100 protein-coding genes, 3 tRNA genes, 1 other RNA gene and 1 riboswitch (2 of these 105 cut by a window edge) are annotated in these 115,343 nt (G+C 70.9%); of the genes, 67 read left to right on the top strand and 37 right to left on the bottom strand.

Annotated elements, in window-relative coordinates; translation table 11 throughout:
* Positions 1-928: the 5' portion of a xylose isomerase gene (gene xylA, locus CLV46_RS03065; protein WP_100363422.1), read on the bottom strand. The gene continues 260 nt to the left of window position 1, outside the view; the window shows 928 of its 1,188 coding nt (coding positions 1-928); the start codon lies at positions 926-928; its stop codon lies beyond the left edge, outside the window.
* A gap of 146 nt (positions 929-1,074) precedes the next feature.
* Between xylA and CLV46_RS03070 the strand changes: the two genes are divergently transcribed.
* A complete protein-coding gene (locus CLV46_RS03070; RefSeq protein WP_100363423.1) occupies positions 1,075-2,091 on the top strand; it encodes a LacI family DNA-binding transcriptional regulator in 1,017 nt (338 codons plus the stop codon).
* A gap of 180 nt (positions 2,092-2,271) precedes the next feature.
* Positions 2,272-6,204, top strand: a complete 3,933-nt coding sequence (locus CLV46_RS03075) for an endo-1,4-beta-xylanase (protein WP_100363424.1) — start codon at positions 2,272-2,274, stop codon at positions 6,202-6,204.
* Here the strand turns inward: CLV46_RS03075 and CLV46_RS03080 are convergent.
* Positions 6,201-7,391: an ROK family protein gene (locus CLV46_RS03080; RefSeq protein WP_100363425.1), complete on the bottom strand. Its 1,191-nt coding sequence runs from the start codon at positions 7,389-7,391 to the stop codon at positions 6,201-6,203. The genes CLV46_RS03075 and CLV46_RS03080 overlap by 4 nt on opposite strands.
* Before the next feature lie 194 nt (positions 7,392-7,585).
* On the opposite strand from CLV46_RS03080, the gene CLV46_RS03085 reads away from it, so the two are divergent.
* The 10 genes from CLV46_RS03085 to CLV46_RS03130 all read left to right on the top strand — a co-directional run bounded on the left by CLV46_RS03085 (position 7,586) and on the right by CLV46_RS03130 (position 21,569).
* Positions 7,586-8,863: an ABC transporter substrate-binding protein gene (locus CLV46_RS03085; RefSeq protein WP_100363426.1), complete on the top strand. Its 1,278-nt coding sequence runs from the start codon at positions 7,586-7,588 to the stop codon at positions 8,861-8,863.
* A gap of 14 nt (positions 8,864-8,877) precedes the next feature.
* Positions 8,878-9,885, top strand: coding sequence for a carbohydrate ABC transporter permease (locus CLV46_RS03090; protein ID WP_100363427.1), 1,008 nt, complete (start codon positions 8,878-8,880; stop codon positions 9,883-9,885).
* Positions 9,882-10,754: a carbohydrate ABC transporter permease gene (locus CLV46_RS03095; RefSeq protein ID WP_100363428.1), complete on the top strand. Its 873-nt coding sequence runs from the start codon at positions 9,882-9,884 to the stop codon at positions 10,752-10,754. Before CLV46_RS03090 ends, CLV46_RS03095 begins: the two co-directional genes overlap by 4 nt.
* Complete coding sequence (locus tag CLV46_RS03100) at positions 10,751-13,108, top strand: beta-xylosidase/alpha-l-arabinosidase (protein WP_100363429.1); 2,358 nt, start codon at positions 10,751-10,753, stop codon at positions 13,106-13,108. The genes CLV46_RS03095 and CLV46_RS03100 overlap by 4 nt, the downstream gene beginning before the upstream one ends.
* Positions 13,109-13,164: 56 nt before the next feature.
* A complete protein-coding gene (locus tag CLV46_RS03105; protein WP_100363430.1) occupies positions 13,165-14,319 on the top strand; it encodes an ROK family transcriptional regulator in 1,155 nt (384 codons plus the stop codon).
* Positions 14,320-14,461: 142 nt separating this feature from the next.
* The gene (locus CLV46_RS03110) at positions 14,462-15,748 is read left to right on the top strand and encodes an ABC transporter substrate-binding protein (RefSeq protein ID WP_100363431.1); all 1,287 of its coding nucleotides are present in this window, start codon (positions 14,462-14,464) and stop codon (positions 15,746-15,748) included.
* 71 nt (positions 15,749-15,819) lie between these two features.
* Positions 15,820-16,797 (top strand): carbohydrate ABC transporter permease, encoded by a 978-nt coding sequence (locus tag CLV46_RS03115; protein WP_100363432.1) that lies wholly within the window; start codon positions 15,820-15,822, stop codon positions 16,795-16,797.
* On the top strand, positions 16,794-17,687 hold the full coding sequence (locus tag CLV46_RS03120; protein WP_100363433.1) for a carbohydrate ABC transporter permease: 894 nt from the start codon (positions 16,794-16,796) through the stop codon (positions 17,685-17,687). The genes CLV46_RS03115 and CLV46_RS03120 overlap by 4 nt, the downstream gene beginning before the upstream one ends.
* A gap of 33 nt (positions 17,688-17,720) precedes the next feature.
* A complete protein-coding gene (gene yicI, locus CLV46_RS03125; RefSeq protein ID WP_100363434.1) occupies positions 17,721-20,060 on the top strand; it encodes an alpha-xylosidase in 2,340 nt (779 codons plus the stop codon).
* 279 nt (positions 20,061-20,339) lie between these two features.
* Entirely contained in the window at positions 20,340-21,569 is a 1,230-nt protein-coding gene (locus tag CLV46_RS03130; protein ID WP_100363435.1) for a multidrug effflux MFS transporter, read from the top strand.
* A gap of 34 nt (positions 21,570-21,603) precedes the next feature.
* Here the strand turns inward: CLV46_RS03130 and CLV46_RS03135 are convergent, their stop codons facing one another.
* Positions 21,604-22,107, bottom strand: coding sequence for an SRPBCC family protein (locus CLV46_RS03135; protein ID WP_100363436.1), 504 nt, complete (start codon positions 22,105-22,107; stop codon positions 21,604-21,606).
* Positions 22,104-22,454 (bottom strand): ArsR/SmtB family transcription factor, encoded by a 351-nt coding sequence (locus CLV46_RS03140; RefSeq protein ID WP_100363437.1) that lies wholly within the window; start codon positions 22,452-22,454, stop codon positions 22,104-22,106. The genes CLV46_RS03135 and CLV46_RS03140 overlap by 4 nt, the downstream gene beginning before the upstream one ends.
* A 181-nt stretch (positions 22,455-22,635) precedes the next feature.
* On the opposite strand from CLV46_RS03140, the gene CLV46_RS03145 reads away from it, so the two are divergent.
* The 6 genes from CLV46_RS03145 to CLV46_RS03170 all read left to right on the top strand — a co-directional run bounded on the left by CLV46_RS03145 (position 22,636) and on the right by CLV46_RS03170 (position 28,053).
* Positions 22,636-23,622 carry an SDR family oxidoreductase gene (locus CLV46_RS03145; RefSeq protein WP_100363438.1) on the top strand — a complete coding sequence of 329 codons (987 nt, stop codon included), beginning with the start codon at positions 22,636-22,638 and terminating at the stop codon, positions 23,620-23,622.
* A gap of 20 nt (positions 23,623-23,642) precedes the next feature.
* On the top strand, positions 23,643-24,923 hold the full coding sequence (locus CLV46_RS03150; protein ID WP_100363439.1) for a saccharopine dehydrogenase family protein: 1,281 nt from the start codon (positions 23,643-23,645) through the stop codon (positions 24,921-24,923).
* Positions 24,924-25,035: 112 nt separating this feature from the next.
* Complete coding sequence (locus CLV46_RS03155; protein WP_100363440.1) at positions 25,036-25,281, top strand: BatC protein; 246 nt, start codon at positions 25,036-25,038, stop codon at positions 25,279-25,281.
* Entirely contained in the window at positions 25,278-26,516 is a 1,239-nt protein-coding gene (locus CLV46_RS03160; RefSeq protein ID WP_100363441.1) for a cupin domain-containing protein, read from the top strand. The genes CLV46_RS03155 and CLV46_RS03160 overlap by 4 nt, the downstream gene beginning before the upstream one ends.
* Complete coding sequence (locus CLV46_RS03165; protein ID WP_100363442.1) at positions 26,513-27,442, top strand: ferredoxin family protein; 930 nt, start codon at positions 26,513-26,515, stop codon at positions 27,440-27,442. Before CLV46_RS03160 ends, CLV46_RS03165 begins: the two co-directional genes overlap by 4 nt.
* Positions 27,439-28,053, top strand: a complete 615-nt coding sequence (locus tag CLV46_RS03170; RefSeq protein WP_100363443.1) for a GNAT family N-acetyltransferase — start codon at positions 27,439-27,441, stop codon at positions 28,051-28,053. Before CLV46_RS03165 ends, CLV46_RS03170 begins: the two co-directional genes overlap by 4 nt.
* A gap of 3 nt (positions 28,054-28,056) precedes the next feature.
* On the opposite strand, the gene CLV46_RS03175 is transcribed toward CLV46_RS03170, so the two are convergent.
* The gene (locus CLV46_RS03175) at positions 28,057-28,683 is read right to left on the bottom strand and encodes a hypothetical protein (protein WP_100363444.1); all 627 of its coding nucleotides are present in this window, start codon (positions 28,681-28,683) and stop codon (positions 28,057-28,059) included.
* Between the two features lie 45 nt (positions 28,684-28,728).
* Positions 28,729-28,816, bottom strand: a tRNA-Ser gene (locus tag CLV46_RS03180).
* Between the two features lie 118 nt (positions 28,817-28,934).
* On the opposite strand from CLV46_RS03180, the gene pta reads away from it, so the two are divergent.
* Together pta and CLV46_RS03190 are read left to right on the top strand one after the other, a co-directional pair.
* Positions 28,935-31,043 carry a phosphate acetyltransferase gene (pta, locus tag CLV46_RS03185; protein ID WP_100363445.1) on the top strand — a complete coding sequence of 703 codons (2,109 nt, stop codon included), beginning with the start codon at positions 28,935-28,937 and terminating at the stop codon, positions 31,041-31,043.
* Entirely contained in the window at positions 31,040-32,170 is a 1,131-nt protein-coding gene (locus CLV46_RS03190; protein WP_100363446.1) for an acetate/propionate family kinase, read from the top strand. The genes pta and CLV46_RS03190 overlap by 4 nt, the downstream gene beginning before the upstream one ends.
* A gap of 18 nt (positions 32,171-32,188) precedes the next feature.
* Here the strand turns inward: CLV46_RS03190 and CLV46_RS03195 are convergent, their stop codons facing one another.
* The gene (locus CLV46_RS03195; protein ID WP_100363447.1) at positions 32,189-32,830 is read right to left on the bottom strand and encodes an SDR family oxidoreductase; all 642 of its coding nucleotides are present in this window, start codon (positions 32,828-32,830) and stop codon (positions 32,189-32,191) included.
* Positions 32,831-32,869: 39 nt separating this feature from the next.
* Between CLV46_RS03195 and ffs the strand changes: the two genes are divergently transcribed.
* The 6 genes from ffs to CLV46_RS03225 all read left to right on the top strand — a co-directional run bounded on the left by ffs (position 32,870) and on the right by CLV46_RS03225 (position 43,429).
* An RNA gene (gene ffs, locus CLV46_RS03200) (signal recognition particle sRNA small type) lies at positions 32,870-32,966 on the top strand.
* A gap of 208 nt (positions 32,967-33,174) precedes the next feature.
* The gene (locus CLV46_RS03205) at positions 33,175-38,166 is read left to right on the top strand and encodes an IPT/TIG domain-containing protein (protein ID WP_100363448.1); all 4,992 of its coding nucleotides are present in this window, start codon (positions 33,175-33,177) and stop codon (positions 38,164-38,166) included.
* Positions 38,115-40,421, top strand: a complete 2,307-nt coding sequence (locus CLV46_RS03210) for a DNA polymerase III subunit gamma and tau (protein ID WP_100363449.1) — start codon at positions 38,115-38,117, stop codon at positions 40,419-40,421. The genes CLV46_RS03205 and CLV46_RS03210 overlap by 52 nt, the downstream gene beginning before the upstream one ends.
* Positions 40,422-41,021, top strand: a complete 600-nt coding sequence (recR, locus tag CLV46_RS03215; RefSeq protein ID WP_100363450.1) for a recombination mediator RecR — start codon at positions 40,422-40,424, stop codon at positions 41,019-41,021.
* 79 nt (positions 41,022-41,100) lie between these two features.
* The gene (locus CLV46_RS03220; RefSeq protein WP_100363451.1) at positions 41,101-42,366 is read left to right on the top strand and encodes an aspartate kinase; all 1,266 of its coding nucleotides are present in this window, start codon (positions 41,101-41,103) and stop codon (positions 42,364-42,366) included.
* 10 nt (positions 42,367-42,376) lie between these two features.
* On the top strand, positions 42,377-43,429 hold the full coding sequence (locus CLV46_RS03225) for an aspartate-semialdehyde dehydrogenase (RefSeq protein WP_100363452.1): 1,053 nt from the start codon (positions 42,377-42,379) through the stop codon (positions 43,427-43,429).
* A 1-nt stretch (position 43,430) separates the two neighbouring features.
* On the opposite strand, the gene CLV46_RS03230 is transcribed toward CLV46_RS03225, so the two are convergent.
* Positions 43,431-44,066, bottom strand: coding sequence for a MerR family transcriptional regulator (locus tag CLV46_RS03230; protein ID WP_100363453.1), 636 nt, complete (start codon positions 44,064-44,066; stop codon positions 43,431-43,433).
* A 44-nt stretch (positions 44,067-44,110) separates the two neighbouring features.
* Here CLV46_RS03230 and CLV46_RS03235 point away from each other — a divergent pair, with 44 nt between their 5' ends.
* Together CLV46_RS03235 and CLV46_RS03240 are read left to right on the top strand one after the other, a co-directional pair.
* On the top strand, positions 44,111-44,536 hold the full coding sequence (locus CLV46_RS03235) for a hypothetical protein (RefSeq protein ID WP_245866464.1): 426 nt from the start codon (positions 44,111-44,113) through the stop codon (positions 44,534-44,536).
* 77 nt (positions 44,537-44,613) lie between these two features.
* Positions 44,614-45,273 carry an SGNH/GDSL hydrolase family protein gene (locus CLV46_RS03240; protein ID WP_245866465.1) on the top strand — a complete coding sequence of 220 codons (660 nt, stop codon included), beginning with the start codon at positions 44,614-44,616 and terminating at the stop codon, positions 45,271-45,273.
* Between the two features lie 7 nt (positions 45,274-45,280).
* On the opposite strand, the gene CLV46_RS03245 is transcribed toward CLV46_RS03240, so the two are convergent.
* Positions 45,281-46,060 carry a sulfite exporter TauE/SafE family protein gene (locus tag CLV46_RS03245; RefSeq protein ID WP_170028517.1) on the bottom strand — a complete coding sequence of 260 codons (780 nt, stop codon included), beginning with the start codon at positions 46,058-46,060 and terminating at the stop codon, positions 45,281-45,283.
* Positions 46,061-46,142: 82 nt separating this feature from the next.
* Between CLV46_RS03245 and CLV46_RS03250 the strand changes: the two genes are divergently transcribed.
* The 7 genes from CLV46_RS03250 (at position 46,143) to CLV46_RS03280 (ending at position 54,488) form a co-directional block, all read left to right on the top strand.
* The gene (locus CLV46_RS03250) at positions 46,143-47,573 is read left to right on the top strand and encodes a malate:quinone oxidoreductase (protein ID WP_245866997.1); all 1,431 of its coding nucleotides are present in this window, start codon (positions 46,143-46,145) and stop codon (positions 47,571-47,573) included.
* A 239-nt stretch (positions 47,574-47,812) separates the two neighbouring features.
* Positions 47,813-49,456 (top strand): ABC-F family ATP-binding cassette domain-containing protein, encoded by a 1,644-nt coding sequence (locus CLV46_RS03255; RefSeq protein ID WP_100363457.1) that lies wholly within the window; start codon positions 47,813-47,815, stop codon positions 49,454-49,456.
* A 76-nt stretch (positions 49,457-49,532) separates the two neighbouring features.
* The gene (locus CLV46_RS03260; protein ID WP_100363458.1) at positions 49,533-50,630 is read left to right on the top strand and encodes an Rv2578c family radical SAM protein; all 1,098 of its coding nucleotides are present in this window, start codon (positions 49,533-49,535) and stop codon (positions 50,628-50,630) included.
* A 118-nt stretch (positions 50,631-50,748) separates the two neighbouring features.
* Positions 50,749-51,951: a sensor histidine kinase gene (locus CLV46_RS03265; protein ID WP_100363459.1), complete on the top strand. Its 1,203-nt coding sequence runs from the start codon at positions 50,749-50,751 to the stop codon at positions 51,949-51,951.
* On the top strand, positions 51,948-53,135 hold the full coding sequence (locus CLV46_RS03270) for a hypothetical protein (protein WP_157802202.1): 1,188 nt from the start codon (positions 51,948-51,950) through the stop codon (positions 53,133-53,135). Before CLV46_RS03265 ends, CLV46_RS03270 begins: the two co-directional genes overlap by 4 nt.
* Entirely contained in the window at positions 53,125-53,808 is a 684-nt protein-coding gene (locus CLV46_RS03275; RefSeq protein ID WP_100363461.1) for a response regulator transcription factor, read from the top strand. The genes CLV46_RS03270 and CLV46_RS03275 overlap by 11 nt, the downstream gene beginning before the upstream one ends.
* On the top strand, positions 53,808-54,488 hold the full coding sequence (locus CLV46_RS03280) for a thymidine kinase (protein WP_100363462.1): 681 nt from the start codon (positions 53,808-53,810) through the stop codon (positions 54,486-54,488). The genes CLV46_RS03275 and CLV46_RS03280 overlap by 1 nt, the downstream gene beginning before the upstream one ends.
* A gap of 57 nt (positions 54,489-54,545) precedes the next feature.
* Here the strand turns inward: CLV46_RS03280 and CLV46_RS03285 are convergent.
* The 3 genes from CLV46_RS03285 to CLV46_RS03295 form a co-directional block, all read right to left on the bottom strand.
* Positions 54,546-54,619 (bottom strand) — tRNA-Pro (locus CLV46_RS03285).
* Positions 54,620-54,702: 83 nt separating this feature from the next.
* Positions 54,703-55,659 (bottom strand): metallophosphoesterase, encoded by a 957-nt coding sequence (locus CLV46_RS03290; protein ID WP_100363463.1) that lies wholly within the window; start codon positions 55,657-55,659, stop codon positions 54,703-54,705.
* Positions 55,656-58,148 (bottom strand): transglycosylase domain-containing protein, encoded by a 2,493-nt coding sequence (locus CLV46_RS03295; protein ID WP_170028518.1) that lies wholly within the window; start codon positions 58,146-58,148, stop codon positions 55,656-55,658. The genes CLV46_RS03290 and CLV46_RS03295 overlap by 4 nt, the downstream gene beginning before the upstream one ends.
* A gap of 82 nt (positions 58,149-58,230) precedes the next feature.
* Here CLV46_RS03295 and sp36 point away from each other — a divergent pair, with 82 nt between their 5' ends.
* Together sp36 and CLV46_RS03300 are read left to right on the top strand one after the other, a co-directional pair.
* A complete protein-coding gene (gene sp36 / locus CLV46_RS16615) occupies positions 58,231-58,389 on the top strand; it encodes a Sp36 family protein (RefSeq protein WP_157802203.1) in 159 nt (52 codons plus the stop codon).
* A complete protein-coding gene (locus CLV46_RS03300; RefSeq protein WP_100363465.1) occupies positions 58,386-58,847 on the top strand; it encodes a RidA family protein in 462 nt (153 codons plus the stop codon). The genes sp36 and CLV46_RS03300 overlap by 4 nt, the downstream gene beginning before the upstream one ends.
* 138 nt (positions 58,848-58,985) lie before the next feature.
* On the opposite strand, the gene acs is transcribed toward CLV46_RS03300, so the two are convergent.
* On the bottom strand, positions 58,986-60,965 hold the full coding sequence (gene acs / locus CLV46_RS03305) for an acetate--CoA ligase (protein ID WP_425430401.1): 1,980 nt from the start codon (positions 60,963-60,965) through the stop codon (positions 58,986-58,988).
* Between the two features lie 373 nt (positions 60,966-61,338).
* Here acs and CLV46_RS03310 point away from each other — a divergent pair, with 373 nt between their 5' ends.
* The 13 genes from CLV46_RS03310 (at position 61,339) to CLV46_RS03370 (ending at position 74,274) form a co-directional block, all read left to right on the top strand.
* The gene (locus CLV46_RS03310) at positions 61,339-62,343 is read left to right on the top strand and encodes a TadA family conjugal transfer-associated ATPase (RefSeq protein ID WP_100363466.1); all 1,005 of its coding nucleotides are present in this window, start codon (positions 61,339-61,341) and stop codon (positions 62,341-62,343) included.
* The gene (locus CLV46_RS03315; protein ID WP_100365861.1) at positions 62,340-63,233 is read left to right on the top strand and encodes a type II secretion system F family protein; all 894 of its coding nucleotides are present in this window, start codon (positions 62,340-62,342) and stop codon (positions 63,231-63,233) included. The genes CLV46_RS03310 and CLV46_RS03315 overlap by 4 nt, the downstream gene beginning before the upstream one ends.
* A 214-nt stretch (positions 63,234-63,447) precedes the next feature.
* A complete protein-coding gene (locus CLV46_RS03320; protein WP_100363467.1) occupies positions 63,448-63,624 on the top strand; it encodes a DUF4244 domain-containing protein in 177 nt (58 codons plus the stop codon).
* A gap of 50 nt (positions 63,625-63,674) precedes the next feature.
* Complete coding sequence (locus tag CLV46_RS03325) at positions 63,675-64,001, top strand: hypothetical protein (RefSeq protein ID WP_211282139.1); 327 nt, start codon at positions 63,675-63,677, stop codon at positions 63,999-64,001.
* The gene (locus tag CLV46_RS03330; protein ID WP_100363468.1) at positions 63,998-64,384 is read left to right on the top strand and encodes an Rv3654c family TadE-like protein; all 387 of its coding nucleotides are present in this window, start codon (positions 63,998-64,000) and stop codon (positions 64,382-64,384) included. Before CLV46_RS03325 ends, CLV46_RS03330 begins: the two co-directional genes overlap by 4 nt.
* Before the next feature lie 85 nt (positions 64,385-64,469).
* Complete coding sequence (gene topA / locus CLV46_RS03335) at positions 64,470-67,130, top strand: type I DNA topoisomerase (protein WP_100363469.1); 2,661 nt, start codon at positions 64,470-64,472, stop codon at positions 67,128-67,130.
* Complete coding sequence (gene tmk, locus CLV46_RS03340) at positions 67,130-67,747, top strand: dTMP kinase (protein ID WP_100363470.1); 618 nt, start codon at positions 67,130-67,132, stop codon at positions 67,745-67,747. The genes topA and tmk overlap by 1 nt, the downstream gene beginning before the upstream one ends.
* 111 nt (positions 67,748-67,858) lie before the next feature.
* Entirely contained in the window at positions 67,859-69,010 is a 1,152-nt protein-coding gene (locus tag CLV46_RS03345; protein ID WP_100363471.1) for a DNA polymerase III subunit delta', read from the top strand.
* Positions 69,007-70,527 (top strand): alpha/beta hydrolase, encoded by a 1,521-nt coding sequence (locus CLV46_RS03350; RefSeq protein WP_100363472.1) that lies wholly within the window; start codon positions 69,007-69,009, stop codon positions 70,525-70,527. The genes CLV46_RS03345 and CLV46_RS03350 overlap by 4 nt, the downstream gene beginning before the upstream one ends.
* Positions 70,528-70,544: 17 nt before the next feature.
* Positions 70,545-72,077 (top strand): alpha/beta hydrolase, encoded by a 1,533-nt coding sequence (locus CLV46_RS03355; RefSeq protein WP_100363473.1) that lies wholly within the window; start codon positions 70,545-70,547, stop codon positions 72,075-72,077.
* Positions 72,078-72,118: 41 nt separating this feature from the next.
* The gene (locus CLV46_RS03360; protein ID WP_100363474.1) at positions 72,119-72,742 is read left to right on the top strand and encodes a TetR/AcrR family transcriptional regulator; all 624 of its coding nucleotides are present in this window, start codon (positions 72,119-72,121) and stop codon (positions 72,740-72,742) included.
* Positions 72,743-72,775: 33 nt separating this feature from the next.
* The gene (locus CLV46_RS03365) at positions 72,776-74,161 is read left to right on the top strand and encodes an MFS transporter (protein ID WP_100363475.1); all 1,386 of its coding nucleotides are present in this window, start codon (positions 72,776-72,778) and stop codon (positions 74,159-74,161) included.
* Positions 74,162-74,198: 37 nt separating this feature from the next.
* Positions 74,199-74,274, top strand: a tRNA-Thr gene (locus tag CLV46_RS03370).
* 45 nt (positions 74,275-74,319) lie between these two features.
* Here the strand turns inward: CLV46_RS03370 and CLV46_RS03375 are convergent.
* Positions 74,320-74,817, bottom strand: coding sequence for a hypothetical protein (locus CLV46_RS03375; RefSeq protein ID WP_100363476.1), 498 nt, complete (start codon positions 74,815-74,817; stop codon positions 74,320-74,322).
* Positions 74,818-74,930: 113 nt separating this feature from the next.
* Positions 74,931-75,401 carry a rhodanese-like domain-containing protein gene (locus tag CLV46_RS03380; RefSeq protein WP_100363477.1) on the bottom strand — a complete coding sequence of 157 codons (471 nt, stop codon included), beginning with the start codon at positions 75,399-75,401 and terminating at the stop codon, positions 74,931-74,933.
* 133 nt (positions 75,402-75,534) lie between these two features.
* On the opposite strand from CLV46_RS03380, the gene CLV46_RS03385 reads away from it, so the two are divergent.
* The 7 genes from CLV46_RS03385 (at position 75,535) to CLV46_RS03415 (ending at position 82,567) form a co-directional block, all read left to right on the top strand.
* Positions 75,535-75,963, top strand: coding sequence for an Lrp/AsnC family transcriptional regulator (locus CLV46_RS03385; RefSeq protein ID WP_245866467.1), 429 nt, complete (start codon positions 75,535-75,537; stop codon positions 75,961-75,963).
* Positions 75,964-76,118: 155 nt separating this feature from the next.
* Positions 76,119-77,000: a hypothetical protein gene (locus tag CLV46_RS03390; RefSeq protein WP_100363479.1), complete on the top strand. Its 882-nt coding sequence runs from the start codon at positions 76,119-76,121 to the stop codon at positions 76,998-77,000.
* A 26-nt stretch (positions 77,001-77,026) separates the two neighbouring features.
* Positions 77,027-78,031 (top strand): Gfo/Idh/MocA family protein, encoded by a 1,005-nt coding sequence (locus CLV46_RS03395; protein WP_100363480.1) that lies wholly within the window; start codon positions 77,027-77,029, stop codon positions 78,029-78,031.
* Complete coding sequence (gene dacB, locus CLV46_RS03400) at positions 78,028-79,557, top strand: D-alanyl-D-alanine carboxypeptidase/D-alanyl-D-alanine endopeptidase (RefSeq protein WP_100363481.1); 1,530 nt, start codon at positions 78,028-78,030, stop codon at positions 79,555-79,557. Before CLV46_RS03395 ends, dacB begins: the two co-directional genes overlap by 4 nt.
* A gap of 31 nt (positions 79,558-79,588) precedes the next feature.
* A complete protein-coding gene (locus tag CLV46_RS03405) occupies positions 79,589-80,188 on the top strand; it encodes an isochorismatase family protein (protein ID WP_100363482.1) in 600 nt (199 codons plus the stop codon).
* The gene (locus tag CLV46_RS03410) at positions 80,185-81,651 is read left to right on the top strand and encodes an NAD-dependent succinate-semialdehyde dehydrogenase (RefSeq protein ID WP_100363483.1); all 1,467 of its coding nucleotides are present in this window, start codon (positions 80,185-80,187) and stop codon (positions 81,649-81,651) included. The genes CLV46_RS03405 and CLV46_RS03410 overlap by 4 nt, the downstream gene beginning before the upstream one ends.
* Before the next feature lie 22 nt (positions 81,652-81,673).
* The gene (locus CLV46_RS03415; RefSeq protein ID WP_100363484.1) at positions 81,674-82,567 is read left to right on the top strand and encodes an LLM class flavin-dependent oxidoreductase; all 894 of its coding nucleotides are present in this window, start codon (positions 81,674-81,676) and stop codon (positions 82,565-82,567) included.
* A gap of 30 nt (positions 82,568-82,597) precedes the next feature.
* Here CLV46_RS03415 and CLV46_RS03420 read toward each other — a convergent pair whose 3' ends face one another.
* Both CLV46_RS03420 and CLV46_RS03425 read right to left on the bottom strand, forming a co-directional pair.
* The gene (locus CLV46_RS03420; RefSeq protein ID WP_100363485.1) at positions 82,598-84,442 is read right to left on the bottom strand and encodes an ABC transporter ATP-binding protein; all 1,845 of its coding nucleotides are present in this window, start codon (positions 84,440-84,442) and stop codon (positions 82,598-82,600) included.
* Between the two features lie 42 nt (positions 84,443-84,484).
* Positions 84,485-84,697 (bottom strand): hypothetical protein, encoded by a 213-nt coding sequence (locus CLV46_RS03425; protein ID WP_100363486.1) that lies wholly within the window; start codon positions 84,695-84,697, stop codon positions 84,485-84,487.
* Between the two features lie 87 nt (positions 84,698-84,784).
* On the opposite strand from CLV46_RS03425, the gene CLV46_RS03430 reads away from it, so the two are divergent.
* From CLV46_RS03430 to CLV46_RS03440, 3 genes are read left to right on the top strand one after another with little or no spacing between them, the layout of a single operon-like run.
* Positions 84,785-85,711 carry an ABC transporter ATP-binding protein gene (locus CLV46_RS03430; RefSeq protein WP_100363487.1) on the top strand — a complete coding sequence of 309 codons (927 nt, stop codon included), beginning with the start codon at positions 84,785-84,787 and terminating at the stop codon, positions 85,709-85,711.
* Positions 85,708-86,544: an ABC transporter permease gene (locus tag CLV46_RS03435; RefSeq protein ID WP_100363488.1), complete on the top strand. Its 837-nt coding sequence runs from the start codon at positions 85,708-85,710 to the stop codon at positions 86,542-86,544. The genes CLV46_RS03430 and CLV46_RS03435 overlap by 4 nt, the downstream gene beginning before the upstream one ends.
* Positions 86,541-87,365: an ABC transporter permease gene (locus CLV46_RS03440; RefSeq protein ID WP_245866468.1), complete on the top strand. Its 825-nt coding sequence runs from the start codon at positions 86,541-86,543 to the stop codon at positions 87,363-87,365. Before CLV46_RS03435 ends, CLV46_RS03440 begins: the two co-directional genes overlap by 4 nt.
* Positions 87,366-87,370: 5 nt before the next feature.
* Here CLV46_RS03440 and CLV46_RS03445 read toward each other — a convergent pair whose 3' ends face one another.
* The 4 genes from CLV46_RS03445 to CLV46_RS03460 all read right to left on the bottom strand — a co-directional run bounded on the left by CLV46_RS03445 (position 87,371) and on the right by CLV46_RS03460 (position 91,179).
* A complete protein-coding gene (locus CLV46_RS03445; protein ID WP_100363489.1) occupies positions 87,371-88,144 on the bottom strand; it encodes an amino acid ABC transporter ATP-binding protein in 774 nt (257 codons plus the stop codon).
* Positions 88,131-88,790, bottom strand: a complete 660-nt coding sequence (locus CLV46_RS03450; protein ID WP_100363490.1) for an amino acid ABC transporter permease — start codon at positions 88,788-88,790, stop codon at positions 88,131-88,133. The genes CLV46_RS03445 and CLV46_RS03450 overlap by 14 nt, the downstream gene beginning before the upstream one ends.
* A gap of 83 nt (positions 88,791-88,873) precedes the next feature.
* Positions 88,874-89,689: an amino acid ABC transporter substrate-binding protein gene (locus tag CLV46_RS03455; protein WP_100363491.1), complete on the bottom strand. Its 816-nt coding sequence runs from the start codon at positions 89,687-89,689 to the stop codon at positions 88,874-88,876.
* A gap of 119 nt (positions 89,690-89,808) precedes the next feature.
* Positions 89,809-91,179 (bottom strand): MFS transporter, encoded by a 1,371-nt coding sequence (locus tag CLV46_RS03460; protein ID WP_100363492.1) that lies wholly within the window; start codon positions 91,177-91,179, stop codon positions 89,809-89,811.
* A 229-nt stretch (positions 91,180-91,408) separates the two neighbouring features.
* On the opposite strand from CLV46_RS03460, the gene CLV46_RS03465 reads away from it, so the two are divergent.
* On the top strand, positions 91,409-92,638 hold the full coding sequence (locus tag CLV46_RS03465; RefSeq protein WP_157802204.1) for a low temperature requirement protein A: 1,230 nt from the start codon (positions 91,409-91,411) through the stop codon (positions 92,636-92,638).
* A 10-nt stretch (positions 92,639-92,648) separates the two neighbouring features.
* Here CLV46_RS03465 and ribH read toward each other — a convergent pair whose 3' ends face one another.
* The 5 genes from ribH to CLV46_RS03490 form a co-directional block, all read right to left on the bottom strand.
* On the bottom strand, positions 92,649-93,122 hold the full coding sequence (gene ribH / locus CLV46_RS03470; RefSeq protein ID WP_100363493.1) for a 6,7-dimethyl-8-ribityllumazine synthase: 474 nt from the start codon (positions 93,120-93,122) through the stop codon (positions 92,649-92,651).
* Positions 93,119-94,402: a 3,4-dihydroxy-2-butanone-4-phosphate synthase gene (gene ribB / locus CLV46_RS03475; RefSeq protein WP_100363494.1), complete on the bottom strand. Its 1,284-nt coding sequence runs from the start codon at positions 94,400-94,402 to the stop codon at positions 93,119-93,121. The genes ribH and ribB overlap by 4 nt, the downstream gene beginning before the upstream one ends.
* Positions 94,399-95,004, bottom strand: a complete 606-nt coding sequence (locus CLV46_RS03480; protein ID WP_100363495.1) for a riboflavin synthase — start codon at positions 95,002-95,004, stop codon at positions 94,399-94,401. Before CLV46_RS03480 ends, ribB begins: the two co-directional genes overlap by 4 nt.
* Complete coding sequence (gene ribD / locus CLV46_RS03485; protein WP_245866470.1) at positions 95,005-96,027, bottom strand: bifunctional diaminohydroxyphosphoribosylaminopyrimidine deaminase/5-amino-6-(5-phosphoribosylamino)uracil reductase RibD; 1,023 nt, start codon at positions 96,025-96,027, stop codon at positions 95,005-95,007.
* A gap of 93 nt (positions 96,028-96,120) precedes the next feature.
* Positions 96,121-96,248, bottom strand: a riboswitch (FMN riboswitch).
* Positions 96,249-96,302: 54 nt separating this feature from the next.
* Positions 96,303-97,283, bottom strand: a complete 981-nt coding sequence (locus tag CLV46_RS03490; protein WP_100363496.1) for a sugar-binding transcriptional regulator — start codon at positions 97,281-97,283, stop codon at positions 96,303-96,305.
* Positions 97,284-97,375: 92 nt separating this feature from the next.
* On the opposite strand from CLV46_RS03490, the gene CLV46_RS03495 reads away from it, so the two are divergent.
* From CLV46_RS03495 to glpK, 3 genes are all read left to right on the top strand, one after another.
* Positions 97,376-99,088, top strand: a complete 1,713-nt coding sequence (locus CLV46_RS03495; RefSeq protein ID WP_100363497.1) for a glycerol-3-phosphate dehydrogenase/oxidase — start codon at positions 97,376-97,378, stop codon at positions 99,086-99,088.
* Between the two features lie 247 nt (positions 99,089-99,335).
* Entirely contained in the window at positions 99,336-100,034 is a 699-nt protein-coding gene (locus CLV46_RS03500) for an MIP/aquaporin family protein (protein ID WP_245867005.1), read from the top strand.
* A gap of 36 nt (positions 100,035-100,070) precedes the next feature.
* Positions 100,071-101,588 carry a glycerol kinase GlpK gene (glpK, locus tag CLV46_RS03505; RefSeq protein ID WP_100363499.1) on the top strand — a complete coding sequence of 506 codons (1,518 nt, stop codon included), beginning with the start codon at positions 100,071-100,073 and terminating at the stop codon, positions 101,586-101,588.
* A 177-nt stretch (positions 101,589-101,765) separates the two neighbouring features.
* Here glpK and CLV46_RS03510 read toward each other — a convergent pair whose 3' ends face one another.
* The 6 genes from CLV46_RS03510 to CLV46_RS03530 are packed head-to-tail and all read right to left on the bottom strand — an operon-like array spanning position 101,766 to position 106,247.
* On the bottom strand, positions 101,766-102,545 hold the full coding sequence (locus CLV46_RS03510) for an HAD family hydrolase (RefSeq protein WP_100363500.1): 780 nt from the start codon (positions 102,543-102,545) through the stop codon (positions 101,766-101,768).
* 1 nt (position 102,546) lies between these two features.
* Positions 102,547-103,146 (bottom strand): GNAT family N-acetyltransferase, encoded by a 600-nt coding sequence (locus CLV46_RS03515; protein WP_157802205.1) that lies wholly within the window; start codon positions 103,144-103,146, stop codon positions 102,547-102,549.
* An 8-nt stretch (positions 103,147-103,154) separates the two neighbouring features.
* Positions 103,155-104,159, bottom strand: a complete 1,005-nt coding sequence (gene trpS, locus CLV46_RS03520) for a tryptophan--tRNA ligase (protein ID WP_100363502.1) — start codon at positions 104,157-104,159, stop codon at positions 103,155-103,157.
* 12 nt (positions 104,160-104,171) lie between these two features.
* A complete protein-coding gene (locus tag CLV46_RS16620) occupies positions 104,172-104,315 on the bottom strand; it encodes a hypothetical protein (RefSeq protein ID WP_157802206.1) in 144 nt (47 codons plus the stop codon).
* Positions 104,315-105,157 (bottom strand): exodeoxyribonuclease III, encoded by an 843-nt coding sequence (locus CLV46_RS03525; protein ID WP_100365866.1) that lies wholly within the window; start codon positions 105,155-105,157, stop codon positions 104,315-104,317. The genes CLV46_RS16620 and CLV46_RS03525 overlap by 1 nt, the downstream gene beginning before the upstream one ends.
* 10 nt (positions 105,158-105,167) lie before the next feature.
* Positions 105,168-106,247 carry a YihY/virulence factor BrkB family protein gene (locus CLV46_RS03530; RefSeq protein ID WP_100363503.1) on the bottom strand — a complete coding sequence of 360 codons (1,080 nt, stop codon included), beginning with the start codon at positions 106,245-106,247 and terminating at the stop codon, positions 105,168-105,170.
* Between the two features lie 61 nt (positions 106,248-106,308).
* On the opposite strand from CLV46_RS03530, the gene ptsP reads away from it, so the two are divergent.
* Together ptsP and CLV46_RS03540 are read left to right on the top strand one after the other, a co-directional pair.
* Positions 106,309-107,952 carry a phosphoenolpyruvate--protein phosphotransferase gene (gene ptsP / locus CLV46_RS03535; RefSeq protein WP_100363504.1) on the top strand — a complete coding sequence of 548 codons (1,644 nt, stop codon included), beginning with the start codon at positions 106,309-106,311 and terminating at the stop codon, positions 107,950-107,952.
* Positions 107,953-108,115: 163 nt separating this feature from the next.
* Positions 108,116-109,870, top strand: a complete 1,755-nt coding sequence (locus CLV46_RS03540) for a sigma-70 family RNA polymerase sigma factor (protein ID WP_100363505.1) — start codon at positions 108,116-108,118, stop codon at positions 109,868-109,870.
* Between the two features lie 153 nt (positions 109,871-110,023).
* Here the strand turns inward: CLV46_RS03540 and CLV46_RS03545 are convergent, their stop codons facing one another.
* From CLV46_RS03545 to CLV46_RS03565, 5 genes are all read right to left on the bottom strand, one after another.
* Positions 110,024-110,806 (bottom strand): succinate dehydrogenase iron-sulfur subunit, encoded by a 783-nt coding sequence (locus tag CLV46_RS03545; RefSeq protein ID WP_100363506.1) that lies wholly within the window; start codon positions 110,804-110,806, stop codon positions 110,024-110,026.
* On the bottom strand, positions 110,806-112,620 hold the full coding sequence (sdhA, locus tag CLV46_RS03550; RefSeq protein WP_100365867.1) for a succinate dehydrogenase flavoprotein subunit: 1,815 nt from the start codon (positions 112,618-112,620) through the stop codon (positions 110,806-110,808). The genes CLV46_RS03545 and sdhA overlap by 1 nt, the downstream gene beginning before the upstream one ends.
* Positions 112,621-112,622: 2 nt before the next feature.
* Entirely contained in the window at positions 112,623-113,081 is a 459-nt protein-coding gene (locus tag CLV46_RS03555) for a succinate dehydrogenase hydrophobic membrane anchor subunit (RefSeq protein WP_100363507.1), read from the bottom strand.
* Between the two features lies 1 nt (position 113,082).
* Positions 113,083-113,466 (bottom strand): succinate dehydrogenase, cytochrome b556 subunit, encoded by a 384-nt coding sequence (sdhC, locus tag CLV46_RS03560; RefSeq protein WP_425430419.1) that lies wholly within the window; start codon positions 113,464-113,466, stop codon positions 113,083-113,085.
* Positions 113,467-113,645: 179 nt separating this feature from the next.
* Complete coding sequence (locus tag CLV46_RS03565; protein ID WP_100363509.1) at positions 113,646-114,782, bottom strand: glycosyltransferase family 4 protein; 1,137 nt, start codon at positions 114,780-114,782, stop codon at positions 113,646-113,648.
* A gap of 92 nt (positions 114,783-114,874) precedes the next feature.
* Between CLV46_RS03565 and CLV46_RS03570 the strand changes: the two genes are divergently transcribed.
* A protein-coding gene (locus tag CLV46_RS03570) for a mannose-1-phosphate guanylyltransferase (protein ID WP_100363510.1) crosses the window boundary here: on the top strand, positions 114,875-115,343 show its 5' portion. 650 nt of this gene lie beyond the right edge of the window; the window shows 469 of its 1,119 coding nt (coding positions 1-469); its start codon is at positions 114,875-114,877; the stop codon falls past the right edge of the window.

Below are 115,343 nucleotides of genomic sequence, written 5' to 3' on the forward strand. Positions count from 1 at the left end.
CCGCGACGGAGTCCCAGACGCCGTTCTCGTCCTCGGTGCGCGAGGGCTTGTAGTCGAAGTGGCGCGGGCCGTCGTAGGAGGGGCCGCCGTTGAGGCCGCCGTTCTCGAGCAGGTCGACGAGCGCGAACGAGTTGTGCAGGTCGCCGTGACCGAACACGAGGTCCTGGTCGTACTTGATGCCGCGCTGACCGTTGAGGTCGATGTGGAACAGCTTGCCGTGGTACAGCGCCTGAGCGATGCCGGCGGCGAAGTTGAGCCCGGCCATCTGCTCGTGACCCACCTCGGGGTTCAGGCCGACGAGTTCGGGGCGCTCGAGCGAGTCGATGAACGCGAGGGCGTGGCCGAGGGTCGGCAGCAGGATGTCGCCGCGCGGCTCGTTCGGCTTCGGCTCGATCGCGAAACGGATGTCGTAGCCCTTGTCGGTCACGTAGTCGCCGAGCAGGTTGACGGCCTCGCGGTAGCGCTCGAGGGCGGCACGGATGTCCTTGGCCGCGTCGTACTCGGCGCCCTCACGGCCGCCCCACATCACGAACGTCTTCGCGCCGAGCTCGGCGGCGAGGTCGATGTTGCGCAGCACCTTGCGCAGCGCGAACCGGCGCACCTGGCGGTCGTTGGAGGTGAAGCCGCCGTCCTTGAAGACGGGGGCGCTGAAGAGGTTGGTGGTCACCATCGGCACGATGACGCCGGTGTCGGAGAGCACCTGCTTGAGCCGGTCGATCTGCTTCTGGCGCTCGGCGTCGGTCGATCCGAATGCGAAGAGGTCGTCGTCGTGGAAGGTCAGGCCGTAGGCGCCGAGCTCGGCGAGCTTCTCGACCGCGTGCACCACGTCGAGGGCGGGCCGCGTCGGTCCGCCGAACGGGTCGGTGCCGTTGTAGCCGATGGTCCAGAGTCCGAATGAGAACTTGTCGGCGGGGGTGGGGGTGGGCATGTCGCTCCTGTTCAGCGTCGAACCAGTCAATTGTTGCGGGTGCCAACTTATCGCATGGGCGGCCCGACGGGAAGAGGATTCCTCCCGATACTTTCGTGGCGTTGGCGCGAAACCTGGCTTAGACTCCTCGCGATCGAGGAGGCAGCATGGCGCGCACGGCGAGCGAACGGGTGACCCTGGCGCAAATCGCCGAGGAGGCGGGCGTGTCGCTCGCCACGATCTCGAAGGTGCTCAACGGGCGCCACGACGTGTCGGCGGCGACCCGCACGCGGGTCGAGGCGCTCCTCGCGGGCCACGGCTACCTGCGACGGCGCTCGGGACCGGCGCGCAGCGGACTCATCGAGCTCGTCTTCCACGCCCTCGACGCGGCATGGTCGATGGAGATCATCCGCGGCGTCGAGGACATCGCCACCCAGAACGGCATGAGCGTCGTGCTCACCGAGAGCGGCAGTCGTCACGCTCCGGGTCCGGAATGGATGGAGGGCGTGCTGCGCCGCCGTCCGGTCGGCGTCGTGCTCGTGTTCTCCGACCTGCCCACCGAATACCGCGCCATGCTGCGGTCGCGCGGCATCCCGTTCGTCATCATCGACCCGGCCGGCGACCCCTCGCCGGACGTGCCGTCGGTCGGGTCGGCCAACTGGTCCGGCGGCCTCATGGCGACGCGTCATCTCATCGACCTCGGCCACCGGCGCATCGCCGCGATCACCGGTCCGGAGGACATGATGTGCTCGCACGCGCGCATCGACGGCTTCCGTTCGGCGATGACCGCCGCCGGGCTTCCGATCGAGAGCGACTGGGTGCGCTACGGCGACTTCACGACGACCGGCGGCCAGCGGCACGGGCGTGACCTGCTCGAGCGTGACGACCGCCCGACGGCGATCTTCGCCGGCAGCGACCTCCAGGCCCTCGGTGTGCTCGAGGCCGTGCGCGGGCTCGGGCTGCGCGTGCCGGAGGACCTCTCGCTCGTCGGCTACGACGACATCCCGCTGACCCAGTGGGTGAGCCCGCGCCTCACGACCGTGCGGCAGCCGTTGCGGCGGATGGCGGAGGAGGCGACGCGGCTCGTGCTGCGGATGAGTCAGGGTCCGCTCGAATCGGTGCCGCGCATGGATCTCGCCACGAGCCTCGTCGTGCGAGAGAGCACGGCCGCGCCCGCGGCCTGATCCGGCCGCTCGCGTACGCCGGACCCGGGTCGGGGCCGCGCACCGAACGAAACTTTCGTGGAAAGTTTCGGTAACGATCCGGTCACGCAACGTTGTGAGCGGCAACAAATCCCTTGCCGTTTCGGCGCGGAGCCTCTTACGGTGGGCGCCATTCGCACCCCCCGCGCAAAGGAGCGCTCCATGACCACGGCAACTCGCTTCGAAACTTTCGGTTCGGTGCTCGGCATCGCCGCCCTCATCGGCTCACTGTGGGCCTTCGCCCCCGCGACCGGCGCGGACGCGGTCGAGCCACCGGGAGAGGAGGGCGCCGCGATCAGCGCCGTGGACTTCGAGGACGGCACGACCGGCGCGTGGACGCCGAGCGGCGGGGATGGGGACACGCTCTCCGTGATCCAGTTCGACGGAGGATCGGTGCTGCGGGTCGCCGATCGCGACCAGGACTACGTCGGCATCCAGAGCCCGACCGGCATCCTGCAGCCCGGCGCCGCCTACGACCTCTCGATGCGCGTGCGTCTGGCCGACGGTGTCGCCGGCACCGCGGGGGTGCGCTTCGTCGTCAAGCCGGGGTACGACTGGGTCGGTGACACCACGATGTCGGCGGATGCCTGGACCACCGTCTCGGGCCGGTACACCGTCCCGGTCGGCGCGGACGCCGCGACCGTGCAGGCGTACATCGGCACCGGGGGCGAGCCCGGGGTGTACGACTACCTCGTCGACGATGTGTCGATCCGCGCCGTGGTCCCGTCCGAACCGGACCCCGACGTCGTGCCGGGCGGCGCCGTCGACCCCGTGACCACCCCGGTCGTGCGGGCGCAGGGCAGTGGGGACGTCGCCGCGCTCACCTTCGACGACGGCCCCAACGGTGCGGAGACCGTCGCGTTGCTCGACTTCCTGCGCGACAGCGACATCCGTGCGGTGTTCTGCGTCATCGGCCAGAACATCCAGGCGCCGGGCGGCGCCGAGCTGCTGCGCCGCATGGTCGCCGAAGGCCACGTGCTCTGCAACCACTCGACGTCGTACGACGACATGGGTGCCCTCACCGAGGACCAGGCACGCGACCGGATGGCGCAGAACCTCACGATCATCCGCGACGCTCTCGGCGACCCGGACGCCGCGGTGCCCTTCTTCCGCGCGCCCAACGGCACCTGGGGCGCGACGCCGCAGGCGGCCGTCTCCCTCGGCATGCAGCCCCTCGGCGTCGTGAACACCATCGCGGACTGGGAGGTCGACGACGAAGCCCAGCTCACCACGAACCTGCGGGCGGCCATGAAGCCGGGCGAGATCGTGCTCGTGCACGACGGCGGCGGCGACCGCACCGCATCCGTGAACGCCGTGCGCACCGTCGTCACCGAACGCCTCGCGGAGGGGTGGAGCTTCACCCTGCCCGTGGGCACCCCGCACGCCGCCGGCGCCGTCGCGATCGACACCGACTTCGAGGACGGACTCGACGGATGGGGGCCACGCGACAGCGGCAGCGGCGCCCCGCAGGTGACGCTGACCGACGAGGCGCACGGCGGAGTGCAGGCGGCACTCGTGTCGGAGCGCACCTCGCAGGGCAGCGGGATCGCCCGCGACGTCACCGGTGTGCTGCAGCCCGGCACCACCTACCGTGCCTCGGCCTGGTTGCGCTTCGCGGCCGGTGAGCCCGTGGACGACGTCTGGCTCACGATCGCCCGCACCGTCGACGGCGCCACGGCCTACCAGACCCTCGGGCAGTTCACCGGCATGTCGAACACCGAGTGGGTGCGCGTGGAGCAGGTCTTCACGATGGGCGAGGCCGACAGTGCGGTGCTCTACTTCGAGACCGACTACAACGGCACCAACACCTCCGATCTGCTCATCGACGACATCCTCGTGGACCAGCCCGCGCCGTCCCAGGTGCAGGACCTGACACCCATCCGCGACACCCTCGACGTGCCGGTCGGCGTCGCGATCGACAGCCGTGAGATGACCGGGGGTGCGCGCGAACTGCTGACGCGGCACTTCGACCAGGTGACGAGCGAGAACTACATGAAGCCGGAGGCCTGGTACGACGCGGCGGGCGTGTTCACGCCGCACCCCGAGGCCGACGCGCTCATGAGCTTCGCGCAGGAGGAGGATCTCGGGGTCTACGGGCACACCCTCGTCTGGCACAGCCAGACCCCCGCCTGGTTCTTCCAGGACGGGGCGGGCCAGCCGCTCACGGACTCGCCGGCCGACCAGGCGGTGCTCGAGCAGCGGATGCGCGACCACATCTTCTCCGTCGCCGAGTACGTGAGCTCGACCTACGGCGAGTTCGGGTCGGACACCAATCCGCTGTACGCCTTCGACGTCGTGAACGAGGTCGTCTCCGACGCCTCGGACACCGACGACGGCCTGCGTCGCAGCGAGTGGTACCGCATCCTCGGCGAGCGGTTCATCGACCTCGCGTTCCAGTTCGCCGACGAGGCGTTCAACGACGAGTTCGCGGCCGACGGGGCCGACCGCCCGGTGACGCTCTTCATCAACGACTACAACACCGAGCAGAGCGGCAAGCAGCAGCGGCTCCGTGCCCTCGTCGAGCGGATGCTCGACCGCGGGGTGCCCGTCGACGGCGTGGGTCACCAGTTCCACGTGAGCCTGTCCACCCCGGTCGGCGCGCTCGACACGGCGCTCGCCGCGTTCGGCGACCTGGATCTCGTGCAGGCGGTCACCGAGCTCGACGTCACGACCGGCACGCCGGTGACCCAGGCCAACCTCATCGAGCAGGGGTACTACTACCGCGACGCGTTCCGCATCTTCCGCGATTACGTCGATTCGCTGTTCTCGGTGACGGTGTGGGGTCTCACCGACGGTCGCAGCTGGCGCGTCGGCTCGGGCGCTCCGCTCGTGTTCGACGACGCCCTGCAGGCGAAGCCCGCCTACTACGGCATCGTCGACGACGAACTGCCCGCCCGGCAGCGCGCCGCGGACGTGTTCGCGGGCGATCCCTCCATCGGATCGGGAGCGCAGGATGCGGTCGACTGGCGGTTCCTGCCGCTGCACCCCATCGAGGACGTCGGCGCATTCCAGCTGCGCTGGGCGCCGGATCACCTGACCGCCTACGTCGAGGTGACGGACGCGACCGCCTCGACCGGCGACGCCATCGAGTTCGACTATCAGGGACGCACCGCGACGATCGACCGCGCCGGCGGCGGGGGACTCGCCGGCACGGTGGCCGAGCGCGACGGCGGCTGGGTCGCGGTGGTGCGCCTGCCGCTCGACCCGGGCGTCGCGGTGGGCCAGCAGGTTCCCTTCGACGTACGCGTCGTCATCGACGGCGGCACGGCGGGGTGGAACACCCCCGGCGAGTCCGGCACCCTCACACTGGTCGAGCCGTTGTCCACCGTGGATGTGCCGCGAGCCGCGGCCGAACCCGTCATCGACGGCGGCGTCGACCCGATGTGGGCCGGCGCGGCGGTCGTCCGGACGGACACCGAGGTCGAGGGTGCAGGCGGGGCGTCCGCGGACGTGCACGTGCTGTGGGTCGACGACGTACTGTACGTGCTCGCCGAGGTCGCGGATGCGCAGGTCGATGTGAGCGGCTCCGATCCGTGGATCCAGGACTCGGTGGAGTTCTTCGTCGACGCCGGCAACGTCAAGAACGGGCCCTACCGCTACGACGACACGCAGATCCGCATCAGCGCCGCGAACGTCGTGTCGTTCGGCACCGGCGACGAGGCGTTCCAGCGGGCCCGCGTGCAGTCGGCGACGAGCACGGTCGACGGCGGGTACGTCGTCGAGGCGGCCATCTCGCTGCTCGACGCGGGGGGCGCCGGCACCTTCCACGGGTTCGACGCGCAGGTCAACGATGCGGCGTTGGGGGCTCGCACCTCGATCCGCACGTGGGCCGACCCGACCGGGCTCGGCTACCAGTCGACGGCACGCTGGGGTGTGGCCCGGCTGGTCGAGGCGATCGACGCGCCGGGCGGAGGCGCGGGCCCCGGAGCCGGGTCCGGCGGTGACGGATCCGGAACGGGCACCGGCGGCGCCGGTCGGGGTGACGGTCTCGCGTCGACCGGCGCGGACGCCGGGGCGCTCGCGCTCGCCGCAGCGGCCCTGCTGCTCGCCGGGCTCGGGGTGCGCGCGGCGCGGCGACGGGTGGTGCGCGACTAGAGCGAGGCGGCGGGGTCGCCGAGCACGCCCGCGAAGGCGAGCTCGGCGGCCCCGATCGACAGGATGTCGCCGCCCAGCTCGGCCCGCGCGATGCGCACGCCCTCACGGGCGGCGGCGAGGGGCTGGCGGGCGAGCTGGTCGTCGAGCTGCTCCGGGGCGACCGCGTAGAGAGCGGAGAGGAATCCGCCGAGCACGATCAGTCGCGGGTTGAGGGTGTTCACGGCGTTGCGCAGCGCGACGGCGAGGGCGTCGAGCTGGCGCTCGACCTCGGCGCGCACCGCGGGGTCGTCGGATGCGGCGAGGGCTCCCTCGAGGTCGCCGGCCTCGGCGTCGGTGAGGCCGGTGAGTTCGAGCAGGGGAGCGCGTCGCACCTCGGTCTCGAGGCAGCCCGAGGCGCCGCAGTGGCAGCGGATGCCCGCGCTGTTGACGAGCGTGTGGCCGAGTTCGCCGGCGTATCCGGCGGCGCCGAGGAGGGGCGCGCCGCCGGAGATGATGCCGCCGCCGATGCCGCTCGCGCCGCCGTTGAGGTACACGACATCGGGTTCGCCGCGTCCCGCGCCGAACGTGCTCTCGGCGAGCACGCCGAGCGTCGCGTCGTTCGCGGCGGCCACGGGCAGTCCGATGCGTTCGGAGAGCAGGGCGGTGAAGGGTTCGTCGACCCAGCCGAAGTGGGGTGCGAGGCGCACGAGCCCGTCGTCGGCGCGCACGAGGCCGGGCACGGCGACGCCGACTCCGATGTTGCGGTGCTGCGCGGCGAACGGGCGCCAGATCCGCTCGATCGCCGTCGCGGTGAGCGCGACGGCGTCCTGGGCGGAGGTGGTGGCGCTCGCCGGCACCCGCGTGCGGGCGAGCACCCGTGCGCCGAGGCCGACCACCGCAACGGAGATCGCGTCGATCTCCGGGTTGACCGCGATCCCCAGCACGGTGTCGGTCGTCGTGACGACCGGGCTCGGCCGGCCGACCCGGGTGCGGGACTCCGGTTCGGACTCCGCGACGAGACCGAGGGACGCGAGCTCGCCCACGAGGGCTGCGATCGTCGAACGGTTGAGGCCGGTGAGGGCGGTCAACTCCGACCGCGATCGGCCGCTCGTGCGGTTGCGATGCACGAGCCGCAGCACGCTTGCGAGATTCTCGCGACGCACGGACTCGTTGCCGAGACCGCGGACGGAGGGGCTGGGTGCGGTCACGGGGCCACTGTAGCGGCGCGGTCGAGGGCCGGTCGGTCCGGAGCGAAACGTTGCGCAGCGCCGGCACACCGTGACGTGCCCGTTATTTGTTGCTCTTGACTGCAAATGCACATTCTGCCTACCATCGCACCACCCAATCACTTTCGACTATGACGTCGAAACTTTCGGAAGGTTCGAAGATGAACAAACGAGGCATGCGTTCACTCGCGGTGCTCGGGACCGCCGCCGCGCTCGCGGCCGGCGTCCTCACCGGTTGTGCCGGCGGAAGCGGGGGTGGCAGCGACTCGCAGGATCTGACGTTCTGGCACAACTCCACCACCGGACCCGGCAAGGCGTTCTGGGAGGAGGCCGCGGCGGCATTCGAGGCCGAGAACGAGGACGTGAAGATCACGGTCCAGTCCATCCAGAACGAGGACATGGACGGAAAGCTCCAGACTGCGCTCAACTCGGGCGACGCGCCCGACATCTTCCTCGCCCGCGGCGGCGGGAAGCTCGCCGACGTGGTGCGTGCCGGACAGGCGAAGGACCTCACCGACCTCATCTCGGACGAGACGCGCGAGGCGGTCGGCGAGGCGACGCTCAAGGCGTTCTCGGTCGACGGCAAGGTCTACGGCATGCCCATCGCGGTGCTCCCTGGCGGCATCTACTACAACACCGCGCTGTTCGAGCAGGCCGGCATCACCGCGCCGCCGACGACGATCGACGAGCTCGGCGAGGCGGTCGACAAGCTCAAGGCCGCCGGCATCCAGCCGATCGCCCTCGGTGGCAAGGACGCCTGGCCCGCCGCCCACTGGTACTACTTCTTCGCCCTCCGCGAGTGCTCGCCGGAGGTCATGGAGGACCTCGCCTCCGAGGTGAGCTTCGAGGACGAGTGCTGGTCGCGTGCCGGAGACGACCTCGAGGAGTTCGTCGGCACGGAGCCCTTCAACGAGGGCTTCCTCACGACCACCGCGCAGCAGGGCGCCGGGTCCTCCGCCGGACTCATCGCGAACTCGCAGGCCGCGATGGAGCTCATGGGCGCCTGGAACCCCGGCGTGATCTCCTCGCTGACCCCCGACCAGAAGCCGCTGCCCACGCTCGCGTGGTTCCCGTTCCCGGCCGTCGAGTCGGGTGAGGGCGACCCCGCCGCCATGATGGGTGGCGTCGACGGCTACGCCTGCCACGTGGACGCCCCGTCGTCGTGCGAGGACTTCCTGAACTTCGTGATGCAGCAGGAGTACCAGGAGAAGTACGCGCAGGCGTTCGTCACCCTCCCGGCCAGCCAGGAGGCGCAGTCGGTCGTCACCGAGCCCGCCCTGCAGGACGTGCTCGCCGCCTACAACGAGGCGCCGTACGTGACGGTCTGGCTCGACACCCTCTTCGGGCAGAACGTCGGCAACGCGCTCAACGCGGCCGTCGTCGACCTGCTCGCGGGCAAGGGCGGCTCGACGGAGATCATCGAGGCCGTCAACTCCGCCGTGAAGAAGGGCTGAGGCGACTCCTTCTCATGAGCGCTCGAACCAGCTCCCCGATTCTGGAGCGATCGGATTCGGCCGCAGCGCGAGCCGGGGGCGGCGACACGTCGTCCCCGGCTCGGCGCAAGCGCCCCGTCGACTGGGGACGCACGGCCGAGATCGCTCTGCTCGTCGGCCCCGCCCTGCTCGTCTTCCTCGCCTTCGTGATCTTCCCGATCGTGATGGCGGCCTACTACGGCTTCTACCGCTGGCAGGGGTTCGGCGTGCCGACCGACTTCGTCGGTCTGCAGAACTACCTCACGATCCTGCAGGACCCGTCGTTCCATGACGCCTTGAGGCACAACGCGATCATCGTCGTCATGTCCCTCGTGCTGCAGGGACCGGCGGCCCTGCTCGTCGCCCTGCTGCTCAACCGACGGATGCGCGGTCAGTCGGTCATCCGGGTGCTCATCTTCGTGCCCTACGTCATCTCCGAAGTCGTGGTCGGCACCGGCTGGAGCCTGCTGCTGCAGAGCCGCGGTGCGGTCAACGGCATGCTCGAGAAGCTCGGGCTCGGCGCGCTGCAGCAGGACTGGCTCTCCGACCCGAACATCGCCATGTGGACCCTGCTCGGCATCATCACGTGGAAGTACGTCGGCTTCGCCGTCATCCTCTTCCTCGCGGGTATGCAGGGCATCCCGCAGGAACTGACCGAGGCGGCGCAGATCGACGGCGCGTCGTACTGGCAGATCCAGCGCCGCATCACCCTGCCGCTGCTCGGCCCGACGCTGCGCATCTGGGCGTTCCTGTCGATCATCGGATCGCTGCAGCTGTTCGACCTCGTCTACATCATCTGGGGCCAGTACGTCGCCGCGACCGCGGGCACCTCGACGATGGCGACCTACATGGTCGTCAACGGCCGCAACGCCGCGAGCTACGGCTACGGCAACGCCGTCGCGGTCGTGCTGTTCGTCATCTCCCTGATCGTGGCGCTCGCCTATCAGCGCTTCGTGCTGCGCCGCGACACCGCGGGCGCGCTGACCGAGAGGAACTCGCGATGACCGCGTCGACCGCCGCCGCTCCGACCGCGCGTCGCGCCGGGAAGGCCGCGAAGCTGCCGTGGGGCAGCCCCGGCGTCTACATCGCCGCCGTGATCATCGTCGTGCTCATGCTCGCGCCGATCGCGTTCATCATCATCGGCGGGTTCCGCACCAATGCGCAGATCACGGCCGATCCGTCCGGGTTCCCCACCCCGTGGGAGACCGTCAACTACCTGACCGTGCTGCAGGGGTCGACCTTCTGGGGCCAGGTGCTCAATTCGCTCATCGCGGCGGGGGTGACGACGCTCGGTGTCGTCGCGCTCGGGCTCATGGCGAGCTACGTGCTGGCGCGCTACCGCTTCCGCGGTCGTGGCGTGCTGTACGCGATCTTCGCCGCGGGCCTCATGTTCCCGATGACGGTCGCCATCACGCCGCTGTACATCATGGTGCGCAGCCTCGGCCTGATGAACTCGCTCGGCGGCGTCATCCTGCCCCAGATCGCGTTCGCCCTGCCGACGACGATCATCATCCTGGTGCCGTTCCTGCGGGCCATCCCCGACGAGATCGAGGAGGCCGCGGCGATCGACGGATGCTCGCGCCTCGGCTTCTTCTGGCGGATGGTCGTGCCGCTCGCGCTGCCCGGTGTCATCACGACGGGCATCCTCGCGTTCATCGCCAGCTGGAACGGGTACATCCTGCCGCTGTTCATCCTCAACGACGAAGCCAGCTACACGCTGCCGCTCGGGGTGCAGGCGTTCGCGTCGCAGTACTCGGTCGACACGGCCAAGGTGCTCGCGTTCACGTCGCTGTCGATGATCCCCGCGCTCATCTTCTTCAGCGTCTTCGAGCGCCGCATCGTCGGCGGTCTCACCGGGGCGGTCAAGGGATGACCGCCGTGGAGACGGGGGCGGACCTCGCCCCCTGGAAGGACCGCGCGCTGCCGGTCGCGGACCGGGTCGCCGCCCTGATGGCGGAGATGACCACGGCCGAGAAGGTCGCCCAGCTCTTCGGAGTGTGGGTGGGCGCCTCCGCCGACGGCGAGGACGTCGCGCCGCACCAGCACGACATGAGCGAGGAGATCGATCTCGACGCGCTCCTGCCGGCGGGGCTCGGGCAGCTCACGCGCCCGTTCGGCACCGCGCCGGTCGACCCCGCGCTCGGCGCGCTCGGGCTCGCCCGGGCGCAGGAGCGCATCGCCGCGGCGAACCGTTTCGGCATCCCCGCCCTCGCCCACGAGGAGTGCCTCGCCGGCTTCGCGACGTGGGGCGCGACCGCGTACCCCGTGCCGCTCAGCTGGGGTGCCGCCTTCGACCCCGCGCTCGCGCGCGAGCTGGGCGAGCGGATCGGCGCCGACATGCGCTCGGTCGGCATCCACCAGGGGCTCGCCCCCGTGCTCGATGTCGTGCGCGACGCCCGCTGGGGTCGCGTCGAGGAGACGATCGGCGAGGACCCGTATCTCGTCGGCGTCACGGCGACCGCGTACATCCAGGGCATCGAGTCGACCGGTGTCGTCGCGACGCTCAAGCACTTCGTGGGCTATTCCGCCTCCCGCGCGGGCCGCAACCTCGCGCCGGTGTCGGTGGGACCGCGCGAACTCGCGGATGTGCTGCTGCCGCCGTTCGAGATGGCGGTGCGCGAGAGCGGGGTGCGCAGCGTCATGAACGCGTACACCGACCTCGACGGCGTGCCGACGGCCGCGGACGGGAGCCTGCTCACGGGTCTGCTGCGCGAGAGGTGGGGCTTCGACGGCACCGTCGTCGCCGACTACTTCTCGATCGCGTTCCTGCGCGACCTGCACCACCGGGTGGAGAGCTGGACCGAGGCGGCGGAGGTCGCCCTGCGGGCCGGGATCGACGTCGAGCTGCCCACGGTCAAGACCTTCGGCGCCGAGCTCGTGCGGGCGGTCGAGGAGGGCCGGGTGGATGCGCACCTGATCGATCGGGCGCTCGAGCGGGTGCTGCGACAGAAGGCGCAGCTCGGTCTGCTCGACGAGGACTGGTCGCCGGTGCCGCCGGCGTTCGGGGAGGCGCTTCCGGACGGCGACGTGCGCGGAACGGTCGACCTCGACTCGGAGGGGAACCGGGATCTCGCACGCCGTCTCGCCGAGCGGGCCATCGTGCTGCTGCGCAACGACGGCGTGCTGCCGCTCGCGGCGCCGAAGCGGATCGCCCTGATCGGGCCGACCGCCGAGGACCCCCTCGCCGTGCTGGGCTGCTACTCGTTCCCCGCCCACGTCGGCGTGCGGCATCCGGAGGTGCCCCTCGGCATCGAGCTGCCGACCCTGCGGGAGAGTCTCGTCGCGGAGTTCCCCGACGCCGAGTTCGTGCGGGCGGAGGGCACGAGCATCGACGGCGGCGAACGCGACGGTTTCGCCGAGGCGGTCGACGCCGCCCGCGGAGCGGACGTGGTGGTGCTCGCCCTCGGCGACCGCGCTGGACTGTTCGGCCGCGGCACGAGCGGGGAGGGCTGCGACGCCGCAACCCTCGACCTCCCGGGCGCCCAGGGTGAGCTGCTCGAGGCGGTGCTCGCCGCTGGAACGCCGACGGTCGTGACGCTGCTCGCCGGCCGGCCCTACGCGCTGGGCTCCGCGACCACCGAGGCGGCGGCGATCGTGCAGAGCTTCTTCCCCGGCGAGGAGGGCACCCGCGCGATCGCGGGTGTGCTGAGCGGTCGCGTCAATCCGAGCGGGCGACTACCCGTCTCGGTGCCGGGCGACGCCGGCGCGCAGCCCTCGACCTACCTCGCGGCACCCCTCGCCCGACGCACGGAGGTGTCGAACATCGACCCCACCCCGGCGTACCCCTTCGGCCACGGCATCGGCTACTCCACGTTCGCGTGGGGCGACGAGGCGACCTCGTCGCCGGAGCTCGCCGTCGACGGCGAGGTGGAGGTGTCGATCCGGATCCGGAACACGAGCGATCGAGCCGGCGCCGAGGTCGTGCAGCTGTACCTGCACGACCCGGTCGCCACCGTCGTGCAGCCCGTGCGGCGACTCGTCTCGTTCGCCCGGGTCGAGCTCGACGCCGGCGAGGCGGCACGGGTCAGCTTCCGGGTGCCCGCCGATCTGCTGAGCTTCACCGGCCTGTCGGGGGAGCGGATCGTCGAGCCGGGGCGCATCGCGCTCGGCTTCGGGCGCTCGAGCGGCGACCTCGCCGCCGAGCTGCCGCTCACGGTCACCGGGGCGACGCGGGTCGTCGACCACACGCGTCGGTTGCACGCCGAGGTCGGAATCACGGCCGGATGACGGTGCCGCCCGACCGGGGCTCCGGCCCCGGTCGGAGGGTGCCCTAGGCTCGCGAGATGACCATCACGAGCCGGGACGACTCGTCGTGGCCCGAGCTGCATGAGGCTCAGCGCCGCGTGCTGCTCGAGGTGCTCATCCATGGCGCGCAGTCGCGCATCGAGCTCGCCGCGAAGGTCGGGCTGTCGCGCGCGAGTCTCACCCGGCTCGCTCGCGAGCTCGTGGATGCCGGGCTCGTGCTCGAGGGCGAGGTGCGCGCGAACGGCGCCCGCGGGCGCCCGCGCGAGATGCTGCACCTGCGACCGGAATCCGCGCACTTCGCGGGCGTGAAGCTCACCGGCGACGCCCTCTACGCCGTCGTCACCGATCTCTCGGCGACGGTCGTCGACCGCCGCGAGTTGCCGCTCGGATCCCGCGACGTGGGGGCCGTCGTCGACCTCATCGCCCGCGTCACAGGGGAGATGCTCGCGGCTCGCGCGCGACCCGCGGCGATCGGGGTGTGCCTCGCCGGTGACGTCGCCCGGCGCGGCGACGAGCTCGTCGTCGAGCGGTCGGCGTTCCTCGGCTGGGACGCCGTTCCGCTCACGCGACTCGTCGCGGAGGCGACCGGTCTGCCCTCGACGGTGCGCAACGACGTGCAGGCGCTCACCGGTGCCGAGCACTGGTTCGGGGCGGGTGTCGGGCATCGCTCGCTCGTCGTCTACGGTCTCGGCGCGGGCATCGGCTCCGGGCTCGTCGTGCGCGACGACGTCGTGGACGGCGCCCACGGCCGACCGGGTCGGGTCGGGCACGCCCGTATGCCGCGCGAGCACCCGCGCGGCAGGATCTGCGAACTCGGGCACGACGACTGCGTGCACTCCTTCGTGACGATCCCGGCCATCGAGCACAACGCCGGCGTGCCGGCGGGGGAGTACGGGCGCGCGATCGAGGCGGCGCGCGCGGGGGACGAGCGGGCGCTGGCGGCCTTCCGTTCGGCCGCGTTCGCCCTCGGCATCGTCATCGCCGAGGCGGTCGACGCGGTCGACCCCGAGAAGGTGCTCGTGATGGGCGAGGGCGTGGACATGATGAGCCTCGCGCCGGAGGAGCTGCGGCACGCGCTCGCGGACCACCTCGAACAGGTGGACCCGACCGGGGTGCGTATCGAGCGCCCGCCGTTCGACTTCAGCCATTACGCCCGCGGTGCCGCTGTCGCGGCGATGCGCGACCTGCTCTGACCCGAGCGGCATCGTCGCGAGCGTCCGCATCACGATTTTGTTGCGCGACTTGACAAATTACCGGCCGGGATCGGATGCTGTATCCGCAACCCGCGGGCACCCGGCTTCCCCCACCGCCCGACAACCATCAAAGGAGATATCCATGCGTTCGAAGTGGATCGCATCCGTCGCGGCGATGGCCGCGGTCGGGGTCGTGCTCACCGGCTGCTCGGCCGGTCCGGAGCGTGACGAGAACACCCTCAAGATGTGGCACTTCGAGGGCGAGAACAGCGCGATGGGCATCGCCTGGGAGCGCGCCATCGAGATCTTCGAAGAGGAGACCGGCGCCAAGGTCGAGTTCGAGGCCAAGGGCTTCGAGCAGATCCGTTCGACGGCGAGCCAGGTGCTCAACTCCGACGAGGCCCCCGACGTGCTCGAGTACGCGAAGGGCAACGCGACCGCGGGCCTGCTCGCGAGCCAGGGTCTGCTGACCGACATCTCGGATGCGGTCGAGGAGTACGGCTGGGACGAGAAGCTCGCGCCCGCCCTCCAGACCACCGCGCGCTACTCCGAAGAGGGCGTCATGGGCTCGGGCGAGTGGTACGGCGTGCCGAACTACGGCGAGTTCGTCACCGTCTACTACAACAAGGACGCGTTCGCCGCTCAGGGCATCGAGGTGCCGACCACGCTCGCCGACTTCGAGGCGGCGATGCAGAAGTTCGCCGACGCCGGCATCACCCCGCTCGCCGAGGCCGGCCTCGAGTACCCGCTCGGCCAGCTCTTCTACCAGCTCGCTCTGAGCCAGGCGGACCGCCAGTGGGTCAACGACTACCAGCTCTACGAGAACGAGGTCGACTGGCAGGGCGAGGCGCTCACCTACGCTGCCGACAAGATCAAGGAGTACGTCGACAAGGGCTTCATCTCGCCCGACGCCTCGGGTCTCAAGGCGGAAGACGCGGGCGTCTCCTTCATCAGCGGCGAGTCGCCGATCTTCGTCTCGGGCAGCTGGTGGTACGGCCGCTTCCTCGACGAGATCGACTCGTTCGAGATGGGCATCTTCGAGTTCCCGGAATCCGACCTGGTTCCCGGCAGCGCCGGCAACATGTGGGTCGTCCCAGCCTCGGCGCCGAACGCCGACCTCGCCTACGAGTTCATCGACATCACCATGCGCCCGGAGATCCAGGCCCTGCTCGGCAACAACGGCGGACTCCCCGTCGCGGCCGACGTCGCCGACATCACGGATGAGCGCAGCAAGCAGCTCGTCGAGGCCTTCAACGCGATCAACGAGCGCGACGGCCTCGCCTTCTACCCCGACTGGCCCACCCCGACGTTCTACGACGCCCTCGTCGCCGAACTGCAGGAGGTCGTGAATGGCACGAAGGAACCGGCCGACGCGCTCACCTCTCTCGGCGAGGAGTACGACTCCTACGCCGCGGACTTCCGCGAGTAGTCCGACACCGTCCGCACCACCCCGCGGGCCGGGCACGACCCGGCCCGCGGGACCGCACCCCAGGAGGAGCGATGGCATCCACGGTGCCCTTCGTGCGCGGCTCGCGCCGCACGCGCGTCCGCGTCGACGACGATGAGCTGATCCCCGGCCGCGGAGGCCGCGGCGTCTATTGGCTGTACTTGCTGCCCGGGTTCGCTCTGCTCACCCTGGTGGTCATCGTGCCGCTCGTGTGGAACGTGTACCTCAGCTTCACCGAGTGGCGCGGCATCCGCCCGCCCGAGTTCATCGGCCTCGAGAACTGGGCCGAGCTCTTCGCCGACGAGGCCTTCTGGGCGTCGTTCCGCAACAGCCTCGCGATGATCGTCGCGATGGTGATCCTGCCCACGGGCATCGGCCTCGTGCTCGCGTCGGTGCTCTTCGACGTGATCGGCAAGCGCTTCGGCGGCCGGGTCGCGAGCTTCCTGCGAGCCACCTACTACCTGCCCCAGATCCTCCCCGTCGCGATCGCCGGCATCGTCATCGGCTGGATCCTCCGCCCGCAGAACGGCGCGCTCAACACGATCCTCACCGACCTCGGCCTCGGCGACCTGACCCGCAACTGGCTCGGGAGCCCCGACACCGCGCTCGGCAGCATCATGGTCGTGCTCGTCTGGGTGCAGCTCGGCTACCCGGTCGTCATCTTCATGGCGGCGCTGCAGCGTGTCGACCCGGAGCTGTACGAGGCGGCCGAGCTCGACGGCGCCGGATGGTGGGACCGGTTCCGCTCGATCACCGTGCCGAGCATCCGTCCTGAGGTGTTCGTCGTGACGCTGACCTGCACGATCGCCGCGCTCAAGGTCTTCGGACCCATCTACGTGCTGACCCGCGGCGGGCCCGGCGACTCGACGCTCGTGCCGAGCTACTACGCCTACAGCGAGTTCTTCCAGTCGCAGCAGGTGGGCTACGGCGCCACCATCGCGACCGCCCTGACGGTGCTCATCGGCATCGTGTCGATCGTGTTCATCCGCGCGCAGAACGCCGCGGAGCGCAAGGAGAGGGAGGGACGATGAGCACCTCGAGCCCGTCGCTCACCGCCGTGCCGGCCACGCCGCGCAAGATCCGCAAGGCCCGCGGACGCCGCCCCACCTTCGGGCAGTGGGTCCTGCTCGCCGCCGCCTTCGTCGTGGCGCTCGTGATCGCGTTCCCGTTCCTGCTGATCCTCATCAACTCGTTCAAGTCGCCCGCCGACTACAACACGAGCGGGCCGCTCGCGCTGCCGAGCTCCCTCTACTTCGACGGCCTCGTCGCGTTCTGGGAGCGCGTGAACTTCCCCGAGAAGCTCTGGAACTCGTTCTGGACGAGCGGACTCGTGGCGATCTTCGCTGTGCTGGTGTCGGTGCTCAACGCCTTCGCGATCGGCATCGGCCGTGTGCGCGGACGCACCTGGATCATCGTGATCTTCCTGCTCGCGAACCTGCTGCCGCAGGAGGCGCTGCTCTACCCGCTGTACTACATGTTCAAGGAGATCGGGCTCTACAACAGCGGCTGGGCGGTCGTCATCATCTTCACGGTCGTGCAGAGCGCGTTCGGCACCTACCTGCTCTCGGCCGTCTACGGCACCTTCCCCAAGGAGGTGCTCGAGGCCGCCGCGCTCGACGGCGCCGGGCGCTGGACGATCCTCTGGCGCGTCATCGTGCCGATCAGTCGGCCGACGCTCAGCGTGCTGCTCATCTTCTTCTTCATCTGGACGTGGAACGAATTCCTCATCCCGTTGACGTTCCTCGTGAGCAACGCCACCCAGACGGTGCCGGTCGCGATCAGCGTGCTGCAGGGCGACCGCCTGATGGACGTCACGACGACGAGCGCGTCCGCGCTGCTCGGCGTCATCCCGACGCTCATCTTCTTCCTCATCTTCCAGCGCACGCTCACGCGCGGCATCACCGCCGGTGCCGTCAAGTAGCGTCGCGCCCAGGTTCCATCCGGAAAGGCATCCATGAAGTTCACCGACGGGTTCTGGCAGCTCCGCCCCGGGGTCACCGCGCTCTACGCGCAGGAGGTCCGGGCGATCGAGCAGCGGGGGGACAGCCTCGTCATCACCGCTCCGACGAAGAAGATCGAGTCGCGCGGCGACACGCTCAACCGCCCCGTGCTGACGGTCACGCTGAACTCGCCGCTGCCCGGCGTGATCGGTGTCAAGGTCGAGCACTTCCAGGGCGGGCATGACCGCCTCGGCTTCGACCTCGTCGGCGCCGCGGAGGGTTCCGGCGAGATCGAGATCACGGAGGCGGGGGCGACACTCACGAGCGGCTCCCTCACCGCTCGGGTCACCCCGGGCGCCCCGTGGAACCTCACCTTCGAGTCCGGCGGCCGCGTGCTCACGAGCAGCGGGCACAAGTCCGTCGGCTACATGCAGCTCGCCCCCGACGCGCAGGTCGACGGCGGCCCGATCGGCAACGCCCGCATGTCGACCCCCGGCGGGCCGGCGACGACCTACATGCACGAGCAGCTCTCACTCGGCGTGGGGGAGTACGTCTACGGACTCGGCGAACGGTTCGGCCCGCTCATCAAGAACGGGCAGACGGTCGACGTCTGGAACGCCGACGGCGGCACCTCGAGCGAGCAGGCGTACAAGAACGTGCCGTTCTACCTCACCAACCGCGGCTACGGCGTGCTCGTCGACCACCCCGGTCACGTGTCGTTCGAGGTCGGGTCGGAGACGGTCGAGCGCGTGCAGTTCTCGACGCCGGGCGAGTCGATCCAGTACTACGTGATCGACGGCGAGGGCACTCCCAAGGGCGTGCTCGAGCGGTACACCGCGCTCACCGGCCGTCCGGCGACCGTACCGGCGTGGTCGTACGGCCTGTGGCTCTCGACGAGCTTCACGACCGACTACGACGAGGCGACCGTCACCGGCTTCATCGAGGGGATGGCCGAGCGCGACATCCCGCTCAGCGTCTTCCACTTCGACTGCTTCTGGATGCGCGAGTTCAACTGGTGCGACTTCGAGTGGGACCCGGCGGTGTTCCCCGACCCCGAGGGCATGCTCGCGCGCCTGCACGAGCGCGACCTGCGCGTGTGCGTGTGGATCAACCCGTACATCGGTCAGCGCTCGCCGCTCTTCGCCGAGGCGAAGGACGCCGGCTACCTCGTCACGAACCCCGACGGTTCCGTCTGGCAGTGGGACCTGTGGCAGGCCGGCATGGGACTCGTCGACTTCACGAACCCGGATGCGACGGCCTGGTATCAGGGCAAGCTGCGGGCCCTCATCGACCAGGGTGTCGACGCCTTCAAGACGGACTTCGGCGAGCGCATCCCGCTCGGGGTCGACTACTTCGACGGTTCCGACCCGGAGCCGATGCACAACTGGTACACCCAGCTGTACAACAAGGCGGTCTTCGAGGTGCTCGAAGAGGCCCGCGGCAAGGGTGAGGCGGTGCTCTTCGCCCGCTCCGCGACGACCGGCGGCCAGCAGATGCCCGTGCACTGGGGTGGCGACAACACCTCGAGCTACGAGTCGATGGCCGAGTCGCTGCGCGGCGGCCTCTCGCTCGCCTTCAGCGGCTTCGGCTACTGGAGCCACGACATCGGCGGATTCGAGGGAAAGCCGGACTCCGGCGTGTTCAAGCGCTGGGCCGCGTTCGGGCTGCTCTCGAGCCACAGCCGGCTGCACGGCTCGAGCTCGTACCGCGTGCCGTGGATCTTCGACGAGGGCGACGAGGCGCCGGGCCAGTCGGCCGTCGAGGTGACGCGGGCGTTCACGAAGCTCAAGTTGCGGCTCATGCCGTACCTCTACGCCGCCGGCGCGGAGGCGGCCGCATCCGGAACCCCCGTGATGCGTCCGATGCAGCTCGAATTCCCGGGCGACCCCGCGGTCGATCACCTCGACCGCCAGTACCTGCTCGGACCGGACCTGCTCGTGGCTCCGGTGTTCAGCGCGACGGGTGAGGTCACCTTCTATCTGCCGCACGGCACCTGGACGAACTGGTTCACCGGCGAGCAGGTCGCCGGGGGCGCGTGGCGCACCGAGACGCACGGGTTCGACACCGTGCCGCTCTATGTGCGCGAGGGCGCCGTGCTGCCGATCGGCGCACGCGACGACCGTGCCGACTACGACTACCTCGACGGGCTCACCCTCGAGGTGTACCCGGGTGGAGGTGACCGCGAGGTCACCGTCACCGCGCCCGACGGCACGACCGCGGTCTACCGCGTCGAGCGCACGGAAGGGTCGGTGCGCGTCAGCTCCGACGCGACCGCGCCGTTCTCCGTGCGGCTGCGCGGCCGCGACGCGGTCGCGGCCGCCGACGGAGTCGCCCAGCTCTCGCTGGTCGAGTAGGCGCGGCGGAGCCCGCCGTTTCGAGACCGGTCGCGCGGCCGATCCCTTTCGACGGGCTCAGGGAACGTCACGTTCGCTGAGCCTGTCGAAGCCGGTCGTGCGGCCGATCCCTTTCGACGGGCTCCCGGAACGGAGTCCTGGGCATCCGCATCATTCGACAACCGAATGCCAGCCAGAGCCCAGGCGATGCGGGAACGGGGGAGGCCCGTCGTTAGGCTGGAAACTCCGCGCCCCGACGACGCTGCGCTCGCCCCACCTCCCTCGTTCCAAGGATCTTCTGTGACCACCGTCGTCCATCCGGGTGACTCGCTGACCGGCCGTCAGCGCCTCGTCTACGTGCTCGTGCTCGGCGCGCTCACCGCGCTCGGCCCGTTCACGATCGACCTCTACCTGCCGGCGTTCCCGGCACTCGAGGCCGACCTCGACGTGTCGGCGGCCGCCATCCAGCTCACCCTGACCGCGACCACCATCGGGTTCGCCGTCGGGCAGCTGCTCGTCGGGCCGTGGAGCGACAAGGTCGGGCGACGCACGCCGCTCATCATCGCGACCGCCGTGCACATCCTCGCGAGCTTCGGCGCGGCGCTCGCCCCCGACTTCGGCTGGCTCGCCGTGTTCCGCGTGCTGCAGGGGGTCGGCACCGCCGCGGGCGGCGTCGTCGCGATGGCGATGGTGCGCGACCTGTTCGGCGGATACCCGCTCGTGCGGATGCTCTCGCGACTCGCGCTCGTGAACGGACTCGCGCCCATCCTCGCGCCGGTCATCGGATCGCAGCTGCTGCAGGTGGTGGACTGGCGCGGCATCTTCGTCTTCCTCGCCGCCTACGGCGTGCTCGTGATCATCGCGGCGATGTTCCTCATCGTCGAGACCCTGCCGCCGTCGCGGCGGGTCGATCCCGGGCATTCGACGGCGCGGCAGCGGTACAAGGCGCTCTTCTCCGACCGCGTGTTCGTGGGCGTGGCGATCGTCGCCGGCATGAACTTCTCCGGGCTGTTCGCCTACCTCTCCTCGTCGTCGTTCCTCTTCCAGGACGTCTACGGACTCAACGCGCAGGAGTACGGCCTCCTGTTCGGCATCAACTCCGTCGGGGTCGTCGCCGGCGTGCAGATCTCGTCGCGGCTGGCGAAGTTCTTCGGCCCGCAGTGGATCATCGCGGCTGCGACCGTCGTGCAGTTGCTCGCCGCGATCGCGATCGTGCTGCTCGATCAGGCGGGCGCAGGACTGATCGGCATCATGGTGCCGCTGTGGTTCTTCATCCTCTCGTGCGGATTCTGCTTCCCGTGCGTGCAGGTGCTCGCGCTCGTCAACCACGGCAAGGAGGCCGGCACCGCCGCGTCCGTGCTGGGTGCCGTCAACTTCGGACTCGCCGGGCTCATCTCGCCCGTCGTCGGCCTGTTCGACATCGTCGACGCGGTGCCGATGGGCGGCGTGATGATCTGCACGACCCTCGTGTCGATCGCCGCGCTGTGGTTCATCGTGCGTCCCCGCACGGTGCCCGCACTGAGCCGCTGACGAGCCCGATCGACGAGGGACGCGGCGCCGGCGGTCACGCGAGCGCCGCGTAGTACTCCTTCAGCGCAGGGTAGTAGTCGTCGAAGGCGATCGCGTCGACGTCGTGGCCCTCGATCGCGGCGGTCAGGCGGTCCAGGTAGTACTCCCATCCGGGCCCGACGTTCGACATGTCGTCGTCGGCGAGCAGCTGGGCGAAGGTGAGCGTGGTCATCCCCTCCTCCGGCGAGTGCTCGAGCTCGAACCGGAGGTGCCAGTGCTGCTCCCCGACCGCCGTGTCCGCGGCGAAGCGCCGGGGAGGGTCGCACTCCCGGATGACGTACTCCTCCGGCTCGACGTCCTCGCCCTCGGCGGTCATGAAGAACGAGATCCGGCCGGTGCGCGGGTCGCCCTCCCAGCGGCCGATCCAGCGCTCCAGCCGGTCCGATTCGGTGAGGGCGGCCCAGACGGCTTCGGGAGCGGCGCGGTAGCGGCGCGTGAGGCGCACCTCTCGGCCGCGGGGTCCGTCGCCGACCGTGCCGGTGGGGCGGGGCGTGCTCATGCGATCTCCTCTTCATCGGGGCGTGCAGTGGCGTGGTCGCGCACCGTGCGGCGCACCTCGAGCTCGAGCGCATCCAGCGCGGATGCGGCGACTGGCGGGCGTCGCAGCGCCGCGCAGAACGCCTCGACCGTGTCGAGCGACTCGGGCCGCAGGCGGTAGCGCCGGTGGCGGCCCTCGGCCGTCACTGCGACGAGTCCCGACTCGAGCAACACCCGCAGGTGCCGGCTCACGGCGGGACGGCTGATCGGCTCGCCGGCGGCCAGTTCTCCCGCCGTGAGCGGCCCGACCGCGAGCGCCGTGAGCAGGCGCCTGCGCACCGGGTCGGCCAAGCCGTCGAACGCGTCCACGGCAAAAGCGTAACCGTTAGGTTACGCTTTGTCGAGAGCGTCCCGGCGAAGACGTCGGGAAGAGGTGCTCGCCCGGCAAACCTGAACGGCAGGTCGGGACGTGGCGACCACCGGTCCGGGGCTCGGGGTCGGAGGCTAGAGTCGATCCGCACGCCAGGGTGCAGGATCCGGGAGGAACTCCATGTCAGCTCTACGCGTGCTCTTCATCGGCGGCAACGGCATCATCAGCTCGGCGTCGAGCGCCCTCGCCGTCGAGCGCGGCTACGACCTCACGCTGCTCAACCGCGGTCAGAGCTCGACCCGCCCGCCCATCGAGGGTGCGCGGCACGTCACCGGCGACGCGACCGACCCGTCGTCGATCGCCGACGCGATCGGCGGCGAGGACTTCGACGTCGTGGTCAACTTCCGCTCCTTCACCCCGGAGCAGGCGCGCGCCGACGTGCAGCTGTTCTCCGGCCGCACCGCGCAATACGTCTACATCTCGTCGGCCTCCGCGTACCAGAAGCCCGTGGCGAGACTGCCGATCACGGAGTCGACGCCGCTGCGCAACCCCTACTGGCAGTACTCCCGCGACAAGATCGCGAGCGAGGACGTGCTCACCGCCGCCTACCGCGACTCCGGATTCCCCGCCACGATCGTGCGTCCGTCGCACACCTACGACCGCACCAGCATCCCGATCGTCGGCGACTGGACGGCGATCGACCGGATGCGGCGGGGCAAGCCCGTCGTCGTGCCCGGCGACGGCACCAGCCTCTGGACGCTCACCCACACCCGTGACTTCGCCGTCGCCTTCGTGGGACTGCTCGGCAACGAGCGGGCCGTCGGCGAGGCGTTCCACATCACCTCGGACGAGGCGCTCACCTGGAACCAGATCACGCACATCCTCGCCTCCGCGGCCGGGGTGCAGGCGGAGCTCGTGCACATCGCGAGCGACGCGATCGCCCGGGAGCTGCCCGACCTCGGTCCGGGGCTCGTCGGCGACAAGGCGAACTCGGTCATCTTCGACAACAGCAAGGTGAAGTCGCTCGTGCCCGAGTACACGGCCACGATCCCGTACTGGAAGGGCGCCCGCGAGGTGCTCGAGTGGTTCGACGCCGACGAGTCCCGCCGGGTCGTCGACCACGAACTGGATGCGGCGTTCGACCGGCTCGTCGAGCGGCACGCGTGACCCGGCGCTAACGTGAGGCCATGAGAATCCTGCTCGTGGGTGCCGGCGGAGTGGGTGACGCGATCGCGAAGATCGCGGCGCGCCGCTCCTTCTTCGAGACGATCGTCGTGAGCGACTACGACCCCGGGCGCGCCGAGCGCACGATCGCCTGGATCGAGGCCAAGCACGGCCCGCAGGGCGGCCGCTTCGTCGCGGCCCGGATCGACGCCTCCGACCCGGATGCGGTCGCCGCGGTCGCGCGGGAGCACGGCATCACGCACGTGATGAACGCGGTCGAGCCGAAGTTCGTGCCGACGGTGTTCGCCGGGGCGCTCGCAGCGGGTGCCCACTACCTCGACATGGCGATGAGTCTCAGCGAGCCGCATCCGACCGACCCGCATCGCGAGCCCGGCGTCAAGCTCGGCGACGACCAGTTCGCCCAGGCTCCCGACTGGGAGAAGGCCGGGCGGCTGGCTCTCGTCGGCATGGGCGTCGAGCCCGGCCTCAGCGACGTCTTCGCGCGGTACGCCGTCGACCACCTGTTCAGCGAGGTCGACGAGCTCGGCACGCGCGACGGCGCGAACCTGGTCGTGCGCGACGAGGCGGGCAACGAGCTCTTCGCCCCGAGCTTCAGCATCTGGACGACCATCGAGGAGTGCCTCAACCCGCCCGTCGTGTGGGAGAAGGAGCGCGGCTGGTACACGACCGAGCCGTTCTCCGAGCCCGAGGTCTTCCACTTCCCGGAGGGGATCGGCCCGGTCGAGTGCGTCAACGTCGAGCACGAGGAGGTGCTGCTCATGCCGCGGGTGCTCGACGCCAAGCGCGTCACCTTCAAGTACGGCCTGGGTGAGGAGTTCATCGGCATCCTCAAGACCCTGCACCGGCTCGGGCTCGACTCGACCACGCCGCTCACCGTCCGTTCGGGCGCCGGTCCCGTCGAGGTCGCTCCGCGCGACGTCGTCGCGGCGGCGCTGCCCGACCCCGCCACGATCGGCCCGCGGATGACCGGCAAGACGTGCGCCGGCGTCTGGGTGACCGGCACCGGCGTCGACGGAAACCGCCGCGAGGTGTACCTCTACCACGTGAGCGACAACGAATGGACGATGGCCGAATACGAGAGCCAGTGCGTCGTCTGGCAGACCGCGCTCAACCCCGTCATCGCGCTCGAACTGCTCGCGGCCGGCACCTGGTCCGGCGTCGGGGTGATGGGACCGGAGGCCTTCGACGCCGAGCCGTTCCTCGAGCTCATGGCACGGCCGGAGGTCGAGGGCGGCTACGGGCAGAAGTGGGGCCTCGAGGACCGGCTCGCGACGACCGCGTGAACGACCGTGCCGCACATCGGGGAATGGTGGGAATCCGCTGCTCGGCCGGAGCGTGCGGCGTAGCCTGAGCACGGGTCGGGATCCCGGCCCACGACACGTCCGGAGGGTTTACATGAGCATCGGTGACGGCGACATCACGACGAGCAACGACGGGGCCGACGAGGGCGTGGCCGACGGCGGCGCCAACGCCGAAGGTCACGACGGCGGGGCCGACGGCTCGGCCGGTGAAGGCGTGGCCGACGGCGGCGCCAACGCGGAAGGTCACGACGGCGGAGCCGACGGCTCCGCGGGCGACGGCGTGGCCGACGGCGGCGCGAACACGCAGGGCCACGACGGCGGAGCAGACGGTTCCGCTTGAGCGGATCGGTCGAGCGCGGGCCGGAATCCCGGCCCGCGCTTTCACGCCTGCTCACCGGACCCCTCGACCGGTTCGCTGAGGAGACCTGGGGGCGCCGCGCCCTGCTGTCGACCGCGGACGAGCTCGGCGGCACGTTCGAGGACCTCTTCTCGAGCGCCGACGTCGACGAGCTACTGAGCGAGCGCGCACTGCGCACCCCCTTCGTCCGGATGGCGCGCGAAGGCGCGGTGCTGCCCGCCGTGGACTACACGGGCTCCGGGGGCTTCGGAGCCGAGGTGTCGGACCAACTCGACCCCGCCAAAGTCCTCGCCCGCTTCGCCGACGGCGCCACGATCGTGCTGCAGGGGCTGCACCGCACCTGGCCCCCGCTCGTCGAGTTCACCCGTCGGCTCACCGAAGAGCTCGGGCACCCGTGTCAGGTGAACGCGTACATCACGCCCGCCTCGTCGCGCGGATTCGATCCGCACTACGACGTGCACGACGTCTTCGTGGTGCAGATCGCCGGCGAGAAGCACTGGACCATCCACGAACCGGTGCACCCGAACCCGCTGCGCAGCCAACCCTGGACCGACCACCGGGCGGCGGTCGCCGCGCGCGCGGCCGAACCGCCGGCACTCGACGAGACATTCCGGCCGGGCGACGTGCTCTACCTGCCGCGCGGCTGGATCCACTCCGCCACCGCGCTCGGCGGCACCTCGATCCACCTCACGATCGGGGTGGCCGCGTACACGCGCCTCGACGCGCTCGAACGGCTGTTGCGCGCCGCGTCGTCGTCCGAGCGCGTGCGCGCCGCCCTGCCGATGGGCGCCGATCTCCGCGATCCGGTCGCGCTGCGGACCATGCTGACCGAGCTGGTCTCCGACGTCACGGCCGCCGTCGACCTCGACGACGCCTCGGCGGCCCTCGCCGACCACTTCTCGCGCCGGCTCTCCGACGCCACACGGCCCGAGCCGGTGCGTCCCCTCGCCACCGTCGAGGCGCTGTCGTCGCTCGAGCCGACCACCCGGGTCGGGCTCCGGGCGGGACTCGCCGCCCGCGTCGAACGGGCCGGCCCCGCGGTGCGGATCTCGGCGCGGGGCACGACGCTGTCCATGCCGGTCGAGGCGGCGGAGGCGCTCGAGCACCTGGTCGGGGGAGGGGTCGCGGAGGCGGGCAGCCTCCCCGGGCTCGACGAGTCCTCGTCGCTCGTGGTGACCAGGCGCCTGTTGCGTGAAGCGATCCTGGTCGTGCGATGACCGCCCGCGCCCTCCCCGCGATCGGATGGGAGCCGTGCAGCGACCGGTCCGTCGAACGCGGCGATCCGCTCGCCGGCACCGGAGGTTTCGGCGCACGGTGGTTCCTCGTCGAACTCGACGGCGCGTGGGGCACGCAGGCGATCCTGCAGTCGAGACTCGATCCCCACCTGGCGCGCCGGTTCATCACCCGCGTGGAGGGCGCGCGGATGCGTCCGCTCGCGATCCGGCGCACCGGGCGTCGCGCCGACGAACGACGTCGGCAGACGGTGTACCGCTGGGCGATCGTCGACTCCCGTCCCGGCTCCGAGTCGGTCGTGTGGGGATCGGTGACCGATCCCGCGGAACTGCTCGACGTGCCGCTCGACGGGTCGACGGGGGAGCCGTCGACCGAGCCGGTGATCTGCGTCTGCACCCACGCCCGCCACGACCAGTGCTGTGCGGTGAAGGGGCGCCCGGTCGTCGCCGCTCTTGCGAAGGCCTTCCCGAAGCACACGTGGGAGTGCTCCCACCTCGGCGGCGACCGGTTCGCCGCCACCATGATCGTGCTGCCGCACGGCCTCTACTTCGGGCGGGTGGATGCGCACGATGCGGCGGGGATCGTGGAGCGTTATCGTGACGGCGTGATCGACGAGCGGTACTTCCGCGGACGCAGCTCCCTCACCAACGTCGTGCAGGCCGCGCAGTCCTTCGCCCGTGCCGCGACCGGCGACGCCCGCATCGACGCCCTCCCGCCCTTGCGCGAGACGCGCCACGAATCGGGCTGGACGGTCGAGCTCGACGCCGACGGCTCGGTCGCGACCGTCGAGCTCACGGCCGAGCTCTCCGAGCCGCTGCTGAGCATGTGCTCGGCCACCCGGGCGGTGCCGGTGCGGCAGTTCGCCCTCGCCGCGCCGGTCGAGCTGACCCCGTCGGCGGTGAACGGATGACCCGCGATCAGGAGGGTGCCCCCGCGAACGCTGACCGCATCCGCCCGTACCGGCCGGAGGATCGCGCGGCCGTCTACGACGTGTGCGTGCGCACCGCCGACATCGGGGCGGATGCGCGCGGCCGGTTCGCGAGCGACGATCTGCCCGGGGACATCTGGGCCGGCCCGTACGTCGACCTCGAGCCCGAGTCGGCGTTCGTGGTCGAGCAGGACGGCGCCGTCGTCGGCTACGTGATCGCGGCGGCCGACACCCGCGCCTTCGTCGAACGCTGGCGCACCGAATGGTTGCCGTACTTCGCGGAGAGGTACGAGCGCAACGACGACACGGCGGCCGGGTTCCGGCCGGAGCGCATGCTCATTCCGGAGCTCGACGAGTTCCCCGCGCACCTGCACATCGACCTGCTGCCCGAAGCGCAGGGCCGCGGTTGGGGTCGTGCCCTCATCCGCCGGCTGCTCGCGGAACTGCGGGAGCGCGGCGTGCCGGGCGTGCACCTCGGGGTGCACCCCGACAACAGCGGCGCGATCGCGTTCTACCGCAGACTCGGGTTCACGCCGCTGCCGTCGGAGCCGAACGGCACGCTGCTGGGCATCCGCACCGACGCGGAGATCTGAGCGTCAGCGCAGCGCGAGCGGAACGCCGACGGCGTTCATGAGGAACGCGACCACCGCGACCGAGACGAGCAGGGCGGCCGCGATGAGAACGACGCGCAACCACGGGCGACCGTCGAACCAGTAGGCGCTCCCGGGGAAACGCGCGAAGAACTCCTTCTCGCTGATCGCCTCGTCGTCGGTCTCGACGGGAGCGCCGGTCGCCGCGGCGAGTCGTCGCAGGTCGTCGGCGTGCCAGTAGTGTCCGCGCAGACGGAACAGGCAGCGGTCGCCCTCGTCGACGGCGGTCCACTGCGTGGTCGTGTCGCTCGCGCCGGGCGAGTACACCTGCGTCAGCACGACCCGGCGGATGTCCGCCAGGGGCACCCGCACGACGGGGCTGTAGATGCCGTTGCCGTGGAGCACCCCGCCGCTCACGGCCGCGTAGACGCGCAACTGCAGCAGATACGAGACCACGCACACGGCGGTGACGACCAGCTGCACGGCGAGCACCGAGGTCCATCCGCCGGCGCTCGCGCTGTACCAGTACAGGGCACCGAAGATCGGCACGCTCGCGGCGGCGAAGGTGATGAGCGACGTGCGCAGGAGCGATCGGCGGGGCCGGATGTGCACCACGGTCGTGGACTCGTCCATGCAGTCACCCCGGTCTGCTGCAGCGTGATGCCCGGCCCATCACAATGGCGGAGGATGGGGGATTCGAACCCCCGAGGGCTTTCACCCAACACGCTTTCCAAGCGTGCGCCATAGGCCACTAGGCGAATCCTCCTGGCGGGTCCCCGCCCGGTACGGCTTGACGATGACCTCCTGAGATCATAACGGGTCGCGCCGCGGGTGCCGTGCGCCCCTGCCAGCACCCGTTCATCCGCTCGTGTCTAGGCTGGGCTGTGGCCACCAGCATCTACATCACGTCGGCCGAAGGGCACTCCGGAAAATCCACCGTCGCCCTCGGTGTGCTCGAGACCCTGAGCCGTTCGATCGGCACCGTGGGCGTGTTCCGCCCCATCGCCCGATCGAGCGAGGAACGCGATTACGTGCTCGAGCTGCTGCTCGCGCACGACAGCGTCGACCTGGACTACGACGACTGCATCGGCACCACCTACGAGCAGGTGCACGCCGACCCGGAGGCCGCACTCGGCGAGATCGTCGCCCGGTTCTCCGCCGTCGCCCGCCGCTGCGAAGTGGTCGTCGTGATCGGCTCCGACTTCACGGATGTCGGCACGCCCACCGAGCTGTCGTTCAACGCGCGCGTCGCCGCGAACCTGGGTTCGCCCGTGCTGCTCGTGCTCGGCGGGCGCCGGGCGGAGGGCGTCGGACCGCGCACGCCGGATGAGCTGCGTCAGGTCGCCGAGGTGACGACCGCCGAGCTGCGCGCCGAGCACGCGGCGTTGCTCGGGGTGGTCGTCAACCGTGCCGATCCGGATGCCCTCGACGAGTCGGTCGCGGCCGTCACGACCGCGGTCGCCGCACACGACGCCGAGGCTCCGGTGTGGGCGATCCCCGAGGACCCGTATCTCGTCGCGCCGACGATGCGCGCCGTGCTCGAGACCACCGAGGCGACCCTCTGGCGCGGCGACCCCGAACTGCTCGAACGCGCCGCCCTCGGCGTGGTCGTCGCGGCGATGTCGCTCGAGAACGTGCTGCCGCGCCTGCTCGAGGGCGCCGTCGTCGTCGTGCCGGGGGATCGTTCCGACGTGCTCGTCGGCACGCTGCTCGCACACGCATCCGGCACCTTCCCGTCGCTGTCGGGCATCCTGCTCAACGGCGGGTTCCCGACCGCACCGGCGGTCGAGCGGCTCATCGAAGGGCTCGCCGGGTCGCTGCCGATCGCCCGCACGGCGTTCGGCACGTACGAGACCGCCCTGCGCGTGACGCAGACCCGCGGCCGGCTCGCCGCCGATTCGCCCCGCAAGTACGACACGGCACTCGCGCTGTTCGAACGCCACGTCGACGGGTCGCGCCTCGGCGAGCGACTTCAGCTCGCGCCGTCCGGCGTGGTGACCCCGCTCATGTTCGAGCACCGCCTGCTCGATCGGGCCCGCTCCGACCGCAAGCACATCGTGCTCCCCGAGGGCGGCGACGACCGCATCCTGCGCGCCGCACACGCGCTGCTCCAGCGCGAGGTCGCCGACCTGACCATCCTCGGCGACGAGCAGGCGGTGCGGGCGCGGGCATCCGAGCTCGGCCTCGACCTCTCCGCCGCCCGGATCGTGAGCCCCTTCGACCCGGAGCTGCGCCAGCGCTTCGCGGACGAGTACGCGCGGCTGCGCGCCCACAAGGGCGTCTCACCGCAGCTCGCCTTCGACACGGTCACCGACGTCTCGTACTTCGGCACGATGATGGTGCACCTCGGGCTCGCCGACGGCATGGTCTCCGGAGCGCAGCACACCACCGCCCACACCATCCGCCCCGCGTTCGAGATCATCAAGACCCGACCGGAGGTCTCGGTCGTGTCGAGCGTGTTCCTGATGGCGCTCGCCGACCGGGTGCTCGTCTACGGCGACTGCGCCGTCATCCCCGAGCCCACGGTGGAGCAGCTCGCCGACATCGCCATCTCGTCGGCGACGACGGCGAGCGGATTCGGCATCGACCCCCGCGTGGCCATGCTGAGCTACTCGACGGGTGAGTCCGGATCGGGAGCCGACGTCGAGAAGGTGCGCGAGGCGACCGGACTCGTGCGCGAGCGCCGACCCGACCTGCTCGTCGAGGGCCCGATCCAGTACGACGCCGCCGCCGACCCGACCGTCGCGAGCGCGAAGCTGCCGGGCAGCGAGGTCGCCGGGCGGGCGACGGTGTTCGTGTTCCCCGACCTGAACACGGGCAACAACACCTACAAGGCCGTGCAGCGCAGCGCGGGCGCCGTGGCCATCGGACCGGTGCTGCAGGGGCTCAACAAGCCGATCAACGACCTCTCGCGCGGAGCGCTCGTGCGCGACATCGTCAACACCGTCGCGATCACCGCCATCCAGGCGCAGACGATGGGAGCGGCGTCATGAGCCGGGTGTTCGTGCTCAACACGGGGTCGTCGTCGATCAAGTACCAGGTGATCGAGACCACGACGGGCGAGTCGCTCGCCCGCGGCTCCCTCGAACGCATCGGCGAAGCCGGATCCGCCGTCGCCGATCACGCCGACGGCGTCCGCGGCATCCTCGCCGACCTCGGCGACACCACGCAGATCGCCGCCGTCGGCCACCGGGTCGTGCACGGCGGCTCCCGGTTCACGACCGCCACCCCGATCGACGACTCCGTCGAGCGCGCCATCGACGAGCTCTCGCCGCTCGCGCCGCTGCACAACCCCGCGAACCTGCTCGGCATCCGGGCCGCGCGCGCCGCGCTGCCCGAGGTGCCGCACGTCGCCGTGTTCGACACCGCGTTCCACGCGACCCTCCCACCGGAGGCGTACACGTACGCGATCGATCGCGACCTCGCCCGCGAACACGACGTGCGCCGCTACGGATTCCACGGCACCTCGCACAAGTACGTCTCGGAGCGGGCCGCGGCGTTCCTCGGCCGGCCGTTGGGCTCGCTGCGCACGATCGTGCTCCACCTCGGCAACGGCGCGTCGATGACGGCCGTGCAGGGCGGCCGCAGCATCGACACGTCGATGGGGCTGACGCCGCTGCAGGGGCTCGTCATGGGCACCCGATCCGGCGACCTCGATCCCGCGGTGCTCCCGTACTTGAACCGTGTGGCCGGGCTGGGCATCGCCGAACTCGACGACCTGCTCAACCGGCGCAGCGGTCTGCTCGGCATGACCGGCACGGGCGACATGCGCGACGTGCAGCGCGCCGCGAGCGACGGCGACGAGGCGGCGCTGACGGCGCTCGCCGTCTGGCGCCACCGCATCCGCCATTACCTCGGCGCCTACATCGTGGCGCTCGGCGGACTCGACGCGATCGTCTTCACCGCCGGGGTCGGCGAGAACAACGCCCTCCTCCGCCGGCGCACGCTCGCCGGGCTCGAGTTCCTCGGCATCCGCATCGACGACGACCGCAACGAACTCGACTCGCGCGACGAACGGCGCATCTCGGCCGCCGGCTCCCCCGTCGAGGTGCTCGTCATCCCCACGAACGAGGAGCTCGAGATCGCGCGGCAGAGCGCCGCCGCGGTCGGCATGCGCTGACGGTCCGCCGCGCTGAGGTCAGGCGAGCGCCTCGGCGATCGGCGTTCCCCCCGAGACGAGCTCGAACCGGCGTCGCACGGCGCGGTCGTTGAGCAGCACCTCGGCGAGCACCGCCGCCACGTCTGCCCGGGGGATCTGCCCGCGCTCGACCTCGTCGCCGACGGTCACGGAACCCGTGCCGGGGTCGTCGGTGAGCCCGCCGGGACGCACGATCGTCCAGTCGAGGTCACGACCGGCGACATCCGCATCCGCCTCGCTCTTCGCGCGCAGGTACACCTGGAACACGTCGTCGGACTCGGGGTCGAACTCATCGGCCCCGATCGCACTGACGATGACGTAGCGCCGCACGCCCGCCTTCTCGGCGGCGTCGGCGAGCAGGATCGCCCCGTCGCGGTCGAGGGTCAGCTTGCGCTCCGCCCCGCTGTTCGGCCCGGCTCCCGCGGCGAAGACGACCGCATCCATGCCCTCGAGCTTCTCGGCGAGCGTGTCGACATCGGCCTCCTCGAGGTCGAGCAGGATGCCCTCGGCACCCGCTGATTCGACCGCGGCGAGATGGTCGGGGTTGCGCACGATGCCGAACGGTTGCGAGCCGGCGTCCGCGAGCAGTCGAGCGAGCAGCAGGGCGATCTTGCCGTGTCCTCCGGCGATGGCGATCCTCATACCGCCAGGCAACCATGCCGGGCTGCGGGTACACTGGATACCGGCTCCTCGCGTGGCGCCATCCAGGCCAACTCCCCCAGGGCGGAAACGCAGCAAGGGTAACCGGGCTCTGGCGGGTGCGCGAGGGGTCTTTTTCGTCCCCGCCCGGGTCTTCGGGCCCGGACGGGTTGTTCTGCCCTCGGTCATGGGGCTAGCCCCGGATGCCCCAGCGGCGTTAGAGTCCGAACACCGGTGCACCACGCGAACCGCAGGGCGACGGACGAACCATCCCGTCACCGAGGCAAACCACTTCGGACCGCCGATCGCAGCCTGCCGGGTTGGATCTATCTGTGGGGGATGGGGCGATGGGCCATTCGAGCCTGCCTGCGAGCGCGCGCCGGAACAGTCGATCGGCGATCGCCGCACTCAGCATCACGACGCTCGTCGCCGGGATGCTCACACTCGGGGCCGGCTCGGCCTCCGCTGCTCCGGGCGATCGGTCGAGCGCGGAAGGGCAATTCCTCTCCGGGTCACTGCTCGGCACGCTGAGCGCGCCCCAACTGGCCCTGCTCGGCAGCACGCAGGCCGAGAGCGACGGGTCTACGAACGAACTCGACCGCGATCCGCTCGACCCCTCCGTCTTGGAAGCCCTCGTCGTGGACCTCCCCGGCGGAGTGCAGCTTCCGATCAGCCTCGCCGACGTGGGGCTGCTGAGCTCCTACGCTCGGGCGGACGACGACGCGACCTCGACGGGAGCGTCCGGACTCGTGGCCGAGAGCGGCGGCATCGGCGTCGGCGCGGTTCCGGGTGGCGTGCCGGGCGAGCTGACGCTCGGCCTCGAGGATGTGCTCGGCGACGAGTTCGCGGCGGAGGTCGCCGACTTGCGCTTCGAGCTCGGAGCGCTCAGCGCGAGTGCGACGTCGGTCGAAGGCGGGCAGCCCGTCGGCGACTACGAGATCGTCGGCGGTGAGCTCGTGGTCGACAGCGTCACGCTCGGCGGCATCACCTCCGCGGTCACGACGACGGTCGCCGAGCTGCAGGGCTCGATCGCCGGTCCGCTCGCCGATGCCGGCACGGGGCTCTCGGACGGCGTCGCCGGCGTCGTGAGCGACACCCTCGGAGGCCTCGGTCTGCTGCGGGTGGACACCGCGGTGGGCACGGTCACCGTCGATCTCGCGGCCGCCATGGCGGGACTCCCGACGGTGCTCGGCGAGGGCACCCCCGTCACCGTCGACCTCGCCTCCGGGGTGCTGCGAGTGGACCTCGCCGCGCTCGGTGCCGGACTCAACGGCCGGGCGCCGAACAGTCCCGTGCTCGACGCCGCGACTCTCGACGCGGTCTCCTCCACCGTGCTCGGACTCGTGCAGACCTACGTGAACGACGTGCAGACCCGCCTCACCCGTGCGCTCGACAGTGCCGCGGTCGACGTCTCGGTGACGGCGAGCCTCGGGCTCGTGCCGCTGCCCCTGCTCTCCGTCACGGTGCGGGGGACGCTCGGACAACTGCTCACGGCACCCGCCATCGGGGACTCGCCGTTCGTCACGATCACCGCCCTCGGCGCGGCCGACGTCTCCGCTCTGACCGACGCGCTCGTGCTCGGCGCGGTGCAGCCGGTTCTCGGCACGCTGCAGACCGGACTGACGGGCCCCCTCACCACGGCGGTGTCCGGACTCCAGTCCCGCATCGTGACCCCGGTGACGGGAGCCCTGCAGCCCGCGCTCGTCGCCCTCGACGAGGTGCTCTCGGTCACCGTGAACGTGCAGGAGCCGACCCCGGCCGTCGCGGGACGACCGTTCTCGACGACCGCACTCCGGATGGCGCTGCTGCCCCGGGGGCCGATCCCCGAGCTGCTCACCCTCGACGTCGCCACGGGGCGCGTCGGCGCCAACTCGCTCGCGGTGCCGCCCACACTCGCGAGCATCGTGCCCGACGAGGGTCCCGTGACCGGGGGCACCGCGACGGTCATCCGGGGCACGGGGTTCACCGACGCGACCGGAGTCACCTTCGACGGCATCCCGGGCACCGGATTCGAGGTCGTCGACGACGGTGAGATCCGCGTCACGAGCCCCGCCCACGCCGCCGGAGCCGCCGAGGTCGTCGTGCAGCATCCGGCGGGTGCCTCCGAACCGCTCACGTTCGACTACGTCGCCCCCGACGCCCCGTCGATCATCGACCTCGCCCCCCTCTCCGGACCGGAGAGCGGCGGCACCGAGGTGACCATCACCGGCGTCCGGTTCACCGGGGCCACCGCCGTCACCTTCGGAGGCGCGCCCGGTACCGCACTCGACGTCGTCGACGACACGACCATCGTCGTCACGACCCCACCGGGGGTGGGCACCGTCCCGGTCGTCGTCGAGCACCCGGATGGGTCCTCGGCGCCCGGCTCCTTCACCTACGTGCCCGAGGGTGCCCCGGCGGTCGCGAGCCTGAGCCCGGATTCCGGTCCGGTCGCGGGAGGCACCCCGGTGACCATCATCGGCACCGGGTTCACCGGCGTCACCGAGGTCGCGTTCGGAGGTGTCCCGGGCACCGGGCTCCAAATCCTGTCCGACACACGGCTCACCGTCGTCACCCCCGCGCACGTCGAGGGCCGCTTCCCCGTGATCGTCACCGGTCCGGCAGGATCGTCCGGTCCCGCGGGCTTCACCTTCGTGGCTCCCGAGGCGCCCGTCGTGCTCGACCTCGCCCCCCGATCCGGCCCGACCTCGGGCGGCACGGAGGTGACCATCGTGGGCAGCGGCTTCACGGGAGCGACCCGCGTCGACTTCGGCGGCGTCCCCGGCAGCATTCCGCGGGTGCTGTCGGACACGGAACTCGTCGTGACGACACCCGCCCGCGCCGCGGGTCCCGTCCCGGTCGTCGTGCGGCACCCCGCCGGGGATTCGAACCCCGGATCTTTCACGTTCATCGCGCCCGACGCGCCCACCGTGCTCGCACTGGCCCCCGACTCCGGCCCCGAGGCCGGAGGAACCGCCGTCGTGCTCACGGGCGACGGGCTCACCGGGACGACCGGCGTGACGGTCGACGGCTTCCCGGCCGACTTCACCGTCGTGGACGACGACACCATCCACCTCGTGACGCCGCCCGGCGCGCCGGGACCGGCCGACGTGGTCGTCCAGCACCCGGACGGCGACGCCGCGCCGCTCGCGTTCACCTACCTCGCCCCCGGCGCGCCGGCCCTCACCGGCATCACGCCGACCTCCGGCCCCACCATCGGCGGCACCGCCGTGACCATCACCGGTACCGGCTTCACCGGCGCGACCGGGGTGACCTTCGGCGGCGTGCCCGCGAGCTCGGTCGTGGTCGTCGACGACTCGACCGTCACGGCCCTGACGCCCGCCCGGCCCGCCGGGCCCACCGTCGTCGTCGTGCAGGGGGCGGCCGCGGCATCCAACCCGCTCGGCTTCACCTACCTCGTGCCGCCGGCGCCCGTTCTCACGGCGCTCGAGCCGCAGAGCGGCCCGAGCGACGGAGGCACCCGGGTCGTGCTCACCGGCACGGGGTTCACCGGCTCCACCGGAGTGCTGTTCGGTCTCGAGCCCGGCATCGAACCCCTCGTCGAGTCGGACACGCGGATGAGCGTCACGACGCCGCCGCACGCGCCCGGAGCGGTCGAGGTCGTCGTCGAACACCCGGGCGGCCCGTCCGGCCCGGAGATGTTCACCTACCTGCCCCCGGCCCCGAGCCTGCTGGCGATCGACCCGGCTGCGGGACCGGTGAGCGGCGGCACCGTCGTCACCCTCACCGGCACGGGTCTTCTCGGCGCGACCGGCGTCACCTTCGACGGAGTCCCCGGCACCGCCTTCGAGTTGCTCGGCCCGACCGTGCTGCGCATCACGACCCCCGCCCACGCCGCCGGCGTCGTGGACGTCGTCGTGCAGCATCCCTCGGGTGCGTCGGACCCGCTCGACTTCACCTACGTCGCGCCCGGGGCGCCGGCCCTCGGCCGTGTGCTGCCGGACCACGGGCCCGTCGCCGGCGGCACGGAGGTGACCCTCATCGGTTCCGGATTCACCGGGGCGACCGGCGTGACCTTCGGTGGTGCGCCCGCCACCGCGGTGACGGTCGTCTCCGACACCGAGATCCGTGTGACGGCACCGCCCGGTGCCACGCCGGGCACCGTCCCGGTCGTCGTGCAGCATCCGGCGGGCGGGTCGAACCCGCTGCCCTACACCTACCTCGCCCGGACGGCTCCCGTCATCGCCTCCCTCAGTCCGTCCGAGGGGCCCGACGCCGGCGGCACCGAGGTGCTCATCACCGGCACGGGCCTCACCGGCACCACCGGTGTGACCTTCGGCGGCATCCCCGCGACCGGTCTCGTGGTCGACGGTGACACCGCGGCGCGCGTCACGACGCCGCCCGGCACCGGCTTCGTCGACGTGGTCGTGCAGCATCCCGGGGGAGCGTCGAACCCGCTCGAGTACACCTATCTGTCCGACGCGGCCCCGGCGGTGAGCTCCGCCGACCCGGGCTGGGATTACGTCAGCGGCGGTGCGCGGATGCGCATCCTCGGCGTGCGGTTCAGCGGAACGACCGCGGTGGTCTTCGACGGCGTCGCCGGCGACGACCTCACGGTCATCGACGACCGCACGATGGAGGTCACCGTCCCGGCGAACGCGGAAGGTCCCGCCGAGGTCGTCGCGCTGAGTCCGGAGGGACCGTCCAACGCCTGGCAGTTCCGTTACCTCCGGGTGGGCACACCGGTCATCGCATCCCTCTCGCCCGGCTCCGGTCCGCTCACCGGCGGAACGGTCGTGACGATCGACGGCACCGGATTCGCGAACGCGACCGGCGTCACCTTCGGGGGAGTGTCGGCGACGGACGTCGAAGTGCTGAGCGACGACCGCATCCGGGCGACCACGCCCCCGGCGACCGACCCCGGCACCGTCGACGTCGTCATCGTCGATCCCGACGGCGCCGACCTGCCCGGCGGTTTCACCTACCGTCCGGCCGGCGACTCCGGCCCGGGGACCCCCGGTGCACCCGGCCCTGGCTCGGAACCGGCCGGCGGCACGGGAGCCGGGGAGGGGGCCCGACCGACGGGCGACCGCCTCGCCGCGACCGGCGCCGAGACCGGCGACTCCGGCATCCTCGCGCTCATGCTGCTCGTCGCAGGGCTCGCTCTCGCTGTCGCCCGCCGTCGGGCGACCCGTGCCGTCGCCGGGCCGGCGACCGGGGCCGTCGTGGCGGCCGGAACCCCGCGGAGCGGTGGCGGCCGACCGGGCCGCCCCCACCCGGGCGGACCGCGAGTCCACCGATCGTCGACGCCGTCGGCGGCGTCCGAGGCGGCGTCTATCCTGGGGGAGTGGTCACCGCCCTCTACCGCCGCTACCGGCCGGAGACATTCGCCGAACTGATCGGCCAGTCGCAGGTGACCGATCCGCTGCGGACGGCGCTGCGCACCGACCGGGTCGGACACGCCTACCTCTTCAGCGGTCCGCGCGGATGCGGCAAGACGACGTCCGCGCGCATCCTCGCCCGCTGCCTCAACTGCGCCGAGGGCCCGACCGACACCCCGTGCGGCGTGTGCCCGAGCTGCGTCGAGCTCTCGCGCGAGGGCAGCGGCTCGCTCGACGTCGTCGAGATCGACGCGGCGAGCCACAACGGCGTCGACGACGCGCGCGACCTGCGTGAGCGCGCCGTCTTCGCCCCGGCGCGCGACCGGTTCAAGATCTTCATCCTCGACGAGGCGCACATGGTGACGCCGCAGGGCTTCAACGCGCTGCTGAAGATCGTCGAGGAGCCGCCGGAGCACGTGAAGTTCATCTTCGCGACCACGGAGCCCGAGAAGGTCATCGGCACCATCCGCAGCCGCACCCACCACTACCCGTTCCGTCTCGTGCCGCCCGCGCAGATGCTCGAATACGTGCAGCAGCTGTGCGACAGCGAAGGCGTCGGCGTCGAGCCGGGCGTGCTACCCCTGGTGGTGCGAGCCGGCGGCGGATCGGTGCGCGACACCCTGTCGCTGCTCGACCAGCTCATCGCCGGATCGGAGCCCTCGACCGGCTCCGGTGCCGTCGACGTGCGGTACGAGCGGGCCGTCGCCCTGCTCGGCTACACCCACGGTGCGCTGCTCGACGAGGTCGTCGATGCGCTCGGGCAACGCGACGCGGGCGGCGTGTTCGCCTCCGTCGACCGCGTGATCCAGACCGGTCAGGATCCGCGGCGCTTCGTCGAGGACCTGCTCGAGCGCCTGCGCGACCTCATCGTCGTCGCTGCGACGGGCGAAGGCGCCGGCGCGGTGCTGCGCGGCGTCACGCCCGAAGAGCTCGAGCGGATGATCGTGCAGGCGTCCGCGTTCGGGGTCGCCGAGCTGTCGCGCGCCGCCGACGTGGTGAACAGCGCGCTCACCGAGATGACGGGGGCGACCTCGCCGCGCCTGCATCTCGAGCTCATGATGGCGCGCGTGCTCCTGCCCGCGAGCGACGACACCCAACGCGGTGCGCTCGCACGGGTGGAGCGGCTCGAGCGCCGCATCGGCATCGACGACGCCGACGGGGGCGCGACCCCCGCACCGCGCCCCGAACCGGCTCGTGCCGCGACTCCGTCCGTCGCACCGGCGTCCCCTCCCGCCGCACCCGCACCCGCACCGGTGTCCGCTGCGCCCGTCGCCCCGCCGGCCGCCGCCGCGGCACCCGCTCGTGCCGCCAACGACGCTCCGGCTGCCCCCGCCGCTGCCTCCGACCCGGCGACGCCCGCCACTCCGGCACGACCGCGGCCCACCGGCCCCGTGACCATCCAGCAGGTGCGCGACGCCTGGCCCGAGATCCTCGACGCGGTCGAGCGCGCGAAGCGCACCGCGTGGATGGTCGTCTACACCTCCCAGGCGCGCGCGCTCGACGACGACGTGCTCACCGTCGTCTTCGCGAACGAGACGGATGTGGCGAGCTTCCGCCAGCAGCAGGGCGCCGGCGAGAGCGTGAGCGAGCTCCTCCGTCGTGCCATCCACGACGTGCTCGGCATCCGGGTGAAGTTCATCGCCCGCGTCGAGCCCGGCTCGGCGCGGTCGGCTCGCGCGGACGGCGCGACCACTTCGTCGGCCGGCCCTACGGAACCCGCGCCCGCCGCTGCCGCGCCGCCCGCCACCGCGTCGACCCCCGCCACCGCGCCGGCCCCGGCCGCCGTGCCGGAGGCCGTGACCCCTCCGCCTACCACCTCGGAGACGAGCGGTGGGTGGGCCGTCGTGCAGATCCCGACCTCCGACCCGACCCGTGTCGACGAGGAGCCGACTCCCGGTCGCCCCGCCGAGCGTCCCTCGCCGCCGTCGACCGGTCCCGCCACCGCGTCGCGTGCCGAGGCCCCCGCGCGACCCGCGCCGACGCGCACGCCCGCCGCTCCCGCCGACGACGACGGACCCCCGCCGCTCGGTGACGCGGACGCCCCGCCAGAGGAGCCCGAGCCAGACGACTACACCGGCCCCGCGCTCGCGCCTCCGCGCCCCCCGGCTCCCACGACGCCCGCTCCGCGCGCGGAACCGCGGCGCCAGGCGCCGCGCCCGACGATCGGGGGCCGTCAGCGCTACGGCGAGTCGGTGGTGCGCGAGATCCTGGGGGCTCGATTCATCGAGGAGCAGGTCGTGCAGCCGCGCGTCGTGCCGCGAGCGGAGGGCTGAGTGTACGAGGGCATCGTCCAGGACCTGATCGACGAGCTCGGCCGGCTGCCGGGCATCGGTCCGAAGTCCGCGCAGCGCATCGCGTTCCACATCGTGCAGACCGAGAGCTTCGACGTCACGCGGCTGTCCGAGATCCTGCGCGATGTGCGCGAGAAGGTGCGCTTCTGCTCCATCTGCGGCAACGTCGCCGAACAGGAGACCTGCAGCATCTGCCGTGACCCGCGCCGTTCGCCGGCCACCATCTGCGTGGTCGAGGAGGCGAAAGACGTCGTCGCGATCGAACGCACGCGCGAGTTCCGCGGCCTCTACCACGTGCTCGGCGGGGCCATCAGCCCGATCGACGGCATCGGCCCCGACGACCTGCGCATCCGGCAGCTCCTGCAGCGCCTCGCGGACGGCGTCGTGACCGAGGTCATCATCGCGACCGACCCGAACCTCGAGGGTGAGGCGACCGCGACCTATCTGACGAGGCTGCTCATGCAGCCGGGACTTCGGGTCACCCGCCTCGCCTCCGGCCTGCCCGTGGGCGGCGACCTCGAGTACGCCGACGAGGTCACCCTCGGCCGCGCCTTCGAGGGCCGCCGCGTCATCGAGCACTGAGCCCTCGACCGCGCGGCGTAACACGCTCGACCCCGCCGGTATGCTGGGCAGTCGGACCGGCGTCATCAGGAGTGCCCACGTGAGCTTGATCGTGCAGAAGTACGGGGGGTCGTCGGTCGCCGACGCCGAGAGCATCAAGCGCGTCGCGAAGCGCATCGTCGAGACCCGCAAGGCGGGCAACGACGTCGTCGTCGTGGTGAGTGCCATGGGCGACACCACCGACGACCTGCTCGACCTCGCCGGCAAGGTCACCCCGCTGCCGGAACCGCGCGAACTCGACATGCTGCTGAGCGCGGGCGAGCGCATCTCGATGGCGCTGCTCGCCATGACCATCAAGGGCATGGGGCATGACGCGCGCAGCTTCACCGGCAGCCAGGCCGGCATGATCACGGATGCCCGACACGGGGCCGCCCGCATCGTCGACGTCACCCCGGTGCGCCTGCGCGAAGCACTCTCCGAGGGTGCCATCGCGATCGTCGCCGGATTCCAGGGCTTCAACCGCGACACCCGTGACATCACGACGCTCGGCCGCGGCGGTTCCGACACGACGGCCGTCGCCCTCGCTGCCGCCCTCGACGCCGACGTCTGCGAGATCTACACCGACGTCGACGGCATCTTCACGGCCGACCCGCGCATCGTGAAGTCGGCGACCAAGATCGACCGCATCACGAGCGAGGAGATGCTCGAACTCGCGGCGGCCGGATCGAAGGTGCTGTACATCCGCGCAGTGGAATATGCCCGTCGACACGGCGTTACCCTTCACGTGCGGTCGTCGTTCTCGAACGCCGAGGGCACGATCGTCTACAACCCCGAGGACGGTGCGAAAGTGGAAGAGCCGATCATCTCCGGCGTGGCCTCCGATCTGAGCGAGGCCAAGATCACGGTCGTCGGCGTGCCCGACATCCCCGGTAAGGCCGCGCACATCTTCACGATCGTCGCCGGCACCGGCGCGAACATCGACATGATCGTGCAGAACGTCTCGGCCGCGAACACCGGGCTGACCGACATCTCGTTCACCCTGCCGAAGTCGGACGGCACGGCGACGATGCAGGCGCTGCAGGCGGCGAAGGGCGAGGTGGGCTTCGAGAGCCTCCAGTTCGACGACCAGATCGGCAAGCTCTCGCTCGTCGGCGCCGGCATGCGCACCAACGCGGGCGTGAGCGCCCGCTTCTTCTCGGCGCTGCGCGATTCGGGCATCAACATCGAGATGATCTCGACGAGCGAGATCCGCATCTCGGTCGTCACCCGTGCCGACAGCCTCAGCGAGGCCGTGCGCACGGTGCACAGCGCCTTCGATCTCGACAGCGACGTGGAAGCCGTCGTCTACGCCGGCACCGGCCGATAGGGGAAACGACATGAACCAGGGTGTGAGGATCGGCGTCGTGGGCGCCACCGGTCAGGTGGGTGCCGTCGTGCGTCGGCTGCTCGAGGAGCGGGACTTCCCGGTCGCCGAGATCCGTTACTTCGCCTCGGCGCGCAGCGCGGGCACGACACTGCCGTGGAAGGACCAGCAGATCGTCGTCGAAGACGCCTCGACCGCCGACCCGAGCGGTCTCGACGTCGCGATCTTCTCCGCCGGCGCGACGACGAGCCGCGCGCAGGCCCCCCGCTTCGCGGAGGCCGGCGTGCTCGTCATCGACAACTCGTCGGCCTGGCGCATGGACCCCGACGTCCCCCTCGTCGTGAGCGAGGTCAACGCGGACGCGATGGCGGATGCGCGCAAGGGCATCATCGCGAACCCGAACTGCACCACGATGGCGGCCATGCCGGTGCTGAAGGTGCTGCACGAGGAGGCCGGTCTCGAGCGGCTCGTCGTCAGCACCTACCAGGCGGTCTCCGGTGCGGGTCTCGCGGGCGGCGAGGAGCTGCTCGAGCAGGCACGCGCCGTCGTCGCCCAGGACGCCATCCAGCTCGTGCACGACGGCTCGGCCGTCGAGTTCCCCGAGCCCGGCAAGTTCCCCAAGCGCATCGCGTTCGACGTGATCCCCCAGGCGGGCAACTTCGTCGACGACGGCCTCGGCGAGACCGACGAGGAGAAGAAGCTCCGCAACGAGAGCCGCAAGATCCTCGGCCTGCCGGAGCTCCGCGTGAGCGGCATCTGCGTGCGCGTGCCCGTGTTCACCGGTCACTCGCTCGCCATCAACGCCGAGTTCGCCCGCCCGCTCTCGCCGGAACGCGCGAAGGAACTGCTCGCCGACGCCCCCGGCGTCGCGTTGAGCGAGGTGCCGACGCCTCTCGAGGCGGCCGGACAGGACCCGAGCTTCGTCGGCCGCATCCGTGCGGACGAGGGTGTACCGGATGGGCGCGGCCTCGCCCTCTTCGTGAGCAACGACAACCTGCGCAAGGGTGCCGCCCTCAACGCGGTGCAGATCGCCGAGCTCGTCGCGCAGCGCCTCGTCACCGCCTGAGTCAGCCCGCCGAGGGCTCGGCGCTGCCGGGTTCCGCACCCCTCAACCGCCGGTAGGCGGCATCGTGGTGCGCCAGACGGCGCATCGCGAGCAGTACGGGCTCGTACAGGGTCGTGCCGATCACGCTGTACTCGACCGCGGCCGCCGGGTCGTCCGGCACTCCGGAGATGTCGAATTCCGCGATGGCCCGCACGTGCTCGCCGTAGACGGCGAGGCGTTCGTCCGACATCGGCATGCCCGCCGCTTCCGCGGCCTCGAGAGCACGTTCCAGTTGCGCGACCCCGGCGTAGGAGGGATCGCACACCTGACCGAGCCGTTCGAGCACGGCTCGCGCCCGCGGGGCGTCGCCGGTGGCATCGGTGTAGGGCGGAAGTGCGGCGATCGCACGTCCGAGGTTGTCGAAGGGGTCGGCGACGGGCTCGTCGATGACGGCGATGACCTCGCGGGCCTTCTGCACGGACAGGCCCACCACGTCGGTCAGTGCCTTGATGAGGCGCAGCCGCTTGAGGTGGCGTTCGTCGTAGCGCGCCTGCGTCGCGCCGGTCGACTCCCCGGGCATGAGCAGACCCTCGCGCAGATAGTACTTGATGCTCGCGAGCGGCACACCGGATCGTTCGACGAGTTCGGAGACGCGCATCCTGCCCCTTGTTTCGGATAGTGCCACTATCTAAAGTGGGAACCGTGACTATCCAACCACAGACGGCCATCCTCATCGGCGTGCTCCTCCTCGCGCTCATCACGGTGGAGTCCGGTGGGTACTTCCTCACCCGGGTCGCCCGCGGAGCCGTGCCGGCGAACGCGCTGCAGCAGAAGTTCTTCCGTGCCGGGCACGCGCACGCCGCGGTGCTGCTCGTCCTCAGCATCGCGGTCCTGGGCGTCATCGACCAGGCGGCGCTCGCCGGTCCGCTCGACGCGCTCGCCCGCTACGGCGTGCCGGTCGCGGCGATCCTCATGCCGGCCGGATTCTTCCTGTCGGTACTCGGTCGTGACCCACAGCGGCCGACCCGCCTCATCCTGCTGCTCTGGGTCGGAGCGGCCGTGCTGACGGCGGGGTTGCTCGCCGCGGGGATCGGAATGATCGGTGCGGGGATCGCCGCACTCGGCTGACCCGTCTCGGGCGGCGCGGCGTAGCCTGTCGGCATGAACCGACCCGTCGTGCGGTCGAACGGCTCCGAATCCCCGTCGTGACCCGACTCGCCTCCGCCCTGCTGGCCGCCATCGTGTCGGTGGCAGTGATCGCCGCGTGCGCGCCCGTCGCCGACGTCGAGGCGCCTCCCGGCGACGGGCCGCTCGTCGCGTTCTACGGCGACTCGTACACGCTCGGCACCGGCGCGAGCGAGCCGTCGCGGCGCTGGTCGAGCATCGTGTGCGCCGAACGCGGATGGCGCGAGTTCAACCCGAGCGTCAACGGTCTCGGCTTCGTCAACAACCGCTTCGCCTACGGCGAGGGCGACGTGCCCGAGGCGATCATCGAGCAGGATCCGGACATCCTCATCGTCACGATGGGACTCAACGACAACTTCAGCTTCGACGCCCGGGCCCGGGACATCCGGCGGCAGATCGACCACGATCTCGAGCGCTTCGACGAGGGACTACCGGATGCACGGATCGTCGTCGTCGAGCCGTTCTGGTACACCGACGAACGCTCCGAGTCCGTCGACACGATCATCGGCTGGGTACGCGACGGCGCCGAGCGGATCGACGCCGACTTCGTGCCGGGTGCCTCGCGTTGGCTCGAGGGCCATCCGGAATGGATGGCCGCCGACGGCATCCATCCCGACGACGAGGGATACGCGCGGCTGGCCGAGCGGATGAGCGAGGCGCTCGACGAACTCGGGCTCTGACCCTGCGTCAGCGTCGCCGCAGCTCCCGCACGGCGAGCTGGGCGGCGGACGCCACGAGCAGCAGGGCGAAGAGGATGCTCGCGACCCGCGGGGGCAACAGGTGCGCGATCGCGACGCCGGGAAGCGACGCGAGCGTCGCCGCGACGCCGACGATCGAACCGGCGCGCCAGTCGACGAGTGCCGCCCGCACGTTGCGCACCGAGCCCGAGAGTGCGGTCGGCAGCATGACGAGCAGCGACGTGCCCTTGGCGAGCAGGTCGCTCATGCCGAAGACGGCGACGAACGCCGGCACGGCGATCGCTCCACCGCCGATGCCGAACAAGCCCGAGGCGACACCCATGACGAGCCCGAGCAGCACCAGGCCGCCGATCGTCAGCGCGTCGTATTCGACGTCGGCCCCGCGCTCCGGAACGAGCAGGGCGGTGCGCAACGCGACCAGGAGCAGCACGGCGACGAACGCCCAGGTGAGCACGCGCAACGGCAGGCGGCGCAGCAGGGCGGTGCCGAGCAGCGCCCCGGCGATCGCCCCGGGCGTCACGAGCGCGGCCGCGAGCACGTCGACCCCCTCGCCGAAGAGATAGCCGACACAACCGACGAGCGAGGTGGGCACGATGGCGAGCAGAGACGTCGCGGATGCGCGTCGCTGGTCCATGCCCGCGAACGCCAGCAACAGGGGGACCATGAGGATCCCGCCGCCCACGCCGAAGGTGCCGGCGAAGACTCCGGCGACCGCCCCGATGCCGAGCAGCACGATCGGGGTCGCCGAACCGCTCCGCCGCCGCCTCATCCGTTCGAGGGTACCGGCAGCCCACTCGTAGACTTGACGGGTGCCAGAACCCATCGACGTCGCCCTGATCGGGGGCGGGATCATGAGCGCCACGCTCGGGACCCTGCTCAAGCAGCTCGAGCCGGAGTGGGACATCCGCATCTACGAGCGACTGAGCGACCTCGCGATGGAGAGCTCCAACCCGTGGAACAACGCCGGCACCGGTCACGCCGCGCTCTGCGAGCTCAACTACACCCCCGAGAAGCCGGATGGCTCGATCGACATCACGAGCGCCGTGAAGGTCAACGAGCAGTTCCAGGTGTCTCGCCAGTTCTGGGCCCACCTCGTCGACCAGGGGCACCTTCCGGAGCCGAGCTCGTTCATCAACGCCACCCCGCACATGAGCTTCGTGTGGGGCGAGTCGAACGTCGAGTACCTGCGTAAGCGGTACGAGGCGCTCAAAGACCACCCGCTCTTCGCCGGCATGGAGTACAGCGAGGACGCCGCGCAGATCCGTCGGTGGGCGCCGCTGCTCATCCCGGGCCGTGCGAAGGCGCAGCCGATCGCCGCGACCTACATCGCCTCCGGCACCGACGTCGACTTCGGCGCGCTGACCAAGTACCTCGCGCGTTACCTCGTCGCGAACGGCGCGAAGGTCGAACTCGAGCACCGCGTCACCAACATCTCCCGCACGAAGCGCGGCACGTGGCGCATCGCGATGCGGCAGGAGATCGGCCTCACCCCGATCGAGGTCGAGGCGCGCTTCGTGTTCGTCGGCGCGGGCGGACACGCCCTCAAACTGCTGCAGAAGAGCGGCATCCCCGAGATCAAGGGCTTCGGCGGTTTCCCGGTCAGCGGGGAGTTCCTGCGCACCGACGACCCCGAGGTGGTCGCCAAGCACCGTGCGAAGGTCTACGGCAAGGCCGCCGTGGGTTCGCCGCCGATGTCGGTGCCGCACCTCGACACCCGCGTCGTCGACGGCAAGGCGAGCCTCATGTTCGGGCCGTACGCGGGCTTCAGCCCCAAGTTCCTCAAGCACGGGTCGTGGTGGGATCTGCCCGGGTCGGTGCGCCCGCACAACCTCGTGCCGATGGTGCGCGCCGGCCTGTCGAACCTCTCGCTCGTGCGCTACCTCGTCGGGCAGCTCGTCGCCCGCAGATCGACCAAGTTCGCCGCGCTGGAGGAGTTCTTCCCCGGCGCGGACCCGAAGGACTGGTACAAGATCACGGCCGGGCAGCGTGTGCAGGTGATCAAGAAGGATCCCGAGAAGGGCGGCGTGCTGCAGTTCGGCACCGAGGTGGTCGCGTCGGCCGACGGCACGATCGCGGGCCTGCTCGGCGCCTCTCCGGGCGCCTCCACGGCGGTGCCGATCATGCTCGGGCTCGTCGAGAAGTGCTTCCCCGACCGCATCGAGGCGTGGGCGCCGAAGATCGCCGCGATGGTGCCGAGTTTCGGCACCCAGCTCGCCGCGAAACCCGCGGTCGCCAAGCGGACCTTGGCCGCGACCGCGAAGAAGCTCAAGCTCACCGCCTGACCCGAGGGCACCCGCTGAGCCTGTCGAAGCGGGTCGTGGAACCGCGGGGCGACCGTTCGCTGAGCCTGTCGAAGCGGGTCGTGGAACCGGGTCTCCGCACGCGCTCCGTCGTCGACGGTTGACATCCGCTCACGGCCGGGTCTATCGTCGCTCCTCGTGAAGTTGTGACCACCCTTCCGTCCCGCGTCCGAGGCTCCGCCCGGCGGGAACATCTCGATTCTCGAGAAGGGTGGTTCCGCATGCCTGCGGTCACGACTGTTTCCAACCACATCCGCAGCGACGGCATCTCGCACGCCTACGGTGACCGACCCGTGCTCACCGACGTCTCCCTCGTCGTGGCTCCCGGCACGCGCCTCGGACTCATCGGCGAGAACGGCGCCGGCAAGTCCACGCTCCTGCGCATCCTCGGCGGGGCGGAGGTGCCCGACGCGGGCGTCGTCGCCCGCCCGGCGCGTACCGGCCTGCTCTGGCAGGAGGTGCGGGCGGCTTCGCACGAGACGCTGTCGACGCTCATCGAGCAGGCGATCGCCGATGTGCGACGCATCGAACGCGAGCTCGAGCGGGCGGCCGACGCCCTCGGCGAGGGTGACGACGACGCCGTGCGACGGTACGAGCTCGCGCTCGACGCCGCCGAGCGCGCCGACGTGTGGAGCGTGGACGCACGCCGCGACGAACTACTCGCCGGACTCGGCGTCGGCGACATCCCGCTCGAGCGGCGGCTCGAAGAGGTCTCCGGCGGGCAGCGCAGCCGGTTCGCCCTCGCCGCGCTGCTGCTCTCGCGTCCCGACGCGCTGCTGCTCGACGAGCCCACGAACCACCTCGACGACGACGCGGCAGCATTCCTGCAGCGACAGCTCGTGGCCTGGCCCGGTCCCGTCGTCTTCGCGAGCCACGATCGGGCGTTCCTCGACGAGGTGGCGACGGAGCTGCTCGACATCGACCGGACGCGGCGCGGGACGACGCGCTTCGGCGGCGGGTACAGCGACTACCTCGCCGAGAAGGCGGCCGAACGCGCCCGGTGGCAGGAGCAGTACGAGGCGGAGCAGCGCGAACTCGGCCTGCTGAAACACGCGGTCGCCGAGACCGCGCGCAACATCAACCACGATCGCCCGATCCGCGACGGCAACAAGATGGCGTTCGGCATGCGCGGCGACAAGGTCGAGCAGCAGAAGAGCCGGCGCATCCGCAACGCCCGCGGTCGCTACGAGGAGCTGCTCGAGACCCAGGTGCGCAAGCCCCGCGAGCCGCTGCGCTTCTCCGGGATCCCGCGCGGATCGCACGCGCTCGACGACGACGGACTGCTCGTGCAGCTGACGGATGCGCGCATCGACGGCCGACTGGAGGTGCCGAGCCTGCAGATCGAGCCGACCGCGCGCATCCTGCTCACCGGTCACAACGGTGCGGGCAAGTCGACCCTGCTGCACGTGCTCGCCGGCACGCTCCACCTCGACGCGGGATCGGTGCAGCGCCGGAAGGGACTGCGCATCGGACTGCTCGAGCAGGACGTGCGCTGGGCGGATGCGACCCAGTCGCCGCGACGGATCTACGAGCGTGCCGTGGGGGAGCGGCGGGCGGAGGCGCTCTCGCTCGTGTCGCTCGGGCTCGTCGCACCGCGCGACGTGGACCGGCCGGTCGGTGTGCTGTCGATCGGGCAGCAGCGGCGGCTCGCCCTCGCGCTCATCGTCGCCCGGCCGCCGCACGTGTTCCTGCTCGACGAGCCGACGAACCACCTGTCGCTCGCCCTCGCGACCGAACTCGAGGACGCCCTCGGCGGGTATCCCGGAGCGGTCGTCGTGGCCAGCCACGACCGGTGGCTCCGGCGGCGCTGGGAGGGTCAGCGGCGCGAGCTGCGCAACGGGCGCCTCCTGCCGGCCTTCGGCTGACCCCGACGGGCCCGGCCACTTGTCCGGGCCCGTCACCGGGCTTGCCGATCGTTCGAACGTGTGTTCGAATGAGGGAATGCGGTGGAGCGGGCAGGAACTGAACGAGGAGAGCCCGGATGCGCTTCCCGGGCTCGCGAAGCTCAACAACCTCGTGCGCAGCGTGCAGACGCCGGAGTTCGCCGGCATCACCTTCCACGAGGTACTCGCCAAGAGCGCGCTCAATCGCGTGCCCGGGTCGTCGTCGGTGCTGCCGTACGGATGGACGATCAACCCGTACCGCGGATGTTCGCACGCGTGCGTCTACTGCTTCGCCCGACCGACGCACGAGTACCTCGACCTCGACTCGGGTGAGGATTTCGACCGCCAGATCGTGGTCAAGGTGAACGTCGCCGAGGTGCTCGTCGGCGAGCTCGCGAAGCCGTCGTGGCAGCGTCACCCGGTCGCTCTCGGCACGAACACCGATCCGTATCAGCGAGCGGAGGGCCGGTACCGCCTCATGCCGGGCATCATCGCGGCGCTCGCCGAGAGCGGGACGCCGTTCAGCATCCTCACCAAGGGCACCCTCGTGCGCCGCGACCTCGATCTGCTCGCGGAGGCGAACGAGCACGTTCCGGTCGACCTCGCCATGTCGATCGCGGTGTACGACGACGAACTGCAGCAGCGCCTCGAGCCCGGCACGCCGAGCACGAGTGCCCGGCTGGCGACGGTCGCCGCCATCCGCGAGCGGGGCCTGCCGTGCTCGGTGTTCCTCATGCCGATCCTGCCCTACCTCACCGACACGCGCGCTCACCTCGACGACGCCCTCGCCCGGGTGAAGGCCGCCGGCGCGACGGAGGTGCTGCACTCCGCGTTGCACCTCCGCCCGGGCGTGAAGGACTGGTTCATGGGCTGGCTCGCCCGAGAGCATCCGGAACTCGTCGACCGTTACGGGGACATGTACGCGCGCAGCGCCTACGCCCCGAAGGAGTACCGCCGCTGGCTCGCCGCCAAGGTGCGGCCGCTCATGCGGGCCCACGGTCTCGAGCGCGGCATGGCCGATCCGACCCACGGCTCCACCCGGTCTCGCGCGCTCGCCCGGGGTGCCGAGCGTTCGGCGCTCACGGTCGGTGCCGAGCGCTCGGCGCTGTCGCTCGAGCTCGACGCGATTCCCGGCCGGGAGCCGACCCTCTTCTGAGCGGGGCACATCCCTCCGCGCGACCGTGCGGTCCACCGTTCTCCACCCCGTGAAAAAGGGGGACAGACACGAGGCGAGCCGGTGTCATAATCAGGAGGTCCGGCTGGAAGGGGAGCCCGTGTCACTGGGTCTGCCCGCGCACCTGGCGCCCTACAGCTTGAGCCGCGCCGTCGCGCGGTGCTGCCACGCCGCGGCGGGCGTGCACCTCTTCGCCGCGGTGCTCGCCGTGACCGCCGTGCAGGTCGCGGAGCCGGCGTTGCTGCTCTGGCCCGCCCTCTTCGCCGTGCTCCCGATGCTCGTGCTCCTGCGACGGCTGAGCCGCCAGCGCACGCTGTTCAACCTCGTCGCCTATCTCGCGGTGGGTGCCGCGTGCACGTTCTGGTACGCGCTCGTGTTCCTCTCGCAACGCAACGCCCTGTCGACGGCCGACGCCTACGTGGTGGACTTCCTCGCCGTCGCCCTCGTGCTGGCGGGAGGAGCCGGGCCTCGGCCGCTGTATGCCTTGCTCGGCAGCACCCTCGGCCTCGCCCTGGGGCAGGCCACGACCGCGCTCGCGGCGGCGCAGGCGGGCCTGCCGCAGCCCCTGGATCCGGCCCCGTTCATCTGTTACGTGCTCATGGCGACGACGCTCGTGAGCCTCATCGTCACGGGACAGGGGAACCGTGCGGTGAGCCCCAACCTGCACCGCGCGGAGCGTGATGAGCGGATCTCGCGGGTGCGCTACGACATGGAGGTCAAAGCCGCCGCCCTCATGCACGACACCGTGCTCAATCACCTCGGCGCGGTCGCCGCGGCCGCGCCCGGCCCGCTCATCGACGGGCTCCGCGACCAGGTCGAGCGGGATCTGCAGACCCTCGTCGGTGAGGAATGGCTCCGCGAGGAGGCGGTCGTGCCGGCGACCCGGGGTTCACGCCGCGGCCCGCTCGACGCCGCCATTGCGGAGGGGCGGCGACTGGGACTCGACGTGCGCTTCAGCGGAGATCCCACCGTGCTCGAGCGGCTCGATTCGGAACGGGCGACGGCACTCGGCCTCGCGGTCTCGCAGTGCCTCGTGAACGTCGCGAAGCACGCGGGCACCGATGTCGCCGAGGTCGTCGTCTACGACTCGGACACCGACGTCACGGCGATGGTCGTCGACGGGGGCCGCGGTTTCGTGCCGGAGTCGACGGCGGCCGATCGCCTCGGGCTGCGGCACTCGGTGCGCGGACGCGTGCAGGCGGTCGGCGGCACCGTCGAGGTGTGGTCGACTCCCGGCCGTGGCACATCGGTGCTCATCACCATCCCGGCGACCCGCGCGCGCACGGCGGAGGTGCGCCGGTGACCGGCCGCGAACGCACGAGCCAGCAGCTGGATCCGCTCGGCGGACTCGGTGCGCGTCCGGCCACCCGCATCGTGCTCCTCAACGGGCTCGCATACGGTCTGTTCCGCACGGTCGAGCGGTGGGACAGTCTCGACCTGCCGATGGTCGGCATCGCCGCGCTGCTCACACTCGGCATCGCGACGGTGCTGCTCGATGTCGTCAGCAGCCCGCGTCGGGCGCCGATGCTGAAGTCGCACTTCGTCGCCGTCGCGCTTCTCGGGCTGACATCCCTCGTGCTGAGTCTCATGTCGATGTGGCACGGCCGGGAGCCGGTGCTCGACGACTGGGCGCCGGTCACGCTCGGGGCACTCCTCATCGCGGCGTCCCCCTACCGTCCGGCGCGGGAGCTGCTCGGCGCGACGATCCTGCTCACGCTCGCCGTCGGTTTCATCGCGTTGCTGCAGGCCGCGCCGGCCGACAGCGCGCCCGAGACGATCCAGATCATCGTGACCGCCGTGCCCGTGCTCGCCCTCGGTCTCGGGGGAGCCGCCTTCGCCGACTCGTCGGTGCGCTCGATCGAGCACTGGCAGGGCAGAGCGGATGCCGCGACGCGCGACCTCACCCGCTCGATGTACGACGGCCTCGCGCGGTCGGTGCAACAGGACCGGGTGACGATCCTCAACCGCGACGTCGTGCCGTTCTTCACCAGCCTGCTCGAGCGGGGCGAGATCACGCCGGCCGATGCCGAGCGCGCACGCCGGATCTCCGACTCCATCCGGCGGGTGATGGTCGCGGAGGTCGACCGGTCGTGGCTCGACCACGCGATCGACGACCTCGGGCGGGTGTCCGGCCGCGAGTCGCTCGGTGCCGAATCGGTCGACGATGGCGAGCGGCTCGCCCCACTCATGTCGAGCGACCAGCGCGCCGCCGTCCGCGCCCTCCTCGGCGAGCTCGTCGGTCTGACCGGCTTCGACCCCGACGGATTCTCCGTACGTCTCGCGTCCGTGTCCGGGGATCCGGTTGGTCGGCCGGAGTCCGCGGCGCGCAGCGTGCAGGTGACGATGCGGGCCCTCGTCACCGCGGGCGCTCCGGAGCTCAAGCGTCGCCTCGAGCCGTACCGCGCGGTGCTGCGCGTGCTCTTCCATGACACCGCGATCGACGTGCTGCCCCCCGTTGTGACCCTAAAATTCCGCTATGACCTCTAGCGCGGCGCCGCCGCCGGCCGTCCCGTACACGGGACCGCGGGTGCGCCTCGCAATCCTCGACGATCACGAGGTGCTGCTCGACAGCCTCAGCACCTGGGTGGGGGCCAACGCGCCCGACTTCGACGTCGTGCTGAGCGCCCGCACCTGGGTCGAGATGGTGCACAGTGCCAACTTCCCGACCGATCTGGTCTTCCTCGACTTCCAGTTGAAGGAGCCGGTGTCGATCGAGGCGCGCGTGCGCACCTGCCGCGCCGCCGGCGCCAAGGTCGTCGTGCTCAGCGGACTCGACACGCAGGAGGCCCGTGAGCGAGCCCTCGCCGCCGGCGCCGCGGCGTTCCTCAGCAAATCCCTGCCGCTGCGCGACGTGATGGACGCGGCCCGCGATGTGATGGGCCTCGGCCGTCGCGGTGAGCTGCAGCGGGACTGGCGGCCCCTGCCCGTCGGCGCCGCGAACGTCGATCGCCCGAAGCTCAGCCCGGGCGAGACGGAGGCGCTCGGCCTCTACGCGAACGGGCTCAGCACCTCTGAGGTCGCCGAGCGGATGAACGTGCAGTACGAGACCGCGAAGACCTACCTGCGGCGCGTCCGCGAGAAGTACGCCCGGGTGAACCGCCCGGCGAGCAAGAAGGCGGACCTCATCCGCCGTGCAGCAGAAGACGGGTACCTCGAGTAATGGCGAAGCTCTATTTCCGATACGGCGCGATGAACAGCGGCAAGAGCACGGCGCTGCTGCAGGCCGCCTACAACTACGAGGAGCGCGGGCAGCGGGTGCTGCTCGCGAAGCCCGCGATCGACTCGAAGGGCGAGGCGAGCATCCTCTCGCGACTCGGCGTCGCCCGGCCCGTCGACTTCACGATCGACGCGAGCGACGACGTCTACGCCCTCTTCGAGCGTGAGCGCGCGAAGCTCCGCGCGCGCACGGGTGACGACGTGAGCTGCCTGCTCATCGACGAGGTGCAGTTCCTCAGCGAGGGGCAGGTGGACGACCTGCTGCGCATCGCGATCCAGGAGGGGGTGCCGGTGCTCGCCTACGGCATCCGCACCGACTTCCAGACCGTCGCCTTCCCGGGCAGCCGCCGCCTGCTCGAGATCGCCCACTCGCTCGAAGAGCTCAAGACGATCTGCCGCTGCGGCCGGAAGGCGGTCTTCAACGCCCGCAAGATCGACGGCCGCTTCGTGTTCGACGGCGACCAGGTCGCGATCGACACGACCGGAGCCGCGGTCGGCGAGGTGACCTACGAGTCGCTGTGCGGCGCGTGCTACCTCGAGGAGTCCGGCGGCGTGCTCAACAGCGGGTACAAGCCGAAGGTCGAGTTCAGCTACGGATCTGGCCCGGACCCGGACTTCAGCTGAACCTGCCCCGGAATGCGAAGAACCCCGCTCGATGATCGAGCGGGGTTCCTTCATCTGTCGGGGTGGCGGGATTCGAACCCACGACCTCTTCGTCCCGAACGAAGCGCGCTACCAAGCTGCGCCACACCCCGATGAAGCGACCCGGAACGGGCCTCGTCAAGGATAGCCGATTTCCGGCGACGCGCCGGACGGCATCCCAGTGGGCTTGACGGGGTCAGCCCGCCGCGGTCAGAGTCAGCACCACGGCCTCCGGGGGGCATCCGAAACGCACGGGCGCGTAGATGGACGTGCCGAGGCCCGCGGACACCTCGAGGAAGGACGAGCGGCCGGAGTGGCGCCAGGTCGACAGCCCCTGCGCCTGCTCCCGCGGCACGTCGCAATTGGTGACGATCGCGGGGCGTCCGGGCACGCGCACCTGCCCGCCGTGGGTGTGTCCGGCGAAGATGATGTCCGCGCCGTGGGTGACGAGCGAGTCGAGCACACGGCGGTACGGGGCGTGCGTCGCCGCGATCGTGACCGGCTCCACCCCGCTCGACGAGTCGGACCAGGTGACGTTCTCGCGCATCTCGTCGACCGCGGCGGTCACTTTGCCGAGGCGGTCCCAACCGCGGTGCGCGTCGCCGGTGCCGAAGAACTCGAGCCGGGAGCCGCGCAGCTCGATGGCGCGCGCGGCGTTGTTCAGGTCGAGCCAGCCGAGCCGCTGGAAGAACCGGTCGAGCGCCGCCGTGTCGAGGTCCGGCTCCTCCGGACCGTGCGCTCCGGACGGGGCGACGAGGTACTTCAGCGGGTTCTTGAAGGTCGGACCGTAGAAGTCGTTCGAGCCGTGCACGAAGACACCGGGGATGCCGTCGAAGCCGGCGAGGGCGCGCTCGACCCCGACGAGGCCGTCGGCGTGGCCGAGGTTGTCGCCGGTGTTGACGATGAGGTCAGGCTCATATCGGATGAGCGACGCGACCCAGTCCTGCTTCTCCGTCTGCCACGGGGCCATGTGCAGGTCGCTGATGTGCAGCACGGTGATCGGCCGCGCACCGGGGCGCAGGATCGGGACGACCTCCTGCCGCACCTGGAACGCGTTCCGCTCGACGAACGCCCCGTAGGCGAGCGCTCCGACGCCGACCGCGGCCGCCGCCCCGAGGGCGGAGGCCGCGGAGCGGCCTACGGGAGGCGTCAACAGTTCGGCTTTCCGACGCCGAGCACGAGCGGGGTGTCCTTGCTCACGGGCGTACCGGGGGCGGGATTGACCGACACCACACGTTCGTGCGGCTCCTGCACGACGCACGCCTCGCTGATGTTCGTGAACCCGGATGCCTCGAGGGCGGTGCGCGCTGATCTCGGGCTCGGGTTGCCGGACACCACATCCGGCACCTTCACCTGGGCCCCGTTCGAGATCGACACGCGGATCGTCGTGCCGGCGGAGACGCCCGTGCCGGGGGCCGGATCGGTCGCCGCGACGGTGCCCGCGGGCTGGTCGGAGTCGATCTCGCCCGCGAGCTCGAACGCGAGGTCCGCGGCTTCGATGGCCCGCTGCGCCGCCTCGGGCGAGAGTCCGAGGAGCCCGTCCGGCACCGTGATCGAGTTGCCGGTCATGAGGCGCTGCGGAGGCTTCGGCAGCGCGTCGCCACCGTACACGTCGTTGATCGCCGCGAGGATGGGTCGGGCGACCTGGTGACGGGTCTGCGCGTACCCGAACCGGGTGGTCGGTGTCTGACCCTTGATGTTGCCGACCCAGGTCGCCGTCGTGACCTTCGTCGACGACCCCATTACCCACGTCTGGTGGAACTTCGTCGTGGATCCGGTCTTGCCGAACATCGGCGTCCCGTCATTCGGGTCGGCACCGTATCCGTTGAATGCGCGCTCCATGGCGTACATGCCGGCGGCGGCCACCTCGGCGTCGATCTCGCTCGGGCGGCACTGCAACGGCTGCTCGCCGAGCTCTTCTCCCGCAGGGGAGACGATGCGGGTGATCGCGCGCGGCGCACAGTACGTGCCGTTGTTCGCAATGGTGGCGTACGCCGCCGCCATGGTCAGCGGTGCGACATTGTCGTTGCCGAGACCGAGCATGAACGACGGGACCTCGTCATGGATCGGATCGCCGTTGGCCGAGTGGATGCCGAGGCTGTTGCCGATCTTCGAGATGTCGCACATGTCGAGTTTGAGCGCCATCTCGATGAACGCGTTGTTGACCGAGTCGATCGTCGCGTTGAGGACCGACATGCGGCCCGTGCCGCTGTCGTTCTTGATGTCCCACGGAGCGCCGCCGTAGCCGCCGTTGCACGAATTCGTGAACGCGGACTGCTGACGCAGCTTGCGGGTGCCGTCGACGACCTCGTTGAGGCCGTGGCCCGCCTTGAGCCACGCCAACAGGGTCAGCGGCTTGAAGGTCGATCCCGTCTGGAATCCGCCGGATCCGCCGTAGTCGAAATCGGTGTTGAAGTTCACCGAACTCCGGGTCGGGTCGGTCTCCGCTGCGGGCGTGTTGTCGTAGATCTTGTTCTCGGCCATCGTGACGATCCACCCTGTGCCGACCTCCATCGACGTCGAGGCGGCACCCAGCGGCATCCGCGTCTCGGTGTTGGGGGCACGACGCTGCACCGTGTCCTGCGCCACGGTCTGCAGGTCGAGGTTCAGGGAGGTGTAGATGTCGTAGCCGCCTAAACGGAGGTTCTGGTCACGCTCCGCGCCGACCTCGCCCAGCATGGACAGCGACGGATCGAGCTTCAGCACGCGTTGCACGTAGTCACACCAGAACTTCGCGTAGTCGTGCGCGTAGAGGCACCCGCTCTTCGGGTCGTTCACGACCACGGTGGTCGCGTCGACCGGCGTTGCGATCGCGGCGTCGTACTCCTCCTGGGTGATCTTCTCGTCCTCGAGCATGCGGGTGAGGATCTGATCGCGGCGCTGCTGGTTGGCCGGGTAGTTCTCGGGCACGGCAAGGTTGCGGGCGCCGGGCTCCTGCACGATGCCGATGAGGCTCGCGGCCTGCGCGATGGTGAGGTTGGCCGCCGTGGTGTTGTAGTACCGCTGCGCTGCGGCCTCGATGCCGTAGGTGGTGCCGCCGAAGCCGGCGATGTTGAGGTACGCGAGCAGGATCTCGTCCTTCGAGTACTTCTTCTCCATCTGGATCGCGAGGCGCATCTCGCGGAGCTTGCGGTCGAACGACTGCTCCTGGGCGGCCTCGATGCAGTCGCCCATCGTCTGCTCTTCGGAGTCGCCGTCCTGGTAGCACTGTTGGATGAAGATGTTCTTCACCAGCTGCATCGTCAGGGTCGACGCGCCGCTCTCGATCCCGCCGGAGCTCAGGTTGCCGATCGCGGCACGCACGACCGACTGCACGTCGACGCCGCCGTGCTCGTAGAAGCGGCGGTCTTCACCGCTCGTGAGCGCGTCCTTGGCGTACTGGGACACCTGGTCCCAGCCGACCTGTTCGCGGTTCTGGTCGAAGATCGTCGCGATCTGCACGTCCTGACCGCCCTGCTTGGCGAAGATGCGCGTGCGCTCGCCCTGCTGGCCGATCTCGATGTAGCTCGGGAGGTCTTCGAACACCTTGATCGAGGTGCTCGCGGTGAGGCCGGTGACGGCGAGCGCGGGGGTGACCATGACGGTCACGAGGAGTCCAGCGAGAACGCTGAAACCAAGCATGCCGACGATGGCCCCGAGCACACCGCTAGCCTTGGATTTTTGGGCAGACATACCATCAAGGGTACGCGATGGCGTGCCGAGACAACCTGGACAGGAGCCCCGCATGCGTAGCTGGGAGTATCTGACGACTCCGCTGATCGTGCACAACACGACGGCGATCCTGAACAACTGGGGCTCGCAGGGGTGGGAACTCGTGCAGGTCGTTCAGGGCCCCGAGGGCGGCCTCGTGGCCTACCTCAAGCGCGAGAAGGCCGACGCGTGAGCGCCGTCGAGGCCCGGCTCGCCGAGCTCGGCATCACGCTCCCCGCCGTCGCGACGCCCGCGGGCGCGTACATCCCCGCCCTCCAGACGGGGAACCTCGTCTTCACGGCGGGGCAGATCCCGTTCGTCGACGGCGCCCTGCCGCTGACCGGCAAGGTCGGGGCCGAGGTCACGCCCGAGAAGGCGAAGGACCTCGCCCGCGTCGCGGCCCTCAACGCGCTCGCCGCCGTCGAAAGTGTCATCGGCTCGCTCGACCGGGTCACGCGGATCGTGAAGCTCGTCGGGTTCGTCTCCTCCGCGCCCGACTTCACCGGACAGCCCGGCGTCATCAACGGCGCCTCGGATGTGCTCGGCGAGATCTTCGGTGACGCCGGGCGTCACGCCCGCAGCGCGGTCGGCGTCGCGGTGCTGCCGCTCGACGCACCCGTCGAGGTGGAACTCATCGTCGAATTCGCCTAGCCGCTGCGGGCGGGAGATCTCGATACGCTCCTTCGTCGCTACTCGATCAGCGGTGCTCCGACCGGTCCGCCGCATCGCGGCGGGCGGACCCGCTGGTCGAGTAGGCGCGGCGAAGCCCGCCGTATCGAGACCCTCCGCCTACTTGAGCTTGTCGCTGATGATCTGCATCACCGAGGTGTCGGCGAGCGTCGTGGTGTCGCCGATCTCGCGGCCCTCGGCCACGTCGCGCAGCAGCCGGCGCATGATCTTGCCGGAGCGCGTCTTCGGCAGCTCCGAGACGATGAAGATCTGCCGCGGCCGGGCGATCGCCCCGATCTGCTCCGACACGTGCGCGCGCAGCTGGGCCGACGCCTCATCCGCCGTCGCCACATCCGCCTGGCTCGCCTTGACGATGACGAACGCGACGACCGCCTGACCCGTCGTCTCGTCGCTCGCGCCCACGACGGCGGCCTCGGCGACCCACGGGTGCGAGACGAGCGCCGACTCGATCTCCGCGGTGGAGAGGCGGTGGCCCGACACGTTGAGCACGTCGTCGACGCGCCCGAGCAGCCAGATGTCCCCGTCGTCGTCGAAGCGCGCGCCGTCGCCGGCGAAGTACTTGTCGCCGAACTTCTCCCAGTACGTCTCCTTGAAACGCTCCGGGTCGCCCCAGATGCCGCGCAGCATCCCCGGCCACGGCTTCGTGACGACGAGGAGACCGCCGTTCCCGTGCCCGACGGGGCTGCCGTCGTCGTTCACGACGTCGACCGAGATGCCCGGCAGCGGCACCTGCGCGCTGCCCGGCTTCGCCTCCGTCACGCCGGGGAGCGCGGAGATCATGATGCCGCCGGTCTCCGTCTGCCACCACGTGTCGACCACGGGGGTCGTCCCGCCGCCGATGATCTCGCGGTACCAGATCCACGCCTCGGGGTTGATCGGTTCACCCACGGATCCGAGCAGGCGCAGGCTCGACAGGTCGAACTGCTGCGGGATCTGCCGTCCGGACTTCATGAACGAGCGGATGGCCGTGGGCGCCGTGTAGAAGATGGTCACGCCGTACTTCTGGATGAGCTCCCACCAGCGCCCCGGGTGCGGCGTGTCCGGGGTGCCCTCGTAGAGCACCTGCGTCGCGCCGTTGGCGAGCGGCCCGTACACGACGTAGCTGTGCCCCGTGATCCAGCCGACGTCGGCGGTGCACCAGTACACGTCGGTCTCGGGGTGCAGGTCGAACACGTTCTTGTGCGTGAACGCGGTGTGGGTGAGGTAGCCGCCGGAGGTGTGCAGGATGCCCTTGGGCTTTCCGGTGGTGCCCGAGGTGTAGAGGATGAACAGGGGGTTCTCCGCCTCGAAGGGCTGGGCGTCGTGTTCGGGGTCCATGAGGGCGATCTCGTCGTGCCACCACAGGTCACGGCCCTCGACCCAATCGACGGTGTTCTCCCCACGGCGCACCACGAGCACGTTCTTGACGGTGGACTCGGTCCCTGAGCCTGTCGAAGGGTCCGCGGCCAGCGCCGCATCCACCGCGTTCTTGAGCGGGAAGACCTTGCCCTTGCGCCAGCCGCCGTCGGCGGTGATGACGAGCTTCGCGGCGGCGTCATCGATGCGGGCGCGCAGGCTCTCGGCGCTGAACCCGCCGAAGACGACGGAGTGCACGGCTCCGATGCGCGCGATCGCGAGCATGGCGATCACGGCCTCGGGGATCATCGGGAGGTAGATCGCGACCCGGTCGCCCTGGCGGATGCCGAGACTCGTGAGCAGGTTGGCCGCCTTCTTCACCTCCGCGGTGAGCTCGGCGTAGGTGATCGTGCGGCTGTCGCCCGGCTCGCCCTCCCAGTGGAACGCGACGCGGTCACCGTTGCCGGCGAGCACGTGGCGGTCGAGGCAGTTGTACGCGACGTTGATGCGGCCGTCGGCGAACCACTTCGCGAACGGCGGGTTGCTCCAGTCGAGCACCTCATCGAAGGGCCGGTGCCAGTGCAGCAGCTCCCGTGCCTGCTCCGCCCAGAACGCATCCGGGTCGACCGCCGCCCGCTCGTACAGGTCGGCGGTGGCGATCGCGTTCGCGGCGAACTCGGGGTCCGGAGCGAAGCGGCGGGTCTCGTGCAGAAGGCTGTCGATCGAGTTCGTGGACATCATCATCCCTGTGTCGATTTCGCGACCGTGCCGGGGTGTCGCGAACGTGGTCGGCGGTGTGCTCCGATCCTAGTGAACCGGGCGCTGACGGCCGGTTTTATTACCGTCTGGAAATGATCTGCGTTGCCACTTGCGCCTCAGGAAACCTGCAGTATGCTCAGTGGGTCGAGCGTCAAGCGCTCGGCTGGCGGTACCCAAGATTCCCCCCAATCCGGTCCCGCCGTGGCGGCGCCTGTTCCCCCCAATAGGCGCCGCCCCTCTCTTTTTAACCGCCGTCTTCGCGGCCGGCCGGTCCTCCCGCATCCGTTCGTGTTCGCGGGTGTCCACACCTCTCCCATCCGGCGCTGCCGGCTCGGGCGCCGCCGCCTAGCGTCACCGTGTGACCGCGCCGTTCGTCGCTCGCCGACCGTCCACCGCGTCGACTCCGGCGCATCCCATTCGCCTCGACGCGGATGGGGGCTACCCGCGACGATTCGGCCGGCTCGCACCGCTCGTGGCCGACCCGGAGGTGACGGATCTCTTCGTCAACGGCGGTGGGCCGGTGTGGGCGGACCGCGGCTCCGGACTGCGCCCCGTTCCCGAGCTCGTGGTGAGCGACGAGGAGGGACGCGAGCTCGCGGTGCGCTTGATGTCCGACGGAGGGCGCCACATCGATGAGGCGACCCCGTGCGTCGACGTCCGCCTGCACGACGGCATCCGCGTGCACGCCGTACTGCCGCCCGTGTCGACGCGCGGCACGCTCATCTCGATCCGCCTGCCGCGACTCGAGAGGTGGACGCTCGACGACCTCGATGCGGGCGGCTTCTTTCCGGACGAGACCCGCGTCGTCCTCGACGGCCTCGTCGAGCGGCGGGCGAACCTGCTCGTGTCCGGGGCGGGCGGGAGCGGCAAGACGACGCTGCTCTCCGCGATCCTCTCCGCCGCGGCACCCACGGAGCGGATCGTCGTCATCGAAGACGTCGCAGAACTGCGGATCGCCCACCCGCACGTCGTCGGGCTCGAGGCGCGCCAAGCCAACATCGAGGGTGCCGGTGAGGTGGGCCTCGCGCGGCTCGTGCGTGAGGCTCTGCGGATGCGCCCGGACCGGCTCGTGCTGGGGGAGTGCCGCGGCGTCGAGGTGCGCGACCTGCTGAGCGCCCTCAACACCGGTCACGACGGCGGCGCCGGCACACTGCACGCCAATTCACTCGCCGACGTGCCCGCGCGCCTCGAGGCGCTCGGCGCCCTCGCCGGACTGGGAACGGAGGCCGTCGCCCGGCAGGCGGCGAGCGCGATCGACGCCGTGCTGCACGTCGAACGCACGGGCGACGGTCGGCGACTCGCCGGCATCGGGCGTCTCGAGGTCGGCGACACCGGGCGACTGGCGGTGCGCTCGTGGCCGTGAGAAGGGCACCGCTCGACGAGGTGGCGAGCCTCGTGCACCGCGTCGCCGTACTGCTCTCGGCCGGCGTGCCGCCCGCGTCGGTGTGGGCGCACCTCGAGGAACCCTCGGCCGCGCTGGTGACCGCCGGCCTGGCCCGCGGACGACCGGTGCCCGACGCACTTCAGCAGCTCGCCGCCGACACCGGCGGCGACGAGCGCGTCGCGTGGGAGGCGGTCGCGGCGGCGTGGGCGGTGTCCGCGGAGGCGGGTGCCTCGCTCGCGCCCACCCTGCGCCGGCTCGCGGGAACCCTGCGCGACGTGGCGCAGTTGCGACGCGAAGCGCAGGTCGCCCTCGCCGGCCCGGTCGCGACGGCGCGCCTCGTGATGGTGCTGCCGATGGTGAGCCTCGTGTTCGGGGCCGCCCTCGGGTTCGACACCCTCGGCGTCCTCGTCGGAACGCCGGTCGGCTGGGCGTGCGTCGGCGTCGGCGCGGCGCTCATGCTCACCGCCCGCGCGTGGAACCGCGCGCTCGTGCGCCGTGCGACCCCGCCCCGCGACGTGCCCGGGCTGGACTGCGATCTCATGGCCATCGCCATCTCGGGCGGCGGTTCGCTCGACGGCGCGCGACGACTCGTGGCGAAGCACTCGCGACCGCCGGGCCCCGACGCGGACTCCGCGATCGAGGAGGTCGTCTCGCTCTCCCGACGGGCGGGCGTTCCCGCCGTCGAACTGCTGCGCGCCGCCGCCGTTGAGGAACGACGACGCAGCGGCGCGGATCAGCAGCGCGCGGTCGCCCGACTGGGGGTGACCCTCATGATCCCGCTCGGCGTGTGCGTACTGCCGGCCTTCCTCGTACTCGGCGTACTGCCGCTCATGGTCAGTGTCATCTCCTCCACAGTCAGCACCTTCTGAACAGGCGGGACGACCTCGGTCCCGGAGCGGCGGCAACGGGTCACGATGGGAGTGCTCGTGCCGACGATCGATCCGAAAGGCACCCGTGTTCCCCTCCTTCCCCGCTCGTTCCTTCTTCTCCTTCGGCTCCTCTTCCTTCTCGCCCTCCGGTGGTGCACTCCGGTTCCCGGTCAGGCCGGGCGGAGTCGTCCGGTCGCGGCCGTCGAGTGCGGCCGTGCTGCGCTCGCGTGCGCGGTTCGCCGACGACACCGGTGCCGCCACGGCGGAGTACGCGATCGCGACGATGGCCGCGGTCGGCTTCGCCGGTCTGCTCGTGGTGATCATGCGCAGCGACGAGGTGCGCGGCATCCTCACCGACCTCGTGCGCAGCGCGCTCACCTTCACGGGATGAACCGGCGCGGCGGCGACCCACGGCGATTGCGGCGGCGCTCGCCGGCGTCCATGCGGTGGACGGCGCAGCGCGGCAGCATCACGGCGGAGTTCGCCGCCGCGGTGCCCGCGGTGGGGCTCGTGCTCGCGCTCGGTCTCGCCGGCATGCAACTGGGCGGGTTGCAGGTGCGTGCTCAGGATGCGGCGGCCGACACCGCGCGCTCCTGGGCGCGTGGCGACGCGACCCCGGCCGTGATCGGCCGGCTCGGTGCGGCCGAGGTGGAACGCGTCGACTCCGGGGATCTCGTGTGCGCACGCGTCACGGCCCGGCTCGGCGGTGGACTCCTCGCCGCCGTCGGTGTCTCCGGCACGAGCTGCGCGCTCGGCGGTGGGCGATGAGGACGGCCGCGGTTCGGGGCGAGGGCGGCGGCGCGGGATCCGCTCTCGTGCTCGCCGTCGCGGCAGCGGTCGTCGCGGTGCTCGGCGTGCTGCTCCCGATCCATTCGGCCCTCGCAGCGAAGCAGCGCGCGGTGAGCGCGGCGGATGCGGCGGCGCTCGCGGCAGCCGACACCGTGTCCGGGGCACTGCCCGGGGTGCCGTGCGATGCCGCCGCGACGCTCGCGGAAGCGAACGGCACGCGCCTCGGGTCATGCCGCGTCGACGAGGCCGTCGCCACCGTCGAGGTCGTCACGGTGCTCCTCGGCATCGAGGTTCGCGCTGTCGCGACCGCCGGTCCGCCCGCCGCGAACACGGCCCCATCGGCACGCCGCACGGAGCGGTGAGCCGATGCCGTGTGTGTATGGTGTGCTCGGAACGGGCGGTCAGCCCGGTTCCTCTCATTCATGCCCGCATCCGTTCGGAGTTCACGTGTCAGGCCCCAAGAAGCTCGTCATCGTCGAGTCGCCCGCCAAGGCGAAGACGATCGCCCAATACCTGGGCAGCGATTACGAGGTGCAGGCCTCGGTGGGGCACATCCGCGACCTCATCGAGCCGAAGAATCTGCCGCCGGAGCTCAAGAAGGGCTCGCTCGGCAAGTTCTCCGTCGACGTCGAGAACGGGTTCGAGCCGTACTACGTGGTCTCCGACGAGAAGAAGCGCACGGTCACCGACCTCAAGAAGGCGCTCAAGAACGCCGACGAGCTCTTCCTCGCCACTGATGAGGACCGCGAGGGCGAGGCCATCGCGTGGCACCTCCTCGAGGTGCTCAAGCCGAAGGTGCCGGTCAAGCGCATGGTGTTCCACGAGATCACCAAGGAGGCGATCCAGCGTGCCCGCGACAACACGCGGGAGATCGACACGGCCCTCGTCGACGCGCAGGAGACCCGGCGCATCCTCGACCGTCTCTACGGTTACGAGGTCTCGCCCGTGCTGTGGCGCAAGGTCGGCCCCGGCCTCTCCGCCGGCCGCGTGCAGTCCGCCGCGACCCGGCTCGTCGTCGACCGCGAACGCGAGCGGCTCGCCTTCGTCGCCGCGAGCTACTGGGACCTCACCGCGCTGCTCGGCCCGGAGGACTCGGGAGTGCCGTTCGAGGCGCGACTCGCCCGCCTCGACGGGGCACGCGTCGCGACCGGTCGCGACTACGACGACCACGGTCGGCTCACGTCCGAGGCCGTGCCGCTCGACGAGCAGACGGCCCAGAGCCTCGCGGATGCCCTTCGCGCCCCCGGCGTGCCGGTCACCGTCAGCAACCTCGAGTCGAAGCCGTACTCGCGCCGCCCCGCCGCCCCGTTCACGACGTCGACCCTGCAGCAGGAGGCGGCCCGCAAGCTGCGCTTCTCGGCCCGGCAGACGATGAGCACCGCGCAGTCGCTCTACGAGAACGGCTACATCACCTATATGCGCACCGACTCGCCGTCGCTGTCTCAGCAGGCGATCGATGCGGCGCGCAAGCAGGCGAAGAGCCTCTACGGTGCCGAGACGGTGCCCGACAAGCCCCGCCTCTACACCGGCAAGAGCAAGAACGCGCAGGAGGCGCACGAGGCCATCCGTCCCGCCGGCGACACCTTCCGCACCCCCGGCGAACTGCAGGGCGTGCTGCGCGGCAACGAGTGGAAGCTCTACGACCTGATCTGGAAGCGCACCGTCGCGTCCCAGATGGCCGACGCGAAGGGTTCCACCGCCTCGGTGACCATCACCGCGGGCCCGACCGCCGACGGGCGCACCGCCGAGTTCACCGCCTCGGGCACCGTCATCACCTTCCGCGGATTCCTCTCCGCCTATGAAGAGGGACGCGACGAGGAGCGCAACGCCGAGAACGCGGAGGCGAAGCTGCCGCCGCTCGAGAAGGGCCAGACGCTCACGCTCGTGCAGCTCGAGGCGAAGGGGCACGAGACGAGCCCGCCGCCGCGCTACACCGAGGCGAGCCTCGTGAAGGCGCTCGAGGAGCTCGGCATCGGCCGCCCGTCGACCTACGCGAGCATCATCTCCACGATCATCGACCGCGGCTACGTCACCCCGCGCGGCACGGCGCTCGTGCCGAGCTGGATCGCCTTCAGCGTCGTGCGGCTGCTCGAGGACTACTTCCACGACCTCGTCGAGTACGACTTCACGGCGGAGATGGAGAACGACCTCGACCGGATCGCCGGCGGCGACACGGATCGGGTCGACTGGCTCAACGCGTTCTACTTCGGCAGCGACCGCCACCGTGGGCTGCGTGGCGTGATCGACAACCTCGGTGAGATCGACGCGCGGGAGATCAATTCCGTGCACCTCGCCGACGGCATCACCCTGCGCATCGGCAAGTACGGGCCCTACCTCGAGGCGCCGAACCCGTCCGACCCCGAGACGCCGCGCCGGGTCAACATCCCGAGCGAGCTCGCGCCCGACGAGCTCACGACCGAGAAGGCCCGCGAACTCATCGAGGCGCCCGTGGTCGGCGACCGCGTGCTCGGCACCGATCCGGCCACCGGCAAGCAGATCGTCGCCAAAGACGGGCGCTTCGGACCGTACGTGACCGAGGTCGAACCCGAAGCCGAGGTCGACGAGAAGGCCAAGCCCGCGAAGAAGACCGCCGAGAAGCCGCGCACCGCGTCGCTGTTCAAGTCGATGGACCCGGCGACGATCGACCTCGAGACGGCGCTCAAGCTGCTCGACCTGCCGCGCGTTGTGGGCGCCGACCCCGAGAGCGGCGCCGAGATCACGGCGCAGAACGGCCGCTACGGCCCGTATCTGAAGAAGGGCACCGACACCCGGTCACTCACGAGCGAGGACCAGATCTTCGAGATCGACCTGCCCGGTGCCATCGAGCTGTTCGCCCAGCCCAAGTACGGCGGACGCACGGCATCGAGCGCGCTGAAGGAGTTCGACGCCGACCCGGTGAGCGGGAAGCCGATCAAGATCAAGGACGGCCGGTTCGGCCCCTATGTGACCGACGGCACGACCAACGCGACGATCCCGCGGGGCGAAGAGGTCGACGACGTCGACTTCGAGCGCGCCGTGCAGCTGCTCGCCGACAAGCGCGCGAAGGGCCCCGCGAAGAAGCCCGTGAAGCGCGCGGCGGCCAAGCGTCCCGCGGCGAAGAAGAAGTAGTGCGCGGCCTCTTCATCACCCTCGAGGGCGGCGACGGATCGGGCAAGTCGACCCAGTCGGCGCTGCTCACCCGATGGTTGCATGAACAGGGCCGCGAGGTCGTGCACTCCCGCGAACCCGGCGGCACCGACCTCGGGCTCGAGCTGCGCGAGATCGTGCTGCACCGGCGCGGCCACATCGCCCCGCGCGCCGAGGCGCTCCTCTACGCGGCCGACCGCGCCCACAACATCGCCACGACGGTGCGTCCGGCGATCGAAGCCGGGGCCATCGTGATCCAGGACCGCTACCTCGACTCCTCCGTCGCCTACCAGGGCGCCGGTCGCGTGCTCGATGCGACCGAGGTGCGCTCCCTCTCGCTGTGGGCGACCGAGGGCCTGCTGCCGGATCTCACCGTGCTGCTCGACCTCGACCCGACCGTGGGCCGCAGTCGGCTCGACGAGGCCCGCACCCGGTACGACCGGCTCGAATCCGAGCAGCAGGAGTTCCACGAGCGGGTGCGCGCCGGCTACCTCGAGCTGGCGGCGGCGGAGCCCGACCGGTTCCTCGTGCTGCCCGCGACCGATTCGATCGACGACATCGCGGCACGCATCCGCGACCGCGTCTCCGCACTGCTCTGACCTTGCTGAACAGACGCCGGCCCTGCTGAACAGACACCGGCGCTGCTGAACAGACACCGGCGCCGCTGAACAGACGCTGGGCCGGTCGGCCCCGGCACGTAGGGTGGACGCGTGGCGTTGTGGGATGACCTGACCGGCCAGGCGGAGGCGATCGAGGTGTTCCGCGCGGCCGCGGCCGTGGCCCCCGGATCCGGCTCGGCGATGGCGCACTCCTGGCTCATCACCGGCCCGCCGGGGTCGGGACGGTCGAACCTCGCCTACGCCTTCGCGACGGCCCTGCTCGGACACGGCGACGACGACACGGCGACAGCGACCCAGGTCACGGCGCGCAGTCATCCGGATCTCGCGGTGCTCAGCACCGAACGCGTCGTGATCACGATCGAGGAGGTGCGTCGACTCGTCGCGAGCTCGCAGTACTCGCCCTCGGTCGGCCGCTACCGCGTCATGGTGATCGAAGACGCCGACCGGATGAGCGAACGTACCTCGAACGTGCTGCTGAAGGCACTCGAGGAACCGCCGCCGCGCACCGTGTGGATCCTGTGCGCGCCGAGCGAGGCCGACCTCATCCCCACGATCCGCTCCCGCGTGCGCAGCGTGCGACTGCGCGTTCCGAGCGTCGCCGAGGTCGCCGCCCTCATCCGGCGCCGCGACGGCGTGGACGAGGCGACCGCCGAACGCGCCGCCCGCGAGGCGCAGTCGCACATCGGCATGGCGCACCGGCTCGCGACCAACGCCGACGCGCGGCAGCGGCGGGAGCGTACGCTGCAGCTCGCTCTGGGCATCCGGTCCGTCTCCGACGCGGTCAATGCCGCGTCGACGCTGCTCGAGGTCGCGACGGAGGACGCCCGCGCGATCACCGAGGAGCGGGACGCCGAGGAGCGCGCGAGCGCCCTGCACTCACTCGGCGTCGAGCCCGGCGGCACCGTGCCCGCCGCGCTGCGCAGCCAGCTCAAGAACCTCGAAGAGGACCAGAAGCGGCGCGCGACCCGCAGCCTGCGCGACGGGCTCGACCGCATCGCCGTCGACCTGCTGTCGTTGTACCGCGACGTGCTGCTGCTGCAGCTCGGCGTCGAATCCGAACTCGTCAACGCGAGCATCCGGCACGACCTCGAAGCGGCCGCCGCCGCCGCGACGCCCGCGGAGACGCTCGCGACCATGGACGCCATCCAGGAGGCGCGCGAGCGCATCGAGGTCAACGTCGCCCCCGCCCTGGCCCTCGAGGCGATGCTCATCAGCGCCGTGCGGCGCGGGGCGCGTCGATGAGGGCGCGGCTCGCCCTCGTCCTCGCCGTGCTCGTGCTCGCGGTCGGCGGATGCGCGGCGCTCGACCCCAACCCGCGGTCGGTGTCGACTCCCGCGCCCGCCGACGTGCCGGCCGAGCTCGAGCCGTTCTACACGCAAGTGCTCGAGTGGGAGCCCTGCGGCAGCGGATTCCAGTGCTCCAACGCCGAGGTGCCGCTCGATTGGGCGGACCCGGCCGGCGACCGCATCGACCTCGCGCTGTTGCGCCGTCCGGCGCAGAACGGCGACCCGCAGGGGTCGCTGCTCGTCAATCCGGGCGGCCCCGGCGCCTCGGGAGTCGACTTCGTGCGGGACAGCGCCGACTACGCCACCGGTCGCCCGTTGCAGGAGGCGTTCGACATCGTCGGGTTCGACCCGCGCGGGGTCGGCCGATCGACGCCCGTCGAGTGCGCCGACGAGCCGGAGGATCTCGACGAGTACCTCTTCGCCGTCCCGGATGCGGAGCCGGGCACGCCCGATTGGTACGCGGAGTCCGACGAGCTCTCCGCGGACTTCGGCGCCGATTGCGCCCGGTACACCGGTGACCTGCTCGCCCACGTCGACACCACGAGCGCCGCGCGGGATCTGGATGTGCTGCGTGCGGTGCTCGGCGACGAGAAACTCAACTACCTCGGCTACTCCTACGGCACCTCGCTCGGTGCCCGCTACCTCGAGCTGTTCCCGGAGCGCGCCGGGCGCCTCGTGCTCGACGGTGCGCTCGACCCGGCCGCGTCGCTCGTCGAGGTGACCGCGAGTCAGGCGGAGGGGTTCGAGGGGGCGCTGCGCGCCTGGCTCGAGACGTGCGTCGACGATCCGGAGTGCGTGTTCCACGGCGACTCCGTCGACGAAGCGGCCGAACGCATCCGGAGCCTTCTCGATCGGCTCGCGGCAAGCCCCTTACGGGCCGACGACGGACGCGAACTCGGCAACGTCACGATGTTCACCGCGATCATCCTGCCGCTCTACAACCGGGCGAACTGGCCCGCGCTGTCCGAGCTGTTCACCTCCGTGCTCGACGGTGACACCGGCACCGCGTTGGCCCTCGCCGACGAGTACTACGGGCGCGGAGAGGACGGCGTGTACCTCGACAACGCCGCCGAGGCGCAGCTCGCCGTGAACTGCCTCGACTTCCCGTCGACGATCGATCCGGTGCAGCGCGAGGCGGAGGCGCAGGCGATCCTCGCCCGCGCGCCCGTCTTCGGACGGGAGATGGCGTACGGCATGCTGTCGTGCGCCCGGTGGCCCGTCCCGCCGACGGGGGAACGCGCACCGTTGGACGCCCCGACGGCACCCGGGGTCATCGTCGTCGGCACCACGGGCGATCCGGCGACGCCGTACGCGTGGGCGCAGGCCCTCGCCGACCAGCTGCCCGAGGGCATCCTCGTCACCTTCGAGGGCGAAGGACACACCGCCTACAACAAGTCGAACGAGTGCGTCGACTCCGCCGTCGAGACGTTCCTCGTCGAGGGTGAGCTGCCGCGCGCGGACGTGACCTGCTGACGCCCTAGGCTCGCGACATGCCCTCCCTCCGACGTGGCCGACTGGCCCTCGCCGCGATGCTGCTGCTGGCGCTCTCCGGCTGTTCGCTCGTCGACACCCTCACCGGGGTGGACCGCTCGACGCCGACCGGTGAGCGGGTGGAGGCGCAGTACGAACGCTACTTCGAGCAGGTACTCGAATGGCGACCGTGCGGCGAGGGCGCCCAGTGCGCCACGGCGATCGCGCCGTTGGACTGGGATTCCCCGTCGGCGGACACCGACATCGAACTGGCCCTGAGCCGCCACAAGGCGACCGGCGGCTCCCCGCAGGGATCACTCTTCTTCAACCCGGGCGGCCCCGGCGCGAGCGGCGCCGACTACGTGCGCGACGCCCCCGCCCAGGTGGTGAGCGCCGACGTGCGCGCCGACTTCGACCTCATCGGCTGGGATCCCCGGGGCGTCGGCTCGTCGTCGTCGGTCACCTGCTACACCGACCCGCAGGACTTCGACGAGTTCCTCTTCGGTATCCCGGATGCGGAACGCGGCACCCCGGAGTTCGAGGCGGAGACCGAGGCGGCGGCGATCGACTTCGCGCAGGCGTGCGCCGAGAACAGCGGCCCCGTGCTCCAATTCGTCGACACCGTCAGCACGGTGCGCGACCTCGATCTGCTGCGGGCCCTCGTCGGCGACGAGCGGCTGAACTATCTCGGCTACTCGTACGGCACGGAGATCGGCGCCCGCTACGCCGACCGCTTCCCCGACAAGGTCGGGCGCCTGGTGCTCGACGGGGTGTCCGACCCATCCCAATCGCTCTTCGACGTGGTGCTCTCGCAGACGAAGGGTTTCGACCGGGCCCTGCGCGCCTATCTCGGGTCGTGCACGAGCGCGGACTGCCCGTTCACCGGTCGACCCGATGCCGACATCGCGTCGATCGCGGAGCTGTACGCGCGGCTCGACGCCCAGCCGCTGCCGAATGCGGACGGGCGGTTGCTCGACGCGGCGGTGCTCGACACCGCGATCGCGTCGGCCCTCTACGACGAGCAGTACTGGCCGATCCTCTCGACCGCCTTCAGCGAGGTGCTCGAGGGCGAGGCGTCGACCGCGTTCATGCTCGCCGACGCGTACTACGGTCGCGAGAACGGGCGCTACCTCGACCGCTTCTACGAGTCGTTCATCGCCATCAGCTGCCTGGACTACCCGGTCGAGCGGGATCCGGCGGTGCTCGCCGAACAGAACGCGCAGCTGCGTGCGATCACCCCGCTCGTGGTCGGGCTGTCGGACCGCCCGGATCCGCTCTGCGGCAACTGGCGCTTCCCGCCGCGTCCGGATGTGCGGCCGATGAGCGCGCCGGACGCGGCACCGATCCTCGTGGTGGGCACCGCCGGTGACCCGGCCACGCCGTACGAGTCCGCGGTGTCGGTGGCGGAACAGCTCGAAAGCGCCGTGCTCGTGAGCTACAACGGCACCGACCACATCGCGTACGACGAGGGCGACCCGTGTGTGAACTCCGTCGTGGACGCGTACCTGCTCGGCGGCGCGGTGCCCGACGGCGACCCGCGCTGCGGCTTCTGACCGGCCGACTGCAAAGTTGCATGGTGTGAAACAATTGATCCGTGAGTGAAGTGGGACTCCGCGAGCGCAAGCGCCTCGCCACGCGCCGAGCCATCCAGCACGCGGCCATCACCCTGACGGGCGAGCACGGCTTCGACGCCGTCACCGTCGACGACATCGCGCGCCGGGCCGACATCTCGCCCCGCACCTTCTTCAACTACTTCTCCTCCAAGGAGGACGCCTTCGTCGGCGAGACACCTTCGCTCCACGACCCCGACGCGGTCGAGGAGTTCGTCGCGGCACGCGGCGACATCGTCGACGACCTCGTGGCCCTCTTGCGCCGCTCCCTCGACGCGAGCGCCGAGGACCACGAGATCATGCACCTGCGCCGACCGGTCATGCGACGCCATCCGCAACTCTTCGCGCGCCGGATGGCCTCGATGTGGAAGTTCGAGGACGAGCTCGTGAGCGTGCTCGACCGCCGGCTCGCGGGCGAGCGACCGGACCTCGACGCGGGGGAGCGGGCGCGTCGGTCACGGCTCGTGATGCTCGTCGTGCTCGCGGCGGTGCGCCACGCGTGGGGCCTGTGGGCGGATGGCGACGGGCAGCCGTCGCTGCAGGAGCGGTTGACCGAATCCATCGTGGAGATCCGGGAACTGCTCGCCGAGGGCGCGACCCGCTCCTGATCGCGCGCCGGACGCATGCGAACGCATCGTCCGATGCGTGAATCGCTCACGGACCCTAATGTGGACACTGTGAGCACCGAAGTCCCCGTCGTCCCCGCGCGCTGGCGTCGCAACGTCTCGCTGTTCCTCGTCGGGCAGACCGTGTCGCTCTTCGGCTCGATGATCGTGCAGTACGCGGTGATGTGGTACGTCACCCTCGAGACCCGGTCGGGCCTCGCCGTGGCCCTCTACGCGCTCGCCGCGTTCGCGCCGCAGGGCATCGTGTCGATCTTCGGCGGCGTGCTCGCCGACCGCATGAACCGGCGCGTGCTCATCATGGTGGCAGACGGCGTGATCGCCGGGGTGACCCTCGTGCTCGCCCTGCTCATGATGAACGGCGTCACCGACCTCTGGATCATCCTGCTCGCCGTCGGCGTGCGCTCGGTCGGCGCCGGCGTGCAGACTCCCGCGGTGCAGGCGATCATCCCGCAGATCGCTCCGCCCGATCAGCTCATGCGCGTGAACGGCATCTTCCAGACCGTGCAGTCCGCGATGGCGTTGCTCGCGCCCGCCGCCGCGGCCGCCGTCTTCGCGGTGTGGGGTCTCGTGCCGGTGTTCTTCATCGACGTCGTCACCGCCGTGATCGGCATCGGCTTCCTCGCGCTCGTGACCGTGCCGACCCTCGCGGCGATCGAGGGCAAGACCAGTGGGTACTTCGCCGACCTCGTCGAGGGGTGGCGGTACATCGGACGGCACGCCATCGTGCGCTGGCTGCTCGTCGTCTTCGCGATCATCTTCCTGCTGACCGTGGCCCCGTCGTTCATCACGCCGCTCATGATCGTGCGCAACTTCGGCACCGAGGAGTGGATGCTCGCCGCCCTCGAGATCGCGTTCAGCGTCGGCATGCTGCTCGGCGGCGTGCTCGTCGCGACGGTGCTCGCGAAGGCGGGCCGGATGATGCTCATCGTCGTCTCGACCTTCGCCTTCGCGATCCTCACGGTCGCGCTCGGGTTGAGCACGGATCTGTGGGTGTTCTACGGGTTCATGTTCGCCTTCGGTCTCGCCGTGCCGCTGTTCTCCACCCCGTTCATGACGCTTCTGCAGGAGACGGTCGACCCCGACAAGCACGGACGCGTGTTCAGCTACGTCGGCATCGTCATGGCGCTGGCGACTCCGATCGGCACCGTGATCTTCGGACCGCTCGCCGACCTCTGGAGCGTCGAGGCGGTGCTGATCGGAGCGGGTGTGCTCACGGTCCTCGTGTTCATCGTGGCGCTCCTGCTCCCGTCCGGCCGCGCCGCGGTCGCCGCCGCACGGGAGGCGGGTGCACGCTCCGCGGAGGGCGAAGTCGAGCCCGGTTCCGACGCCATGGCGGCCTCGGATGCGGAGGCGCCGACCGGTCGCGCGGATGACGCCGCAGCACCTCCGCGGATCGGCTAAGCTGTTCGACTGTGTCCGCCGGAGAGATCCGGAGCACGCCGCCTTAGCTCAGTCGGCAGAGCGATTCACTCGTAATGAATAGGTCGTGGGTTCGATTCCCACAGGCGGCCCCACATCACCTCAGCATCCACGCTTCGCGCGCGCGGGCGGCTCCGCGGTCAACTGCCGACGAGCGGCGGATGCCCGTCGCCGGAGATCTCCGGCATGCGCAGGGCGGCCCGATGCGCGAGTGCGACGAGCTCCCCGTGGGCGTCGTGGTGCTCGGGCAGCAGGCGGTTCGCGCCGGCGATGAACTCCCGCATCCGCTCGAGTTCGTCACGGGCCGCGCCGCTGAGAGCGGCGTCGTCCCACCGCGGGCCGGTGTCGGCGTCGCCGTCGCGTGAGGCGAGGGAGTCGACGATGGCCACGGCGAGCAACGCGAGCGGACGCTCGACGCCGATCCCGGTCGGGCGGCCGAGGATGCGACCGTCGGAGGTCTCGGCGAGCACCGTCCAGCGGTCACGCTCGGTGTGCGCGAACCGCCGGCCGTGATGATCGGTCTCGACCGCGAGCACCTCGAAATCGACGCCGTCGAAGCGCGCGATCCGCACGCGCAGTCCCGTGCCCGCGAGGAGCTCCGCGATGCCGCGCCCGGCCATGTCGATGTGCGTGATCACGGCACAACGGTAGCGCCCAACCCGGTGCACCGCGCGAGCGATCGCTGAACGTCATCCGAACGAAACCTCCGGGAGAACACGCGGAAGAGGCTGCAGCCCGGCGAACGGACCTTTCAGCAGTCGCAGCCGACCTCGTGCACCGGGGCGGCGAGTTCGTCGGCATCGCGCGACACGGTGCCGTGGTCGTCCTGCAGCGGCAGCCCTTCGCGCGCCCAGTATTCGAGCCCCCCGATCATCTCGCGCACCCGGTACCCGAGGCGCGCGAACTCGAGGGCCGCCCGGGTCGAGCCGTTGCATCCCGGCCCCCAGCAGTAGGTGACGACGGGCATGTCGAGCGGGATCCCGCCCGGCGCGCGCTGCGCGATGGTCGCCGTCGGCATGTGCACCGCTCCGGGGATGCGGGCCTGGTGCCACGCGGCGTCCCCGCGCGAGTCGATGAGCACGAACCGCTCTCCGGCGTCGAGGGCGGCATGCACGTCGGACGGGTCGGTCTCGAAACGCAACTTGGCGGCGAAGTGGGCGACCGCGTCGTCCGTCGCGGCCGGCTGGGCGGGAGAGGTGAGGATCGGGGATGTGGTCGTCATGCCGCACGACGATACGCAGCCGCCAGCCCCGTTTGAAGGGACGGATCACGGAGTCGACGTGCGGGCGCCGCAATTTTTCTGGCACGATGCCGCCATGCCCGGGAAAACCGCAGAACCGTTCGATCGTACCGACGTGGCGATCCTCGAATCGCTCCAACGGAACGGCCGTCAGTCGATCACCGACCTCGCGCGCGACGTGCGCATGTCGAACAGCGCCGTGACCGAACGGATGCGGCGACTCGAGGCGGACGGCGTCATCGAGCGGTACGCCGCCGTCGTCGACCCGGTGAGACTCGGCTACCCGATCCTCGCGTTCGTGCGGCTCCGGTACCCCTCCAGCGACTACACGGCGCTCCACGAACTGCTCCGTCGTACCGCCGAGGTCGTCGAAGCGCACCACGTGACCGGCGACGACTGCTTCATCATGAAGGTCGTCGCCACCTCGATGTCCCACCTCGAACGGGTCAGCGGCCGGATCGGAACCCTCGGCAGCGTGACCACGAGCGTCGTCTACTCGAGTGCACTCGCGGGTCGACAGCTTCTGCCGCCGTCGCCCGAGTGAGGGCGATCGGGGTACACGACCGGCACGGATCCGCCCCCAGTTCACGGGCAGAACGTCGGGTCGTGTCCTCCTCCCGGCTTGTCGCCACGCCCGGCGCGCCCTAACGTGAGGCCCACGACACCGGGGGACACGGCGTCGGGACCACGGGGGCACAGATGCGACGGCGTTCGGCGATGCTGAGCACGGTCTTCACAACCGTGCTCGCGATCTCGCTCGCGGCAAGCGGCCACGAGCCCGCGGTCAGCACCGTCGCCGCGCAACCGGTCGAGCAGGCCGCCGCTCCCGCCGAGCGATCCGTCGTCACGGCCGCCTCGATCAACCGGGCGGGGGAGGCCCGGCTCGAGGCGCAGCGCGACGCGCTCCGCGAGTCCCTCGGCAACGTGCGCGAACACCTCGCCCAGGCACCCGCTGACGAACCGGCCCCGACGACGACCGCTGGCGACGCGGTCGCCGCAGAGCGGCCATCGGGAACCAACGCGGCCGCCACGGTCTCCGCGACCGGGGCGAGTGCGCCCACAGCCGCGCCGCAGCCCGCCGCTCCGAGCTGTCCGGCGCCCCTCCCAGGCGGCACCGGGAGTGCGCCGGCACGCGTGTCGGCTGGCGGCGTCGCCGGCACCACATCGGCCGACCTCGCGGCATTCGCCTCGGCCTACAACGGCATCCGGGTGGCGAACTGCCTGCCGCCGGTTCCGACCGGCAACTTCCGGTACGACGCCTGCATGGAGGACCGGCTGTTCTGGATGGCCGAAGACCCGAGCACCGATCCGATGAGCGCGTGGGGGCACCTCGGGTCGGTCCGCAGCGACGGCGTTCCGAGCGTGGGTTGCGACGGCAACCTCGCGGGGGGCACCGGCAACACCGGTTCGACCGTCGCGCAGAAGTGGTGGGACTCGATGAGCCACCGTGCCTCCCTGTACCGTCCGGGCGAGACCGGCGGCACGGCGGGCGTGTGCGTGTACTTCGCGATGTCGCACGGCGGAGTGCCGAACGAGCCCGTCAGCTTCACGCGGGCCGCCGCCCGCTGGGGAGCTTGCTGAACATCCCCTCCTGTTAGCCTGACCGGATGACGGACGGACTTCGCTGGGGCATCCTCGGCACGGGCAGCATCGCCCACACGGTGACCCGGGACTTCCAGGCGAACGACATCGAGGTCGTCGCGGTGGGCTCCCGCTCGCAGCAGTCGGCGGACGAGTTCGCCGCGACCTTCGGGCTCCGGCACGCGCACGGGTCGTACGAGGACCTCGCTCAGAACGACGAGGTCGACGTCATCTACGTCGCGACGCCCCACCCGTTCCACGCCGAGGGCGCCGAACTCGCCCTCAACGGCGGCAAGCACGTGCTCGTCGAGAAGCCCTTCACCCTCAACGCCGCCGAAGCGCGCCGGGTCGTCGACCTCGCCGCCGAGCGCGGACTCGTCGTGCTCGAGGCCATGTGGACCCGTTGGCTGCCGAACATGGTGCGCGTGCGCGAGATCGTCGCCTCCGGAGTCATCGGCGACGTACGCAGCGTCATCGCCGACCACACCCAGGCCACGTCGCCGGACCCGGAGGGACGGATGCTGAACCCGCACCTCGGCGGGGGAGCACTGCTCGACCTCGGCATCTACCCCATCTCGTTCGCGTGGGACATGCTCGGCGCACCCGAGAAGGTGAGTGCCCTGGCGAGCTTCACCGACACGGGTGTCGACCGGCAGGTCTCCATCGCGCTCGAGTTCGAAGGCGGTCGGCACGCGTCGGTGCTGGCCGCGCTCGACACCCCCGGGGCGAACCGCGCGACCGTCATCGGCACCGAGGGGCGCATCGAACTCGACCGCGTCTGGTACACCGCCAGCCCCATCACCGTGTTCGACCGCTCCAACCGGTTCGTCGAGCGCTTCGTGCCCGAGGTCGTCGGCGACGGCAAGCACCTGCAGGCGCGGGAGCTCGAACGGCTCGCCGCCGCGGGCTCGCTCTCCGGCGACATCCTCTCCGCCGAGGAGAGCGTCGGCATCATGGGCACCCTCGACGAGGTGCGCCGGCAGATCGGTCTGACCTACCCCGGTGAGGGGCCAGGTACCATCGTCGGATGACTGACGGCTCCGGTGACGGCGCGCCCTCGCGGCGTAGCACCCGCGAGGCGACGACCCGGACGGAGCGCTCCGGGCTCGGCGCACTGATCGCGAAGCACCCGACCGCCTGGCTGAGCGGCGCGCTCGCCGTGGCGTTCCTGCTGCTCGGGACCGGCGCCGTATACGCCGGCGCGACCTCCGGGTCGGCGCAGCCTCCGACCGCCGCGGCCACGAGCGGGAAGGGCGGCGACGACGCGGAGGCGTCTGCCGAACCCACACCGACCGTCGAACCGCCGCGCCCGGTTCCGGATCCGGTCCCGGCCGCGAGTCGTCTGCGTACCTGCAGCATCGCGGCGCTCGCGAGCGATCCGCGGCTCGCCCAGTTCCAGGGCTACGTGCTCAACTCGGCCACCGGTGAGGTGCTCTTCGACCGCGGCGGAGGCACCCCCGCCCGCACCGGATCGGTGCTCAAGATCCTCACCGCCGCCGCGGCGGTCTCGGCACTCGGCCCCGGATACCAGTTGAGCACCAAGGTCTACCGCAGCGCTCCCGGCACCCTCGTGCTCGTCGGCGGCGGCGACGCGACCCTGAGCCGTCTCGCGCCCGGGCAGGAGAGCTTCTACCGGGGCGCCCCGAAGCTCGCCGACCTGGCGAGCGGGGCACTCGCGCAGTGGAAGCAGAAGTATCCCGACGAGCCGATCACGCAGCTCGTGCTCGACGCGAGCTATTGGAACCCGGCCGACAAGTGGGATCCGGCCTGGAAGCGCACCGAGCAGACGATCGGCTACCACTCCGAGGTGACCGCACTGCAGGTCGACGGGGACCGCGCCGACCCCTCGCGCAGCACGAGCCCGCGCAGCACCGATCCGATCGGGCGCGCCGGCGGCTACTTCCTCGAGGCGTTGCGGGCGGCGGACGACGCGGGGCTCGTGAGCGGGAACGTCGCCGTCAGTCAGGCCGCGCTCGGCGGCGGCGGCGAGCAGCTCGCCGAGGTGAAGAGCCAGCCGGTGAGCGCCCTCGTCAACCAGATGCTGCTCGTCAGCGACAACACGATCGCCGAGATGCTCGCGCGGGTCACCTCGCGCGTCATGGGCTTCGACGGCTCCGCGGCGTCGCTGCAGCAGGCCATCCCGAAGGCGCTCGAACCCTTCGGCGTCGACCCGGCGGGCATGACGATCAAGGACGGCAGCGGGCTCAGCGAGTTCAACGCCGTCTCGCCGGCGTGGGTGTCGCAGTTCATGGTCAAGGTCATCGCCGGCGTCAACAGCCTCGGCGTCGTCTACGACGGTCTTCCCGTGGCCGGCCAGAAGGGCAGCCTCGCCAGTCGCTTCACCGGCGGCAATGCCGTGGCGCGTGGAGCCGTCATCGCGAAGACCGGATGGATCGACACCGCCTACAGCCTCGCCGGGGTGGTGAACGCCCGCGACGGCAGCCGCCTCACCTTCGCGTTCTACGCGATCGGCAACGTGAGCGACAACGCCAAGGCCGCCCTCGACACGCTCACGACGGGCGTGTTCTCGTGCGGCGACAATCTGTCCAACTCCTGACCCGCCCACCAGCCGGTGCCAGAATGAGGGCATGACCCGGGCACTGTTCATCATCGACGTGCAGAACGACTTCACCGAGGGCGGCGCGCTCGGCGTGATGGGCGGCGCCGACGTCGCCGCGCGCATCACCGAGTACCTGCGTGCGCACCGCGGCGAGTACGAGCGTGTGTACGCCTCGCGCGACTGGCACGACGGCGACAACGACAACGGCGGCCACTTCGCCACCGGCGCCGAACCGGACTACATCGACACCTGGCCTCCGCACTGCGTCGCTGGCACGACGGGCGCCGAGTACCACCCCGCCATCGACACGGCGCTCATCGACGCCCACGTGCGCAAGGGACAGGGCGTGCCGGCCTACTCGATCTTCGAGGGGACCCTCGACGACGGACGGCTCTTCCCCGTCGTCCTCGACGACGACGGCATCACCGCCGTCGACGTCGTCGGGATCGCGACCGACTACTGCGTCCGCGCCTCGGCGCTCGACGCGCGCAAGACCGGACGCGCCGTCCGTGTCTTCCGCGACCTCATCGCCGGCGTCGCCCCGACCACGAGCGATGCGGCCCTCGCCGAACTCGAGACCGAGGGTGTGACGGTGGAGCGCTCGACGCCGCAGGCGGCCGGCGCATGAGCGCCGAGAGCGAACTGCTCGCCGCCGTTCCCGACGGATTGTTCATCGGCGGCGAATGGGTGCCGGCCGCGGCGGGTGGCACCCTCGAGGTGCGCGACCCGTCGACCGGCGAGGTCATCCGCACCATCGCCGACGCCGACGCGACCGACGGTGCCCGGGCGCTCGATGCCGCCGTCGCCGCGCAGGGCGAGTGGGCGGCAACGCCGCCGCGGCAGCGGGCCGAGATCCTCCGCCGCACATGGGAGCTCCTGCAGGAGCACGCCGACGACCTCGCGCTGCTGATGACGCTCGAGATGGGCAAGCCGCTCGCCGAGGCGCGCGGCGAGGTCGCCTACGGCGGCGAGTTCCTGCGCTGGTTCAGCGAGGAGGCCGTGCGCATCGGCGGCCGCTACGGCGTCAACCCCGAGGGCACCGGGCGGATGATCGTCACCCAGCGCCCCGTCGGCCCGTGCTACCTCATCACGCCGTGGAACTTCCCCCTCGCGATGGCGACCCGCAAGATCGCCCCGGCGCTCGCCGCCGGCTGCACGGTCGTCATCAAGCCGGCCGAGCTGACCCCGCTCACCACGCTCTTCTTCGCGACGCTGCTGCAGCGCGCCGGACTGCCGGCGGGCGTCGTCAACGTCGTCACGACCTCGTCGAGCGCGGCGGTGTCGGAGCCGATCATCGCCGATCCGCGGCTGCGCAAGCTCAGCTTCACCGGCTCGACCGCCGTGGGCCGCAAGCTCATCCAGCAGAGCGCCGACAACGTGCTGCGCACCTCGATGGAACTCGGCGGGAACGCGCCGTTCCTGGTCTTCGACGACGCCGACCTCGACGCCGCGATCGACGGGGCGATGCTCGCGAAGTTCCGCAACATCGGGCAGGCCTGCACGGCGGCGAACCGCTTCCTCGTCCACGAGTCGGTCGCCGACGAGTTCACGCGGCGCATCACCGAGCGGGTGCAGCAGTTGCGTGTCGGTCGCGGCACCGAGGAGGGCGTGACCATCGGTCCGCTCATCGACGACCGTGCCGTCGACAAGGCCGACGCCCTCGTGCGTGACGCCGTCGACCGCGGCGCGCGCCTGGTGACCGGCGGCGAGCGGCTCGAGGGGCCCGGCACGTTCTACGCCCCGACCGTCGTCTCCGACGTGAAGGCCGGCAGCGACATCCTGCGCGAGGAGATCTTCGGACCCGTCGTGTCGGTCGTGCCGTTCCGCGACGAGGACGACGCGGTGCGCCTGGCGAACGACACCGAGTACGGACTCGTCAGCTACGTCTACACGCGCGACCTGGCGCGGGGGCAGCGGATGATCGAGCGGCTCGAGACCGGGATGATGGGCCTCAACGTGGGGGTCGTGTCGAACGCCGCCGCGCCGTTCGGGGGGATGAAGCAGAGCGGCAACGGTCGCGAGGGCGGTTTCGAGGGCATCCAGGAGTACCTGGAGACGAAGTACACGCTCACCCCGAACCCGTTCGCCTGACCGACGGTCCTACGCTGTGGCCATGAGACACGGCATCGTCATCCTCCCGCAGGGCGCCTGGCGCGAGCAGGCCGACCGGTGGCGTCGCGCCGAGGAACTCGGCTTCCACACCGGATGGACCTACGACCACCTGTCGTGGAACCCGCTCGACGGTGAGGACTGGGGTGCCGCGATCCCGACCCTGACCGCCGCGGCCCTCGTCACCCGGCGCCTCCGCATCGGCACTTTCGTCGCCTCGCCCAACTTCCGGCATCCGGTGTCGTTCGCCCGTGAACTCGCGACCCTCGACGCCGTCGCCGGCGGCCGGCTGACGCTCGGCGTCGGGTCGGGCTCCGCCACCTCCGACGCTCCCGTGCTCGGCAGCGAACCGCTGTCGCCGCGCGCCCGGCACGCCCGCTTCGACGAGTTCGTGCGCCACCTCGACGTGCTGCTGCGGTTCGAGCCCGAGGGTGCCGACGGCATCCACCTCGAGGGCGAGTGGTTCCGGGCGGTGCGGGCCCGCATGGTCGGTGCACCGGAGCAGAGTCCGCGGCTGCCGTTCGTGGTCGCCGCCGACGGCCCGCGGGGGATCGCGCTCGCCGCCGAGCTCGGCGACGGATGGGTCACGCTCGGGCCGAAGGGGGTGACGGACGACGCCGACTGGTGGTCCGGTGTCGCCGAGCGGGCCGCCCGCATGGAGGAAGCCCTCGTCGCGGCGGGCCGCGACACCGCGGGCTTCACCCGGGTGCTCTCCCTCGACGCCGGACCGGTGTTCTCGCTCGAGAGCGCCGAGCGCTACCGCGAGTATGTGGCGCGCGCGGCGGAACTCGGCTTCACCGACGTCGTCGCGCACTGGCCGCGCGCGAGCCGTCGGTACGTCGGCGACGAGCGTGTGCTCGAGGAGATCGCGCCGGTCCTCGCCGACCGCACCCGCTGACCGAGGCGGGCCCCTCGGGGATTCCGCCGTTCAGACGAGCAGCTGGTGCTTCGCGAGGTCTCGGTACAGCGGCGTCGAGGCGACGAGCTCGGAGTGCGTGCCCACGCCGACGACCCGGCCGTGGTCGAGCACGACGATGCTGTCCGAGTCGACGACGGTCGACAGCCGGTGCGCGATCACGATGAGCGTGCGGTGCTCGGCGACGGCGTCGATCGCCTCGCGCAACAACTGCTCGTTGAGTCCGTCGAGCGACGACGTGGATTCGTCGAGCAGCAGGATGGGCGGGGCCGCGATGAGGGCACGCGCGATCGCGAGGCGCTGACGCTCACCGCCGGAGAGCATGACGCCCTCCTCGCCGACCTGCGCGTCGAGGCCGGCGGGATCGCGGTCGAGCACCTCGCCGAGGTTCACCGCGCGCAGCACCTCGATGCACTCCGCGTCGGTCGCATCCGAGCGCACGAGGGTGAGGTTCTGACGCAGCGTGCCCGCGAGCACCGGCGCATCCTGTTCGACGTACCCGATCTGCGCCCGCAGCTCCTGTCGGTCGAGCGCGCGCACGTCGACGCCGCCCAGGCGCACGACGCCCGCCGTCGGGTCGTAGAACCGCTCGATGAGCGCGAGGATCGTGCTCTTGCCCGCGCCGGAGGGGCCGACGAGGGCGACGCGCGCGCCGCGCGGCACCGAGAAGCTCACCCCGCGCAGCACCTGGTCGTCGGCGGGAGCCGCCTCGGCGCCGAGCTCCGCCACGACGAGCTTCTCGCCCTCGGTGCGGCGTGCCGCGGACGGGTACGCGAACTCCACGTCGTCGAAGCGCACGGCGTCGTCGGTCTCCACGGCCGGAGCCGCGCGGGTCGGGTCGTCGGTCTCGGACTCGGTGGGCAGAGCGACGATCTCCTGGATGCGACCGAGGGCACCGAGGGCCTGGTTGACGGCGTTGATGGCGCCGAACGCGAGGCCCAGCGGCATGATCATCATGAACAGGAAGAGGATGAACGCCACGAGGCTCGCGATGGTGATCGCGCCGCTCGCGACGCGGAACCCGCCGACACCGAGCACCACGAGGAACGAGACCTGCATCGCGATGCCGGCGATCGGCACCACGAGCGCGGAGATCCGCGCGACCCGGATGCCCATCTCCCACGCGCCCTCCGCGTCGCGCTCGACCGCCGCGACCTCGCGCTCGGTCGCGTTCGAGGCGCGCACGGTGCGCACCGCGCTGATGGCGCGCTCGACCGACGCCGCGAGGTCGCCGACCTTCTGCTGCGCCTGCTGGCTCGCCACCCGGATGCGGCCCGAGAGCAACGTGACCGTGACGATCGAGGCCGCCACGACGAGCACCGTGAGCCCGAGCAGCACCGGGTCGATGACGAGCATCGCGATGAGCGCGCCGACGAAGGTGAGCGAGCCGCCGATCGCCTCGACGAGGCCCTGGGTGAGCACGGCACGCAGCAGCGTCGTGTCGCTGCCGACGCGGGAGACGAGGTCCCCCGTGCGACGCGTGTCGAATTCGGAGATCGGCAGCGAGAGCATCCGGCGCACGAGACGGCGCCGGCTCGAGAGCACGACCCCCTCGCCGGTGCGCTGCAGCAGGTAGTGCTGGTACCCGCTGATGAGCCCCGACACGACGACGAGCCCGACGAGCACCCAGACGATCGACCCGACGCCCCTCCCGGACTCGACGACCGCGATGACCTGGCTGACGAGCAGCGGCTGGGCGAGCGATGCCGCGGCACCGAGCACGCTGAGCACCACGACGAAGCCGAGCACACGCTTGTGCTCGAGCAGGTAGGGGAGCAGTTCCGAGAAGCGGGCGCGCGGCCCTTCGTCGGTCTTGGGGCGGCGGAGGCCGCGTCGCGCGGTCGCGGGGGAGCTCATGCGTTTCCTCGTGTCGGGGTGTGGGTGGGGCGGTGGCGCATCTCAGCGTCGTCCGTAGCGCTTGTGAACCGCCTGACGGCTCACTCCGAGAGCGGTGGCGATCATCTGCCAGCCGTAGCCGAGGTTGCGCGCGCGTCGCACGAGGGTCGCCTCCTGGCGGTCGAGTTCGACGCGCATCGCGGCAACGGCGCGCAGTGCGCTGAGCGGGTCCTCGGCGCCGGCGTCGCCGGCGAGGGTGCGGAGGGTGTCGGCCATGTTGTCAACCGTAGTTGACAGGCTCCGGGTCGTCAACTCGGGTTGACATCCCGCGGATGACGGGGGTCGGCGCTAGGCTCACGTTCCGTGTCCGACGCCGCCATCACCGCCCGCTCCCTGACGAAGCGGTACGGGGACTTCACGGCGGTCGACGGCATCGACTTCGATGTGGCCCCAGGGGAATCGTTCGGCCTGCTCGGCCCCAACGGCGCCGGCAAGTCGACCACCATGCGGATGGTCGGGGCCGTCTCGACCCGCACCGAGGGCGAGCTGCGCATCCTGGGCCTCGACCCGAACTCGGCCGGGCCCGAGATCCGCGCGCAGCTGGGCGTCGTGCCGCAGGCGGACAACCTCGACACCGAACTCCGGGTGCGCGAGAACCTGCTCGTCTACGGACGCTACTTCGGGTTGCCGCGCGCGCACGTCGCGCAGCGCGCCGACGAGCTGCTCGCGTTCGCGCAACTCGAAGACAAGGCGAAGGCGAAGGTCGACGACCTCTCCGGCGGCATGAAGCGCCGCCTGACGATCGCCCGATCGCTCATCAACAGCCCGCGGCTGCTGCTGCTCGACGAGCCCACCACCGGTCTCGACCCGCAGGCGCGGCACATCCTGTGGGACCGCTTGTTCCGCTTGAAGGAGCAGGGCACGACCCTGCTGCTCACGACCCACTACATGGACGAGGCGGAGCAGTTGTGCGACCGCCTCGTCGTCGTCGACAAGGGCCGCATCATGGCGGAGGGGTCGCCGGCGCAGCTGATCCGTGAGCACTCCACGCGCGAGGTCGTCGAACTGCGTTTCGGGTCGGACCGCAACGCCGAGGTGGCCGCCCAGCTGCACGACGTCGGCGAGCGTCGCGAGGTGCTGCCCGACCGCATCCTCGTCTACACCGACGACGGGGAGGCGGTGCTCTCGGCGGTCACCGAGCGCGGCCACCACCCCATCACGAGCCTCGTGCGACGGTCGTCGCTCGAGGACGTGTTCCTGCGACTCACCGGCCGGAGCCTGATCGAATGACCGCGCCCGCATCCGAGAGGCCGGATGCCGTGAGCCTCGCCGCGAGACCGCGCCGCTTCGGTGCGTGGTACGTCGCCGAGCACAACATCCGGCGGATGGGCAACTACAGCCAGACGTTCCTCATGACGGCGGTCGGCACGCCGCTGCTGTACCTCTTCGCCTTCGGGATCGGCCTCTCGACGCTCGTGAGCGCCAACCTCGGTCCGAACGCCGTCGACGGGGTCAGCTACCTCGCCTTCGTCGCCCCCGCGCTCATCTGCGCGGCCGCGATCACGGTCGCCTCGGAGGAGTTCACGTACACGGTGATGATGGGTTTCAAGTGGGTGCCGACCTACATCGGCATGAACGCAACGCCGCTGCGTCCGTTCCAGATCGTCGACGGACTCATCATCTTCGTGGCGCTGCGGATGCTCGCCGGGGCGCTCATCTATTACGCGATCATGCTCATGTTCGGTGCGGTCCCGGATGCCGCGGGGTGGCTGACCGTGCCGATCTCGGTGCTCACCGGGCTCGCGTTCGGCACCCCGCTCATGGCCTACAGCTGCTCGCTCACCGAGGACCGCGGGCAGTTCGCCATGGTCATGCGGTTCATCGTGCTGCCGATGACACTCTTCAGCGGCACGATGTTCCCGCTCACCCAGCTGCCGGTGTTCCTGCAGTGGATCGGCTGGATCTCCCCGCTCTGGCACGGCACCGAGCTCGCCCGTCAGGTCGCCTACGGCGCGAGCGAGCCGATCTGGCTCACCGTCGCGCACGTGCTCTTCCTCGTCGCCCTCGCTGTGCTGGGCTGGCGCCTGGCCGTGCGCATCACGACGCGGAGGCTCGACAAGTGACGGCGACCGAGACCGGAACGGTGACGCGCAGCGGCGGAGGCGTGCGTGCGCTCTACGCCGGCAACGCCCGTTCCGTCATGTACCGCGGCTACCTCGCGACGAAGAGCTCGAACGCGCTCGTCGTGCTCTCCGGGCTGTTCGAGCCGGTGTTCTACCTGCTCTCGCTCGGGTACGGTCTCGGCGGGTTCATCGGCGACATCCCCGACGGACACGGCGGCACCATCCCGTACGCCGCGTTCATCGCCCCGGCGCTCCTCGCCGTCTCGGCGATGAACGGCGCCGTCTACGACTCGACGTGGAACGTGTTCTTCAAGATGAAGTTCGGCAAGCTCTACGAGGGCATGCTCGCGACGAGCCTCGGCCCGCTCGACGTGGCGCTCGGCGAGATCCTGCTCGCCCTCGTGCGCGGTGCGCTCTACGCGGTCGCCTTCATGGTGGTGATGCAGGTCGCCGGCCTCAACCTGGCCTGGACAGCCGTGCTCGCGCTGCCGGCCATCCTGCTCATCGCATTCGGCTTCGCGAGCTTCGGCATGGCGGTCACGAGCTACATGAAGACGTTCCAGCAGATGGACTGGGTCAACTTCGTGATGCTGCCGATGTTCCTGTTCTCGGCCACGTTCTATCCGCTCACCGTCTACCCCGAGCCGGTGCAGTGGGCGATCCAGGCGATGCCGCTCTGGCACGGCGTGGAGCTCGTGCGCGGACTCACCACGGGTGTGGTGGGCCCCGGACTGCTCGTGCACGTGCTCTACTACGTCGTCATGATCGCGATCGGCATGGTGTTCACGACGCGGCGGCTGCGCGCGCTGTTCCTCGACTGAGCGGGTCAGAGCGGGTTGGTGAGCCGCTCGATGAACCGCTTGGTGCGCTCCTGACGGGGTGCGCCGAACAGCTGCGCCGGCGCCCCGCGCTCGATCACCCGTCCGCCGTCGAGGAACACCACCTCGTCCGCCACCTGGCGTGCGAACGACAGCTCGTGCGTCACCACGACCATGGTCCATCCCTCGTCGGCGAGCTCCTTGATGACGGCGAGCACCTCTCCGACGAGCTCCGGATCGAGGGCCGACGTCGGCTCGTCGAAGAGCAGCAGCTGGGGTCGCAGCGCGAGAGCCCGCACGATGCCGACGCGCTGCTGCTGCCCGCCGGAGAGCTCGAACGGGTAGCTGTCGCGCTTCTCGCGGAGTCCCACGCGATCGAGCAGCGCCTCGGCCTCGACCTCGACCTCGGCGCGCGGCCGCCGCTGCACGAGCACGGGGCCTTCGGTCACGTTCTGCAGCACCGTGCGGTGGGGGAACAGGTTGTAGTGCTGGAACACCATGGCGGAGCGGTCGCGCAGGGTGTCGCGGGTGCGCTGGGTCACCGGGCCCGCGAAGTCGACGCGCACGCCGCCCACCTCGAGCGTTCCCGCATCCGGCACCTCGAGTCCGTTGAGCGACCGCAGCATCGTCGTCTTGCCCGAGCCCGAGGGCCCGATGAGGGTGAGTACGCGACCGCGCTCCAGGTCGAGATCGATGCCGTCGAGCACACGCTGGCCGTCGAACGACTTGGTGATGCCGCGGGCCGTGAGCACGGCGCCGGCGGCGGGATCAGTGGGCGACATAGCGGTCGAGCCTCCTCTCCACGCGACTCTGCGCGGTCGACAGCACGAGGCAGAACACCCAGTAGACGAGCGCCGCCTCGATGTAGAGCAGCATGAACTCCTGGCTGAACGCCGCGACCTTCTGCGATTCGCGGAACAGTTCGGTGACGAGGATGAGCGAGGCGAGTGAGGTGTCTTTCACGAGGCTGATGAACGTGTTCGACAGCGGCGGTACCGACACCCGGGCGGCCTGCGGCAGGATGATGCGCCTCAGGGTGAGCGAGCGCGACATGCCGATCGTGTACCCCGCCTCCCACTGCCCCTTCGGCACGGAGAGGATCGCCGCGCGGATGACCTCGGCGGCGTATCCGCCGACGTTGAGGGAGAACGCGATGATCGCGCTGGGCCACGGGTCGATGGTCAGCCCGATCGAGGGCAGCCCGTAGAAGATCACGAACAGCTGCACGAGCAGCGGCGTGCCGCGGATCACCGAGATGTAGAAGCGCGCGACGGCCTGCAGCAGGCGGTTCCTCGAGATGCGGGCGAGGGCGACGGCGAGGGCGATGACGAGCCCGAGCGCGAACGACGACAGGGCGAGCGGGATGGTGCCGACGAACCCGCCGCGCACGATCGGCCACAGCGACGACCAGAACAGCTCCCAGTCCATGCGCCTCCTGACGGTGGGTCCGGCGGGTCGCCGGGACGAGCGAGGGGGCGGTCTCGCGACCGCCCCCTCCAGTGTGGTGCCGACTACTGCGTGACGTCGGCCCCGAAGTACTTCTCGGAGATCTCGGCCAGGGTGCCGTCGGCGCGCAGCTCGGCGAGCGCGTCGTTCACGGCCTCGACGAGGTCCGTGCTGCCCTTGCGGAAGGTCAGGGCGTTGCGGGAGGCGTCCTCCGTCTCGGCGACGACCTTCAGGTCGTCCGCGCCCTCGGTCTTCTCGAAGTCGAGGAAGGTCAGCTCGTCGTTGACGGTCGCGTCGACGCGGCCCTGGCGCAGCAGCTCGACGGCCTGCGCCCATCCCTCGACCGCTTCGACGTTCGCTCCGAAGCCCTCGGCGACCTCGTACCAGTTGCTCGTGAGCGACTGCGCGGTCGTGCGACCCTCGAGGTCCTCGAACGAGGTGATGTCGGTGTCGGCCGGGGCGATCAGCACGCCGGGCGAGATCGTGTAGGGCTCGCTGAAGTCGTACTTCTCCTCCCGCTCGTCGTTGATCGAGACCTGGTTGGCGATCACATCGAACCGGCCGGACTCCAGCCCCGCGAAGATCGCGTCCCACTGGGTCTCCTGGAACTCCACGTCGACGCCGAGCTTCTCCGCGACCGCGGTCACGATCTCCACGTCGAAGCCGGTGAGGTCGCCGGAGCCGCCCTCGTGGAAGGTGAAGGGGCGGTAGGTGCCCTCCGTGCCGACGACGAGCACTCCCGCATCCTGCACCGCGTCGAGCGAGAGACCCTCCGGCTCGGTGCCGGCGCCGCCGCTGCTGTCGCCGCCGCCGGAGGAGCACGCGGCGAGCGTGAGGGCGGTCGCGGCGGCCAGGGTCAGTGCGGTGATGCGGCGCTTCATAGGGTCCTCGTTCGAATGGTGCGGCGTCCCGGATCGGGTCGCTGGGGGAGAGCGCCGGGTCGGGCGCCCACTCAGGGTAGACGCCCGACCGCAGAGATCCCCGCGAGGATGACCCCGCGTTACGGAGCCAGCGCGCCGGAGGTCGACGGCTCCTCGTCGAGGGACACGTCGCGCGTCTCCCGCGTCAGCAGCAGGGCGACGAGCGTGAGCAGTGCGGCACCGGAGAGGTACAGCCCGACGAGGAAGATGTCGCCGTCGGTCGTCCACAGCTGCAGCGCCACGTACGGGGCCAGGGAGGCACCGAGGATGCTCGCGACGTTGTACGAGATGCCGGAACCGGTGTAGCGCACGCGGGTCGGGAACAGCTCGGGCAGCAACGCCCCCATCGGCCCGAAGGTCATGCCCATGAGCGCGAGCCCGACGATGAGGAACGTCACGGCGGCGAACGCGTCCTGCTGCGCCTGCCCGAGCCACACCTGGAACGTCAGACCGAACAGCAGGATGCCGATCGTGGTGACGATGAGGGTGCGCCGACGGCCGTACTTGTCGGCGAGCCACCCCGCGAGCGGGGTGGTGATGCCGAAGAAGACCACGCCGATGAGCAGCAGTCCGAGGAAGGTGTTGCGGTCGAACCCGAGTCCCGGCTTCGCCACGCCCTCGAGGGGGGTGGTGCCGTAGCTCAGCGTGAACGCCGTCATGAAGTAGAACAGCACGTAGGTGGCGAGCATGATGAAGGTGCCGAGGATGAGCGGACGCCACGCGGTGCGCACCACGTCGGCGAGTGGCAGCTTCGCGACCTCGCCGCGCTCCTTCGCCCGCTGGAACACCGTCGCCTCGACGAGCTTCAGTCGCACGTAGAGCCCGACGATGACGAGCACCGCGCTGAGCAGGAACGGGATGCGCCAGGCCCAGGTGAGGAACGCGTCCTGCGGCAGCGTCAGCGACAGGATGAGGAACAGGCCGTTGGCGAGGATGAAGCCGATCGGGGCGCCGAGCTGCGGCGCGCTGCCGAAGATGCCGCGCTTGGACTCCGGCGCGTTCTCGGTGGCGAGCAGCGCCGCCCCGCTCCACTCGCCGCCGAGACCGAGTCCCTGACCGAAGCGCATGACCGCGAGCAGGATGGGCGCGAGAACGCCGATCTGCTCGAAGGTCGGCAGCACGCCGATGAGGAACGTCGAGATCCCCATCGTGAGCAGCGATGCGACGAGGGTCGCCTTCCGGCCGATGCGGTCGCCGAAGTGGCCGAACACGATCGAGCCCAGCGGGCGTGCGAAGAACGCGAGGGCGAAGGTCGCGAACGACAGCACCTGCTCGGCGAACGCGTTGTCGCTCGGGAAGAAGAGGGCGGGGAAGACGATGACCGCGGCCGTCGCATAGACGTAGAAGTCGTAGAACTCGATCGAGGTGCCGACGAGGCTCGCGATGATCACGCGCGAGCGCGGATTCGCGGGACTGTTCGGTGCGGTCGCCGGAGCGGCGGGAGACGACATGGGGAACTCCGATGCGCCGACGGAGGCACGCTCCGCCGGGGGACGAAGGGCGGATCGGGCGGGGACGGGCGGGGTGGCGCGTACTCGACCGCGCGACGTTGCCCGTGTGAGAGAGAATGAGGCCGCTTGTGGCGGCACCGGAATACCCTACGCCTCCGCGGGCATCCCGCCGACCGGATCACCCCATGGCGTGGCCGCTGCTCGGTACGATGCCGTCGGAGGAGGACGGATGAGCGGGCGGGTGGATCTCAGGTCACGGTTGCTGCGCGCGCGCACCTCCGACGAAGGGCACCGCGTCACGACCTACGAGCTGTTCTTCGACCTCGTCTTCGTGTTCGCCTTCACCCAGGTGACCCACCACATGGCCCACGAGCACTCGGCCGTGGGCGTGCTGCAGGCGCTCGTCATCCTCGGCGTGCTGTGGTGGTCGTGGACCTCGTACAGCTGGCTCGCCAACCAGACCTTCGTCGACGAGGGACTCGTGCGCCTCGGCATGGCGGTCGCGATGGCCTCGATGTTCGTCGTGGCGCTCGTGATCCCCGAGGCGTTCCACGACCTCGAGGGAGGACTCTCCGGTCCGCTCGTCTTCGTCGCCGCCTACGCCGTCGTGCGCATCACCCACGTCGCGCTGTACCTGATCGCCGCGGGGGAGGACGGAGGACTGCGGCGCCAGGTCATCGTCAACATCGTGCCGCTCGTGATCGGAGTCGGGCTCCTGCTGCTCGGCGTGCTCGTCGGGGGAGAGGCGCAACTGCCGATCTGGGCCGCGGCCATGGTGCTCGACCTCGGTGTCACCTACATCCTGTCGAGGAACGGCAACTGGCGGGTGCACTCGGCGGCCCACTGGTCCGAGCGGTACGGCCTCGTCGTCATCCTCGCGCTCGGCGAGTCGATCGTCGCGATCGGGGTGGGCGCCTCGGAGCTGCCCATCTCGGTTCCGCTGCTCGTCGGCTCGCTGCTGGCCGTCGCACTCTCGCTGCTGTTGTGGTGGTTGTACTTCGATGTGCTGTCGATCGCGGCCGAGCACGAACTCGCCCGGCGCAAAGGAGCCGCACGCGCGACCCTCGCCGTCGAGGCCTACACCTACGTCCACATGTTCCTCATCGCGGGCGTCGTCATCAGCGCTCTCGGCGTGGAGGAGGTCATGGCGCACGTCGACGACCCCGAACCGCTCGGTCTGTTCGGATCGGTCGCGCTGCTGGGCGGCACCTCGCTCTACCTCGCCGCGCACGCGCTGTTCTGGCGTCGCACGGGCGGGTCGTGGAAGTGGTGGCGGCTCGCGGCGGCCACCGCGTTGCTCGCACTGATCCCGCTCGTGGCGCTCGTGCATCCGCTCGCCGCGCTGGCCGTGGCGGTGCTCGTCACGGCGGTGCCGGTGGCCGTCGAGACGGTGCGGTACCGCGAGCACCGTGCCGGCGTCCGCGCCGGACTGCACCGGTCCGCCGCGGACGCCGACTGACGTCAGCGCGTCACGCGGTGCGGAGGTCGCGCAGCAGCACGGCGGTGACGAGCGCCGCCTCGGCCGCCTCGGCGCCCTTGTCCTCCTTCGACCCGGGCAGACCGGCCCGATCGATGCCCTGCTGCTCGTCGTCCAGGGTGAGCACCCCGAAGCCCACCGGCTTGCCGGTGTCGAGCGCGACGCGGGTCAGGCCGTCGGTCGCCGCCGCGGCGACGTAGTCGAAGTGCGGCGTGCCACCGCGGATGATGACGCCGAGCGCGACCACCGCGTCCGCGCCGTTCTCGAGCGCCGTCTTCGCGACGACGGGCAGCTCGAAGCTGCCGGGCACGCGCACCTCGGTCACCTCGGCACCCGCCTCGGCGAGACGCCGGTGAGCGCCGGCGAGCAGCCCGTCGGTGATCGTGTCGTGCCAGCGGCCCGCCACGATCGTGACGCGCACGCCCGTGCCGTCCACGTTCTGGGTGGGGGAGCCTTCTCCGCTCATGAGGTGTGTCCTTCCAGTTCCGCGAGGATCTCCTCGCTCGTGATGTCGTCGGGCAGGCGGTGGCCCATCCGGTCGCGCTTGGTCTCCAGGTACTGCTCGTTGTCCTGCCCGACACCCACCACGAGCGGCACGAGCGCCTCGACGTGGATGCCGCGCTCCTCGAGGCCGGCGACCTTGGCGGGGTTGTTGCTGAGCAGGCGCACGGACGTCAACCCGAGGTCTTCGAGGATCGCCACCGCGGCGCCGTAGTCGCGTGCATCCGCCGGCAGGCCGAGCGCGAGGTTCGCGTCGAGCGTGTCGAGACCCTGCTCCTGAAGGCGGTAGGCGCGCAGCTTGTTGATGAGGCCGATGCCGCGTCCCTCGTGACCGCGCAGGTAGACGACGACACCGCCTTCGGCCTGGATGGTGTCGAGTGCGGTCGCCAGCTGCGGTCCGCACTCGCACTTGAGCGAGCCGAACGCCTCGCCGGTGAGGCACTCCGAGTGCACGCGCACGAGGGCGCCGTCGGTGACGGGACCGCTCACGATCGCGACGTGGTCGGCCCCGGTCATCCGGTCGCGGTAGGCCCGCATCTCGAACGCTCCGTGCGTGGTCGGCACGCGGGTCTCGACCTCGAAGCGCACGCGCGGCGACTCCGGGATCTCGACGGGGGTGGGCAGTTCCTGGTCGCAGTGGAACTCCTGCAGGTGCGCGATGAGCTCCTCGATCGTGATGACCGGCACGCCGTGCTCCTCGCCGAGGGCGATGAGCCCGGGCAGGCGCATCATCTCGCCGTCGTCGGCGACGATCTCGGCGATCGCGCCGACCGGGGTGAGCCCGGCGAGCTTCATCAGGTCCACGGCGGCCTCGGTGTGCCCGTTCCGCTCCCGCACACCGCCCTCGACGGCGCGCAGCGGCAGGATGTGGCCCGGGCGGTGCAGGTCGCCGGCGACCGAGTCGAGGTCGGCGAGCACGCGCAGGGTGTGCGCGCGGTCGGCGGCGCTGATGCCGGTGGAGAGCCGGTCCGCGGCGTCGACCGACACGGTGTAGTTGGTGCCGCGCGGATCCTGGTTGACCGCGACCATGAGCGGCAGCTCGAGCCGGTCGGCGATCTCGTTGGTCATCGGGGCGCAGATGAAGCCGGAGCTGTGCTTGACGGTCCACGCCACCCACTCCTGGGTCGCGTGCTGGGCGGAGAGCACCACGTCGCCCTCGTTCTCGCGGCTCTCATCGTCGACGACGATGACGGGACGGCCGGCGCGCAGCGCCTCGAGGGCGGTGGGGATGTCGGAGAGGCTCATGAGTAGGTCCGTTCGGTCAGGGAGAGCATGCGCTCGACGTGACGGGCGACGATGTCGGTCTCGAGGTTCACCCGGTCGCCGACCGTGAGCAGGCCGAGCGTCGTCGCGGTGAGGGTCTCCGGAATGAGGGAGACCTCGAACCAGTCGTCGCCGACGTCGGAGACGGTGAGCGAGACACCGTCGACGGCGATCGACCCCTTGCGGGCGACGAGCGGCGCGAGCTCGGTCGGCAGCGAGACGCGCACGACGCGCCACGCGTCGCCGGGGGTGACGGCGAGCACCTGGCCGGTGCCGTCGATGTGGCCCTGCACGATGTGTCCGCCGAGCCGGTCGCCGAGGGCGGCCGCGCGCTCGAGGTTGACGCGCGCGCCCGGGGTGACGCCGCCGAGTGTGCTCATCGCGATCGTCATGGCCATCACGTCGGCCGTGAACCAGTCCGGTCCCTGCTCGACGACCGTGAGGCACACGCCGCTCACCGAGATGGAGGCGCCGTGCACGGCGTCGGAGACGGCGAGGGGGCCGCGCACGGTGATCCGGGCGGCGTCGGCGCTGGGTTCCCAGGCGACGACTTCGCCGAGTTCTTCGATGATTCCGGTGAACATTCAGTCCTCCTGTGGTCGAGCGGTGAGGTGCAGGTCGTCGCCGAGGCTCTCGATCGACAGCAGTCGCAGCCGTCGGGCTTCGGTGATGGTCGGGATGCCGAGGTCGCCGATGGCGAGCTTCGGTCCGCCCAGCAGGGCGGGGGCGAGGTAGATGCTGAACTCGTCGGCGAGTCCCGCGGCGACGAACGCGCTCGCGAGGATCGGCCCGCCTTCGACGTACACGCGACGCACTCCGCGCGAGTACAGGTCGGTGAGGATGCGGTCGAGGTCGCGCGTGCCGGTCTCGACGAGTCCGGCCGGGTGGCGGCGCAGCTTCGCCCCGTCCGGCACGGGGCGCTCGCCGATCACGACGGGGAGCGGCTGGCGCCCGAGCAGTTCACCGGCCTCACCGCGGGCGGTGAGCTCCGGGTCGTCCGCGAGCACGGTTCCGGAGCCGACGGCGATCGCGTCGTGCGCGGCGCGTTCCTCGTGCACCCGCTGCCGTGCGGCCGTGCCCGTGATCCAGCGGCTGCTGCCGTCGGCGGCCGCGACGCGGCCGTCGAGGGTCGAGGCCCACTTGACGGTGACCCAGGGACGGGCTCGCCGCACCGCGGTGAGCCACACCTCGAGGAACTGCGAGACCTCGTCGGCGAGGACGCCGCCGGTCACCTCGATGCCGGCCTCGCGCAAGCGGTCCGCGCCGCCGCGCGAGTTCTCGCCCGGGTCGGACACCGCGTACACGACGCGCGCGACGCCGGCGGCGATGAGCGCTTCGGAGCACGGCCCCGTGCGACCGGTGTGGTTGCACGGTTCGAGCGTCACGACGGCGGTGAGCCCTCGCGCGTCGGCGACGCGCGAGAGGGCGTCCACCTCGGCGTGGGCCGTGCCGGCGCCGCGGTGCCAGCCCTCGGCGACGAGGGTGCCGTCGGCGTCGAGCAGGACGCAGCCGACCTGCGGATTGCCACCGGTCACGGGGCCGCGCGCCGCGATGTCGAGCGCGTGGCGCATCGCGTCGCCGTAGCGGCCTTCGGGGGGCTGCTGCATGTCGGGTCCTCGGTCTCCTGGTGTGGATTCCGGGGCGCTGGCTCGCGAGGAGCCCGGTCGCTCGCGCGACCGTCGCGGACGCCGAAGCGCCCGCGCGTGCTTCCTCCCATCCGGACTTTAACCGTCGGTACCGGAATTCCACCGGTTCGGCCCCACCGCTGGTGGCGGGGTTCGCGGACTATGACCGCCGGCTCGGATTTTCACCGACCCCGGAGCACGTGCTTGTTTCGCATGCTACAACGCCGGGGCATCCGCCGTATTCCCGTGACGCCGCGCTACGCCGACGGCGTGTCCACGAGGTGCCGGGCGGTCTGCTCGTCGACCACGAGATCGGTGATCACGCCCGCGGCGAGTGCACCGCCCAGGCTGCGGGCCTTCGAGACGCCGCTCACGATGCAGAACCGCCTCGGGATGCCGCGCAGCACCTCCAGCGACGGGCCGCTCGAACGTGCGTTGAGTCCGATGCCCTCGTCGCTGCCGTCGGCCCGGTAGAAGACGGTGGCCACGTCGCCGACGACGCCCGACTCGGCGAGCTCCCGCCGGTCGCGCGCGTCGAAGTAGTCGCCCGCGTAGACGTGGCTCGGCACGGTGGCGACGGGGGAGCCGAGGCCGAAGACGGCGAGATCGAGGCGCCGCTGCAGCTCCAACACGCGCCGGATGCTGCGCTCGCGCCACAGCGCCTCCTTCGTCGCCGGATCGTCGAAGAGGGCGGGCACCGAGAACTGGTGGGCCTCGGCGCCGAAGGCGAGAGCGAAGCGGTTGAGGATCTCGCCGGCGTAGGGGATGCCCGAGGTGCGTTCGTTGGCGGCGCCGTTGAGCTGCACGAGGTGCGTGTTGTGCGTCTTCTTCTGCGGCAGGTGGCGTGCGACGGCGCTCACGGTCGAGCCCCAGGCGAGCCCGATGCGCATGTTCGAGTCCACGAGGGTCGTGAGAATCCGTGCGGCCGAGAGCGCCACGCGCTCGAGGCGGTCGACGTCGCTCGTGCGGTCGGGCACCGGCACGACGTGGGCGGTGACCCCGTAGCGGTCCTGCAGTTCGTGCTGAAGCCGCGAGATGAGGTCGAGGGGTGAGTGGATCGAGATCTGCACGAGCCCCGCCTCCCGGGCGAAGCTCAGCAGGCGGGAGACCGAGGACCGCGACGTGTGCAGCTCGCGGGCGATGGTCTCCATCGTCAGGTCCTGCATGTAGTAGAGCTGCGCGGCGCGCAGCGCGTCGCGCGCCTTGAGGGACGACGGGTCGACCGTCTCGATCGTCATGACCCCACTGTGCACGTTTGTGCAGCCGAGTTGCAAGTTCGTGCGGCCGAGCGCATGGTGTGAGGGAAACATCCGTCGACCGAAAGCACGCCGTGAGCACGCTCAGCCCCATCACCCGGCCGGCCGTCGCCGACCTCGCCGCACACCCCCGCGCCAGCGTCCTCATCATCGGGGGCGGGATCAACGGGGTCGCCACCTTCCGCGACCTCGCGCTGCAAGGTGTCGACGTCGTACTCGTCGAGCGTGGCGACTTCGTCTCCGGCGCCTCCTCGGCCTCCTCGCACATGGTGCACGGCGGCATCCGCTACCTCGAGAACGGCGAGTTCCGACTCGTCAAGGAGTCGGTGACCGAGCGCAACATGCTGCTGCGCACCGCCCCGCACTACGTCAAGCCGCTGCTCACGACGGTTCCGATCTTCAGCACGTTCTCGGGCATCCTCTCGGCGCCGCTGCGTTTCCTCACCCACAAGCAGGGCAAGCCGAGCGAACGCGGCGCCCTGCTCATCAAGGTCGGCCTCACCATCTACGACACGTTCTCGCGCGGGGGAGGCGCCGTGCCGCGGCACCGCTTCCGCGGGCGTGCCGCGTCGCTGCGCGACCTGCCGCGCCTGAACCCCGACCTCGCGTACACGGCGAGCTACTACGACGCGTCGATGCACGACCCCGAGCGACTCGCCCTCGATGTGCTGCGCGACGGTCTCGACGCCGGGCCGCACGCGCGCGCGGTCAACTACGTCGAGGCGATCGGCACCGACGACGGCGGCGTGGTCGTGCGCGATCGCGAGACCGGCGAACGGATCGTGCTGCGTGCCGACGTGGTCGTCAACACGACCGGACCGTGGACCGACCTCACCAACCGTGCTCTCGGGCGCGAGACGGCGTACATGGGCGGCACCAAGGGCTCGCACATCGTGCTCGACAACCCGGAACTGCTCGCCGCGACCGCCGGGCGGGAGATCTTCTTCGAGCACTCCGACGGGCGCATCGTGCTCGTCTACCCGCTCAAGGGCCGGGTCATGGTGGGCACGACCGACATCGACGCGGATCCCTCGCAGCCGGTCGTCTGCACCGAGGAGGAGGTCGACTACTTCTTCGACCTCGTGAAGCACGTCTTCCCCGACATCACGGTGACCCGCGACCAGATCGTCTACCGGTTCGCCGGCATCCGCCCGTTGCCGCGGCACGACGACACCCAGCCCGGGTTCGTCTCCCGTGACTACCGGATCGAGCGCGGCGAGCTCGGCGGGGCGCCGCTGCTGAGCCTCGTCGGCGGCAAGTGGACGACCTTCCGGGCCCTCGCCGAGCACCTCTCGAATGACGTGCTCGGCATCCTCGGCCGCGAACGTCGCGTGAGCACGGCGGGGCTTCCCATCGGCGGCGGCCGCGACTACCCGTCGACCGAGGCCGCGCGTCGGGTCTGGACCGTCGCCAACGGCGACGAGGTGGGCACCGTGCGCGCCGGTCAGCTGCTCGAGCGTTACGGCACCCGCGCCGCGGCGATCATCGACTCGCTCGGCGAGCACGACGTGCCGCTCGAGAACGCGCCCGACTACACCCGCGACGAGATCGCGCGCCTCGTGGCCGACGAGCAGGTCGTGCACCTGCTCGACCTCGTGATGCGGCGCACGTCGCTCGCCTTCGTCGGAGCGGTCGACGAGCCGCTGCTGCGCGAGCTCGCGGAGATCGCCGGCACCGTGCTCGGCTGGGACGCCGGGCGCCGCGAGGCGGAGATCAGCGCGACGGCCGCCGAACTGCGCGACGCGCACGGCGTCGACCTGCACGGCCGGGAGCACGTCGCGGGCTGACCGCCGACGACTTCGCGGGGCGAACGGCCGAGTGGGAGAGGCGCGCCGGAAGGGAACAGATCCTGAAGGGCGCACAAACGTGCAGGCGTTTCTCTTGCCGGGTGTTCCCGGGAATCGCTAGGTTCCGAATGATTCGTTCAACTCCCGGTTCCCCGTGGACCATGTGGTCCCGCCGGGAGGATGCGGAAAGGTCAACGTGGACACGGATCTGGGACAACTGTTCCTCTCTGAACTCGTCGGTACGGCGATGCTCCTGCTGCTCGGTGGTGGTGTCGTGGCGAACGTCGCGCTCACCAAGACGAAGGGGTTCTCCGGTGGCTTCCTGCTGGTGAACTTCGGATGGGGCCTCGCGGTCTTCGCGGGTGTCACGGTCTCCTACGCGTCGGGCGCCCATCTCAACCCGGCGGTGTCGATCGCCCAGCTCGTGCTCGGCAACATCGACTTCGTGCAGTTCCTCGTGTACGTCGCCGCGCAACTGCTCGGTGCCTTCCTCGGCGCCGTGCTCGTCTGGCTGTCGTACAAGAACCACTTCGACGAGGAGCCCGACCCCGCCAACAAGCTCGGCGTCTTCTCGACCGGCCCCGGCATCCGCAACTACGGCTGGAACGTCGTGACCGAGGTCATCGCGACCTTCGTGCTCGTCTTCGTCATCATCGGCTTCGGCCGCGGCGGTGACGCGGAGCTCGACGTGCCGGCCGGGCTCGCCGCCCTCGGCGCCGTGCCGGTCGCGCTGCTCGTCGTCGGTATCGGCGCCTCGCTCGGTGGCCCGACGGGGTACGCCATCAACCCGGCGCGTGACCTCGGTCCGCGCATCGCGCACGCCGTGCTGCCCATCCGGGGCAAGGGCGGCAGCGACTGGGGCTACTCGTGGGTTCCGGTCGTCGGACCCCTCGTCGGCGGTGTGCTCGCGGCGCTCGCCTCGATGGCGCTGCTCCCGCTCTCCTGATCCGTCCCCCAACCCAACCCGACAAAGGAGTCACGCATGAGTGATTACGTCATCGCGATCGACCAGGGCACCACCTCGTCGCGCGCGATCATCTTCGACAAGGCCGGCAGCATCGTGTCGGTCGGCCAGAAGGAGCACGAGCAGATCTTCCCGAAGGCGGGATGGGTCGAGCACGACCCGATCGAGATCTGGGACAACGTGCGCGAGGTGATCGGCCAGGCGCTCTCGCGGGCCGACCTGACCCGCCACGACATCGCCGCCGTCGGCATCACGAACCAGCGCGAGACCGCGGTCGTGTGGGACCGGAACACCGGCAAGCCGGTGTACAACGCGATCGTCTGGCAGGACACCCGCACCCAGAACATCGTCGACCGTCTCGCCCAGGACGGCGGCGTCGACCGGTTCAAGGACGTCGTCGGACTGCCGCTGGCGACCTACTTCTCCGGAACGAAGATCGTCTGGATCCTCGAGAACGTCGACGGCGCGCGCGAGAAGGCGGACGCCGGTGAGCTGATGTTCGGCACGACCGACAGCTGGGTGCTGTGGAACCTCACCGGCGGTACCGACGGCGGCGTGCACGCGACCGACGTGACCAACGCGTCCCGCACGCTGTTCATGGACCTCGAGACGCTCGAGTGGCGCGACGACATCCTCGAGGTGTTCGGCGTGCCCCGTTCGATGCTGCCCGAGATCAAGAGCTCGTCCGAGACGTACGGCTCCGTCGAAGCCTCGAGCCTGTTGCGCGAGGTGCCCGTCGCGGGCATCCTCGGCGACCAGCAGGCGGCGACCTTCGGTCAGGCGGCGTTCGATCCGGGCGAGTCGAAGAACACCTACGGCACCGGCAACTTCCTCATCTTCAACACGGGTGAGGAGATCGTGCGGTCGAAGAACGGACTGCTCACGACGCTCGGGTACAAGCTCGGCGACGACAAGCCGCACTACGCGCTCGAGGGTTCGATCGCGGTCACCGGTTCGCTCGTGCAGTGGCTCCGCGACAACCTCGGGCTCATCTCGTCCGCGCCCGAGATCGAGGATCTCGCGAAGACGGTCGACGACAACGGCGGCGTGTACTTCGTGCCCGCGTTCTCCGGGCTGTTCGCGCCGTACTGGCGTCCGGACGCCCGCGGCGCGCTGGTCGGAATGACCCGCTACGTCAACAAGGGCCACATCGCCCGCGCGGCGCTCGAGGCGACGGCGTTCCAGACGCGGGAGGTGCTCGACGCGGTCAACGCCGACTCGGGTGTCGACCTGCAGGAGCTCAAGGTCGACGGCGGCATGATCGCGAACAACACGCTCATGCAGTTCCAGGCCGACATCCTCGGCGTGCCGGTCGTGCGTCCGGTGGTCGCGGAGACGACGGCGCTCGGCGCCGCCTACGCCGCCGGTCTCGCGGTCGGCTTCTGGTCGGGCCTCGACGAGCTGCGGGCCAACTGGCAGGAGGACTCGCGCTGGGAGCCGAACATGGACTCCGACGAGCGCGAGCGTCAGCTGCGCCTGTGGAAGAAGGCCGTCACGAAGACCTTCGACTGGGTCGACGACGACACCGACCGCTAGTCGCGGTCAGCGGAAGGGCCGGGTCGCCGTGGGCGGCCCGGCCCTTCTCCGTTTCGAGCACCTGATCCCGACACCCTCGCCGGTGAGTTGCGGAGAAGTGCGGAAATCCGGGTGCGAATTCCCGCAATTGTCCGCAACTCGAAGAGGAGAGGCGGATGTCGCGGGGCGAACCGAGGATCAGGCGGGCAGGAGCAGCTCGGGCAGCTCGTCGAGCGAGCGGATGACGTGCGCTCCGGCGGTGGCCGCCTCGGCGAGGTCGGCGTCGGTCGCCGTGCCGCGCCGGTCGATCCACACCCCGGTGAGCCCGGCGGAAGCCGCCCCGATCGCATCCGTGTGCAGGCGGTCGCCCACATACACGGCGTGCTCCGGTCGTACGGCGAGCAGTTCGCACGCGAGCCGGAAGATGCGCGGGTCGGGCTTCGCGATGCCGACGGCCCCGGATGCGACCACCGAGTCGACGCGCTCCGAGAGCGCGACCGCATCCAGCTTCTCGGTCTGGAAGTCGAGCTCGCCGTTCGTGATGATGCCGAACCGCACGCCGGGTCGCCGGCGCCCGAGCTCGTCGAGGCACGGGAGCGCGTCGTCGTGCAGGCTCCACGCGGCGCGGTAGCCCGCGAGGTACCCGTCGAACCAGGCGTCCGCCGCGTCGTCGTCGAGGTCGATCCCGTAGGGCGCGACGAACCCCCGCGCGCGCTCGCGACGCTGCTCGAGGAAGCCGACCTCACCCGAGAGGTAGCGGTGGTAGTGGTGCTCTTCGAGGTCGGTCCAGCGGGCGAACTCGACCGCCGCGTCGGCTGCGGCGAGCTCGCCGCCGAGGGACGTGCGGTGCGCCAGCACCCCGGACTCGACCGCCGCCCGGTGCGCGAACAGGGTGTCGTCGAGATCGAACAACACCGCTGCGGGAAATTCAGGAGTCGAGGTGCCCGGTGGCTCCTCGGCGGCGTGACGCCCCGCCATCTCAGCGGTCCGTTCCGGAGTCGTCAGCCGCGACTCCTGAATTTCCGACACCCGCGGCGGAGGTCGGCGGGAAGGTGTCGTCGGGCCAGCCCGGTTGCGGCGCCCGGTCGTCGACGACGGTGAGGTGCGCGTGCCACGAGGGCGTGCCGTCGGCGCCCGGCGCGATGCCGTCGTAGCGGAAGCCGCGCGAGCGCGCCGACGCGGCGGACGCCGTGTTGCCGACGACGGCCTCCCAGCGGATGCGGTCCATGCCGCGCGCGAAGCCCCAGTCGAGTACCGCATCCATCGCCTCGCCGAGATAGCCGCGGCGGCGATGCGGGGCACCCACCCAGTAGCCGAGGTTCACAGCGCCCGAGTCCTCGTGCCGCAGGCCGATGCACCCGACGAGGTCGCCGTTCACGCGCATGGCCCAGGTGAACTCGCGGTCGTCGCGCCAGCCGTTCGCCACGTACTCGGTGACGAACGACACCCCGTGCTCGCGCGTGTACGGCCACGGCGTCGTGAGGAACCGCTCGAACAGCGGGTCCTGACAGTACTCGGTGATGCGGCCCACATCCTCGAGCGTCGGCGCGGACAGCTCGAGCCGGGCCGTGTGCAGCACGACGGGCCTCATGCGCGCGGCAGCAGGCCGATGCGGTCGTACACCTGCGCCAGGCGCTCCTGAGCGAGCTCGTTGGCGCGAGCCGCGTTCACGGCGAGCAGGCGGTCGAGCTCCGCGGGGTCGTCGAGCAGCTCGAGCGTGCGCGCCCGGATGGGCTCGAACTCGGCGACGACCGCCTCCGCGACCGCCTTCTTGAGGTCGCCGTAGCCGCGCCCCTCGAACTGCTGCTCGAGCGCCGAGATCTTCTCGCCGGTGAACGCCGAGAGGATCGTGAGCAGGTTCGAGACGCCCGCCTTCTCGCCGCGGTCGAACCGCACCTCGCGGCCCGTGTCGGTGACGGCCGAGCGGATCTTCTTCGCCGTCTTCGCCGGCTCGTCGAGCAGCCAGACCACGCCCGACTCGCTCTCGGCCGACTTGCTCATCTTCGACGTCGGGTTCTGCAGGTCGTAGATGCGGGCGGTGTCGGGGAGGGTGATGGCCTCCGGGATGACGAACGTGTCGCCGAACCGGCTGTTGAACCGCGCCGCGAGGTCGCGCGTCAGTTCGACGTGCTGGCGCTGGTCGTCGCCGACGGGCACGACCTCGGTGCCGTAGAGCAGGATGTCGGCCGCCATGAGCACGGGGTAGGTGAACAGGCCCACGGATGCGGCGTCGGCGCCCTGCCGGGCCGACTTGTCCTTGAACTGCGTCATGCGGCTCGCCTCGCCGAACCCCGTGATGGTGTTGAGAACCCAGGCGAGTTCGGTGTGGGCGGGCACGTGCGACTGCACGAACAGCGTCGACGCCTCCGGGTCGATGCCCGCGGCGATGTACTGCGCGGCGGTGCGGCGCGTCTTCTCGCGCAGCGACGCGGCCTCCTGCGGCACGGTGATCGCGTGCAGGTCGACGACGCAGAACAGCGCGTCGTGCTTCCGCTGCAACTCCCGCCACTGCAGCAGCGCACCGACGAAGTTGCCGAGGTGGAGCGAATCGGCGGAGGGCTGCATGCCGGAGAAGAGACGGGGGGCGGTCATCCCCCCATTCTCTCAGGAACGCCCGGCGTCTCCCGGTTCCCGATCCCGGGCGTCGCGGATGCCGTCGCGGACGGCCGCGCGGACCACCAGGTACATCACGTAGAAGCCCACTGCGGCGAAGGTGACGCCGAGCGCGAGCCCCGAGAACGGGTCCATCAGAGCGCGTAGTCCACGACGACGGGGGCGTGGTCCGACCAGCGGGTGTCCCACGCGGAGGCGCGGTCGATCGCGTAGTCGACGACCGTCTCGGCGAGCGGCGCCGTCGCGAGGTGGTAGTCGATCCGCCACCCCGTGTCGGTGTCGAACGCCTTGCCGCGCTGGCTCCACCACGTGTACGGGCCGGCGACCTCTCCGGCGAAGCGCCGTCCGACGTCCACCCAGCCGAGCCCGGGCCCTTCGGAGCCGTCGACGCCGGTGACCGTCTCGCCCTTCGGGCCGAGGATGCGGTCGAAGTACGCGCGCTCGCGGGGCAGGAAGCCGGGGTTCTTCTGGTTGCCCTTCCAGTTCTTGATGTCGAGTTCGCGGTGTCCGACGTTGAGATCGCCGAGCACGATGGCGAGCTCGTTGTGCTGTTCGAGCTCCGGCAGCCGCTCCTCCATCGCGTCGAGGAACTTGTACTTCTCGACCTGCTTCGCGCCCTCGCCGCCGGAGTGCACGTACGCGCTCACGACGGTGACGATGCGGTCGCCCACCTCGTAGTCCGCCTCGAGCCAGCGGCCCGCCGAGTCGAACTCCTCCGCGCCGAGCGAGACACGGTGGATCGACGCCTTGTTGCGGCTCGCGATCGCGACCCCGGCGCGACCCTTCGCGGTCGCGGCGTCGTGCAGGATGTCCCACTCGGTGCCGAGCAGGCTCTCGAGGTCGCTCGTCTCGGCGCGCACCTCCTGCAGGGCGAGGATGTCGATGTCGCGCCCGGCGAGCCAGTCGCCCATGCCCTTGCGGAAGGCGGCTCGGACGCCGTTGACGTTGACGGTGGCGATGCGCAGCGGTTTTGGCACGTCGCTCATCCTACGAACCCCGACCGACATCCGAGTGGTCCTCGGGATCCGCCGAACGGTCGCGGCGGAACAGGGCGCGCACCCGTCGGGCGAGCCGGGCGATCGGTCCCGGCTCCGACGGTGCCGGCTCGGGCTCGTGCTCCGCCACGAGCCGCCGCGCCTCCTCGAGTCGCCGGCGCTCCACCTCGGGGTCGACGACGAGCCCGCGGTCCCGCATCCCGACGGCGACCCACGCGGCGGCGAACAGGATCACCTGGCAGCTGAGGTTGAAGTAGATGAGCAGGCCCACGATGACGGCGAAGGAGGCGAGCAGCGGATTGGTGCCGCCCCCGCCGAGTAGTGCGCCGCCGACGACCTTGAGCACACCGAGTCCACCTGCGCCGAGCAACGCGCCGGCGCGCAGCCGGCGCCACGGGATGTGCAGGCCGGAGAGCACCCGGTAGAGCCCGCCGAGCGTCACCGCGTCGAGCGCGAACATGACGGTGAGCGTGACGACGCGCCCGCCGACGGCGCCGACGATGGAGTCGGACCCGATGCCGACGAGATCGAGCAGCAGACCGGTCGCCGCGGTTCCTGCGACGGAGAGGGCGGCCGTCAGCACGAGGGCGAGACCGAACAGGGCGGCGAGCCCCAAATCGCGCAGCTTCACGAGGAAGAAGTTCGCCTCGAGCGGCGGCTGATCGAACTCCACCCGCACCGCGTCGCGGGCGGAGCCGAGCCAGCCGATCGCGGTCACGAGCAGCCCGATCAGGGCGACGGTGCCCGACAGGGTGAAGCCGTCGATCTGCAGCAGCGCATCCGGGTCGATGGCGCCGTTCCCGTTCTCCTGCTCGATGAGCCCGGGCACGGTCTGGGCGAGGTAGTCGATGAGCGTCGAGCGCAGCGCCACGTCACCGGCGATGACGAGCCCCGCGATCGAGAAGCCGACCCAGATGCCGGCGAACGCGGCGAAGATCGACTGGTACGCCAGTCCGCTCGCGAGGATCGGACCGCGCGTGATCGTGTAGTGCTGGGCCACCCGCACCGGTCGCCAGCCCAGCACGCGCTCCACGAGAGCCGGGAAGCCCCGCGTCCCACCCTCGTCCGCCACGCCTTCACGCTATCCGCGGCAGTAGGCTGACCGCGGGCAACCGTCGAGGAAGAGGGAATACATGGAGCTTCGAGGTGTCGGTGTGGGTCGCGGTGTCGCCGCAGGTCCCGTTCTGCGGATGCCCGAACCGCTGGCCGAACCGGCCGATGCGCGGCACGACGGTGACGCGGCCGGCGAGATCGCCGAGGTCGACGACGCGCTCGCGGCCGTCGCCGCGGACCTGAACACGCGCGCCCAGGCGGCGGGTGGGGACGCGCAGGCCGTGCTCGAGGCCGCCGCCATGATGGCGCAGGACCCGATGCTCGTCGACGACGTGCGGGCACGCATCGAGGCGGGTTCGACGGGCGAACGCGCCGTGTTCGACGCCTTCCGGTCCTTCCAGGAGCAGCTCACCGCGATGGGCGGCTACATGGCCGAACGCGCGACCGACCTCGCCGACGTGGCCCAGCGCATCATCGCCCGGCTGCGCGGCGTGCCGGCGCCGGGCGTGCCGCAGAGCGACACCCCCTTCATCCTCGTCGCGCGCGACCTCGCCCCGGCCGACACGGCCCTGCTCGACCTCGAGAAGGTGCTCGGGCTCGTCACGAGCGACGGCGGGCCCACCTCGCACACCGCGATCCTCGCCCGGCAGAAGTCGATCGTCGCTCTCGTGGGCGTGCAGGGCGCCCTCGACATCGCCGACGGCACGACCGTCGTCGCGGACGCCGCGAACTCCACCGTCATCGTGGACCCGGACGCAGCGCAGCTCGAGGACGTGCAGCGGCGCATCGCCGAGCGCGCCTCGGCGGCCGCGGCCCCCGTTCAGGACGGCGCGCTCGCCGACGGCACCCCGGTGCCGTTGCTCGCCAACCTCGGCTCGCCCGACGAGGCGGCCGGCGCCGTCGAACTCGGCGCCGAGGGCGTGGGGCTGTTCCGCACCGAGTTCCTGTTCCTCGATGCGACGAGCGCACCGACCGTCGAGTCCCAGCAGGCGAGCTACACGGCGCTGCTCGAGGCGTTCCCGGGCCGCAAGGTCGTCGTGCGCGCGCTCGATGCCGGCGCCGACAAGCCGCTGTCGTTCCTCAACGACGCGCACGAGGAGAACCCCGCACTCGGGCTGCGCGGCCTGCGGGCGCTGCGGGCGAGCGAGCAGATCCTGCGCGACCAGCTCACGGCGCTCAAGAACGCGCAGGACGCGACCGAGGCGGACCTCTGGGTGATGGCGCCGATGGTGTCGGATGCGGAGGAGACCCGCTACTTCGTCGAGCTCGGCCGCGAACTCGGACTCAAGACCGTCGGCGTCATGGCCGAGGTGCCCTCGCTCGCCGTGCTCGCCGACCAGGTGCTCGCCATCGCGGACTTCGTGAGCATCGGCACGAACGACCTCACCCAGTACACGCTCGCCGCCGATCGGATGCTCGGCTCGGTCGCGTCGTACCAGGACCCGTGGCATCCCGCGGTGCTGCGCCTCGTGAAGTCGCTCGGCGACGCGGGCGCCGCCGCCGGCAAGCCGGTCGGCATCTGCGGGGAGGCCGCGGCCGATCCGGACCTCGCGGTCGTGCTCGTCGGGCTCGGGGCGACGACCCTCAGCATGAGTCCCGCGGCACTCGCCGACGTGCGGCAGGCGCTCGCCGAGGTCACGATCGAGCAGGCCCGGGCGAAGGCGACCGCCGCTCTCGGTGCGATGACCGCGGCCGAGGCCCGCGCCGCCGCGACCGCCGCCTGAGCCTCGACGACCGCTGTGGCCCCCGTCACGCGCGGGAGCGCACGCGAGAATCCCCGTGACGGCGCCGCGAAACGGCGTCATACTGGACCGAGTTGTCTGTCTCTTGGGGTGAGACGGTGAAGTCGCCGTCACATCCCCTCGGGGATGAGAGGAATCAAGGGGGATGAGCGAGGAGCCGCAGAACCCGCAGGGTTCGGACCAGGTGCTCGTGGCGCAGGCGCGAGGGGGGAACACTCGCGCCTACGCCGAGCTCTGGCGGCGGCACCATCGCGCCGGCTTCCACGTCGCGCGCCGCTTCACCTCGATCGACGCCGACGATCTCGTGAGCGAGGCGTTCGCCCGCATCCTCAAGCGCATCCAGGCCGGCGGTGGACCCACGGGTGCGTTCCGGCCCTACCTGTACACGACGATCCGCAACCTCGCGTCGACGTGGGGTGCCGCCCGGCGCGAGATCGCCGTGGACGAGTTCGACGACCTCGAGGAGGCGTTCGAGAACACGGTCGATCCCGCCATGCAGGCGCTCGACCGCACGCTCGTGGCACGGGCGTTCCGCGCCCTGCCCGACCGGTGGCAGACGGTGCTCTGGTACACCGAGGTCGAGGGGATGGACCCGCACGAGGTCGCTCCGCTGCTCGGCATCAGCGCCAACGGCGTCGCCGCGCTCGGCTATCGGGCCCGGGAGGGTCTGCGCCGCGCCTGGTTGCAGGCCCACATCGCGGACGCGGCGCTCGCCGGCGAGTGCGCGTGGGCGTCGGCACGGATGGGCGACCACGCCCGGTCCGGCCTCTCCCGCCGCGACGCCGCCCGCTTCGACGCGCACGTCGCCGAGTGCAAGAACTGCACCCGCCTGAGCGAAGAGGTGCGGCACGTCGGCGCGGACCTCGGCCTCGTGCTCCTGCCGCTGCTGCTCGGCGGCACCGCCGGGGTCGCGCTCTCCGGATCCGCGGCCGCGCCGGACGCCGCCGCGTCAGCCCTTCCCGATCTCCCGTTCCCGACCGAGATCGTCGGTGCCGCAGGCTCGGCGGTCGCCGCGCCCGTCGCGGCCGGCCTCTCGCTCGGAGCGGCGACCGGCACGACGGCGATGCTCGGCTCAGCGGCCATCGTCGTCGCCGTGGGCGGAGGCATCGTCGGCGGCGGGATCCCCGCCGGCGTGGCCGTTCCCGTGCCGACCGAGACCACGCCGATCGCCGCCGAACCGGTCGCGGGCACGCCGGCCGGCCCGTCGCCGTACGCGGCGGACCCCTCCACCGACGGCACGGTCGAGCGACCGGGTGGCGGCGCCCCCGCGCCGGACGACCCCGCGAACATCCCCGGGCCCCTCGCGCCCGAGGCGAGCACCCCGGACGCCCCCGGCGGCGGAAACGGGCTCGGCGGCGTCGTGGGCGGAGTGGGAAACGCGGTCGGCGGTGTGGTCGGTGGTGTCGGCAATACGGTCGGCGGTGTGGTCGGTGGTGTCGGCAATACGGTCGGCGGTGTGGTCGGTGGTGTCGGCAACACGGTCGGGGGTGTGGTCGGTGGTGTCGGCAACACGGTCGGGGGTGTGGTCGGCGGTGTCGTCGACACGGTCACGGGCGGCACACCGCCCCCGGGACACACCGCGCCCGGCGGACCGGTCGCGGCCGACATCGCCCTCAACCTCGGAGGCACGGCGACCCCGGGCGCGCACCTGTCGCTCCAAGCCGGAGGCCAGGTGTACGCGACCGCGACCGTGGACCGCAACGGACGCTTCACGCTCGCGGCGACCGCCATCCCGGCCGGCACCGCGCGGCTGTCGCTCGTGCAGCAGGTCGACCGCGACTACCTGGGAGGCCTCGTCGGGGGCGTGCTCGGTGCCGTGGACAGCCTCGTGAACGCCCTCATCAAACCGGTCGTCATCACGACTCCGACCGCCGGCATCCGCATCGACGTCATCGGCTGAAATCCGGCTCGCGCTCGCGTCATAGGCAGCGGTGCGTCCGGTCTCTCCGAGCGAGGGCGCCACGCCCCGTCGCCGGTCGTCCCATGCCGGCGGCGCACCGGCCGGCCCTGACCAGGAGTCCCAGCTCCCGTCAGGGTCGGTGCGGTGGTGGCGTCAGCCCTTGACGGTGAGCGGGATGTCCGGCTTGCCGCGCATGATCGCGTTCTTGACCTCCGCGATCGCCTGCGTGACCTGGATGCCGCGCGGGCACGCCTCGGAGCAGTTGAACGTCGTGCGGCAGCGCCACACGCCCTCACGGTCGTTGAGGATGTCCAAGCGCACCTGCGCGCCCTCGTCGCGGTCGTCGAAGATGAAGCGGTGCGCGTTCACGATCGCGGCCGGTCCGAAGTACTGACCGTCCGTCCAGAACACGGGGCAGCTCGAGGTGCACGCGGCGCACAGGATGCACTTCGTGGTGTCGTCGAAGCGCTCGCGGGCGACCGGCGACTGGATGCGCTCCTTCTCGGGCTTCGAGCTCGCGATGAGGAACGGCTGGATCTCGCGGTACGACTCGAAGAACGGCTCCATGTCGACGATGAGGTCCTTCTCGAGCGGAAGCCCCTTGATCGCCTCGATGTAGATGGGCTTCGCGATGTCGAGGTCCTTGATGAGCGTCTTGCACGCGAGGCGGTTGCGGCCGTTGATGCGCATGGCGTCCGATCCGCAGATGCCGTGGGCGCACGAGCGACGGAACGTCAGCGAACCGTCCTGCTCCCACTTGATCTTGTGCAGGGCGTCGAGGATGCGGTCCGTCGGGTACATCTCGACGTCGAAGTCCTGCCAGCGCGGCTCCTCGTCGACCTCGGGGTCGAAGCGGCGGATGATGACCGTGACGGTGAACGACTGCGCCTGCGCGGGCGGCGGTGCCGCGCGGCCTTCGAGGGTTGCGGTGCTCATCAGTACTTCCGTTCCATCGGTTCGTAACGGGTCATCACGACCGGCTTCCAGTCGAGACGGATGTGGTCGTCGGCGAGCGACGAGTGCGGATCGCCGGTGAGGTACGCCATCGTGTGCTTCATGTACCCGGCGTCGTCGCGCTTCGGGAAGTCGTCGCGCATGTGGCCGCCGCGGCTCTCCTTGCGGTTGCGGGCCGAGAACACGACGACCTCGGCGAGGTCGAGGAGGAAGCCGAGCTCGATGGCCTCGAGCAGGTCGGTGTTGTACCGCTTGCCCTTGTCCTGGATCGAGACGTTGCGGTAGCGCTCGCGCAGGCCCGCGATGATCTTGGTGACCTTCTCGAGCGACTCGTCGGTGCGGAACACCTGGGCGTTCCGGTCCATCTCGTCCTGCAGCTCCTTGCGGATCGCGGCGACCCGCTCGGTGCCGTTCGAGTTGCGCAGCATCTCGACGAGCTCGCGCACCCCGGCGGCGGGGTCGGCCGGCAGCGGCGTGAAGTCGACGGTCGCGGCGTACTCGACGGCGTTGTTGCCGGCGCGCTTGCCGAACACGTTGATGTCGAGCAGCGAGTTCGTCCCGAGGCGATTGGAGCCGTGCACCGACACGCACGCGCACTCGCCGGCGGCGTAGAGCCCCGGCACGACCGTGTCGTTGTCGCGCAGCACCTCGGCCTTGACGTTGGTCGGGATGCCGCCCATCGCGTAGTGCGCGGTCGGCATGACCGGCACCGGCTCGTATACGGGGTCGACGCCGAGGTAGGTGCGGGCGAACTCGGTGATGTCGGGCAGCTTGGTCTCGAGCACCTCGGCGCCCAGGTGCGTGCAGTCGAGCAGCACGTAGTCCTTGTGCGGACCGGCACCGCGGCCCTCCGCGACCTCCTGCACCATGCAGCGCGAGACGATGTCGCGCGGGGCGAGGTCCTTGATCGTCGGGGCGTAGCGCTCCATGAACCGCTCGCCGCTCGCGTTGCGCAGGATCGCGCCCTCACCTCGCGCGCCCTCGGTGAGCAGGATGCCCAGACCCGCGAGACCCGTCGGGTGGAACTGGAAGAACTCCATGTCCTCGAGCGGCAGGCCCTTGCGCCAGACGATGCCGACGCCGTCACCGGTGAGGGTGTGGGCGTTCGAGGTGGTCTTGTAGATCTTGCCGAAGCCGCCGGTCGCGAACACGATCGACTTCGCCTGGAACACGTGCAGCTCACCGGTCGACAGCTCGTACGCGACGACGCCGCTCGGCTGGGGCGTGCCGTCGACATCCGTCATCACGAGGTCGAGCACGTAGAACTCGTTGAAGAACTGGATGCCGTGCTTGACGCAGTTCTGGTACAGCGTCTGCAGGATCATGTGGCCGGTGCGGTCGGCGGCGTAGCAGGCGCGGCGCACGGGCGTCTTGCCGTGGTCGGCGGTGTGTCCGCCGAAGCGGCGCTGGTCGATCTTGCCGTCGGGGGTGCGGTTGAACGGCAGACCCATGTTCTCGAGGTCGAGCACCGCGTCGATCGCCTCTTTCGCGAGGATCTCGGCCGCGTCCTGGTCGACGAGATAGTCGCCGCCCTTGACGGTGTCGAAGGTGTGCCACTCCCACGAGTCCTCTTCGACGTTCGCGAGCGCGGCGGCCATGCCGCCCTGCGCCGCGCCCGTGTGCGAACGCGTCGGGTACAGCTTCGAGATGACGGCGGTCTTCGCCTTCGGTCCCGCCTCGATCGCGGCCCGCATCCCGGCGCCGCCGGCGCCCACGATGACGACGTCGTACTGGTGGTGGTGCACGCCGTCGATGAGCGTGCTCGTCCCCGCCGCCTCAGCGGCCCCGTTCGTCACGCTCACCGGGCGACGCTCTCACACAGATCGGGCAGCAGCGAGGGGTCGCCGCCGGTCGGGCAGGGGTCGAAGGTGTAGATCACAAGGGTTCCCAGGACGAGGAGCGCGATGGTGGAGACGAGCAGGGCGCCGTGCAGGATGCGACGGAGCCGGGGGTTGTAGGCGTAGTCGTTGACGATCGTGCGCATGCCGTTCGCGCCGTGGATGAGGGCGAGCCAAAGCAGCAGGGTGTCCCACACGATGTAGAAGGGGTCGGCCCACTTGCCGGCCACGAACGCGAAGTCGATCGCGCTGACACCTTCGCCGGCGACGAGGTTCACGAACAGGTGCCCGAAGATCAGCACGACGAGCACCACGCCCGAGACGCGCATGTAGATCCAGCCCCACTTCTCGAAGTTGAAGCGGCGCTTGGTGAGGGCGGCGCGCGCGGAGCGCGGCGCCTCGACTCGTTCGGTCGTCATCTCAGCCTCCGAACACGTGCATGAGGTGGCGGGGGAGGAACGCGGCCAGGAGCACCACCCAGAGCAGGATGACGATCCAGAACATGGCGCGGTGGTACTTGGTGCCCACACTCCAGAAGTCGATCAGGATGATGCGCAGACCGTTGAGGGCGTGGAACCCGATCGCGGCGACGAGCCCGGCCTCACCGAGACCCATGATGGGCGTCTTGTAGGTGTTGATGACGGCGTTGTACGCCTCGGGGCTCAGACGCACGAGCGCGGTGTCGAGGATGTGCACGAGGAGGAAGAAGTAGATGGCCGTCCCGGTGATGCGGTGCAGCACCCACGACCACATGCCTTCGCGGCCGCGGTAGACGGTTCCGGCCGGACGCCTCGGTGCCCTGATCTTCGGGCGGACGCCGGTCGAGGACGGCCGCGGTGCCGCCACTGATCCTGCCGCGGTGTCGGGCACGGATCCTCCTCTGCGATCGTGTCTGGAGAACCCGTCCAGTCTACGTCGCGCTCCGGAGGTCGACGGACACAGCCCACCCGGCGCTCAGGCCGCCCGAGCGGCCCGCGTGCGGGTCAGCGCGCCAGGCGAACGCGTTCGGTGCGCTCGGCGCGCACCCGCTCGTAGTGGCCGATGAGCTCGTCGCACACGCTCTCCCACGACCGGCCGAGCACGGCACGACGACCGGCCTCGCCCATCCGCGCCCGCAGGGCGGTGTCGGTCGAGAGCAGCTCCACGTACGCGCGCAGTCCCCGGTCGTCGCCCGGCTCGACGAGGTAGCCGTCGACCCCCTCGTCGACGAGGTCGATCGGTCCGCCCGCCCGGGGCGCGATGACGGGCAGGCCGCTCGCGTGCGCCTCCTGCAGCGTCTGGCCGAAGGTCTCCTCGGTGCCCGTGTGCACGAACACGTCGAACGACGCGTACGCGGCCGCGAGCTCCTGCCCGGTGAGACTGCCGAGGTAGCGCACCGGCATGCCCTTGAGCGCCCGGCGCACGGACGGCATCGATGGGCCGTCGCCGACGATCACGACCCGCACGCCGTCGAGTCCGCGCAAGGCGGCGAGCCGCTCGAGCTGCTTCTCGGGCGCGACCCTGCCGACGTAGCCGACGATCGTCTCGCCGCGCGGGGCGAGACGCTGGCGCAACCGATGCACGACGGGGTCGAGGCGGTTCCGCGGGTGGTAGGTGTCGAGGTCGACGCCGCGACCCCATCGAGCGAGCCGGTCGACGCCGGCGCGCTCGAGGTCGGCGAGGGATGCGGTGGACGGAGCGAGGGTCAGGTCGGCGCCGTCGTGCACCCACCGCACGACGCGCCAGGCGAACCCGGTCGCGGCGGTGAGGCGGTTGCGGCGCGCGTAGCCCGCGACATCCGTCTGGAACACCGCGACGCTCGGCACGCCGAGGCGGCGGGCGGCGTCGATGCCCTGGGCGCCGAGCAGGAACGGGGAGGCGGCGTGCAGCACGTCGGGCCGGAAGTCGGCGAGCAGCCGTTGCACGTGAGGACTCGGCAGCCCCACGGGGAACTGGCGGTAGGCGAGCGCGGGCACGGAGTGCACGGGGAAGCCCGCGTACTCGCGTGGCGCCCCGGCCGACGGCACGATGACCATCGCCTCGTGACCACGCAGACGGAGGTGGTCGAGCACCTTCCGTACGCTCGTGGTGACGCCGTTGAGGGTGGGCAGGAAGCTCTCGGTGATGACCGCGATGCGCATGACGGGTGCTCCGTTTCCGGCTCGTGGCCGTCACGTTACGGATCCGGTCTTGCCCGGCGGTGAACACCCCGTGACCGTCTAGGGTTGGTCGCATGGCGACCGGAAAAGCGCTCGATCGTTTCTACAGCGTCATCCCGGCCGGAGGCGTCGGCTCCCGGCTGTGGCCGCTGTCCCGGGCGGGCGCCCCCAAGTTCCTCCACCAGATCAGCGGCACCGGCGAGAGCCTGCTGCGCGACACCTGGCAGCGCCTCGCACCGCTCTCCGGCGAGGAGCGCATCATGGTCGTCACCGGCCGGGCGCACGAGGCGGCCGTCTGCGAGCAGCTCCCGGAGCTCGAGGCGCACAACCTCGTGCTCGAGGACGAGCAGCGCGAGTCGTCGGCCGCGATCGGCCTCGCCGCCGCGATCCTCGTGCGCCGGGAACCCGACGTCATCATCGGCTCGTTCCACGCCGACCACGTGGTGCGCGGCGTCGCCGCGTTCGGTCAGGCGGTGCGCCAGGCCGTCGCCGTCGCCGATGCCGGCTACATCGTCACGATCGGCATCCCCCCGCGCGAACCGG

This window comes from Diaminobutyricimonas aerilata, from assembly GCF_002797715.1.
Classification (GTDB): Bacteria; Actinomycetota; Actinomycetes; order Actinomycetales; family Microbacteriaceae; genus Diaminobutyricimonas; species Diaminobutyricimonas aerilata.

Bases quoted from the DNA above. Each gene is read 5' to 3' on its own strand.
- CLV46_RS03070 (WP_100363423.1), top strand. From the start codon at position 1,075: ATGGCGCGCACGGCGAGCGAACGGGTGACCCTGGCGCAAATCGCCGAG.
- CLV46_RS03075 (WP_100363424.1), top strand. From the start codon at position 2,272: ATGACCACGGCAACTCGCTTCGAAACTTTCGGTTCGGTGCTCGGCATC.
- CLV46_RS03085 (WP_100363426.1), top strand. From the start codon at position 7,586: ATGCGTTCACTCGCGGTGCTCGGGACCGCCGCCGCGCTCGCGGCCGGC.
- CLV46_RS03090 (WP_100363427.1), top strand. From the start codon at position 8,878: ATGAGCGCTCGAACCAGCTCCCCGATTCTGGAGCGATCGGATTCGGCC.
- CLV46_RS03095 (WP_100363428.1), top strand. From the start codon at position 9,882: ATGACCGCGTCGACCGCCGCCGCTCCGACCGCGCGTCGCGCCGGGAAG.
- CLV46_RS03100 (WP_100363429.1), top strand. From the start codon at position 10,751: ATGACCGCCGTGGAGACGGGGGCGGACCTCGCCCCCTGGAAGGACCGC.
- CLV46_RS03105 (WP_100363430.1), top strand. From the start codon at position 13,165: ATGACCATCACGAGCCGGGACGACTCGTCGTGGCCCGAGCTGCATGAG.
- CLV46_RS03110 (WP_100363431.1), top strand. From the start codon at position 14,462: ATGCGTTCGAAGTGGATCGCATCCGTCGCGGCGATGGCCGCGGTCGGG.
- CLV46_RS03115 (WP_100363432.1), top strand. From the start codon at position 15,820: ATGGCATCCACGGTGCCCTTCGTGCGCGGCTCGCGCCGCACGCGCGTC.
- CLV46_RS03120 (WP_100363433.1), top strand. From the start codon at position 16,794: ATGAGCACCTCGAGCCCGTCGCTCACCGCCGTGCCGGCCACGCCGCGC.
- yicI (WP_100363434.1), top strand. From the start codon at position 17,721: ATGAAGTTCACCGACGGGTTCTGGCAGCTCCGCCCCGGGGTCACCGCG.
- CLV46_RS03135 (WP_100363436.1), bottom strand. From the start codon at position 22,107: ATGAGCACGCCCCGCCCCACCGGCACGGTCGGCGACGGACCCCGCGGC.
- CLV46_RS03145 (WP_100363438.1), top strand. From the start codon at position 22,636: ATGTCAGCTCTACGCGTGCTCTTCATCGGCGGCAACGGCATCATCAGC.
- CLV46_RS03150 (WP_100363439.1), top strand. From the start codon at position 23,643: ATGAGAATCCTGCTCGTGGGTGCCGGCGGAGTGGGTGACGCGATCGCG.
- CLV46_RS03155 (WP_100363440.1), top strand. From the start codon at position 25,036: ATGAGCATCGGTGACGGCGACATCACGACGAGCAACGACGGGGCCGAC.
- CLV46_RS03165 (WP_100363442.1), top strand. From the start codon at position 26,513: ATGACCGCCCGCGCCCTCCCCGCGATCGGATGGGAGCCGTGCAGCGAC.
- CLV46_RS03170 (WP_100363443.1), top strand. From the start codon at position 27,439: ATGACCCGCGATCAGGAGGGTGCCCCCGCGAACGCTGACCGCATCCGC.
- CLV46_RS03175 (WP_100363444.1), bottom strand. From the start codon at position 28,683: ATGGACGAGTCCACGACCGTGGTGCACATCCGGCCCCGCCGATCGCTC.
- CLV46_RS03190 (WP_100363446.1), top strand. From the start codon at position 31,040: ATGAGCCGGGTGTTCGTGCTCAACACGGGGTCGTCGTCGATCAAGTAC.
- CLV46_RS03195 (WP_100363447.1), bottom strand. From the start codon at position 32,830: ATGAGGATCGCCATCGCCGGAGGACACGGCAAGATCGCCCTGCTGCTC.
- CLV46_RS03205 (WP_100363448.1), top strand. From the start codon at position 33,175: ATGGGCCATTCGAGCCTGCCTGCGAGCGCGCGCCGGAACAGTCGATCG.
- CLV46_RS03225 (WP_100363452.1), top strand. From the start codon at position 42,377: ATGAACCAGGGTGTGAGGATCGGCGTCGTGGGCGCCACCGGTCAGGTG.
- CLV46_RS03230 (WP_100363453.1), bottom strand. From the start codon at position 44,066: ATGCGCGTCTCCGAACTCGTCGAACGATCCGGTGTGCCGCTCGCGAGC.
- CLV46_RS03245 (WP_170028517.1), bottom strand. From the start codon at position 46,060: ATGAGGCGGCGGCGGAGCGGTTCGGCGACCCCGATCGTGCTGCTCGGC.
- CLV46_RS03250 (WP_245866997.1), top strand. From the start codon at position 46,143: ATGAGCGCCACGCTCGGGACCCTGCTCAAGCAGCTCGAGCCGGAGTGG.
- CLV46_RS03255 (WP_100363457.1), top strand. From the start codon at position 47,813: ATGCCTGCGGTCACGACTGTTTCCAACCACATCCGCAGCGACGGCATC.
- CLV46_RS03260 (WP_100363458.1), top strand. From the start codon at position 49,533: ATGCGGTGGAGCGGGCAGGAACTGAACGAGGAGAGCCCGGATGCGCTT.
- CLV46_RS03275 (WP_100363461.1), top strand. From the start codon at position 53,125: ATGACCTCTAGCGCGGCGCCGCCGCCGGCCGTCCCGTACACGGGACCG.
- CLV46_RS03280 (WP_100363462.1), top strand. From the start codon at position 53,808: ATGGCGAAGCTCTATTTCCGATACGGCGCGATGAACAGCGGCAAGAGC.
- sp36 (WP_157802203.1), top strand. From the start codon at position 58,231: ATGCGTAGCTGGGAGTATCTGACGACTCCGCTGATCGTGCACAACACG.
- acs (WP_425430401.1), bottom strand. From the start codon at position 60,965: ATGATGATGTCCACGAACTCGATCGACAGCCTTCTGCACGAGACCCGC.
- CLV46_RS03325 (WP_211282139.1), top strand. From the start codon at position 63,675: ATGCGGTGGACGGCGCAGCGCGGCAGCATCACGGCGGAGTTCGCCGCC.
- CLV46_RS03330 (WP_100363468.1), top strand. From the start codon at position 63,998: ATGAGGACGGCCGCGGTTCGGGGCGAGGGCGGCGGCGCGGGATCCGCT.
- CLV46_RS03350 (WP_100363472.1), top strand. From the start codon at position 69,007: ATGAGGGCGCGGCTCGCCCTCGTCCTCGCCGTGCTCGTGCTCGCGGTC.
- CLV46_RS03355 (WP_100363473.1), top strand. From the start codon at position 70,545: ATGCCCTCCCTCCGACGTGGCCGACTGGCCCTCGCCGCGATGCTGCTG.
- CLV46_RS03365 (WP_100363475.1), top strand. From the start codon at position 72,776: ATGCGTGAATCGCTCACGGACCCTAATGTGGACACTGTGAGCACCGAA.
- CLV46_RS03380 (WP_100363477.1), bottom strand. From the start codon at position 75,401: ATGACGACCACATCCCCGATCCTCACCTCTCCCGCCCAGCCGGCCGCG.
- CLV46_RS03390 (WP_100363479.1), top strand. From the start codon at position 76,119: ATGCGACGGCGTTCGGCGATGCTGAGCACGGTCTTCACAACCGTGCTC.
- CLV46_RS03395 (WP_100363480.1), top strand. From the start codon at position 77,027: ATGACGGACGGACTTCGCTGGGGCATCCTCGGCACGGGCAGCATCGCC.
- dacB (WP_100363481.1), top strand. From the start codon at position 78,028: ATGACTGACGGCTCCGGTGACGGCGCGCCCTCGCGGCGTAGCACCCGC.
- CLV46_RS03405 (WP_100363482.1), top strand. From the start codon at position 79,589: ATGACCCGGGCACTGTTCATCATCGACGTGCAGAACGACTTCACCGAG.
- CLV46_RS03410 (WP_100363483.1), top strand. From the start codon at position 80,185: ATGAGCGCCGAGAGCGAACTGCTCGCCGCCGTTCCCGACGGATTGTTC.
- CLV46_RS03415 (WP_100363484.1), top strand. From the start codon at position 81,674: ATGAGACACGGCATCGTCATCCTCCCGCAGGGCGCCTGGCGCGAGCAG.
- CLV46_RS03420 (WP_100363485.1), bottom strand. From the start codon at position 84,442: ATGAGCTCCCCCGCGACCGCGCGACGCGGCCTCCGCCGCCCCAAGACC.
- CLV46_RS03425 (WP_100363486.1), bottom strand. From the start codon at position 84,697: ATGGCCGACACCCTCCGCACCCTCGCCGGCGACGCCGGCGCCGAGGAC.
- CLV46_RS03435 (WP_100363488.1), top strand. From the start codon at position 85,708: ATGACCGCGCCCGCATCCGAGAGGCCGGATGCCGTGAGCCTCGCCGCG.
- CLV46_RS03445 (WP_100363489.1), bottom strand. From the start codon at position 88,144: ATGTCGCCCACTGATCCCGCCGCCGGCGCCGTGCTCACGGCCCGCGGC.
- CLV46_RS03450 (WP_100363490.1), bottom strand. From the start codon at position 88,790: ATGGACTGGGAGCTGTTCTGGTCGTCGCTGTGGCCGATCGTGCGCGGC.
- CLV46_RS03455 (WP_100363491.1), bottom strand. From the start codon at position 89,689: ATGAAGCGCCGCATCACCGCACTGACCCTGGCCGCCGCGACCGCCCTC.
- CLV46_RS03460 (WP_100363492.1), bottom strand. From the start codon at position 91,179: ATGTCGTCTCCCGCCGCTCCGGCGACCGCACCGAACAGTCCCGCGAAT.
- CLV46_RS03465 (WP_157802204.1), top strand. From the start codon at position 91,409: ATGAGCGGGCGGGTGGATCTCAGGTCACGGTTGCTGCGCGCGCGCACC.
- ribH (WP_100363493.1), bottom strand. From the start codon at position 93,122: ATGAGCGGAGAAGGCTCCCCCACCCAGAACGTGGACGGCACGGGCGTG.
- ribB (WP_100363494.1), bottom strand. From the start codon at position 94,402: ATGAGCCTCTCCGACATCCCCACCGCCCTCGAGGCGCTGCGCGCCGGC.
- CLV46_RS03480 (WP_100363495.1), bottom strand. From the start codon at position 95,004: ATGTTCACCGGAATCATCGAAGAACTCGGCGAAGTCGTCGCCTGGGAA.
- ribD (WP_245866470.1), bottom strand. From the start codon at position 96,027: ATGCAGCAGCCCCCCGAAGGCCGCTACGGCGACGCGATGCGCCACGCG.
- CLV46_RS03490 (WP_100363496.1), bottom strand. From the start codon at position 97,283: ATGACGATCGAGACGGTCGACCCGTCGTCCCTCAAGGCGCGCGACGCG.
- CLV46_RS03500 (WP_245867005.1), top strand. From the start codon at position 99,336: ATGCTCCTGCTGCTCGGTGGTGGTGTCGTGGCGAACGTCGCGCTCACC.
- glpK (WP_100363499.1), top strand. From the start codon at position 100,071: ATGAGTGATTACGTCATCGCGATCGACCAGGGCACCACCTCGTCGCGC.
- CLV46_RS03510 (WP_100363500.1), bottom strand. From the start codon at position 102,545: ATGGCGGGGCGTCACGCCGCCGAGGAGCCACCGGGCACCTCGACTCCT.
- trpS (WP_100363502.1), bottom strand. From the start codon at position 104,159: ATGACCGCCCCCCGTCTCTTCTCCGGCATGCAGCCCTCCGCCGATTCG.
- CLV46_RS16620 (WP_157802206.1), bottom strand. From the start codon at position 104,315: ATGGACCCGTTCTCGGGGCTCGCGCTCGGCGTCACCTTCGCCGCAGTG.
- ptsP (WP_100363504.1), top strand. From the start codon at position 106,309: ATGGAGCTTCGAGGTGTCGGTGTGGGTCGCGGTGTCGCCGCAGGTCCC.
- CLV46_RS03540 (WP_100363505.1), top strand. From the start codon at position 108,116: ATGAGCGAGGAGCCGCAGAACCCGCAGGGTTCGGACCAGGTGCTCGTG.
- CLV46_RS03545 (WP_100363506.1), bottom strand. From the start codon at position 110,806: ATGAGCACCGCAACCCTCGAAGGCCGCGCGGCACCGCCGCCCGCGCAG.
- CLV46_RS03555 (WP_100363507.1), bottom strand. From the start codon at position 113,081: ATGACGACCGAACGAGTCGAGGCGCCGCGCTCCGCGCGCGCCGCCCTC.
- CLV46_RS03565 (WP_100363509.1), bottom strand. From the start codon at position 114,782: ATGCGCATCGCGGTCATCACCGAGAGCTTCCTGCCCACCCTCAACGGC.